This window comes from uncultured Pontibacter sp., from assembly GCF_947495565.1.
Classification (GTDB): domain Bacteria; phylum Bacteroidota; class Bacteroidia; order Cytophagales; family Hymenobacteraceae; genus Pontibacter.
In genome coordinates, this window is record NZ_CANLZM010000001.1 from 57,672 (window position 1) to 173,014 (window position 115,343).

Sequence of the window (115,343 nt, forward strand, 5' to 3'; positions counted from 1 at the left end):
GGGCGATTTTGGCTATATGTTTGGCAGAGGCGATAGTTGCTGGGTTTAAGTTTGTGCTTTGCTTTACGGAAAATGATATGCAAGGATAGGCTATAAAGAATATTTGTACCGACCAAAACTGTTTAAAGCAGGTTTTGACAGCCGTTTGGTACTGATAAAATATACATACAGCATATTCGCGCTTCTGGATTAAAAGTTGCAACAAATAAAAAAGCACCCTGAACTAAGTAGTTTATACTCAGCCCAGGGTGCTTCTATGCTTTATAACGCGCTTGCGGTCTCAGTTCCGAAACCCAGCTGTTGCTAGTTACACTGAAAGCACGTTTACCATTTTCAGGTAATGCGGGTTAATCAGTTTGTCTTTCGTAATTGTATCGATGAAAGGTGTGTACACTAATTCGCCGTTTATAATACCGGCCATTTCGCATTTGCGGCCTTCCAGCAGACCCTCTACGCAGGCAATTCCCAATTGGCTAGCCAGCATACGGTCGGCAGCGGTTGGGGCTCCCCCGCGCTGCACGTGGCCAAGTATGGTGACACGGGCATCCATGTGCGGCAGCTCCTGCTGTACTCTATGAGCCACATCGTTAGCGTTGCCTGCTTCGTCGCCCTCTGCCACAATAACGATAAAAGAGGTTTTGGAGCGGTTCCAGCCGGTTCTAAGCGTGTCTACAACGTGGTCTATACTTGTTTCAGCCTCTGGTATCATTACAATCTCAGCGCCGCCGCCTATGGCGCAAGGTATGGCAATGTAACCGGAGTCGCGGCCCATCACTTCTATAAAAAATACGCGGTCGTGGCTATCGGCCGTATCCCGGATCTTGTCTATCGCGTCTAGCGCAGTGTTAACAGCTGTATCGTAGCCAATGGTGTAGTCTGTGCCGTAAAGGTCGTTATCAATAGTGCCTGGGGCGCCTACTGTAGGTATGCCGAACTCTTCGTAAAAAACATTGGCTCCTGTAAACGTGCCATCTCCGCCAATGCAGACAAGTCCTTCTATGCCGTGCTTCATCAGTTGCTCGTAGGCTTGCTTGCGTCCTTCGGGTGTCACGAATTCTTTGCTGCGGGCCGAACGTAAAATGGTGCCGCCTTTCTGGATGATATTACTTACCGAGTGAGAGTCCATTTTATAGATCTCGCCCTTAATCATACCTTTATAGCCGCGGTGGATACCATATATTTCTACCCCATGATAAACGGCTGCTCTTACAATAGCTCTGATACACGCGTTCATACCTGGCGAGTCGCCGCCCGAAGTAAATACTCCTATCCTCTTCATGGTGTTGTTGTGTCTGTTGTTAGTGGTAATGTTACTCAAAGATCGAAAAACGAATGTTATCTAAATTTTAATTTATGCACGGCATCCGCTCAAACAGTTATTGTTGTGCGGTACGATTAAAAACTGACGATATTGTGCGACTTTAAATAGAGAAAACCGTATTTTAAATCGACACATCGTACGCTCACTTAGTGGCGAGATTTACTGCTTTAAGAATGGAAGGTTCTCCTTACTTTTGGTGCAGATACCGTGTCAACACAAATTGGAGTCCAAGTAAAGTAATTTAACCTACAGAGGCAACGTATGTTCGGTTTTTTTGAGAGTGAAGAGACAAAAAGATTAAAAAGCCATATCTCTAACCTTGGAGCGTTGGCAAAAGTTGATGGGCATTTAGACCCTTCCGAGATGAAATTTATCATTGCCATCGGCCAGAAGCACGGGTTAAAACCCAATGAAGTGCGGGACCTGCTAACCGATGTTAATGTAAAGGCTCCGCAGCTGCCAACCAACGACTCCGAGCGTTTCGACCAGATATATGATTTGGTGGAGATGATGCTGGCTGACGGCATTGTAGACGAAAACGAGATGGATTTCTGCATTAACATGGCCGCTAAGCTTGGTTTCAAAAAATCAATTGTAGGGGTGCTGGTAGGTAAGATCTCGATGGGGGTGAAAGACGGCTTAACGCGCGATAACATCAAACGTGAGGCCCAAGCATTCTTAAATTAGCAATAAAATCATATTTATACTTCATTCCTTAGGCGGTAATGCGCCTCATCCGGCGCGTATATATTTAGTAGTTTACACTAAACTTGCATTTAGCCGGATGAGGCAAAACCCAAATTCATCTCTGTTTCTGATATTATCGTTGTACGGAAGCCTGCTTATGGCGGTGGCAGCTTATTACCTGTCGTCCGACTACCGGCCGCTGGAGTTTCTGATGCGTTTCAGCACCTTCTGGTTCTGTAGCTTTTTGCTGGCGCTACTGGTCACTTTATACTATACCAGAAGGCAGATTTATACTTTGTCTAAGGTAGACAGGAGCCGCGTGCTGCTGTTTAGCACGTATGCTGTAGGGGCAGGGCTAGCTATTGCTATTGCCGTAGCCAGTTTGTTTTTCCTGTTAGGATTACCCGGTAGTAAGACAGGCTTCACATTTTAGGCCGGCACTGCGCCAGGTATGTGGCAGTACTGACAGCTTTTTCAGGTATCATTCCTGCACTTTCATCTCATAATTTATAAAGCCGCCATTCTGGTAAATATAAACGCTTTTCTGCTGCCCTACACCAAGTACAAAAGCATCGTGCGGAAGCTCAATCTCATTCATATTATGCGCATTCTGGATTTGCTCGCCCTGAGGCAGCCGGTACAGGTAGTATAAGCTTTTCAGGTTGCCACGCTCGTTAAAGAGGATATCCCTTTTCAGCTCCACCAACTCATACTTGCCATCTTGCTGCTGCACAGCGGCTACTATGATCAGTTCGTCGCCTTGCCGTAGCTGCAGCGCTACATCTGCGCGGTTGTCGCCGTTAAAGTCGCCGTGGGCCATGGCCGGAGTGCCGGGGTGCTCTTCTGCCTGCTGCTGTGCGTTTGCTGCAATCTCAGGCCGCTCCCAGCCTTGGTACTGCGCTGCCAGTAGCTGCATAACGGGTTGCGGTAACGGCACAACTGGAGCGATCTCATTCTCGTCTGTCCTGAGTGCATCCTTGCCAGTGTCTGTAATAGAGTCCAGCGCTTCAGCGGGAGGGGCCACCTGCACATGCTGTTCCTGTACCTCTTCGTTTTCCGGCGAACAGGCTAACAGGCAAAGCGGCAGTAAGTATAGTGTAGCTTTCATAAGCAGTTATGTTGGTACTTTTACTGTACTGCCTTTAGCGGCAAGCTGTTACAGAGGCCAGATAATCGGGGTCATGATCAGGATAACGATGATGAGCAAGAGCGTGAGCGGAGAGCCGACTTTAATAAAATCCTTAAAGCGGTATTTGCCGGGGCTGTAAACCAGAATACAAGCGGGCTCAAAAGGCGTTACAAGCGATACCGAAGCAGCCAGCATAATGGCAATGGCAAAAGCTCTGGGATCAGAGCCGAGCGTTTCTGCCGTGCGCAGGGCAACAGGCACAATGACAAGCGCCGCCGCTGCGTTAGACATAGGTTGAGTAAGAATAACCGTAAGCAGCACAAAGCCAGCCAGTACCGCCAACTTGCCCATTGAGCCCAATAAGTCTACGATGCCTTCTGCCAGGAAATCGGCGGCGCCTGAGTTTTCCATCGCTGAGCCAAAGGCAGTCATGCCGCCTATCAGTATCAGCAGTTTAAAATCTATGGCAGCGTACGCCTTATCGGAGCTGATGCACCTGAAAAGTATGGTGCAGAGTGCTGCCAAAAGAAAAGCGATGGAAAGCGGCAGTACATTTAAAGTGCCTAATAGTATGGCAATAACAAAGCAGGAGATGGCGATAATGCCTTTTCGCTTTTTAAAGAGCAAAGGCTCAAACTCGTCGATTAGGGCCAGGTTGCTGGAGTTGCGCAGTTGGTTAAGCCGTTCCGGTGAGCCCTGCACCAGCAGCACGTCGCCGAGCTGCAGTTTTATACTTCCAATTTTGCTGCGCAGCGTTTCGCCGTGGCGGGAGATGGCCAGCACCACAAGCCCGTAGCGTTGCAGAAAATTTATTTCTTTCACGGTGCGGCCAATCAGGACGGACTGCCGCACCACCAGCAGTTCCGCCAGCCGGATATTGTCTGTTTCGAGGTCTTTTTGCAGGATGACATCGGCCATAATATCAATGCCTTTGGTTTCCTTTACCTTCATCAGGTTATCCAGGTCTCCTTCCACCAGCAGCACATCGCTTTCGTTAATGCGTGTCCGGAAATCAGGTAGAAAGTTATCTTTACCCCGGATGATATTGAGAATGCGGAAGTTAAGTGAGGTAAGGTCGGAGGCGAAAACCAGCTGCCCCACCAGCGGAGACTCCTCCCGCACCACGATTTCGGTTAGGTACTTCTGCAGTTTATACTCATCGGCTAGCTGCTGGTCTTCGTAGCTGGGTAACATGCGCTGCCCGATTGTCATCATATAAATCACGCCCACCACAAAAATTATAAAGCCTATGCCCGATATTTCAAAAACCCCGATGGGAGGGAGGCCAGTTTTAGCGATATAGCCACTCACAGCCACGTTAGTTGAGGTGCCGATAAGGGTGCAGGTGCCCCCAAGTATGGCCGCGAAAGCCAATGGCATCAGGAGCTTAGAGGCGCTCGTGTTAATACGCCGCGAGAGGCCTACCAGCGGCGTGACAAACATTGCCGTAACGGTGGTATTGTTCATAAACGCGGACACAAAACCTGTAACCACCATTACCGTGAACAGCATGAGGTTTGTGCTCTTGTGCGCCAGCCGTACCAGCCTGACCACGGCAAAATCCAGGATACCGGTTTCTTGGAGGGCGGCGCTAAGTATAAAAATAGAGGCTATAATAATGATGAAGTCGCTGCTGAAGCCGGCAAAAGCCTCTTCGGCGGATATAATGCGCGTGCTTGCCAGAACGATGAGCATCAGCAGCGTAACAATCTCGATCGAAAGCTTTTCTGTAGCAAACAGCACCACTGCAATTACCAGCAGTGTCAGCACAATGGCTATTTCCATAAAGTTCAGTTGATGTGCTTATACTCCAGGTGTTAAAGTATAGCCCCGGTTTTTACGTGCAATTGCTGCCGCGGTTGCTGCTGTTGCTGTGTTAGATTTGAGTTGTGAGTTTGATGAAAGAATTGCACTGGATTTTAGCTCGTAGCATGCTTTCTGGTGGAGGTTGTTCTCATTTGTAAATTTATACTTTTATAGCTGCTGCTTGTTTACGTAAGGAGATTTATACCTTTATAGCTGCTGCTTCTGGCAACTTGAGCCAGGCTATAATTTCTAGCAGCTGTTCATTCTCTGCTTTACCAGCTGCTCGTTTCATTTCTGGCTTTGGCTCCCTCTAGACGGGGGTAGGGGCCCTCTTTAAGGTAGGCCTCGTCCTGGGGGTAGGGGCCCTCGATAAGGGCATCGCGCCTTCTACATTTCCGTTGCTCCTGCGTCGCAATTTCGCTGAAGCGAAACTGGAAATCTAGAAGGCGCTCAACTCAAGGACTGGGATCAGTTTTCGATAGCCCTCGCTGATGAAACTTGAACCAAACTCCCTCCCCTGTTCTTAGGGGAGGGCCGGGGCGGGGTAAAATTCACCGCCTTAGAGTAGTGAGAACGAGAGTTCGAAACTAGCGAGCGTAGCTCTGAGGGGTTAGGGGTGGTTGGATAATACAGCTGAAGGAGCTTTTCCAAAGTCCCTCTTCAAAGGGGGCAGGGGGATGAAATCATTCACTAGCAATTCCCCTCTCGGGAGGGGCAGGAGTGGGTTTATACCAGCAGGGACAGGTCACGAACTGCCCGCGTTACCAACGCTAAGGGTTTTATAATTTAGCCAAAGTAACAACAGTACCTTCTTCATACCCAAGGACAGGCAGAAGCAGTTAGACCCGGTACTGAAGTATCAGATCTATAGGTGCAAATCCGCTCAAGTTTCTAAAAGCAGGCCTGATTCCCAGTCGCTTCGTCTATAGAGCGAAGTATAACGGCACAGGCTTCTCGAATTTCTGCTTCGGTGATAACCAGCGGCGGCGCAATGCGCATGGAGTTGTCGCAGAACAGGAACCAGTCCGTTAGCACCCCGTTGATTATAGCGCGATCTATCACGGCTTTCAGCACCTCGAAGTTCTCGAACTCAGCGGCCATCATCAAACCACAGTTGCGGATCTCTTTGATGCGCGGGTGCACCAGCAGTTCTTTGAATAAATCGGCTTTACGTTTTACGTCGTCGAGCAGGTGCTCCTCCTGTATTATTTGCAGGGTAGCCAGCGAGGCGGCGCAGCTTACCGGGTGACCGCCAAAGGTGGTGCAGTGGCCAAGTATAGGATCTGTTTTAAAGGCTGCCATGATTTCCTGCGGTGCGATAAAGGCCCCGATCGGCATGCCGCCGCCCATCCCTTTGGCGCAGAGCAAAATATCGGGCTCAATGCCGAACTGCTCGAATGCCCAGAAGGTGCCGGTGCGGCCAAAGCCACACTGTATCTCGTCCAGTATCAGTAAAGCGCCTACTTCGGTACAGCGCTGGCGCAGGTGCTGCAGGTAATTATCCGTAGCCACGCGCACGCCGGCCTCGCCCTGAACGGTTTCAATGATTACGGCGGCGGTGCGGGTAGTAATGTTTTGCAGGTCGGGGAGGTGGTTGTACTGGATATGACGCACATCAGGCAGCAGCGGCCGGAACGCGTTTTTAAAACCCTCGCTCCCGTTTACCGACAAAGCGCCCTGCGTGGAGCCATGATAGGCATTACGGCACGACACAAACTCAGTGCGGCCGGTGTAGCGCTTGGCAAGTTTCATGGCACCTTCCACGGCCTCCGTACCAGAGTTCAGGAAGTATACATTGTTAAGCCGAGCCGGGAGGGTGCTGGTAATAGCCTGCGCCAGCTGCGCCTGCGGAGCCTGCACAAACTCGCCGTACACCATCAGGTGCATGTACTTGTCCAGTTGGTCGTGTATGGCTTTTAGTACGCGCGGGTGCCGGTGGCCTACATTACTCACACCAATACCCGAAATCAGGTCGAGGTAGCGCTCGCCCTGGGTACCATACATGTATACTCCCTCCGCCTTCTCCACTTCAATCATCAGCGGAAAATCTGACGTCTGTGCCACGTTCTGCAGAAACAATTGCCTCATCGAAATCATGGTGCAAAGGTACGCAAATAAGTGCAGAAGAACTGAAGGATGGGAAATGCAGGAAATTTATTGCACTATAATTATATAGTGCATTTAAATTGTTTTATACCTTTCTTCTAACAACTTTCATGACTAGATTTAGTAATTATACCTTCAGGAAGAACTGAAGCTTATGTGTTAAATGCATTCATTGGCTGATTAGACTCTTAGATGAACGAGGCAAATTATATTTTACAAGACTCCTCTGAGCTGCTGTCGGATAACCAGGATTTGTACAGATTGCTCGTACAGGGGGTGAACGATTACGCTATTTTCCTGTTAAACGCCACTGGCCATATACAAACCTGGAATGCCGGCGCGGAGAAGATAAAAGGGTATAAGGCAGAGGAGATCATTGGCAAGCACTTTTCCACATTCTACCCCGAGGAGGCCAAGCGAATAAAGCATCCGGAAATGGAGCTGCGGTATGCAGCGGAACATGGCTGCTTCGAGGAAGAGGGCTGGCGCGTGAAGAAGGACGGCTCCATGTTCTGGGCCAATGTGGTGATCACAGCCATCCGCAGCAACAAGAGCGGGGAACTAATCGGCTTCTCCAAGATAACCCGCGACCTTACGGAAAAGAAGTTGCTGGAAGATAAGCTGTCCGTAACGCTGGAGGAACTCAGGGATAGCGAGGAGCGGGCCAGGCTGCTGACAGAAGGTATAAGGGACTATGCCATTTTTATGCTTACGCCGGAGGGTAATGTAGCTTCTTGGAACCACGGTGCGGAGAAGATAAAAGGCTATACCGCCAAAGAGATTATCGGCAAGCATTTCTCTGTTTTTTACCCAGAGGAGGCTGTTCAGAGAAATTATACAGCCTATGAGCTGAGTAGAGCGCTGCAAGACGGCCGTTTTGAGGATGAGGGTTGGCGCGTGAAGAAGGACGGCTCTACGTTCTGGGCCAATGTGGTGATCACGGCTGTGTATAATAAAGATGAAAAGCTCATAGGCTTCTCCAAAGTTACCAGAGATATGTCGGAGAGGAGAAGGAATGAGGAGCTGATGAGCAAGAACAAGGCCCTCCACAAGATAAACACCGACCTTGACAACTTCGTTTACACTGCCTCCCACGACCTGAAAGCGCCTATTGCCAACCTGGAGGGCCTGCTGGCTTTGCTTAAAGCCGACCTGGGCCCCGCTATGGAGGAGCATGAAGAGGTTGTCAGCAGAATAGATAATTCAGTTCAAAGGCTGAATAGGATTATACTCGACCTGACGGATATCTCAAGGGTGCGCTACGAGGAAAACCTGGTAGAAAAGGTGCAGCTAAAAGAATTGGTGGCAGAGGTAGAGGCTAGCCTGGAGAACCTGATCTATTCCAGCCAGGCGGTGGTAGAGAAAGACTTTTCCGGTTTCAGCCACTTGAGTTACTCCAGAAAGAACCTCCGAAGCATCCTTTTTAATCTCCTCTCCAATGCCATCAAATACGCCTCTCCGGAGCGGCGGCCTGTGATCAAAATCAAAACCGAGAAACAGGAGGAGGGATATGTGCTGTCGATATCAGATAACGGACTGGGCATTGACTCAAACCACCAGCAGAAGATCTTTTCCATGTTCAGGCGTATGCACACGCATGTGGAGGGTACCGGTGTGGGGCTATACCTGGTAAAGCGCATTCTGGAGAATTCTGAAGATAGGATCGAGGTGGAGAGTGAGGTGGGGAAAGGGTCAACCTTCAAACTATTCATCCACCAGGACCACATAGTAAAGCCAAGCGGAAGCTAGATTAGCGTACCATCGAGCTCATCCCGCCATCCACAATCATAGTATGGCCTGTTACAAAGCCGGCGGCATCGGAGCAGAGCCACAGGATGGCAGCCGCCGCCTCTGCAGGCTCTCCAAGCCGCTTTTGCGGAATGTAGGAGAAGTAAGCTTGTTTAACCTGCTCCAGTTTCCCGGCATCATTACCGGCCTGTGATTTGAATGCTTGTTGTAGCATGGGCGTATCATGCGCGCCCGGGGCAAGCACATTTACGCGGATGCCGGAGGTAGCCAGTTCCTGTGCCGCAGATTTGCTCAGGGCAATCACGCCTGCCTTGGCTGCCGAGTACAAAGATCCCATCGGGGCACCGCCCAATCCGTTTACACTGGATACGTTCACGATGGCGCCAGCGGGAGAGGCCTTGTCCAACATTATCCTGATTTCCTGCTGCATACAAAGCCATACGCCTTTCAAGTTAGCGGCCATAGCCAGATCAAATTCCTTTATCTCGAACTCATGAAGCGGTGCACCAATGCCTTGTGTGTCGGCAGCATTGTTTACAGCAAAGTGCAGGGTGCCGTATACCTGCCGGATTTCCTGGAACAGGTCAAGTATACTTTCGGGCTGGCTATTGTCTGTCTGGATGTAATGTGCGGGATGCGCAGTGGGGGAGATAGTTCTCAGGGCCTGCTCTGCTCTTTGGGTGTCTCTGCCAGTGAATACTACCTTGGCGCCAGCCTGGGCAAACTGCTGCACCGTGGCTAGCCCGATACCCGAGGTGCCACCGGTTACCAGTACTACCTTGTCCTGGAAATTATACTTTACCTGATCCATCGCTGCAGATTTTAGAAGTACTACCTGCTGTAACTGTCATACCACATAGCCAGCTTTACCAGCTGCTCGGGGCTTTCCTCCAGCCAGGCAGGCATACTTTCAGCACCTTTGCTCTGGCTCACCTAGTAGCTCATGGCCTTTAGGTTATCCGCTAGTGCCATGTTATAAAGGAGTTTACGTAGTAACTCCACCAGAAGCTATGCTTGGGCTCTTTCAAATTACTTAAATCGCTGATAAGCGAGCGCATGCTCTTGGAAAAACCTATTCTGCTGCCTGTCCGTTGTACCTGTCTGTCACGGAGGCTGCCTGCAAGAGCGAGATCATTATTTCGGCGGCGGTAAACGCAACTTCCTCGCCTTTTTATACTTGCCGCAGCGCTGTGTAAAGTATAAACTGATGCCTCATACTCATCTCCCCCTAAAGATTTCTGCTAACATAACATTATCAAGCTGGCAGCAGATCGCAGAACCAGAAGGCGGTGTCGTAGGTTGGTTTATCTTGCTTGCTGAAGCAGTTGTCGTCCTGGTTGGCAGGCGGGCCGTAAGTTTTTCGTACTTTCTCGCCGAGCTTATACTTTACAGGCTCTTTAAAAATAGGCCCGTCAAAAACGAATGTATGGAACTCGCCGTTCTCGCCCGCAGGGTCTACGTTATCAGGCAACTCATTCAGGAAAGAAGCATCCAGCTGGCGACCCACATAAGAGGCATCGAGCAACCGCTCGTTTACGCTCACCACCACCGCTTTAAACCCTAAGCTGATAAATTCGTGCACCAGCTCTGCCGTAGATCGGCCCCATAACGGGAACACGGCTTTCATATTTACCTGCTCTAGTTGCCGCTCACGGTAAGCCCGCAAGTCCTGCAGGTTAATGTCCCCGAAAATGGCGTATTGTATACCCTGCTCTTGCAAGGGACGCATGGTTTGCTCCATCAGCTGGTTATAGGCGCTCATGCTGGCCTGCTCAGGCAAGTATATTTTTTGTAGCGGCAAGCCTGTACTTTGCGCCTGCTGGTTGAGCAACTCCTCGCGCACGCCGTGCATGCTTACGCGCTGTGTGGCCCCGCTCAAAGTGGTCAGCAGCTTCTCTACCCTGTACTCTTTTTGCTGCAGCACATGGTACAGGCACAGGGCGGAGTCTTTGCCGCCGCTCCAGTTAAAAATGCTTTTCTTTTCCAATATATACAACTACTTGTCTCAGGGCTGAAGGTAAGGCAACAGGGGCACATCTGGAAGCATTGGCTAAATTCGTTTTGCCGATGAAGCATAATTTAAGTGAGGAGCGTTCTTTGGAAATCGACTGGCAATTACAATTGCTATCATTTCTGCCGGATAGCTCGTACAACAGAGGGAGCTAGAGGATACGGAACTGATGTATCACCATAAAGAAAAGAGAAAATATGCCACAAGGAGATAAGTCCGCTTACACGGATAAGCAGAAACGCAAAGCTGAACATATCGAGGAAGGGTACGAAAAACGCGGCGTGAGCCATAAAGAGGCTGAGAAACGTGCCTGGGCTACCGTGAATAAACAAGACGGCGGCGGAAACAAAAGCGGCTCAGGCAGAAAGAACCATCCCGGCGATAAGTAAACCGGCAAGCATAGTATAAAAAGAGGGCCAGGAAGTATAAACCTGGCCCTCTTTCTGTTTACGGGTAGTTATTGGTATGTTCTGTCGGGTCGTCGTAATCAGGGTCTACGGCACGCGGTGGTGTTTGCCTAAGCGGCCGGTTATGCGAGTAAGGCCGCTGAATGGAATAACGGCGGGATCTTTTGCTATCGCCATCATCCTGTCTGTTGTTGCCTCGCCTGTTTAAAACAGCCCAGGCCAAACCTGCCACGGCTACTGCGCCAGCTACGGCCAGTACTGTCGGCACCGGGTTGACTACGGGCGGCGGCACTGATATTACGCCATTCTCATCCACCACTGCCGGCTCGTGCACGTACCGGCCATGCTTGGGCACAGCCACTAGCCAAAAATCATGCACCAGGCGCTCCAGCTGTTGGCGCAACTCTTTGCCTTGCATCGGCATACCGTGGCCTGCGGCTGCAATTTCCGGATTTAAATCATGTAGAGTTTCCACGGAATGGTGGGCAGAGCCCCAGTCCGGCGTAAAGTAGGAGGGCGGCCCGTGTACTTCGCGCTTTTCTGTCATCACGGCAATGGCCGATTCTCCGTGCCGGGTTACAAAGGCGTCTCCCACAATCAGCACACGGTCCTCTTCCCTGAAAAGCGAAATGTGGCCCGGCGTGTGGCCCGGCGTGTGCACCCACTGCCAACCTTCCAGGCCCGGAACACTGCCATCGGTTGGGAGAAGCTCTACACGGTTTTTAATGTTGATTGGCTTCTTGGGGTATGCAAACGATAAATAAGCCATGGCGCCCCCGCCTACGCTTGGGTCTGGCGGCGGATAACTGGATTGGCCTGTCAGGTAGGGCAACTCCATAGGATGAGCATACACAGGTACGTCCCACTCTTCAGCCAGCTCTTTTACTGCGCCAGTATGGTCAAAATGACCGTGCGTGAGCACAATAGCGCTTGGCTTACTGTCTGGGCCGAAAATTTCTGCAGCGACCTCTTTTATTTTGCCAGCCGAACCCGGTATGCCCGTGTCAACCAGTACCCAGGAGCCGTCAGGGTTGGCTGCAAAGTATAGATTTACAAATACGGTTTTAAGCCCCCATACCCGCGGGGCAGCAGGAAAGGATTGTCTTTTTCCGATTTTGATGCTCTCTGATGATGCCTCCATAAGTTTGCTTCTTTATTATTTTAGAACCTGAACCTGTACTTACGCAACAACCGCCTGTTAAGCTGCCAAAACTGGTGATGCTGATTTGTTTTGCCTAACATTATGGCGAATGGCGTGTTTGTAGCTTGATAGGCATACTTTTTGTGCTTAACAATTTGCCTTCCGGATTTTAAAGGCAGCTATTTCCTGTTTTACAGGAATTTTTTAACTTACAGGAAAGTTTACATAATATGGTTAATTTATTCGTACCCCCAAGCTATATGGCAGTCTATGCTAAGTGTGTAGATGCGACCATGCCCGCCTTCGACCCGGAGGAGTGGATTGAGGAAGGGAAGGTGTACCCGGTTAAGCATTTCACGGAGCCTCTGAACCAGGGCGAAGGTTTTGCTGTAACGATTATGGATGAGGATGGCATCGAGATCCATCCGTCGTCCTCACACTGGAGCTTCGCTTCCACACGCTTCGAGCTGTATACACTTCACCTGAACTAGACCAAAATCAGGAAATTTACGTTAAACTATAAAGGCTGCCTCGCGCAGCCTTTTTTATAACTTAATTGTTGGATAGTGTAGCAGAAATTTACCCATGAGTGCCGAAGAATTTAACGAGTTGCCGCCGCACCTGCAGGCAACGCTGGCCTTAGACCAGGGCCACTACCTGCACCACCGCATAAAAGGCTGGTGCAAAATAGACCTGTACTGGCTCCACGATTTTTATGTAGAGCTGTGGTTCTTGTATGATCTTAAAAGCATTGGCCTTGTGCGTGCCCTCACCAGCAACCGCCAGTTAGAACCTTACCTCGAAACCATCAAACTAAAACTGAAGACTCAGAAGAAGGATAACTGAGGCTGGATATTTAGGAGAAGCGAAAAGAGCTTTTATACAGATAGCAGTTTTGGGTTCTGTTACAAAGATTACTCTGCTGCCTATACTTGCTTTTCTGATAAAACAGCAGCTGCTCTGGCTTACATAAGAAGTGCATCTCAAACCTTCCAATGCTAATTCCTGCGTTGCCTCATCTCCAAATTTCCTATCTTTGGGTATGAGCAGAAACCTACTTTTAATAAGCACCTCTACCACGCACGGTACCGGCTACCTGGAGCATGCAGAGCAGGAGGTGAAATCCTTACTGGAGGGTAAAAAAAGCATCTTGTTTATACCTTACGCTCGCCCGGGCGGCATGTCGCATTCAGATTATACCGCCAAAGCACGCGAGGCTTTCTCGAAGTGGGGCATTAGCGTAAGCGGCGTGCATGAGTACGACGAACCTGCAAAGGCAGTAAGAGAGGCAGAGGCCGTATTTATTGGCGGCGGAAATACCTTTGTACTGCTGCGCCAGCTGTACCAGAACAAGCTGGTGGAGCCCCTGCGGGAGCGTGTGCAAAAAGGAATGCCTTATATGGGAACCAGCGCAGGCACCAATGTGGCAGGCCGAACTATAGGCACCACCAACGATATGCCGATTGTGCATGTAAAAACGTTTGATGCGCTGCAACTCGTGCCGTTCAATATTAACCCTCACTTCCTGGACCCGGAGCCAAACTCTACGCACATGGGCGAAACGCGTGATACGCGTATAGCGGAGTTTCATCATCATAACCGCCAGCCGGTAATTGGCTTGCGCGAGGGCAGCATGCTGCGTGTGCAAGGCGATAGAATAGCGCTTTTAGGACCGCATACTGCGCGCGTTTTCCTGCAGACGGAGAAGCAGCCGATGGAATTTAAAGCGTCTGACGATCTGGGTTTTCTTCTGGAGGCATACTAAGTACAAAATCAGGCCAGCAGTAACGGTACGAGTGCTTCTGGCCTGATCCCCCTTAAACGAGAAAAAGGCACCCCTTCACGGTAGTGCCCTTCTCACTCTCAACTTTAGCCAATTTTAACCTTAATTACTTGCTCTTTTATCGTCGAGGCGCTTTAGGAGCATTTTCGTGAAATCCCGTTCGCCGCGGTATAGCTTAATGAGTTGCTTGGAGGTGATAACTCTGAGGTATCTGTTTGCATACTCTTTCTCCAACTCCAGTTCTTTCTCTTTGGTAACAAACATGTTATCGATGCGGGATTTGGCCTCAGCCTCGCTTAGCGCGTCCACATCCTGGCGGTAGCCGCTGCGGTACCCTTTAATCAGGGTGCGTCGCTTCGCTTCGTACTCGTTATACAGTGGCCAGAATTTCTGTGACTGGTCCGATGTTAACTCCATTTTATCGGTGAGGAACGCAATTTTGGCGGCCTCCACATTTTCGCTGCGCTCTTCTTTACTACTGTTCTGCGAGAAAGCAGCAGTACTGCCCAAAAGCAAGGCGCAGCTTAATAATAAAGACAGGGTATAACGCTTCATGGGTGAATTAGTAGTCAATGTGGTTTAGGTTATAGTACTCCAGCTCCTCCTCGGCAGCCGTAGCACTTACGTTTAAAAGCTCGGCAGGTAACTCCTGCTCACGCAGCGTGCTAAGCTCAGCAAAATCGGTTGTTTCTATGGTGGCGTAAGTGCTTAGGTAATCTACTATTTCTGTGTCAGACACAGAGGCTAAGTTTACCATTTGCTGCTCAGGCTCATCAGGCATACTATAAAAATACGCACCCACAAACAGCAGCAGCAGCACCACCGGCACCAGGGCCAGGCGCAAGGGTTGCCACAGGGTTGGCTGTTTCTGCTCCTGGGCAGCCGTACGCTCCATTACACGCATCGGAAGGCGGTCAAAATAATTTGCCGGCACCTGGTAAGGGTTACGCTGCGGTATGTCGCTCAGCTTTAAATCTTTCTTCATTCTTGTTAACTCTACCGGTTAGATAAGGCTTCTTGACTTTAGTTTAATCATGCTTCAGAAATTCTTCAATTTTTTTTACAGCGATGTGGTAAGAAGCCTTTAGCGCTCCTACGGAAGTACCCAATATCTCGGACATTTCCTCATACTTCATCTCGTCAAAATATTTCATGTTAAACACCAGGCGCTGCTTTTCGGGTAGGCGCAGGATAGCCTTCTGCAGTTTCATCTGTACCTCATCGCCAGCCAGTTCCGGAGAAGACTCTACCTTTTCCATCAGCTCGGCGGTAACGTCGTTCAGGGGTAAAAAAAACTTTCTTTTTTTGCTGGATAAGAAGGAGAGGCACTCGTTGGTGGCGATGCGGTAGATCCAGGTATAAAGCTGGGCATCCTGGCGGAAGTTGTCCAGGTTCTTCCATACTTTCACAAACACATCCTGCGTCAGGTCGTCAGCATCGTCATGGTCTATCACCATTTTACGGATGTGCCAGTATATTTTCTGCTGATACTTGCGCACAAGCTGGTTGAAAGCCATGTTTCGGCTCTCGGGCTGGGCGAATTTCTCAAGTAGCTCTTTATCTTCCAACTGAACGTATGGGTAAGCAGAAACGGCGGGCTCGGGTAAGAAGCAGTATACTACGGGCTTGTTCAGCAGCTCTTCTTCCGCAAGCAACAGCAAGTATACTAAAAAATTAGAGGGAGATAGCACTCTACCTCCCTCTAATTATCCGGCAGATTTTAAATTCTGCTTATTTTCTGCTGATAGCGCGCTCTGCGGCGGCCACAATGTCATTTTCAGTCAATCCATACTTTTCCATCAGTTCGTCTGGCGTGGCAGACTCGCCGAAGGTATCGTTAACGGCAACATACTCCTGCGGGGCAGGTTTGTTTATGGCCAATACCTGCGCCACACTGTCGCCAAGGCCACCGATGCGGTTGTGTTCTTCTGCTGTTACCACACAGCCCGTTTTGGCTACCGACTGCAGTACGGCATCATTGTCCAGTGGCTTAATAGTATGGATGTTAATAATCTCCGCTGAGATTCCCTTGTCAGCCAGAATTTTTCCGGCAAGTATAGCTTTCCAAACCAGGTGGCCGGTAGCGATAATACTTACATCTGTTCCCTCGTTCAGCATCACGGCCTTGCCGATCTCAAACTTCTGGTTGGCAGGGGTGAAGATTGGCACCACCGGGCGGCCGAAGCGCAGGTATACCGGGCCTTCATGCTCGGCAATGGCAAGCGTAGCGGCTTTTGTCTGGTTATAGTCGCATGGGTTGATAACGGTCATGCCGGGCAGCATCTTCATCATACCGATGTCTTCCAGTATCTGGTGAGTTGCCCCGTCCTCGCCTAAGGTAAGGCCGGCGTGTGATGCGCAGATCTTTACGTTTTTGCCGGAGTAGGCCACAGACTGGCGTATCTGATCGTATACGCGGCCAGTAGAGAAGTTAGCAAAGGTGCCTGTAAAAGGGATTTTGCCGCCGATGGTCATACCTGCAGCCAGGCCGATCATGTTTGCCTCAGCTATACCTACCTGGAAGAAGCGCTCGGGAAACTCTTTCTGAAATGCGCCCATTTTAAGGGAGCCAACCAAGTCGGCGCAAAGGCCTACTACGTTAGGGTTAGTGCGGCCTAACTCCAACAGACCATCGCCGAAGCCAGAACGTGTGTCTTTTTTTTCTGTGTAAGTATACTCTTTCATCTGTATTTTTTTCTTGAAGCTTAGAGGAGGTCGGCTGGGTGTTTATACTTCAGGTTGCCAGCGAACCTCGTTTATCTGTTAAAAATCTTTACTGTTGTTGTAGCGCCCGACCGTATGGTGAAGTCCTGCACATAGGTAAACTTGCTTGATTGGGCAGATTTCATTCGGTACACCAATTTATACTGGCCAGGCTGCAGTGCCATGGTTATTTTGCTGTTGTCTTCCGGCAGGTTGCATAGCCAGCGCTGTGCGCCGCTTTCGTGCAGCTCGTACACGCTGCCGTAGCCCTGCACCTGCGATGGAATAGCCAACTGACCGGGAGGTGGTATTGTAATAGTGTTTGTTTCTCCCTGCTTCACTTCCACGTTGCGGAGCATAATGCGCGGCATTGTCAGAATCTCCAGATCATACTTGCCCGTGAGGTACTTGTGCCGGTTACCGAACGTTTGCACGTTCAGCGTTTTTTCAGCACCTGCCTGACGCACAATGGCGTTCAGTATTCTGTAGGGCGATGGCCCGTCCTGGCGCAAGTATAACTCGCCTTGCGGCGCTTTCACTTTGATGACATTGTTCTTGCCGGGCTTGATAGTGAGGTTACGCTCCACTACGGGTGGCGTCGTGTTCACGAGCAGGTGATAGGGCAGGAGCGCGTCTATGTCCAGCAGGTCGGCTTTGCCGTTGGTGTCCAGGTAATGCACATAGTCATACTCTGCCTCGCCGGTTAGCGTGTTCACAAAAGTCATGTTCACGTCTGTTTCGCGGGGGCGGTTCTGCTCGTCCAGTAGCTCCACGCTTACAGTGGTTTTGCTCAGCGTCTGCGTCACGATTTCTGTCAGCACGGTTTCAAAGGTTTTAATGTCCTCTGCGTTAAAGTACTGCCCGATGCAGTTCAGTTGCTCTTCGTGCTCCGGCTCAATGCCAATGCCGATCACAAACGGGCGCAGGAAAATCCGCTTTCTTTGCAGTGCCTCTGACGTGGCGCAAGGGTCGCCGCCGCAGGACTCCAGGCCATCTGTTATAAGTATAACTACGTTACGGGAGCGATCTTCCGGAAAGTCACTGGCGGCCTGCTGCAGCGAGTAGGTGATAGGCGTGTTGCCACGCGGCACAATCGCATCCAGCTTCTTCTTGATCGTTTCGGAGTTATCCTTCCCGAAAGGCACTTCCAGCTTGGTGTCTTTGCAGTCGTTTCGCTCACGGCCGAACTGGTGGCCATACACCCGCAGCGCTACTTCCACGTTATCGTACTGGTGCAGGGAGTCTACCAGATGGCTCAGCAGGTTTTTAGCCACGGCCATGCGGTCGCTGTTTTCCCACTTCGCCATCATACTCCCCGAGGCATCCAGCAGAAAGAGAATGCGGGTCTTATCCGGCTGCTTTTTTTCCTGGGCATACGCTCCCCCGGTCACTGAAAAAATCAGCAACAAAAGTAAGGCAGCTATGCTTTTGCTCCAGCTTATCATTACTAAAACCAGAAAAGTGCGGGCTCAGGAATCAAAGTATATTTTTAGTAGTCAGAGGCTACATCTACGGCTAACTGTTGCAGGGCAATCTCTAGCTGCTCATCGTTCGGAGCCACGCCGTGCCATTTGTGCGAGCCCATCATGTAGTCTACTCCAAAGCCCATTTCCGTATTCATCAGTATCAGTACCGGCTTGCCTTTGCCTGTGGCGGCTTTTGCGTTCTCCAGGGCTGGCAGCAGCAGCTCAAAGTTGTTTCCGTCAGCCTCCAGCACGTGCCATCCGAAAGCCTCAAACTTAGCCTGCAGGTCTCCGAGGCTCATTACCTCTTCGGTAGAACCGTCAATCTGCTGGCCGTTTCTGTCTACGGTGGCAATAATATTGTCTACTTTGTGGTGCGCGGCATACATAGCGGCTTCCCAAATCTGGCCTTCCTCCAGTTCACCGTCGCCCATCAGCACGTACACCAGGTTGTTGTCTTTGTTCAGTTTTTTTGTCTGAGCCGCGCCTACTGCCGCCGAAAGGCCTTGACCCAAAGAGCCGGAAGCGATGCGCACGCCTGGCAGCCCTTCGTGGGTAGTTGGGTGGCCCTGTAACCTGGAGTTGAGTTTACGGAACGTGGCAAGTTCTTTTACATCGAAGAAGCCAGCGCGAGCCAGCACACTGTACCAAACCGGCGAAATATGGCCGTTAGAAAGGAAGAAAATATCCTCGTTTTTGCCGTCAATTGTAAACTCTTTGCTGTAGTTCATCACCCGGAAGTATAGCGACACAAAATAATCTGTGCAGCCAAGCGAGCCGCCCGGGTGGCCCGAGTTTACGGCGTGCACCATGCGTACAATATCGCGACGTACCTGCGCGGCGGTCTGCTTCAGTTCTGTGATGCTTTGGTTATGTGGGTTCTCGTTATTCACACCTGATATATTAGTAGTTTGAGTAAATGATTTAATGCTTCTATGCTTTTACGTACAGAGGCGCCCATACTTTGCAGTATTTATACTTTAAAATGATGTCCAAATATAACAAAAAAACGCAGCTGCCGGAGTGGGCAGCTGCGTTTAAGTTTTACTTCAGTAGCTGGGCAGCGTGCTCTTTTGTTTTCACTTTCGTGATGATGTCTTGTATGACACCGTTTTCATCAATCACGAAGGTGTAGCGCATCGTGCCCATGTACTTGCGGCCATACATCGATTTCTCCTGCCATACCCCATACTGCTCTACAATCTGCTTATCGGTGTCGGCCAGAAGTGTGAAAGGCAGTTCATACTTGCTGATGAAGTTTTGGTGTGACTTTTCACTATCTATACTTACACCGATTACTTCGTAGCCCTGCTGCTGCAGTTCGCCGTAATTATCGCGGAGGTTGCAGGATTGAGCGGTACAGCCGGGCGTATTATCCTTCGGGTAGAAGTATAAAATAACTTTCTTGCCGCGGTAATCGCTTAGTTTAACAGTATTGCCGTTTTGGTCTTTGCCTTCAAACGCAGGCGCTTTGTCTCCGATGTTCAGTTGCATAGAGTTTTGTTCTAGGTATCTCGTAGCACGATTCGTCTTGATTTTAAGGCCGTAATACGTGTTTCTTGATACGGTGTCAAATTAAATTCTGGTAGTATAAGTGGCTTCGTTACCGGCGTTGTCCTTCACCTTCACGACCACCTCACCTGACAAAGAAACATTTTTATCGAGCTTTTCAGACCAGATGGTGGCGGTTTTGTGCTCATACTTCATCAAGAGCCACTTTCCGTCTACCCAAGCATTAAAGGAGTTAAGGCCCGAAAGATCGTCCGAAATCTTAAAGCTGACCCCGTTTCGGCTCTTACTTACCAGCCTGATAACAGGGGCTCTGGTATCTTCCAGCACTTTAAACTTACCCATGTTTTTGGTGGTGAAAGTAATGGTGTTGCCTTCCCATTTGCCTCCGGTGAAGCCACGGCCACGGCCACTGCCCAGGAAGTACACAGCCGCCTTGCTCTTGTCAAGGCCAGCGGTATCAGCCTTCATGGTTACTTTCAAGGCTTTGTGCAGGGGCGTAAAATAGTCGCCGATAGTATAAACGCCGTTCTCCAGTTTTGTCTGTAGGTATAGCGTGTCGTAGAGCGACTGCTTTTCGAACAGCACTTTCACATAATTGTTCCTGAACTGGAAATCCTGGGCCGGCGGCACCATCTGCTCCAACCCAAAACCTGAGTTAAGGCCGCAGAAACGCATGGAGTCCGGCAGGCCCGCACGCAGGTCGTATAGGCTCACCGATACCGAGTTGTTCATGTAGCTTGGCACCAGCATCAGCTCTTTGCCTTTCACAAACAGCTCGATGTTCTGTGGCGTGGCACTGGTGTCGGCTGCGCTAATCTTTAATACATTGCCTATAATTTCATAGGAAATAGAGGGCTTCTTTACAGCGGCAGACCTGGTTTGCGTAAATGCTGGCTTTTGGCCTTTTACTGTGAAGCTAAGGGTAGAGCTGTTGTTATAAGAGTCGCGGGCTACCAGCTTTACCTGGTAAACCGAATCAGCCTGTACTTTCAAGCGCCCGTCGTAGCCGTTGGCTTTGTAAAGTGGCAGGTCGTTTCCGTGGTCTATAAAAGCTTTTTGAAACGTATTGCCACGGCGTTTGTACTGGTTATAGTTTATGTGCTGCGACACCTGGCGGGAGAGCTCAAAAGGAACTCTGTCGATGTAGTGCGTATACAGCTGCTCGCCGTTAACAAAGAGTGTAACCTCCTGCGTGCCATTTTTATTGGCGGCGCCATCCAGCCGGTCTATTGTCTGCAACTCAAGCCCGATCAGGCCATGCGCGTATACCGTGTCGGTCAGGCTGTAGTTGGTTCCGACCTTTTTGGTGCGCAGCTCGGCGCGTTCAAACTCATTGCCTACCCTGGAGTGAATGTTGAGCGGGGAGATGCCGATGCTGTAAATATCAGGCGGAGTAGTGTCTATTACTTCTTTAAAAGTATAGCGGAGCGGGTTATACAGGCGGTCTTCTTTATCCCGGATCTCAAAGTGCAGGTGCGGGCCACCAGAGCCGCCCGTATTGCCGGAAAGACCAATTACGTCGCCGCGTTTTACCGGAAACTGCCCCGGCTCCGGGAAAAGCTCCAGGTCAAACACCTGCTTCTCGTACTGCTTCTGCAGCATGTAGTCGGCCAGCGGCTTGTAATACTCCAGCAGGTGCGCATAAGTAGTAACCAGCCCATTGGAGTGCGTTACGTAAATAATGTTGCCATACCCGTAGCTAGACTGCTTTACCCGCGAGATATAACCATCGGCAGCGGCGTGCACATTCAGGCCCACGCGCTGATCGGTTTTAATATCCAGCCCACCATGAAAGTGGTTGGAGCGTATCTCGCCCATGGTGCCGGACAGGTAATTGCGCTCCCCCGGCTTTATCGGGAACAGAAAGTAATCTGCCGGTGCGGGCATAGCAGGTTCGGCGGGCATTTGCGCCAAAGCACTAAAGCCGGTAAACAATGCAAGTATGGCTGTGGTAAGCCGCTTTTTATTTAACTTCAAAATCGAGGAGTTTCTTATCTTCAACATATCCTTCCAGCCTATCTCCAATTTTTACGGGGCCTACGCCCTCCGGTGTTCCAGTATAAATAATATCTCCCTTCTTCAGGGTAATGTACTTAGAAATGTAAGCAATGATGTCGTCAAAAGAGTTCAGCATCATCTTTGAGTTTCCCTGCTGCCTGGTCTCGCCGTTCACGTCCAGCCTGAAGCTGATGTTCTGCAGGTCCGGAAAATCCGAAAGCGGCAGAAACTCGGAAACAGGAGCCGAGCCGTTAAAGCCTTTGGCCAATGTCCAGGGCAGGCCTTTGGCTTTGGCCTTCGCCTGTATGTCGCGGGCGGTGAAGTCAATGCCTAGGCCAATGGCGTCGTAGTATTTGTGTGCAAATTTCTGCTCGATGTTCTTGCCCTCGCGGCTAACGCGCAGAATCAGCTCCACCTCATGGTGCACATCGTTGGTATACTCTGGGTAATAGAAAGGCTCATTGTTCCGAAGTACGGCTGTGTCCGGTTTAAAAAAGATCACGGGCTCGTCGGGCACTTCGTTTTTGAGCTCGGCAATATGCTCGGCATAGTTCCTGCCGATGGCTAATATTTTCATGTAAAGGAGTTTTTCAGTTCTATCCTCAAAAATAGGATTTCTAATGATGAGCCCCAGCAAATAGTTGAAAAAATATGTGACTGGTAGCGTGTTAAAGCTGCCCGTTTATACTTGCTGGCAAAGGCAGGCAGTGCAATCCGCAGCGCCTGCCAGTAAAGCAAATCCTGCAAGCCAACCTGCCGTATACTTGTGCAGGAACCATACTTTATTGAGCGGATGAGGCTGTTTATGCCAACGTAAAATTGAGTTTTAGAGTATAGCTTTATGCTAATTTGTTCATATAATTGCGATCAGTTTTTCAAAATTGGTTCAAAATTTGAATCCGGTTTTTAAGGACCACTTAATTTTAATGACGATGTATAAGAAAATTATTGCCTTTACAGTAGCTGTGGTCACGTTCGTGGCCTGTACTACGGTGCCGATAACCGGCCGCCGGCAGCTAAACCTGGTGTCCGACTCGCAAATGCAGTCGCTTAGTTACGATGCCTACGATCAATTTCTAAAAGAGAACAAGCTATCGCGCGATGCACAGGCCACGGCCATGGTAAAACGTGCCGGCCAGCGCATACAGCGGGCGGTGGAGGAGTATATGGCAGCCAACGGACTGTCTGACGAGCTGCAGGGCTTCCAGTGGGAGTTTAACCTGATTGAGGATGACCAGGTGAACGCTTGGGCGATGGCCGGTGGCAAAACAGTGGTGTATACAGGTATACTTCCGGTTGCCCAGAACGAGACGGGCCTTGCCGTGGTAATGGGCCATGAGATTGCCCACGCTATTGCCAAGCACGGTAACGAGCGCATGAGCCAGCAGCTGGCGCAGCAGTTCGGAGGCCAGACTTTATCAGCACTGGCTGGCACTCAGCCGGGAGCGGCGCAAAACCTGGTGATGGCAGTTTACGGTGTAGGTTCTCAGATAGGCTTGCTGAAGTATGGCCGTACACAAGAGTCTGAGGCAGATAGGCTTGGCTTGATTTTTATGGCGATGGCTGGCTATAATCCGGAAGAAGCTGTACCTTTCTGGAAGAGAATGGAAGCGAAGAGCGGAGGGCAGGCCCCACCGGAATTCCTTTCCACTCACCCAAGCGCCGGTACCAGACAGGCAGACCTGCAAAAGCACATGCCTGAGGCGCTGCAATACTACAAGCGCTAAAAATCCTACTACATGATCACAAACTTTAAGAACCATACCCTTGGCATCACCCTGACCAGAAGTAGGATACTGTACCTGCTGTTTTTCCTGCTGCTGGCTTCGTCGGCTTGCTCCACCCGGGAGTTTATAAAAGAAGAGGATGCCGAAAACCCGGAAGGCGGTGAGTTAGAGGCAGAAATAGCCTACGACGGAAAACTGCTGGCGCAGATTGTGTTTGACTCGGTAGATTACATTGTGCCGGCCGAGCAACTGATGCAGCCTTTTATCCGTGAATTTGGAGATGGCACTGTGGTGGATAAGGTGATGATCCGGAAGGTGCAGGAGACCAAAGAGGATGAGCCAGCTTATTATCTGGTGGGGCTGGGCATGCAGAACGGAGCTTTCAGAAGCATGGCACTGGAGCTGGATCTGGCCGCAGACAACAGTTTGTATCTGAGCAGCAAAGGCGCAAGGCATATCTGCAAATCATCTATCGGTTGCGGTTTTTGCTATTTTACCTTTTCCGGTAACCGCATAACAGGCTGCGAGTGCTCCTCCAGGGCGCCGGGCAATAACTGCGAGCATGGGTACTCGGAAGGTAACACGCTACTAAAAGACGAAAGGCTGCGGCCTACCAGAGAGCGGGAGAACAAAAAGCGATAAGATTTTAAAGAGAAGAGGCCAGCTAAGTATAGCTGGCCTCTTCTGCTTTCAGGAGGGTAAGCAGGTTACGACATCTGCAACTTGCGCAATCTGATGCGGGTCAAGACTTTTTTGGTGTAGAGCGGAAACTCGCTTTTCATCATCCAGTCATAATAGCTTGGCTCTTTCTGCAGCACTTCCTCCACTGGCACATTTTTATACTTGCCAAAGTTAAAGACCTCCTGCCCGGAGTTGTTATACACAATGCGGCCCGAAAGGTCTGCTGTTTTCTGGAACGTAAACTTGTGCAATGCGCCCATGTCGTTCTGCACCGGGTATTCTGTTACACCTTCTGATGTTTCGTAAGGCGTTTCCTCGTAACGCTCCAGCTGGGCTTTCAGGATTTCGTAGGTTGCTACGGTGTCTGCTTCAGCGCTGTGGGCGTTGTTCAGCGTTTTGTTGCAATAGAATTTGTAAGCAGCCGAAAGCGTGCGCTGTTCCATCTGGTGGAAAATGCGGCAAGCATCCACGATATGGCGGTTTTCAATATCAAAGTCCACATCGCAGCGCAAAAACTCCTCTGCCAGCAACGGAATATCAAACCGAATAACATTGTAGCCACCCAGGTCGCAGCCTTCCAAAAACTTACTCAGTTCATGGGCCACCTGCTTAAAGGTTGGGCTATCTGCCACATCCTCATCATAGATCTTATGTATCAGGCTCGACTCCAGCGGAATGGGAATAGTGGGGTTAATGCGGCGTGTTTTAAGAATCTCTTCGCCGTTCGGCATTATTTTGAGAGCGCTCAACTCCACAATCCGGTCTTTGCCGATGTCGGTGCCGGTGGTTTCGAGGTCAAAAAATACGATGGGGCGCTTTAGGTGTAGTTTCATACTTTATGCTTTAAGAACCGCCTGCGTTAGCGCCTCCAAGTTAATATTGTTGTAAGTGCCTGAGCTCATCAGCAGCAGGTTGGCGTTCTGCCAGTTGCGCTCCAGCAGGTGTTGCTGCAGCGCTTCAGAGTCAGTGTATACTTTAAGATTCGGGTTGTTGAAGGCGGCTTTCAATTCTTCTTCCGTCAGCATTTCCATGCGTTTGTTCTCCAGCGTTTTCGGGCTGAAGAATACAATTGGCTCATCGGCCAGGTCTAAAGCGCCGGCATACTGCGGAATAAAGCTCTTGTTCAGGCTGCTGAAAGTATGGAGCTCCAGCACCGCCACCAGCTCACGCTGCGGAAACTGTTTCTTAACGGCCTCTGTGCTGGCCTTCACTTTGGAAGGCGCGTGTGCAAAATCACGATAGATGTTGGCTGTAGCCGACTCGCCCAGCTTCTGCATTCGCTTGGCTGCCCCCTTAAACGTTTTTATGGCTTCATAGAAATCATGTGCCTTCACACCTATTTTCTTGCACACTTCCTTTGCCGCGTTAAGGTTGCGCAGGTTGTGCTCGCCAAAGAGCTTTACCTCCACATCGCCCTCTTTCTTGGTATGCAGTATGGTTTTGCCCTTGCTGATGCTATGCTCATGCACTCCGTAGCCGATGTAGGAAATGTCGGCGGGGTTGCGCGGAACACTTACCAGCTGCACTTGCTCGTCATCCTGGTTGTAAATCAGCGTGCCTGCCTTTGGGGTTAATTCGGCAAAAATTCGGAACTGATCGCGGTACATCTCCGGGTTCGGAAACACGTTGATGTGGTCCCAGCTGATGCCGCTGATGACAGCGATGTGGTGGTGGTACAGGTGAAACTTCGGCACTCTTTTAACAGGGTCCGACAGGTACTCATCGCCTTCAATAATAATCACCGGGGCGTCGTCAGACAGCTTTACCATTCGGTCGAAGCCTTCCAGTTGCGCACCCACGGCATAATCAAACTTACGGCCCAGGTGCCGGAGCACGTGCATGATCATGCTTGTGATAGTGGTCTTGCCGTGGCTGCCGCCAATTACCACACGCTGCTTATCGCGGCTCTGCTCATAGATAAACTCCGGGAAAGAGTAGATCGGAATGTTCAGCTCCTGTGCGCGCTGCAGCTCCGGGTTATCGGGGCGGGCGTGCATGCCAAGTATAACTGCATCGGGCTTGGCGCTCAGTTTCTCTGGAAACCAGCCTTCCTGCTCTGGAAGAATGCCTGCGGCAGCCAGTCGGCTTTTGGCCGGTTCGTAAATTTCATCATCAGAACCTGTTACTTTAAGCCCTTTATCGTGCAGGGCCAGTGCCAGGTTATGCATAATGCTACCGCCAACGGCGATAAGGTGTATGTGCTGAAAATCCTTCTTCTCCATATGCAACAAATTTGTACTAATCAGACAAAGTTATAAGTAGTTAGCTAATTTAAAATAGCTATACGTTAATATGTGGATACTTTGTGGATATGTGTATATCAATGTGGATAACCTGTGCAAAGCCGCCTGCATGCCTGTTGATAGCCCGGTGGGCAATTTTTACAAACATTTTTCAGGCATGGGATATATAAGGGTTTATCTTTGTGCTTATGGAGGAGATGAAAATGAATGTGCGGTCTGCGGCTAACCGTAACGGATGGCAGAAAAAAGCCCCCGTTGTTTCGGAATTGGGTAAGAAACCACCGCAGGCGCTTGATCTGGAGGAGGCCGTGCTAGGCGCTCTTATGCTGGAAAAAGATGCTTTAACCAACGTAATCGATATTCTGCGTCCGCAGAGTTTTTACAAAGAGTCGCACCAGCGCATTTTCAAAGCCATACTTTCGTTGTTTGATAAATCAGAGCCAATCGACATCCTGACGGTAACTCAGGAACTGCGCGAGCATGGGGAGCTGGAACTGGCGGGCGGTGCCTACTACGTAACGCAGCTGACCACACGTGTAAACTCGGCCGCCAACATAGAGTATCACGCCCGTATCATTACGGAAAACTCCATAAAGCGGGACCTGATTTCTATTTCATCAGAAGTGCTTTCCAGCGCTTTTGAGGATACCACCGACGTATTTGAACTGCTGGATAAGACCGAAGCTAAGCTGTACGAAGTATCGGAATCAAACATCCGTAAGAATTTTGACGACATGCGTTCGCTCATGCACCAGGCCATTAAGGAGCTGGAGGAGAAGCGTAAGCAGTCTGATGGCCTGACCGGGGTGCCAAGCGGCCTGACTGCTCTGGACCGTGTTACCTCAGGTTGGCAAAAGTCTGACCTGGTTATACTTGCGGCACGTCCGGCGATGGGTAAAACAGCCTTCGTACTGTCCTGTATGCGTAATGCTGCGGTGGATTTTGGCAAAGGAGTAGCTATTTTTTCCCTGGAAATGTCCTCGCTGCAGCTGGTGAATCGTCTGATTTCCTCGGAGGCGGAACTTGATTCAGAGAAGATCAAGAAAGGCAGCTTGGAGGAGTATGAGTGGGCGCAGCTGAACCATAAAATCGCGAAACTGACAGAGGCTCCGATCTTTATTGATGACACACCGGGCCTTTCTATCCGTGAGTTACGCACCAAGTGCCGCCGTCTGAAAGCGCAATACGATATCCAGATGATCATTATCGACTACCTGCAGCTGATGAGCGGTAACGCAGACGGCAAAGGTGGCGGTAACCGTGAACAGGAGATTGCCTCTATCTCGCGTGCCATGAAGATGCTGGCCAAGGAGCTGAATGTGCCGGTGATCGCGCTGTCGCAGCTAAGCCGTGCCGTGGAAACCCGCGGCGGCGACAAACGACCGCAGCTGTCTGACCTTCGTGAATCCGGTTCCATAGAGCAGGATGCTGACATGGTGTGCTTCCTGTACCGCCCGGAATACTATGGCATCACCGAGGATGAAATGGGCAACCCGACAGCAGGCGTAGGTGAGGTAATTATAGCCAAGCACCGTAACGGCTCGCTGGAGAACGTGCAGTTGAAATTTATCGGTAAGTATACTAAATTTACCAACCTGGACGATGATTTTAGCGGAGGTGACAGTATGGGCGGATTCAATGCCTTGCCAAACAGTACTTTCGATACCGAGACGCCAGGAGCCATACGCTTGGGCAGCCGCATGAATGACGGCAGCGGCAGTGGTTTCCCAACATCAAATTTTGACGAGGAGCCGCCGTTTTAATTATCAAGAGAACACCAAAGCAAAAGACAATAGGCTTTGGTATAGTGCGTTATAAAACTGTACTGTAAAAGGTAGCCAAAGTATAAACGAATAGCCAAAGGAGGATTAGCCGCTGCGCCAAGAGCCAGTGGCTTTTCTGTTTTTAGAGGTATTTTTTACAAGCTGGCGCAAGCGTCCACTTGGGCTTTTACCTGCCACTGCTATTTGCAGCTGGAGCCAAACTATACTTGCTAGCTGCTGTTCACCCACAGTTTTACAAGCTACCTGTTTCATTTCTAACCTTGGCTCCCTCCAGGCGGGGGTAGGGGCCCTCTTTTCGTGCCTCGGGCTGCCTCACTGCATTCGTCACCGAAAAACTCCATAGGCGCTCTTTGTCGAGGGCCCCTACCCCACGGAAAGACTAGGAATTATTTCGATAGCCACCGCTAGCGGAGCTTCTACAGAATTCCCCGCCTTAGACTAGTGAGAACGAGAGTTCGAAACTAGCGAGCGTAGCTCTGAGGGGTTAGGGGTGGTTGGACCCGGTGCTGCAGAAAAACCCGTGCATCCTTTCCAATCCTAAAATCCTGCTTCTGAAAAACACTGAATCTCCTGCTAAAGTATAAATTGATCCGGCTTTTGCAACTCTTTTGGCGCTGCAATTGTGTTGCAATTGAAAGTATAGCCAAGCTGCGTTTTTATGCTCCTAAATTCTAATTAACTTAAGCCCCTCATTTATTACCTTTGCTTCAATGAAAGTAGGAATCATTTTCGGTGGCCCATCGCGCGAGCGCGAGATCTCGTTTGCTGGTGGCCGTACGGTATACGATAATTTAGACAAGTCTCTTTTCGAGGCCGTTCCGGTGTTTGTGGATAGCCTGGGCAATTTCATTCTGCTCGATTGGCAGTTCATCTACAAAGGCACCATCCGCGACTTTTACCCGCCGGTAGAGGCGCTGCCGGAAAACGAGCACGGGCTGCAGATTTACCTGGAGTCGTTGGGCGAGCTAAGTATAGCCGAACAGGACGAGATTATTTCCAAAGCGGGTAAGCGCCTGCAGCCAAACGAGTTCAAGCAGCATTTCGACTTTGCATTCCTGGCGCTGCACGGCCCATACGGCGAGGATGGCAGCATCCAGGGCCTGCTGGAGTGGTACCATATTCCGTATTCCGGCTCAGGTATACTTCCTTCGGCCATCGGTATCGATAAGGCGGCGCAGAAAGAAATGCTCAAGCAGCATGGTTTCCCGACGCCAGATTACAGAACGATACAGTATGCCAGCTGGAACGGTAAGCAGAACCGCCGCCAGATCTTTGAGCAACTGAAAACTGATTTGAGCCTGCCGCTGGTTCTTAAGGCGCCGCACCAAGGGTCCTCCATCGGTGTCTCAATCATCAAAGAAGATGATTTTGACGCCTTTGAAGCAGGAGTGGAGCGCAGCTTCTTTACCAAAACCATCTATAAAAGCCACTGGCTGGCGATAGGCGAGGAGAAGCAGCTGACGAGCATGAAGCAGCTGGTGGATATCCGTGAAGGTATCGGTATGCCGGTTGTTTTGGAAGACGGTAACATTATTTACCACCCGGAGGAGCTTTTCAACCACATCAACCATACGTTTAGCTCTACTGCCACTGATAGCATTACGCTGACAAACGTGGAACATGAGCAGCAGGTGCTGGTGGAGGCCTTTATTCAGGGCAAGGAGTTCTCGTGCATTGTGGTGCAGGATGAGCAGGGTCAGCCAATTGCGCTGCCGCCAACCGAGATCGTGAAAGGCAGCGAGGTGTTCGACTACCGCTCTAAGTACCTGCCGGGCCTGAGCCGCAAAATTACTCCGATAAACCTTCCAACCGATCAGATTCAGAATATCAGAAAAGCCACTAGCAAGCTTTTCACCGCCTTTGGCTTTAACGTGTATGCCCGCCTGGATGGCTTTATAACCGACAACGGCGATATTTTCCTGAACGACCCGAACACTACTTCAGGCATGTTGCCATCATCGTTTTTCTTCCATCAGGCGGCTGAGATTGGCCTTAACCCGTCGCAGTTCCTGACTTACATTATCCGTACCTCCGTGGCCGAGCGCCTGAAGACCGGTAAGGACACTGTAAAGCTGACACGCTTGCTGCAAAAGCTGGATAAAAGTATAAAAGACGAGCAGGCGCACCGCCAGGAAAAGATTCGGGTTGGTGTGATCATGGGTGGATATTCCTCTGAACGCCATATTTCTGTGGAAAGCGGGCGCAATATTTACGAGAAGCTGTCGTCTTCTACAAAGTATGAGCCGTTGCCAATCTTCCTGACAGGGAACAATGAGGCGCATCGTCTGTACTCAATTCCGATCAACATTATGCTAAAGGATAACGCCGATGACATTAAGGAGAAGGTGTTATACTTTGAGCAGGGAGGAAAGCCGCACCCGGTGCTGGCACAGATTGCCGGGGAAGCAGCAAGTATAACAAGAAAGTATACAGGCCGCAGTTTGCAGGAGCCGCAGCGGATCACGTATGAGCAGTTGAAAAATCTGGTGGATGTAGTGTTTATTGCGCTGCATGGCAGACCAGGAGAGGACGGTGCCCTGCAGCAGGAACTGGAGAAGCTGTACATTCCGTATAACGGCTCAGGCATTCGCTCGTCGCAGGTTACTATTAACAAGTATGAAACCAACGAGATACTGGCTAAGCATGGTGTATCAGTAGCCAAGCATGCCATGGCCCTGAAAGAGGATTGGCTGCAGGATAAAGAGGCATTCTACCAGAGTATAGAGCAGGGCTTTCCGTATCCGTTTATAGCCAAACCTGCCGATGATGGCTGTAGCTCTGCCGTAAAGAAAATCAAGAACAGGCAGGAACTAGATGCCTTCGCGACGCTGATTTTCAGGGAAATGGAAGAGCTGGACACAGACTGCGCCCGCACGTTGTCGCTTGGTTTTAAAGAGGAGTTTCCGAATAAAGCGGGGTTCTTAGTAGAAACCCTGATCAGCAGAAACGGCGCAAAGCATTTTCTGGAGGTTACGGGCGGCCTGCTGACAAAGTATAAACCAGACGGTACGGTTAACTACGAGGTTTTCGAAGCTTCCGAAGCTTTGGCCGAGGGAGAGGTACTTTCTTTGGAAGAGAAGTTTTTGGCCGGTGAAGGACAGAATATTACGCCTGCCCGTTACGCTGCAGACCCGCAGCGCCGCCAGAAGATATCTGACAAAGTGAAGGAAGACCTGAAGCATGTGGCCCAGATTCTGAACATTGAAGGGTACGCCCGCATTGACGCTTTTGTGCGCGTGCTGGAAAACGACGAGGTGGAAACCATTATCATTGAGGTAAACTCATTGCCGGGCATGACGCCGGCCACCTGTATCTTCCACCAAACCGCTATCAACGGCTATAAACCATACGACTTCATCGACCGCATTTTAACTTACGGTATAGAGCGTAACCGCATGAAGGCGGAAATTTAGGAGTTAGAAAGTTAAAGAGTTAGAAAGTTGGGAGTTAAAACAATGTAACCCCAACTTTCTAACAATCAACCATCAGCAATTTAATTGCATGTTTAAAACGAATTCATTTTTAGGTGTGATAGGGCACCTGCTGATAATGGGCGTCATTGTGGCTGCCCTGATTCTAGGTTTCTTTTATTATTACCTGCCATCCACCACCAACCATGGCGAAAGCATCTCTGTGCCCAAGATTACGGGCATGCAGCTGCAGGATGCAGATCAGCTGCTGGAAGAGCAGAATCTTCGCTATTACATCAACGACTCTACCTATAAGCCAGACCAGAAGCCGTTTCAGATCCTGACACAGGACCCGGCACCGGGTGCTAAAGTGAAGGAGAACCGTAAAATTTACATCTCGGTGAACATGAAAAACCCGCCGATGATCAAAATGCCGAGGCTGATAGACGGTTCTGTGAAGAATGCGGAGCTCATCCTGAAAAGCTATGATTTGCGCAAAGGCAAGATTACGTATGTGCCGGACCTGCAGCAGAACGCCGTGCTGAAGCAGTTTGTTGACGGCAAAGAAGTGAAACCGGGCGATATGGTTCCGAAAGGCGCACTGGTAGACCTGCACGTGGGCGATGGTTTGGGCGAAACAGAGTTTGAAATGCCAGAAGTAATAGGCATGCCGGTAGATGAAGCCTCTGTGTTGCTGGTAGGCCAGGGCCTGCAGATCGGAAACATTATTTACGTGCAAGGCAGCAGTGAGCCGGACGGCACTGTGCTGAAGCAACGCCCCTACGCCGAGGTCGGAGCCAAAATACGCGTAGGCGAATTGGTAGACCTGTGGGTAGCTGGCCAGGAGCCGGTGCAGGGTATCGAGTAATTTCTTTTAAGCATAAGCAAAAGCGCCTGCCAGCAATGACGGGCGCTTTTGCTCTTTAAGAGACGTAACATTAAAGTTTTTAACTGTGTAGCGGAAATACTACCTTCTGCTCTATAACTTACTCTCCGGATGAAAAAACCGCTGGCGCTTCTATTTTTTATACTTGGCAGTGCTGCCACAGGAGCTCAGGCACAAGCCGTGCTGCAGCCCTTGCAGCAGGAGTTGCGCCAGCCCCAGAAGTATAAGCTTAGCCAAAATCCGAAGCTTCGGCTTGCTGCAGAGCAGAACCTACCTTTCTTTGATGATTTTGCAGCAGCTGATACCCTGAATACCTCACGATGGAGTGGCAGCGGCGTTTTTGTCAACAACCGGTACGCCTTAAGGCCTGTCACAAAAAACGTGGCAACGTTGGATGGGCTGAATGGCAATGGCAAGGCCTATGCTCCTAACACGTTAGCGGCTGGCCCCTCCGACACGCTTACTTCTGCACCCATACTTTTAGGAAGCCTCACGCCCGCCGACTCAGTATACCTAAGCTTTTACTGGCAATCCGGGGGATTAGGCGATGTGCCTGACCAGACAGAAAATGACCTGCGCTACCTGGCGCTGGAGTTTTTAGATAAAACCGGCGCATGGCAGGAAGTATGGCGACAGTCTGCGGTTGGTGTGGTAACTGATTTTGCACAGGTATTTGTTGGCCTGCAAGAGGCGAAATACTTTCATAGCGGTTTCCAGTTCAGATTCCGTAATGTGGGCTTGCGCAACGGTATGGCAGATGTATGGAACCTGGATTATGTGGAGCTGGACAAAAACCGCCGCAAAGGCGTTAGTACAACCCGCGATATTGCCATCAGCCAAAGTATAAGCAAGCTCCTTAAAAACTACACAGGCATGCCTGCCCGGCAGTTCCGCGAAAACCCGGAGAATGAACTGGCCGAAGAGGTGCGAGCCGCTTTAAACAACCTGGGAGATTTTCCGGGTGCCATTAGCTGGCGTGGCTATATAAAGAATTTAGGTGCAGCCTCTGCAGATACGTTTCTGCGGGAACAGGCGCTTATTCCGGGCTTGGCCAGGCAATATGAAATCTCTGGCACGCCTACACTGCAAAACACTGCCTTGCCAGCTACCGATATTTTTACGCTCGTGCACGGCATCCGGCTTGATACCAAAGAGCAGAATGCACAGCAACGGGCTAACGACGTGACGGAGCGCATCACAGAATTTGGCAACTATTATGCTTATGACGACGGCACTGCCGAGGCTGGTTTCAGTTATGTAGGAACCGGCAATACGCAGGTGGCCCAACGCTTCGACCTCAACCTGCCTGACCAGGTGCGGGCTTTCAGGGTATACTTTCCGAGGGTGGGGCCGGATATTTCGGGCACTTCTATTACCTTTAGAGTTTGGCGCGATGAAAACGGCGTGCCAGGCGAAACACTTCATCAGCAGAGTTTCCAGATACAGTACACCGACTCTTTAAACAGCTTTTACGAAGTAGCACTAACGCAGCCGGTGCCGGTGCAGGGTAGTTTTTACATCGGCTGGACGCAGCCAGGCAGCAGGTACGTAAACATCGGTTTTGATAAAAATGAGCACGCACAGGGCCGCCGGTTCATTTTTACAGCGTCTGGTGGTTGGGTAGAGGAAGCCTCTCTGCAAGGGGCTATTATGATGCGCCCTGTTATGGTGGGCGATGTGCCTTTAGGTGTAGCGGACGACCGATATAACGCTGCGATGCGCGTTTACCCTAACCCGAGCCGAGATGTTGTATATTTAAGTGAGCCGTTTGAGCTGGTGCAGGTATACGATGTGCTGGGGCGGCAGGTGCATAGCCATAAGTATAAAAATAGCCACGAGCCGTTATCGCTTCGGCATTTGGCACCAGGTGTTTATACTTTGCGTATTCATAATAGAGAAGCTATTATATCGAAAAAGATTATTTTAACTAATTAAAACTATGATTGCATCAGTAGACATTACCGCAGAAGAATTAAAGGAGCGCCTGAACAAGGGAGAAACGCCTGTTATTATAGATGTGCGTGAAGATTGGGAGCATCAGGAGTCAAAGATACCTGGGGCTCAGAATATTCCGCTAGGCGCACTGCCGCAGCGCCTGGATGAACTGGAAGAGCTGAAAGACCAGGAAGTGATTGTGCAGTGCCGCTCCGGTGCCCGCTCCGCCTCGGCAAAGGCTTTTATGCAGCAGCAGGGCTTTACCAATGTACGTAACCTTTTAGGCGGCATTTTAGCATATCAAGGCTAAATTTTAAAGTATAAGTTAACTGAAAAGGGAGCAGCTGTCGTGGCTGCTCCCTTTTCTATTGAAGCTATTTAGAGTTTTTGTTATAGTGCCTACACCCGCCATTGTTGGTGTTTTCACCAACAATCAAAATGCAGATGCTGTAAATCTTGCTGGTGAAAACACGCACCAAGGGCAGGCAATATAGTATGAATAAACTCTAAACAGGCTTGGCTGTTGTTATAAAACCTGTCATCCTAAACCATAAACTTACACCAGAATATTTAAGTTTTTCCTGCTCCTACAGCAGCTTTCACAGTATTTCTAACATCCTACTCAATAATAAACGGTGTAGGTGTGAAGCACAGCAGAAAGATGATGAAGGCAAGTATACCCAGTGCTTTGCGGAGCGGCGTGAGTGGGCGCTCATCGGGGCAGGAGGGATGAAAGATGCCCATTACCCGCGAGAGCAGCAACCCAAACGCGAGCCAGCCGCTGTAGCCATCAGAATCCGGGAAAGCCAGTGAAATAAGCACCTGCGCCACCAGCACCACCCCAGCCAGGTATAAGCTATACTTTAATTTAGGCGTGGCAGGCTGCAGCACAAACACCAGGTAGAGCAGGTAAAAAGGCCAGAGCCAGAAGTATGCCTCAAGCTCCGGAAAGAAGTTAGACAACCCGTATTGCAGCAGCAGCATGGCAAGCGTAGCGGCTAAGGCATAGTTCCGGTTGCCCAAGAGTTTCAGATAAGCCCAGTAAGCAAAGGGAGCAAACACAACCAGCAGCTCCTCGCCCCAAACCGGCTCTGTGTAAGGCGAAATGACTCCCAGCCCGGCATAAAGTATAAACAGCGCAAAGAAGATAGGGGAGAGTTGGTTGAAGCGTTGGTACCCGATAAGGCCATACAGTACATGGCCGCCATCCAGCTGCCCGATCGGGAGCAGGTTAAGAGCTGTAAAGAAGAGGGCCAGAAATCCGGCGAATACAAAAGGATAGTGAATAATTTCATACGCATTTGGCACCAGCGCAGGGTCTGCCACAAACTGCTCAAAAAGTATAAACAACAGGTTTTTACCTAAAGCAAAGTTGCCAAAATTATCCTGGTATACATACTGTGCATAATCCAGCCCGTAGCGCTCATACTCAGGGTGAATGCTGAAAACGTACTCTGGCTCCGGCAGATGCGTAAAAGCGTAAAACAGCAGCGGAATGGCCACTACAAAACCAGCCAGCGGACCGGCAATCCCGATGTCGAAGAACTGCTTTCGGGAGAAGATGCGCTCTTTAATCCGGATAAAGGCTCCCATAGTACCGATGGACGAGGTGATACCAAACCAAAGCGGGATATAGTATGGCAGCGTAACGGCGGTGCGGTAGTAGCGGGCCGTGAAATAATGCCCGAACTCATGCACCGTAAGTACCCCCAGAAAAGGCAGCGAAAAGTATAACCCGCCCAGAAATTCGGCCCAGGTAAGTGTACCCATCCAGCTAAAGCCCTGCGGCCCCAGGAAAAACAGCTTACCATAGCGCCATTCTGCCCCGGCAATGGTAGTGGTAACCAGCGTGAGGCAGAACAGCAGTAAGTGAAGGCTATATTGCTGCCATTTAGACTGCAACATCCGCAAAAAACTTGTTGATGGTAAGCGGTGGCTGTAAGTGCAGCGTTTTAATGCCGATCGTGTTCGCGCTATGGATATGCTGAATGCTATCATCAATAAACAGCGTATCTTCCTTCTGCAGGTTGTTTTCGGCTAATATCTGCTCAAAAATAGCGGCATCGGGCTTGCGCTTGCCCACCAGGTGAGAATAATAGGTTTTCTCAAACAAAGAATCTAAGCTAGGGATGGTAAAGCTGTGTGCCACGATCTGGTTAAAGCGCTCCAGGTGGATAGCATTTGTGTTGCTGAGCAGGAAGATGCGGTACTTTTTGCCCAACTCCAGCAGCAGGTCTATGCGCTCCTGCGGTATATCAAGCAGCATGGCGTTCCAGGCCTCGTCAATCTGTTCATCGGTGGCGTCTATCTTGTAAGCTTCGCGCAGACCGTTGCGGAACTCTGTATTAGAGCAAGCGCCGGTTTCCAGCAGGTCGAACAAGTGCGACTGCTCTTTCTGGCTGTAGGCAATGCTGCAGTTATCTTTGCACAGTTTCTGCAGTTCCTGAATGCTTTTGTCGTAGTCTATATTAATGATGACACCGCCTAGATCGAAGATGATATTGTTGATTTGTGTTAGTTCCACGAAAAAAAATATGTATAGTGTTTGATATATTGAATGCAAATATGTAAAATTGCACTCCCAATTCAAAGGAAGCACATCCAGAGAAAAGGAAAGGGCCTATAGCTCAGTTGGTTAGAGCACCTGACTCATAATCAGGTGGTCCCTGGTTCGAGCCCAGGTGGGCCCACAGTCTAAAAAAAGCACTTGCAAGGTAAAACTTGTAAGTGCTTTTTTGTTTGCACACTTTTTTACAAATTTCGGGCAGGTTATTATCTTGGCCTGCACAGGCAGTCTTTCATATTATTAATGGTTGAGCTTGGAACACTTTCGTTGCAAACTCAATCCCGGCTAACTCTCCTCTTAAAGTAGCTCGTTCTTTGGGAGTGCCAGAATCATTGTCAATTAACCTTACCCTAATATTTTCCATCCTTAGTTCAAGCTGTTGTAGGTATTCTTGGCTATTGTCACTAACCACTTCTGGTGCTATAGACTCTCCTCAAGATTTGAGACTAGCTGTGGACGGAGGTTCGTTAACTGTCATCGCTTAGCGCGGAGCCAATCTTTTTCCAGGCAATCGGAAAAAAACAAGAGGAGTATACTTTGCCTGCTGCTGGCACTCTTAAAGTAAACTGATAATGCGTTTAACTTAACTTCATATAATACTTTGTCATGGTAAAACAGCTTTTGCTAAGAGAAAAGCCATGCGACAGCCTCATCTCAGCCGCAGAAATCCAATCTGGAGGTAATCTTGAACTCAATTTTACGTATGGATGCTGTTAAGTAAAAAGACATTAGGGCTTCTAGTTCATCTTAAAATAAATTTATACATACCTGTAGTGACCAAAGCAAGGTGGGTTATTTGAATGCTTACAAGAAACTTTGTTTGAGCAACTGTTAATGGAATAAGATTAAAACTTCAGGTTATACTAGCCATACTTCAACACCTATCTTTTTAAGCTTACCTGCAAGCCATTTACTTAAATCGTGTGAGCACCTTATACTTTATGGCTTAAGTGGGGAAATAATTCCCAATCCTAAGTCAGCTTTAGCTTTCTAAGGTATACAACTGACCTGATAGGTACTTAACTGTAATATTATCTGTCTTTAAAAAATGAAAGGTGAGCGGAGGGCTATGAAATTCAACCACATACTACATAAGTCTATAAGCGGGTTCTAAGCTTCTCTTGCCAGAAAATTTACGGTCGAATCATTTTTAAGAATTAGAATAAACTTTTTAACTAAATTTGTGTTAATGAATGAGTGTTCATTAACTAATATACGCTATGGCAAGACCCTCTGATCCAAATAAACTTCAGCAGATTAAGCAGGCAACAGTCGAAACTATTGTGCGGCTGGGGCTGGAGAATACAACTATCTCAATAATAGCGCGCGAGGCGGGAGTGAGCGAAGGATACCTTTACCGCCATTACGCCAGTAAACAGGAACTGATCCATTCGCTGTTTCAGGAGCGGATGGAGTCTATACTTGCGCAGATAAATAGTATTCTGGAGCAGGATAACATGAGTTTGGCGCAGGTGATGGAGAGTTACATAACGGGCGTCGTAACAAGGGCTATCGAAGCACCAGATGCCTCTAAATTTTATTATACACTGCTCCATAACTATAATTTCGAGGTAAGTGCGGAGCAGAAGGCTAGCACACTGAAAACGTTGCAGCGCCTGCAAGCGCTGGGGCTGAAGAACAACCAGGTCAATCCTGATATATCACTTGAGCAACTATACTTATCCAGTTTCGTGCTTACCATTGACTATGTGCACCTTAAGATGCGTAAACTAGTATCACCAGAGGGCCTCACACTTACAGACATACCAGTAATAACCCGCCATGTGTTGCGCACACTTGGCTATAACAATTTAAAGTAAAGTTTCTAATGAGATGTTTATATCAATTTGGATTAAGCCTTTTGCTGATTCTCCCTATCCATGTGCAAGCCCAGGAACTCTCGCTTCATGATGCCGTGCAGCATTTAGAGCGAGCAAACGGTAAACTACAGGCAGCTAAGTCGCTGGAGAAAAAGTCGGAGTATGAAGTGAGCCAATCACGTGGTCGCCACCTTCCGAACCTGGACTTCAACGCAAGTTATACCCACATCAACGATGATATCAGCATCAACCTAAACCAGATCAGGGATGCTATTGGTATGTTACACCAGTTACCGGAGCCCGGTGCGGTTTTAGGCGACTGGCAGCCCGTTTTGCAGCAGCAGGACTTTGGTAGCGCAGATGTGACCATGAAATGGCCTGTATTTACAGGAGGAAAGCTGAACCTGGCAGACAAAGCTGCACGGTTGAAGAGCAGCGCCAGCCAAACCCAGACCGAGTCTACGCGAGAGGAACTGTTAGCCAGCCTCACAGAAGCCTATTTCAGGGTGCGTATGGCTTCTGAGGCACTGGATTTGCGCCAGCAGGTTGAGAACTCTGTGAAGGTGCATACTCAAAATGCTGAGAAGTTATTTGAAAATGGGATGATACCGAAGGTGGAGCTTCTGAATGCTGAAGTGGCGCTTTCTAATGCTCAACGTGAGGTGCAGGCTGCTCGAAGAGATTTAGCGCTGGCCCGTACCGCCCTGAACAACCTGATCGGCGATGAAAGCTACGACTCGTTAAGTACCGGCCTGTTTGCTCCTAAAGCTGTTCAGAACCTTGACTTTTACCAGGACCAGGCTTTGCTGACGCATAGCCAGCTACGCTACCTGCGTCAGCAAAGCGAGTTAGCGCAACTTGGCGTAAAGAAAGAGCGGCTAAGTTATATACCTGACGTAGCGCTTTTCGGCAAAAAGTATTTGTATACTAATAACCTTCCGATCACAGAACCTAATTGGGCAGTAGGTGTGGGACTGAGTGTAAATGTTTTTGATGGGTTTCGGAGAGAGAACAGCATTAAGGTTGCCTCAGCGCAGGCTGAGCAGGTTAACCACCTTATCACGCAGGCTGAGCGCGATATACAGACCTACGTGGAGAAGCTGTATAACGAGTTAATGAAGCAGCAGGAACAGTACCAAAGTCTACAAAAAGATGAAAAACTGGCCCTAGAGCTAAAATTCATGCGCGAGCGGGCCTTTGAAGAAGGAATGGGCACTTCCGTAAACGTGGTGGATGCGACTGTGAACCTGGCATCTATCCGGCTAAAGCAGTATCAGGCACTTTATCAATACGATACAGCCTTTGCCCGCCTAGCACTTGTTGCCGACCAATGGGACGAACTTATTCAGAATTTATAATATAAAAGTATACAACAACTTTATCCGATGAAAAAGAAGAATAGCGCCAAAACAATTGTCAGCCTGCTGTTACTGCTTGCCGTTGTACTGCTGGCTGTGTGGTTTTTGGCTAAGCCTGAAGAGGTAGTGCTGCAAGGCAGGGTAGAAGCCACGCAAACCTATCTATCGCCTAAAATTGCAGGCCGCATAAAGGAATATAAAGTGAAAGAGGGTGATGAAGTGAAGGAGGGGCAGCTGCTGGCTGTGCTGGAAAGCCCGGAGCTTGATGCAAAGCTATCACAGGCGGAGGCGGCTCAGGCAGGCGCTGAGGCCCAGCAGGCCAAAGCCCAAAAGGGCGCCCGTTCAGAGGAGATAAACGCAGCCCGCAGCGTTTGGCAAAAAGCGAAGGCCGCCGCCGACTTAGCAGATAAAACCTTTCAGCGTGTGAGTAACCTGTATAAGGACGGGGTAGTGTCTGAGCAGCAACGCGATGAGACGCAAGCCAAGCGAGAGACCGCCCGCCGTGACGAGCAGGCAGCCTACAACAACTACCAGATAGCACTGCAAGGGGCCCGCTCCGAGGATAAGGATGCAGCTGCTGCTGCCGTTGCTCGTGCCCAGGGAGCCGTATCTGAGGTAGAAGTATACTCACAGGAGCGATTGATAAAATCACCGGTAAACGGGGAGGTGCAGGACCTGCTCCCGGAGCTGGGAGAACTCGTGTCACCTGGCTTTCCTGTTGTGAACCTGATTGACTTGAACGATGCCTGGGTGGTGCTCAATGTAAAGGAAGACTTACTATTTCATTTTGAAAAGGAGAGTGTGTTTATCGGAAGTGTACCGGCGCTGAACAATAAGCAACTGCAGTTTAAGGTATATTATGTTGCTCCCCTCGGAGACTTTGCCACTTGGAACGCAACCAAAGCCACTGGTAGTTTTGATGTCCGCACGTTTGAGGTAAGAGCCAAGCCTGTGCAGCAAAACGAAGGTATCAGGCCAGGTATGAGTGTGCTCGTTGCGTCCGATCAGTTAAACAAATAGGCGATGGCAGGATTGAAAAAAGTATTTACCAGAGAACTCTTCTTGATGGGGCGGGAGCCTAAGCGGCTGTTGTTTGCGCTGGTGCTACCACTCTTGTTCTTCTGGTTTTTTATGGGCTTGTTCCAAAGCGGTGTGCCCCGCGACATGCCTATTGCGGTGGTAGATTACGACCTGTCTGCACTTTCGCGGCAACTGAGTGTGCAACTTGATGCCACTCCTGAAATAACAGTGAAAATTCTGCCAGAAACCGACCTGGAGGCAAAGCGGTTACTGGAAACCGGGCAAGTATATGCCATGGTTGTGATTCCGGAAAATTTTCAGGCGGATGTGCGTAGCGGCCGTTCCGTTAAAATAGTGAACTTTACAAACGGGGCTTTTCTACTGCCAAGCGGCCTGATCAGTCGGGCATTCCAGAAAACGGTAGGTACGCTCTCAGCAGGCGTAAGTATACAGGCACGTATGAAACGCGGGGCTTTGCAGGAGCAGGCAATGATCAGTATGCGCCCCATCGGGTTAAGTTCCAAGATCCTTTTTAACCCATACGGCAACTACTCTTATTACCTGAACACCGGATTGCTCCCGATGATGCTGCAGCTTTTTGTGATGCTAACCACGATTTATTCTATCGGGAAAGACCTGAAGTATCATCAGGGGCGAAGCTTGTACCGTTTAGGGGAGCGCAGTTTACCCTCAATAGTTTGGGGTAAGTTGCTGCCTTATACTTTGCTGTTCTTTATAGTAGGTATGCTGATGAACTTTGCCATGTTCTTGTGGGAGGATTTTCCGCTGAACGGCAGCAAGTTTATAGTGGTGCTGGCTACCATGCTCTTCATTTTGGCCCACCAGGCATTAGGCGTTTACTTTGCAGCGGGTGCCAAAAGCCTTCGCGCTGCGCTCACAAGCGGTACCGGCTTCTCGGCGGTCAGTATGTCTTTTGCAGGCCTTACGTTTCCCGATCTGGGTATGCCGGTTCCAATACAATGGCTGAGCAACGTGTTTCCGTTAACGCACTATTTGTCTGTGATGATTGACCAGGGCCAGCGCGGAGCACCTGTTGTCTATTCTTTGCCTGCCTTTGCACTTTTGTTACTATTAGTGCTGCTGCCAATGTTGGGCTGGCTTAAATTACGCAAGCTGTATGCTGCTGGAGGTTACCCCGAAAGAGTCTGATTCATGAAAAAAATTTTTAAACTATACCACCGCGCACGCCTGTCTTACACAGATACTTTAAAAAAAGAGCTGCGTGCCGTGCTTTCTGATAAAGCCGTATTGGGCGTTTTTATCAGCACAGGTTTTATAGTGATGGTGCTATATGCCTACATCTACTCTAAGGAGGTTGTGCGCGAGATACCGGTAGCGGTCGTGGACGAGGACAATTCTGCCATGAGCCGGCAGTACATCCAGATGCTGGATGCTACAGAGCAGGTACAGGTAGTGCCCGGATTCTATAGTATACCGCAAGCAGAGGATGCTTTCTTTAAGCGAGATGTAAAAGGCGTGCTGTACATACCCGATTCTTTTTCGGAGGATGTGCGCAAAGGCCGGCAAGCTGATGTGGCTGTGCACGCCGATGCCTCCTACATGCTATACTACCGGCAGGTACTAACAGCTGTTAACTTTGTGAATGGCTACTTTAATGCCGGTATAGATATTAAAAAGCTGATGGCTTCAGGCTATACTGAGGAACAGGCCAGAGTTATAAATACGCCTGTAACGTATAGTGTAGTTACGCTTTATAACCCAGCATCTGGCTACGGCACTTACATCATTCCGATGGTAACAGCGCTGGTGGTGCAGGTGGTGCTTTTAATGGCCATCGGTATACTTGGCGGATCACGGAGAGAAAGTAGCCAACACCATTTCCTGTTTCCCAGGGCTTTAAAACGAGGAGGTACCATCCCAATTTTATTTGGTAAGGCTTCTGTTTACGCCATACTGTATTTCTTGCTGCTTATACTTCAGTTAGGCCTGGTTTTTACTTTTTTTGTGATACCAGTGCGTGCTGGTTTAGGCGATTTGTTTCTATTCATGCTGCCATACTTCCTTTCGGTGGTGTTTCTAGGGATTTTTCTGACGGGGCTTTTCCGTTACCGCGAGGATGCGATCATGGCCCTTATCTTCACGACGCTGCCAATGCTGATGCTCAGTGGTTTATCTTACCCTGTAGAAGGTTTCTCGCCGTTCTTCCAAAAACTGTCCTGGATCTTCCCGTCAACCTGGGGTATGAAAGGCTTCGTGAAACTAACCCAAATGGGCGTACCGCTTCAGGATGTTGCAGTAGAATGGAAGGCACTTTGGTGGCAGGCGCTGATTTATTTTATACTTGCTTCTATGGTCCTGAAAGGCCTGGTGCGCAGCACCTGGCGTAAGGGTTAAGCTTTTTCCAATCTCTTACTCTCAAATCGCAGTAATTATAACAATAAGAGGCTATCGCTGTTCTGAAGCATTAGCGTTGAATTTTAAAATAACCTTTGCAAAAGAATGGCTGCTTTAAGCAGTTCTCTACAAGTTGCTTAGCAAGGTATTAAATTGACTTAACATCAAACATGGAATTATTAGACAAGTTAAAATGGCGCTACGCAGCCAAGGCCATGAATGGGCAGAAAGTGCCTCAGGAAAAAATTGACAACATCATAGAGGCTGTATCCCTTGCGCCCACTTCAAGTGGTTTACAGCCTTTCGAGATCATCGTGATCACAAGCCAGGAGGTAAAAGAGAAAATCAAACCCATCGCCTGGAATCAGTCTGTTATCACCGACTGCTCCCACCTGTTTGTATTTGCAGCCTGGGATACATACACAGCGGAACGCATCAACAAGATGTTTGATTTGACAAATGAGCTGCGCGGTTTTACCAACGAAGGCTGGGAAAACTACCGCCAGATGCTGTTAAACAGCTACCCGCAACGGGATGCGGAAGTGAACTTCCATCATGCTGCCAAGCAGGCTTACATCGCTTTCTCACAAGCTATAGCAGCCGCTGCCTTTGAAGGGCTCGACAGCACTCCTTTGGAAGGTTTTGATCCTGATGCCTTGGATGAAATATTAGGGCTAAGGGGAAAAGGGCTCAGGAGCTGCGTTATGCTGCCTATCGGGTATAGAAACGCTGAAAACGACTGGTTGGTAAACCTTACCAAAGTCAGGAAAAGCAAAGAAGATCTTGTGACTTTTGTGGAGTAGTTAAAGGGTTAATAACTTTTGTGTTTATACTTGTTGATCCTAGTGAGTGAATAAAGCAAATGCAAGATGCCGGTGCGCCTTAGCAGAACTAAGCTGCCGGCTTCAAGCAAGAATCCCTGTTTAAAACTCCACTATAAAGCCAAGCGTAGGCACCAGGTTACCATCTGTGTTCTTAAGTATAACCGGAATGGCATTGCTTCCGTCCGTACGAAGCGTGTTGCCATCCGTAGTCGCGAAGCCGGTATTGCTTTCGTTGCGCTGGAAAGTATAGCGGTCAAAGCCCGGTGTGCTGCTGCCCAGCACATTGGCAATATCCAGGAACAGGTCTATAGTAACGCGGTTGAGCGTCCATTTTTTATCGATGCGCACATCAAGCTGACTAAACGGCTGCAGGCGCTCAGAGTTCAACCGCGTATAATCCAGAATGCCTACACCCAACGAGGCGTAATTTAAACGAGAGGCCTCCAGATCGTACGGTGTGCTGGGCGCGCCACCGGAAAATCTGTACTTGGCCCCGAACTCCCAGTTGCGCGACAGCTTTTTGCCCAACAGGCCCGACACCAGGTGGCGGTAATCCCAGGCGCTGGAAACGTAACGGCCATCCAGGCCGGCAAACTCACTCACCGCATAAGTATAGGATAGTACGGAGAACACCGTGCCCGTCAGTTTTTTCTGTAGGTAAAACTCGGCCCCGTAGGTTCTGCCTTTCCCGTTTGTTACCACAGCCTCGTTACCAATTGCGCCAAAGTCGCCGCCCAGATTCGCCAGCGAGATACCATCTCGTACAGATATCGGATAGTGGCTATAGTCCTTGTAAAACCCTTCCACGGTCAGGCGCAGGTCTGGGCGGGGCAGAAATTCGGTACCTAGCACGTAATGGATCGACCTAGTATAATCGGCGTTTCTGTTTAAGTACCGGTTATCCTGTTGGTAACCCAACACAGTATAAGTAGGCAGTTTATAGTAGATGCCAGTAGAAGCGTTAATAGCCCATTTTTCGCTGAGCAAGTAAGAGAGCGCCAGGCGTGGCGAGAGCGTTTGCAGCGGGTTGTTGCCGTTTTCGGTAAAGGAGTTCATGTCTGTTCGCATGCCCACCGATATCCCCAGTTTGCTATCCAGCACCGATTTGGAAACCTGCCCGAATACACCGTAGCGGAAGAAGTCGAGGTTGGTGTCGTAGGCCACCGTCACGCCAGGCTGCACCACGTTGTTCTGCCCGTCGCGCAACTCTTTACGGATCACGCTGAAAATATCGTTGTTGAACTGTACATACTGCCCGGCTAGGCCATAGGCATATTTCCAGCCGTTTTTATACTTGTTCACATCCAGCCGCAGTTTGTTTTCTGTTTCGCGTGAGCTTGAGTTCAAGGTTAAGGCTTGGTTTTCCTCTTCATCAGCTGCCTCATACTTTTTCAGGGAGTTGTCAAAGGCGTTGCGGCTGAGCGCCAGGTTCACGTACCCATCGTTTACAAGCCTTTTCAGCGCGACACCGGTAGTATAATTCCACTGATTGATGGATGGCGTGGAGCGCAGGATATACTCGTTTTCAGGCGTGCTTTCGCGGGGAGTCCCAAATGCAAATTTATCAATGGCACCCACACCGATAAAGGAAACAGAGGTTTTATCGTTGATTTTGTGGTCTATTTTATACTGAAAATCCCAGTAGTTGGGCCGTATGGGCAGGTCGAGCAGCTTAAACAGAAACTGCAGGTAAGACCGGCGCGCCGAAACCAGGTAGGTAGTCTTTTCCCCTGCTGGCCCTTCCAGAGTGGTAGCAAATTCTGAGCCGCTCAGGCGCACGTTGCCCGAAAAGCGCTCCGGGTTGCCATAGCGCTGGCGAAACTCAAACACCGAAGACAAGGCATTGTCGTAACGAGCGTCAAAGGCAGAGGAACTTAACTTCAGGTCTTCTATAAACGAAACATTCAGAATGCCGGTAGCCCCGCCGGCGCTTCCTTGTGTGGTGAAGTGGTTAATGAGCGGTATTTCGATACCATCGAGGTAATAGACGTTTTCATTAGGGGCGCCTCCGCGGATGATCAGGTCGTTGCGGCCCCCGCCGCCGGCTCCGTTTGCGGCAACGCCAGGCAATACCTGCACCACTTTCGAAATGTCAAAGTTACCTCCGGGGTTGCTGCGGATTTCCTCTGTGGTGAGGCGCTGCACCGATAGCGGCGTTATAAGGTCAGCCACGGCGGCACTTTGTCTGCGGTTGGCCACCACCTCTACCTGCTGCAGTTGGCTGGCTGCAGGTACCAGCTCAAAACTGATAATCTGTGCATTGCCCACCGTCACGTTTACATTAAACCGCGACTGTGGCTGGTACCCAATGTAGGAGCTTTGTAGCGTATAGCTTCCAACAGGTATGTTTTCTATCCTAAAGTTTCCGTTCTCATTGGTGGCGGTGCCCAGCTGCGTGCCCACTACCTGCACCGATACGCCTATTAGTGGCTCCTGTGTATTGCGGTCCCGTACTGTGCCGGTAAGCAAGCCTGTTTGGGCAAAAGTGAAGGCAGGAAGTATAAGTAGGAGTAGAAATACAAGTCTCATTGTAGCAGTTTCTGTTTGCGCTGCACTAAATACAGTGTTTTACAATATTGTTTGCAAATTTACTTAAAAATCAGCTATTGATTACTGTATGGTTGTTAGGTGCTGTCTAAACAGGGATCGGCGCTAGGCTGCTAAAGCTGCTCCCTCATAGCATTTGCTTGGCTGGGTGGTTAGAAAGTTTCTCTTTTATTAATGCTAGTGTTTGGTTAAACTGTAATGGATAAAAAATTACACTGCTTAATTAGCAATTCTATTCAACCTGCTCTCTTAATTAAGAAATAAAATGAGTGTAGTTTTTTAAGCGGCTAACCCTGGAGCAAGTCTGTGCAAGTTACGGAAACCTATTCATTCCGTTGATAACTGAAAATTGACCAGTGATAGAAAAAAAAGCTGCTGAAGGAACTTAAAGGGGGCAGTTCAAATACCACTTTTGCTAGGAGAAAAGCCACTCTACAGCCTCATCTTCATGTAAAAATAGCTGAAGCTCGTAAGGGCGGGGATTCAATCTTGACGCCACCATCTCTACTGCCAGAGACTGAAAAATATCTTGCGAAAGCAGCAGGGCTAGGCGGGTAACAGATAGGTCGTCTATAGTATTAATAAATTTAACAGTCCAATTCTGGTCAGCCACTGAAGGGGCGTTTGCCTTAGAAGCGTCTATCAGGAGGTGGTGTATGTTACACGATTTAGCTCTGTGAAAAGAAAGCTCTGTGCCTGCTCTATACTCCTCACTTGTTACAAGGCGCAACCAAATCACTTTCATGTATCGGGCGCCAGGAAACCGGCTTATGTTAATAAAGTCGGTGTCGTAAGCTGCATTTTTGTAAGCTTCTGGCATAGGCGGATAAATTTAGCTAAACGGCAATCCTACGCTAAAACCAAGTATGGCTTTAGCGGCAGCTTTACGAGCGCAAGGCTATAAGTAGTACGGACTACCAAAAGAGGAGTTAGCACTTTGCAGTATTTCTATCCAATTTTCCAAGTAATCGTTACCGTCTCCGTCACATCTATGGCATCAGGCTCAAAGTCAGGGGTAATATCGTAAGTAGATACCGTGTCAGCTTCGTAAATTGGGTAATCGTAGCGCTGCGAACGGATGGTTAGTTCTCGGAAAGTATAATCAATGTTTAGTATTTCCATAAGCTCCACGCCGGTGGCATTGGCAATGAGGGCGGCATTCTCCTTCGCCTTTTCAATTGCATAAAGTATAAGTTGCTGCTGTTGCTCAGAAGCGTCTTTTACACCAAAAGTAATGCTGAACTCAAGATTTTCGAGCTTTTTGGCAATCTGCCCCAAAAGCTGGTTGATGATGGTTTTATCCAGGGGCAGTTCGAGCTCCAGGTTATGAGAGGCACTGAAACCGTTGAATTCTGACTTCTCTGCCTTCTTGTTCCACATGGTCTCCCTCCGGATTCCAAAATTTAGTGTCTTCAGGTTTTTACGGTCTATTCCTGCTGTTTCGATAATGGTGCGGAGATCCTCCACCTTTTTATTTAAGGCAATTACAGTTTTCTCATACTCCCACTCATGCGCCGATGCATCAAATGAGATAATAACAAGATCAGGGGTGACAGCTAATTTGCCTCTGCCTGTGATTTGTAAGTTACGCTCCATAGCTTTTAATAATGTTTTTATAACGTTAAATAAATAAAATTATATAAATAAGCGTTTAATATATTTTAGAAAAATGTTTTGCCAGGAACTGAATAGGGTGGAGCTTTTTAGCCTTGCTTTTGAAGTAAATGCATAATGTCGCTATTTAGAAAGCTTTTCCTTTATAGTTTAATTAATTTTTAGTTCAGGTATAAACTTTTTACAGCTGTAGAAACTAAATCCGTAAATTAATCTAAAATACAATTTTGGGTTTGAATACTTTTAAGGCGAAAAGGTGCTGGTATTTCCAACTGAACACCGTACTTTTAGGCTGAACTAGGAAAGGCCTGTAGTAACTACAGCATAATAAGTGAGGTGGCTAATTTTAAGAAGATTTCTTTCAAAACAAGGGGCGCAGAGGGTAACATTAAGCTGTACCAAAAAAGCTATGTGGAAATAGAACTTGACCAGCACAGGCAGCTGCTGTCGGTGCGCTGGCTAAGGCCTGTAAAAAGCGAAGAGTATCGGGATGGGATTCAGGAAACAAGTCACATACTTTTGGCTCATAAACTGCAGAAGTTATTGGTTAATAACCAACGCATGGGCGTACTGACCATGGAGGACCAAGGCTGGTTGGCTAAAATCTCTGTAGAGGTAATCTCTAAAAGTAACTTGAAATGGCTGGCTATCGTGTCTTCTGTAGATATGCTGCAACAACTGACAAACGAGGTGTTGGATAAGAAGGTGAAAGAAGAAACGCCACCTTTCGATACCCAATACTTTCTCTCAGAGCAGGAGGCACTGGAGTGGCTGGCATCTGCCTAACTTAAAACCTGAAAGCCTGGGCGCTGAAAGTATGGCCTTTTAAACCTCCTGAGCCTCATATTAAAAATTATACTGATCATCAGTATTTTATGTGCTAACTTTATACTTCACAAGCCATTCCAAGGCGCTTTGTTCATCCGTAAACATCCGGGACGGGTTCTGAGGTTTGTTTACCATAATAAAGAAGTTGGCCATCATGCGCAGCATAGGAGAGCTTACCATAATGGCGCTGGCAAGCACCAAATCATTTCCTTCATTAGCCATGTAGTCGCGGGCTTGTTTGGTAGAGTGCTCTACCCGCTGAATATCAAACAGACATGGGTAAGAAACCCCTTCCTGAAACTGTATCCTCTCACTTACAATTTGCTTTGCAATACTAAGGTCCAGCTCCTCCAGAGGCTTATAGTATAGATGCAGTATGCCGTCTTCCAGTTTCATTGTAACATAGTCTGTACTTTTAGACTTTGTTTGGTAATAATTTTCGAATTTTGCCATTCAAGAGGAGTTATAGGCGGTTTGCACTGTAATCAGACTTCTCACTATTTACTGCAAGTATAATAAAAATTTATGGCTAAAATCAGGCATAACAACATCCTGGATACAGTTGACTCTGTTCTCTCGGTTTCTAAGAAGAACGGAATAATCCATTTGCATGCTCAGGATGAAATGCTTACAGGGCAGCACCTGACCCTTAAAGGGCGAAAAGTTCTACACTTTGGTACCTGTGGTTACCTTGGGCTGGAGCATCATCCGGCTGTTAAAGAAGGCGCTATCGATGCTATCCAACGGTACGGAACCCAGTTCCCGATGTCGCGCACGTATGTTTCTAACCCACTATACGCCGAACTGGAGCATATGATACATACGATATATAACGCTCCGGCTGTGATCTCTAAAAACTGTACGCTCTCGCACCTTACCACTATTCCAAGTCTTATCCGCCAGTCTGACCTCGTAATTCTGGACCACCAGGTACACGCCAGCGTGCAGGAAGCCGTTAAGAAGCTGCTGAGCCAAGGCATTACAGTAGAGATGATACGGCACAATAACCTGGAGATGCTGGAAGACCGCATCCTGAAGCAGCGGAGCAAGTATGATCGCATCTGGTACATGGCCGACGGGGTATACTCCATGTATGGCGACTATGCGCCGGTGAAAGACCTGATTGCCCTTGCTGAAAAGTATGAACAGTTATACTTGTATGTAGATGATGCGCACGGTATGAGCTGGGCTGGCCAGAACGGGGCAGGGTACGTGATGAGCCAGATGGACAATAAGCTGTACCGCAAAATGGTACTGACAGCCAATTTGGGCAAGGCTTTCGGTGCCTGCGGTGGCCTGTCTATTTTCCCGAACGAGGAGTGGTACCATAAAGTGAACAACTTTGGAGGGCCGCTGACATTTTCGGTGCAGATTGAGCCTGCCACACTGGGCGCTGCCATTGCCTCTGCCAAAATTCATTTAAGCGATGAGATTTATACTTTGCAGGAAGAGCTGCAGCAGAAAATAGCCTATTTCAACTCATTACTGAAAAGCACAAACCTGCCGCTGGTGCATGAGTGCAACAGCCCGATCTTCTTTATCGGTACCGGCACCATGGACATGGGCAACTACCTGGTGCAGGCGCTGTTGGAAGATGGCATTTACGTAAACCTGGCTACTTTCCCAGCTGTGCCAACCAAAAACATAGGCGTGCGCATTACCATATCGCTGCACAATACTTATGAAGATATAGAACAACTGGTAGATTGCCTGCAGGCAAATTTTGCCAAGGCGCTGGAGGCCACAAACCAGACGCACGAGAAAATCCGCAAAGCCTTTAAAATGCCTGCTCCTGCTGTAGCAGCGCCGGTTCCTGCGCCTGCTCCGGCAACGGAGTGTGCATTAAAAATTAACACCTATACTTCTATAAAAGAGATTGAGCCGACCTTATGGGATAACTGCCTGGGCAAACGGGCAATGTTCGACTGGAATGGCATCAATTTTCTGGAAAAGGCCTTTAGCGGAAACGGAGCCGCGGAGCACGACTGGGACTTTAAGTACTACCAGGTGCAGGATGAGAAGGGGGATACGCTGCTGATGACATTTTTTGTAACAGCACTTTATAAAGAGGATATTTTCTCACGGGTTTCTGTATCCAAAGTGGTGGAGCAGGAGCGTGAGCTGAACCCGTACTACCTTACCTCCACAGGCATTATTATGGGGAGCCTTTTTACCGAGGGTAACCACATGTACCTGAACCGCCAGCACCCGGACTGGAAAAAGGCTTTCAAGCTGCTGCTGGAGGAGCTGTACCACGAACAGGAAAAAACTAACGCCAGCAACATTCTGCTCCGCGATTTTAATGCCGGTGATCTGGAGTTGGATGAATTTATGGTGGAGCAGGGGTTTGTGAAAGCTGATATGCCGGAGTCTTGCGTGGTGAATAGTTTAGGCTGGAACTCAGAAGCCGGTTTTATGGATACGCTCACCAAGGAGAGCCGAAGAAACTTTAGCCGCTACATAAAACGTTATGAAAAGTACTTTGATGTAGAAGTACGCAGCCAGCTACCGGAGGCGGAGCTTCAGCACGCCATCAGCCTGTTCCGGAATGTAAAGGAAAAAAACCTCGGTATAAATATTTTCCTATTCCCGGATAAAGTTTTTCAGGAGATGAACACTGATTCTCACTGGGAGTTTATTACCTTGAAGCTGAAAAAGGAGTTTGGCGGAACCGACATGCCTGTAGCGGTATGCTTTTGCCAGAAAAACTCAGCCAAAGTATACAGCTTTATGTTAACAGGCTTAGACTATGCATATACGCATACATATGGTGCTTACCGGCAGGCGCTTTACCAAATAGTGAAAAGAGCTAATGAATTAGGTTACGAAAAAGCTAACTTTGGCATATCGGCTACGCTGGAGAAAAAACGTGTGGGTGCAAGGCCTTATCCTATGGTAGCTTACCTGCAGGCAAAAGACAATTACACACTGGAGATGCTGGAAACAACCATCGCCATAGAAAAAGAATAAGAGGAAAAAAGTAGCGTGGAGATTCTCAAGCAACGAATAGAGGAAATCATTACTTTAATTGCAGAGGTGGCAAACGGAAACTTCGATTACCAAATCGAGGCTTCCGGCACCGGCGACGAACTCGATGCCCTGATTGAGGGCATCAGCATGCTTGGGCAAGAACTCAAAAACTCAACCGTTTCCCGCGATTTTATGCAGAGTATTTACCAAGGAGTGGTAGATATGCTGCTGGTGTTGAACACTGATTATACTATCCGCAACGTAAACGAGGCTTTTGAGGAGATAACAGGGTATAAAGAATCAGAACTGATAGGCAGGCATATCTCGGAGCTTTTCCAGCACAAGGAGGAGCAGGGGCTGCAGGAGATGCAGGCCAAGTTTGAGGAAAAAGGGAAATGCCTGAACGTGGAGCTTCTGTTAAAGCTAAACAAAGACGGGAAAATCCCTACTTCCTGCTCGCTGTCTTACTTAAGAAACAACAAGCAGGAAAAAGACGGCATCCTGATTATAGCCAAAGATATTACCGAGCTTAAGACAAAGGAGCGGGAACTGAAAGAGGCCAAAGAGAAGGCCGAGGCCGCAAACGAAGCGAAAAGCAGCTTCCTTTCCAGCATGAGCCACGAAATCAGGACACCGCTGAACGGAATTATGGGTTTTACCAGCATCCTGCGCGATACGGCCCTGAATGATACCCAGGCAAAGTATGTCAACCTGATCAAAACCTCAGGGATCAATCTCTCCAAACTGCTTAACGACATACTTGACCTGCACCGGATTGAACAGGACAAGATAGCCATAGAGACTATTCCGTTTGACTTGCGCGAAACCCTGGCCTCACACCTGGAGCCTTACAAGCACCTGGCGCAAGGCAAGCACCTCGCCTTTTCCTATACTTTTGATGAGCATGTACCGCAAGTGGTTATCGGGGATTCTGTACGGATAAGTCAGGTACTTGTAAACCTGATAAGCAATGCCATAAAGTTCACCGACACCGGAAGTATAAGAACACACTGCTTGCTGGAGTCTCAGGATAAGGAAACAGAATCTGTTGTGCTGAAATTCTCAGTAACAGACACCGGTGTAGGTATACCAGAGGATAAGCAGGGCATTGTATTTGACACGTTCACGCAATCAGACCAATCCACCACGCGTAAGTATGGCGGCTTCGGCCTGGGGTTGGCCATAAGCAAGAAACTGGTCAATCTGATGCACGGAGAAATTGGAGTGATTAGTCCGGTGGAAGGGCTGCCGGGGGGGGCAACAATCTGGTTTACTGTCAAGCTAAATGCTGTAACCAACGAAGAGGTTATGTTAGATGATGAGACTGATCCATCCTTTGCGTTGGACAAAAATTTAAAGGTGCTGGTGGTTGATGATAATGCCATTAATGTGATGCTGATGCAGTTGGTGTTGGAGGGCTTTGGTGCCCAGGTAACTACAGCCGAGGGCGGAGAAGAAGCGGTAAAGACTGCCTTATCAAATCCTTTCGACCTCATATTTATGGATATACAGATGCCAGATGTAGACGGACTGGAAGCAGCAGTCAGGTTACGGAAAGCCAACATTGAAAGCCCGATAATAGCCTTTTCAGCCAACGCTTATAAAGATGACATCGCTAAAAGTATAGCCGCCGGCATGAATGACCACTTATGCAAACCGTTTAATAACCGCGATTTAATAGCGTTGCTTAAAAAATGGGTGTAGCGGCAATATTTTAACATCTGCATTTTAAAGTATATGTTTCCGAAACAACTTACCCGCTGTTGCTGTACATAGAGCTGCTTATCTATAGTTTAGTTAATATATTTAAGCTAATATTTATTCAAGTTTAGACTTCTTTTTATATTCGGTTATAAGAATTAACAGCGTACGCAATATGTCAGACATGGTACTAGAAGCAGAGAATAAGACGAAGCTTTTTGAAGAGCTGGAGCAGGAACTGCAGGCAAACGGTTTTAACATAGCTAAACAAGACCGCTCACGCCCTTGGGGTGGTTTTTTTGTTATTGATGAGGCGCAGGCGCAGCGGTTTGCCGATATGTATTTCAACGGAATCTCTATAGATGACCTGAAAATTTCTGGCAAGCTGAGCCCGAAGATTTTGGTTGTGGCTCCGGAAAAAAGATTATCGTGGCAGTACCACCACCGCAGAGCCGAGATCTGGCGGGTTGTAACAGGTACGGTAGGCGTGGTTACCAGCAACACAGATGAGGAAGGCGAGCGTAAGACCTTGCAGCCCGGCGATCAGATTAAGTTAAAGCAAGGCGAGCGCCATCGCCTGGTAGGTTTAGAGAACTGGGGCGTATTAGCTGAAATCTGGCAGCATACAGATGCTAGCCAGCCATCTGATGAAGAAGATATTGTGCGGGTGCAGGACGACTTTGGACGTTAACCTGATCTAAATAAAATCAAAAAGGCCGCCACTGATATGCAGTAGCGGCCTTTTTGATTTTCAATTAACCTGTGTTTTCTGAAGATGGTCAGGCTTCTTTATTATCGTGGTTTTTCTTTTTGGAGAGTAGGCTGCCTAACAGCAAAGCGCTTATAGCTACCGCGCCCGTCAGAACTTCCTGGCGATGCAGGCTTAGCCATACTTGCGGGCTGGTGTAGGTAGACTGATCATCAAAAGTACCGTGAGCCCCATGATCACCGGGAATTGGCTCATATAGGTTATTCTTGCGGTTGGGGTCTTCTGGCTCATTTGTCTGCTGTCCCTTAAATCCATTTTTTGCCAATACGTAGTCAGCAAACCACGGTGCTATTTTGTTACCTATAATAGCTTGCAGGGTAGGGTAGCCTACACGGTATTCGCGGCGCTCATGCTCTGCAGCGTAAACAATTACCTCAGCGGCTACTTCAGGTTGATAAATAGCGCCCATTGGCCGTGGTTTGTTCGGAAGCCGTGACTTTACGAAACCGAACTGCGTGGTGTTCATAGCAGGCAGCTGCACCATTGTTATCTTTACATTGCTTTCATCATGCATCAGTTCGGTGCGCAGCGAATCATAGAAGCCTTGTATGGCGTGCTTTGCCCCACAGTAAGCCGACTGCAGCGGAATGCCCCGGTATGCCAGCGCGGAGCCGACCAATATAATAGAACCTCGGTCTCTGGGTAGCATGCGCTTTAGTGCGGAGAGGGTGCCGTAAACCTGGCCCAGGTAAGTTACATCAGTTACCCGTTTGTAATCTTCCGGCTGCATTTCCTTTACCGGGCTGAAAACGCTGTTCATGGCATTGTTTACCCAGACATCTATCTCACCCAATTCCTGCTCTATTTTAATGGCGGCATCTTCTACGGCCTGCGCATCAGCAACGTCAACCGGTACATATACCGCTTTGCGCCCCAGTTGCTCTATTTCGCGCTTGGCAGCTTCTAAGCCGTCTATGCCACGGGCCAGTAAACCCACGTCATACCCGTTTTTTGCAAACTCACGGGCGCAGGCGCGGCCTAAGCCAGCCGAGGCTCCTGTAATAACAACAACACCTTTGCGGCTATCGTCATGGTTGTTTTCATCAACTGTCATCTTCTGTATCTTAAATTTTTAGATTTCGCTTTTGCTGATGTTACGCCTGCTTACTTATCATTGTTATAAAACGGGAGGTCAGATGTTTTGGGGCGGCTTATAGTCTTGAACGTGAGGACAAGCAATGGTGAAGAGTAGCGGCGTGAATTTGAGTCTTTGCTTAAAACACAAAGAGCACCCATCAGGGGTGCTCTTGCACTTATTACGTTAAAATAAGCTGTCATACTTACTTCTCTTTCTCTTCCATTATCTGTCCGTTACGGTAGAGGCGGGTTTTAATTACTTTACCTTCAGGGTTGTGGTATTTCCAGGTGCCTGTCTCGCGGTTATTTCTGAATTGGCCCAGAACCTCTGTCTTGCCATCTTCGAAGTACGCCTTGTAAGGGCCAAAGCGCAGTCCATCTTTATGGTTTGTTTCGGATTTAAGCTTGCCGGAAAGGTGATAAGTATAACTGAGTCCAGTAATTTTCCCGTTCTCGTAAGTATGTTTCTCCTGCACCTGGCCGTTGTCGTGGTAAGTCAGTCGCTCGCCTGTTAGCTTATCTGCGCTATAGTTTTCGCTGAGCTGTACTGTTTTGCTTGGGGCATCAAAGTATACTTTCCAGTTGCCGTGCTTTTTTTTATCCTTTAGCTGCTCCTCGGCTCGCAAGTGTCCGCTTGGGTAGCAACGTAAAGTCTTCACCGTTGAGCCGTTGCCGCTGGTGCTAATTTCTTCCTTTACCTTTCCGTCCTCATAAAAATATTGTGCAGTGCCGTTTATCTCTCCGTTTTTATAGTTGATGATACTACGCGGCTGGCCGCTCTCAAAGTATGATTTGGCAGGACCATGCATTTTTCCGGCTATAAACTGGCCTTCGGTGCTCAGCTTACCGCTGCGGTAGTAGCTTTTGTAAACGCCTTGTTTTTCGCCGGCCACATTTTGCACCTCCGTCTGCACCTGCCCATTGTCGTAAAAGGTTTTGTAGGAGCCCTGCAGCATGCCATTGCTGTAGTTTGCTTCAGTTTCTGGGTTGCCGTTGGTGTAGTAGGTTTTTGCGGGGCCGTTTTGTTTGCTGTTGCGGTAGGTTATTTCAGATTTCAGCTTGCCCGATGGATAATACTCCCGCACGGCACCTTCCGGAAAACCACTTACAAACTCGGTCTCTCTCTGCAGTGAGCCATCCGCGTAAAAAGTCTTGTAGAGTTTGCTCTGTTGATCGTTCTCAAAATAACCTTCCTGCAGTAATTTGCCGTCCGGGCGATAGGCTTTAAAAGGCCCCTGCTTTACATCTTGCCTGTAAGTGAGCTGCAATTTAGGTTGGCCGCCAGGGTAGAACTCAGTGTACACGCTGTCCTTTTTTCCTTCTACAAATTTCACCAGCGCCTCCTGCTCACCGGTAGGGTAATAGCGTTTGTAATAACCCACAATGGCAGAGTCAGGGGTGATGGTATACTCTTCCTTTATCTGGGTGAAAGACTCGTCGTGGTAAGTAACAACTTGCTGCTGAGCCAGCGCTATACTTTGCACCAGGCCAAACGGGAGCAGTAATGCCAGGAGTTTACGCATGTGATTTAAATAATTTATACTTTATCAGAGTATGATGAATGTATATGGGCAAACAGGATTTATACTTGTTTCATTCCAAATACACTTATTGCCAAGTAATTCAGGAATAAACCTTTAGCTATATTTTCCCCCGAGTATGGGTTGCCACTGCTGGTTTCTCTCGTCCTGTACATCCTAAAAATCATGATCCAAAAAGAAAGCCTTACGCGTTAAACGTAAGGCTCCCCATAAATTATATGCCTGATGGCAAATTATACTTTCTCAATTACGATGGCAGATGCACCGCCGCCGCCGTTGCAGATACCAGTCACACCGATCTTACCGCCTTTTTTATCCAGCACATTACAAAGTGTAGTAACAATGCGGGCGCCGGAAGCTCCCAGCGGATGGCCAAGCGATACTGCGCCGCCAAACACGTTTACGTTTCCGCCTTCCAGGCCAAGCTTTTGGTTGTTGGCGATGGATACGACAGAGAATGCTTCGTTGATCTCGTAGAAATCTACCTCAGAAGCATCAACGCCAGCGTTTTTCAAAGCTTTAGGTATTGCCAGCGATGGCGTGGTAGTAAACCAGATTGGGTCCTGCTCCGCATCGGCAAAGCCACGGATTTTAGCGATTGGCTTCACGCCCAGTTCCTCGGCTTTCTCCTTACTCATCAGAAGAAGCGCAGCGGCTCCGTCGTTCAGGGTAGAGGCGTTGGCAGCTGTTACTGTACCGGCCTTGTCGAACACAGGGCGCAGGCCAGGTATTTTCTCAAAATTCACTTTAGAGAATTCCTCATCTTCAGAAACCGTAATCGGGTCTTTGCCACGCTGCGGAATTTCTACCGGCACGATCTCGTCTTTCAGTAAACCGGCTTTAGAAGCCTCGGCAACTTTTTTATATGAGCTGATGGCGTACTCATCCTGCATCTCACGCGTGATCTGCATTTCTTTGGCCGTGTTCTCTGCAGCGTTACCCATATGGAAGTCGTTGTAAACATCCCACAGGCCGTCTTTCATCAGTCCGTCAATCATCTGGCCGTGGCCTAACTTGGCACCAAAACGGGCTTTATCGAGGTAGTAAGGCACATTGCTCATACTTTCCATGCCGCCCGCCACAATCACATCCTTATGACCCAGCATAATAGCCTGCGCGGCAAACATGATGGCTTTAGAACCAGAGGCGCATACTTTGTTGATAGTAGTACACTCTACTTCATGGCCTAGTCCGGCAAATATAGCTGCCTGGCGTGCAGGTGCCTGGCCCACGTTAGCCGACAGCACGTTGCCCATTATTACTTCTTGTACTTCGTTTTTATCTACGCCGGCTTTTTCCAGGGCGCCTTTGATGGCTGCTGCGCCAAGCTGTGTAGCCGAAAGGCTAGCCAGCGCACCTCCAAAAGAACCGATCGGGGTACGAACCGCCGATATGATATATACTTCTTTCGTTTGCATAGTTTTAGTTTAACTTATTGGGTTTGGTTGTGAAGTTACAGTGATTTGCGCTCAAAACCAAACAAGCGTTAGCTTTCTGAATGTCCTGTCAGCAACTGTCTGCTGCGTGAATAATCCAGGCTTTTGTATTTACAATACGTTCAGTTGTACCATCTGTCTGCTAACATAGAATATAGATTTATTTTAAACCAGCCGGGTATTTAGCAGTCTAACCTCAACAGCGGCTGCACCTTTTGCAGATTATGCTTAACTTTAGTCTCAGTACTAACCTTATTTTCAATCAGTTTCACCCGACATGAAAAGACTTCTATGCCTGGCTGTGATCTTTAGCGCTGGCCTGCTACAGGCAGAGGCGCAACAGCAAACAGCTAAAAAAACACTTACCCATGATGTATACGATAGCTGGAATGCCCTGCACGGAGACAAAATCTCCAACAATGGCCAGTACGTGCTTTACAACATTGATCCGCAGGAGGGCGACGGCGACCTTTACATCCGCAACATAGCAAACAAGGCCACGGCAAAGTATAACCGCGGCACCAAAGCCAACTTTACGAACGATGACCAGTTTGCTGTTTTCCAGATTAAGCCGGAGCACCAGAAAGTACGCGCCCTTAAGCTGAAAAAGAAGAAAGGCGATGATCTGCCGAAAGACTCTTTGGCTATTGTGAAGCTGGAGGATATGAGTGTGGTGAAAATGCCGCGCGTAAAATCTTACAAGCTGCCGAAGGAGGGAAGCGGCTGGTTGGCGTACCAACTGGAGAAGCCGCTGTCTGACAAAAAAGAGGCTAAAAAAGATACTACAGCAGCAGCCGAAACTAAGGCTGAGGTAAAAAAAGCCTCTCCAAAGAAAAACAAAGACGCCAAAGGCACAGAGTTGGTGTTGCGCAACCTGAAAACAGGCCAGGAGCACCGCTTCTCACGTGTGGTAGATTATGCTTTTTCGGAGCAGGGCAACATGCTATACTTCGTGAAGGATGAGCTGGACTCGCTGCACCACGCCGGCGTGTTTGCTTTTAACACTGCCGAGCTGAAGGAAATGCCCATCGATACGGGCAAGGTAACTTACAAAGGCATCAGCACCGACAAAATTGGCAACCAGCTAGCCTACGTAGCCACTGCCGATACCCTGAATGCCGATATCCGCTACTTTAGCCTGAACTACTGGAACACCAAAACACGCAAAAACCAGACTCTGGCCGATACCGTGGCGAAGGGTATGCCACAGGATTGGATGGTGAGCGAGCACGGGAACCTGATTTTTTCTGAAGATGGCAAGCGCCTGTTCTTCGGCACGTTCCCGCGCCCGGTGCGCTACGAGAAAGATACCACACAGCTGGAGGAGGACAAAGTGAGCCTCGATATCTGGACCTACAAAGACCCGCTTATTCAGCCGATGCAGCTGAAGCAGAACGACCAAACGCTGAAGCGCTCTTTCCTGGCCATGTATGACCTTAAAAACGGTAAGATGCAGCAGCTGGCCACCCTGGAAATGCCTGATGTATACCTAGATGCCTATAAAACCGGCGATGTAGCGCTTGGCGTGAGCGACGAGAAGTATAAAATCACCATCGGTTATGACACACCCACTCGCAAAGACGCGTACCTGATCGACCTTAAAAAGGGAACGACCAAGCAGGTGCTGACTGAATCGAGAGGGAACCCGCGCCTATCGCCGATGGGTAAGTATGTATACTGGTACGAGCCGATGGACAGCAGCTGGCATACTATGAGCGCTAAAGGCGGCGACAACATCAACTTAACAAAAAAAGTTGGCGTGCCTTTTTATGATGAGGATTTTGATATGCCGATGCTTCCGGACGATTACGGTTTCGGGGGCTGGGTAGAGAACGATAGCTACCTGCTGGTATACGACAGACATGACATCTGGAAGCTGGACCCAGCAGGCAAGAAAGCAGCCGTAAACCTGACCGACAAGTATGGCCGCCAGAACAACCTGCGCCTGCGCTACGAGAAACTGGACCCGGAAGAAAAGTTTATACCTGGCAACGCGGAGCTATACATAAGCGGCTTTAACATCAACACCAAAGCTGACGGTTATTACAAAGATTACGTGGGCAAAGACCTGAAGCCAGAGAAACTGATCAGCTCCGACCATGGGTATGCATCGCTTAGCAAGGCGAAGAATGACAAGCTGGTTACCTTCCGCCGTGGCGATTTCAGAAACTACAACGATCTTTATACTTCTGACCTAAGCTTTGCCAACGTGCAGCAGCTGACGGACGCCAATCCGCAGGCAGCAGAGTATAAATGGGGAACAGTAGAGTTAGTAGATTGGAAATCTACGGATGGGATTCCGCTGCAGGGCCTGCTCTACAAGCCGGAGAATTTTGACCCGAACAAGAAGTACCCGATGATGGTGTATTTCTACGAGCGCTCTTCGGACCGTATGCACGCGCACCGAGCGCCTGCCCCGAGCGCCTCCACTATCAACATACCGCTGTTTGTAAGCAACGATTACCTCGTGTTTGTGCCAGATATTGTGTACCAGGACGGCTATCCGGGCGAGAGCGCCATGGACTGCATTATACCGGGTGTGCAGAAGCTGGTGCAGCAGGGTTTTGTGGATGATAGAAATATGGCGCTGCAAGGGCAGAGCTGGGGCGGTTATCAGATTGCTTACATGGTTACCCGCACCAACCTGTTTAAGGCGGCTATGGCCGGAGCCCCGGTTTCAAACATGACGAGTGCCTATGGTGGCATTAGATGGGGTACGGGCCTGAGCCGTCAGTTTCAGTACGAGCGCACGCAGAGCCGCATTGGCGGTACGCTTTGGGAGAAACCTATGCAGTATATTGAAAACTCGCCGCTGTTTTTTGCAGACCGAGTACAGACGCCGCTGCTGATCATGCATAACGATGCTGACGGAGCTGTGCCTTGGTACCAGGGTATTGAATACTTTATGGCGCTGCGCCGCCTGAACAAACCTGTCTGGATGCTGGTATACAACGGCGAGGAGCACAACCTGATGCAGCGTAAAAACCGCAAAGACTTATCGGTGCGCATGTCGCAGTTCTTTGACCATTACCTGAAAGGTGCTCCAGCGCCTGTTTGGATGGAGCAGGGTGTGCCATCGGTAGTGAAAGGTAAAAACTATGGCTTTGAGCTGGTAAGTGAGCCGGAGGTTGCCGGTGAGCTGCAGGAATAGTTATACTTAACAAGTAGCAGAAACGGGAGCAGGTAAATACCTGTTCCCGTTTTTTTATGGCAAATTATCCGCTTTGTGCCATACTTATAATCGATGATTTTTGAAAGTATGAACAAGTTCTGGAATGGTTCCATATGCTGAAAATAATTCCACATTTTGGAAAATAGTCTCTAAAACAGTCTTAGGCTGGGAATGGTATTTACAGCGTGTTGAATGTGAATTTGTATTGTTTTTCACCATAAAAAGTAAAAAGCTTTGAGATTGTAACATAAGCATCTCATCTTTTGATTATTGTAAGAAAGTATAATATAGAACGGCTTTTAATAATAGGATATTAATATTTGATTGTATTTCTGGTGCGATATTCATGAGGGTAGTCTTAGGTATTACTAAACCTCTCTATGAAACACCCTTACTTAGGCACTAGAATTCTTTCCAAAATGAAAAACTCGGCTTCGCCCTGCCCTGCTATGCTGCAGGCACCCAAGCAGAGAAGCTTCTCAGGCGTAGCTACTGTCTTTTGTGCTATATTCCTGATCCTGTTTACAGCGGGAGGCGCACAAGCACAAGTATGCGCTTCTCCTGGCAAGGACGGGGTGTTAACTAGCAGCGTAACGATGGTAAACACTTACTATCCGGGCACTGCTTTTGTGTCAGCTGGGGCAAACAAAAACATTGCCTTAGGAGCTACGCGCACAGAAACAGGCGTTACCTTTTCGCCAATAGCTAAAGGAGATCTGGTATTGATTATCCAGATGCAAGGAGCTGAAATCAACTCATCTAACTCAGATGCTTACGGTGATGGAGTTTCAGGAGGAGGAGCTCAAGGCAACTTGAACAATACAAACTTCACTGCCGGGCAATATGAGTACGCAGTTGCCTTGTCTGATGTGCCGCTTTCCGGTGGTACCCTTACAGTAGCCAGTTTGGTTAACTCTTATAGCAATGCCAATGCAACCACATCGCAAGGTCAGCTAAGGTATCAGGTTGTGCGTGTGCCGCAATATAGCTCTGTTACGCTTGGCGCAAACCTGACAAGCCCAGCCTGGAATGGAACAACAGGCGGTGTTGTAGCCATGGATGTTACAGGAAGGTTAAACTTTAACAGCAGAACGATTGATGTAAGCGGTAAAGGCTTTAGAGGTGGTGCAGGCAGAGCACTGAGCGGTTCTAGTGCTAGCGGCTTGTCAAACACAGACTTTAGAACTACATCTAACTTGGCCGCAAACGCTCAAAAGGGCGAAGGTACAGCAGGTACTCCTGCTTATGTAAACGACCAAGGAGTTTTGGTTAATACAGGTGTAGAAGGTTACCCTAACGGAAGTATGGGACGTGGTGCGCCTGGTAACGCTGGCGGCGGCGGTACAGACGGCAGGCCAAGCGCAAACGACCAGAACGCTGGCGGCGGCGGCGGCGCTAACGGCGGGGCTGGTGGATTAGGTGGTAATTCGTGGAGTTCTAACCTTGCTGTTGGTGGCTACGGTGGCGCTGCTTTTGCACAAGCAGCGGCAATAAGATTGATAATGGGCGGCGGCGGCGGTGCCGGCACCACAAACAACGCCACCGGTACTCCAAATAACGGCTTTGCCAGTAGCGGTGCTGCCGGTGGAGGTATCGTGTTTGTGCGGGCTGGTTCAGTAACAGGTACAGGTACTGTTAATGCTAGCGGTGCATCTGCCAACAACACTGTTGCCAATGACGGTAGCGGTGGCGGCGGTGCAGGAGGCAGCGTTCTGATTACTGCAACCAGCGGCTTGAGCAGCATTGCTGTAAATGTTGCAGGTGGCAACGGTGGTACTAACACGGGAGGTGACTCAAACCATGGTCCTGGCGGCGGCGGCGGCGGCGGCGTAGTATACGCGAACGGCAATCTAAACTCAGCTAACATTACTGCAGGGGCTGCCGGAAGAACCTTTAACAATACCTCATTTGGTGCTTTAAACGGTAGCAATGGTAAAGTAATCCAGAACGTAAGCCTTGCCACGCTAACCAACTCTGCTTCTGGAGCTGCCTGCTTGCCAAACCTTACAGTAACTAAAACTACAAGCACGCCGCTGCTGGCACGTACGGCAGGCAGCGCCATTACTGCTGATTATGCTATCACGGTAACTAATACTGGTGGTGCGGCCCAAGGGATAACTATCCAGGATGTATTGCCTTCAGGATTCTCATTTGACTCACACCTGTCTTTTGCAGGAAGCGGTTATTCGTTTGACAATGGCGGTAATGCTACAACAGGTGCCGTAAGCGCCAGTTCAACACATACAAACGCAGGCACTACTACAGTAACGTACAGCAGCTTTACGATTAACTCAGGGGGCAGCTTAACAATACACTTCAAGGTAAACGTGCCATCCTCTGTAGCAGACGGAACATACCAAAACCCGGCTACTGTCACTTACCTGGACCCTACACGCTCTACGGCAACCCTTAAAATCGCACCTGGCGGAAGCTACCAAACCACTTCCTCTGCTGCTACGGCAGGCGGTTCTAACTATGCATCCTCATCAAGTACAGGAGAGGACGTGACGGTGAATACAAGGCCAACAACTGATGCTAAAAGCATCGCCAACATCCCGAATACGGCATCTTATACTTCTATACCTGCTTTTTCCGGCGCTGATACTGCCCCTGGCACTGTTACCAAATACGTTATTAAATCTATTTCAGGAACTGCAGCACAGGGAACGCTCTACAAAGGCACAACAGCTTTAACTGTGGGCAACGAGGTACTAGCATCTGAGGTGAGCAGCCTACGGTTTCTGCCAAACGGTGGCACAGGTAACTTTGTGTTCACTTATGCGGCTGTAGACAACCAGGGCGCCGAAGATGCAACACCTGATACTTATACTATCGGACTTGTGGGAGATAACGCTGCTGTGTACTCTGCACCTAACACCTATGCTAAAATGGCCGTGGCAAACGGTAGCGTGGTGGCCACGGTAACTGACGCTGACGGAGCTGTTACAAATGCCACTGTGGCTGGTGCGGCACTTCCGAGCTTCCTGACATTAAATGCCACTAGCGGTGCTATTTCGGTAAACAGTGGGGCAGTGGTGAGCGGCACCTATACTACCAGCGTTAGAATAATAGATGCAAAAGGCGGCATTTCTACCGTGCCAGTTACGATTACTATAACTGATGATAAGTTTCAGGCGAGCGGCACAGCTACAAGAACCGCGGAGAACTGCTACCAACTTACAACAGCTACTGCTAACCAACAGGGGCAGGTGTGGAGTGTATCTACTATCGACCTGAGCAAGTCTTTTGAGATAACCTTCAATATCAACCTTGGCAATAATGACAATGGAGCTGACGGTGTTGCGTTTGGATTTCAGCGAGTGGCAACTAACCCGGTTTATACATCGGGTAGCGGCGGCGGCGGGCTAGGCTTCTCGGGAATAACTCCTTCTGTGGGAATTGAGTTTGATACCTACCAGAATGGCAGCGACCCGGCTGAAGACCACCTCAACTTCTTCCTGAATGGTAACCTTGGCACTCCTGTAACTGCTCAAGTGCAGATGAGTAACGCAAACGCTAACACTGAAGACGGTAAAGACCACGCAGTGAAGGTAATCTGGGTGAAGGAGACGAACACAATGGCCGTATACTTTGACGGTGTTCTACGCTCAAGCTATACTTCAGATATTATAAAGCAGGTTTTTGGAAGCAACCCTAATGTATACTTCGGCTTTACGGGCAGCACAGGAGGCGCTGTAAACAACCAATCGGTTTGCCAGATAAAGTATAACATGGCGCCTGAGGCTACTGATCTTACACGTAATAACTCGGTATCAAGCAGCGCTAACAACGATTCAAATTTAAATCCGAACGTAACGGGTACTGATCCGGATGGCGGAAGCCTTTCTTTCTTCCGACTGACCACGCTGCCTGCTGTTGGCGTGCTGAAGGTAAACGGAGAAGAAGCAACGTTAGGTGTTAACTATGCCTGGAGTTTAGCCAATGCGCTACAGTACAACCCACAGGGCAATGCTACAAGCAATGTGACTTTTACCTACACTGTTATAGATGCGGATGGAGCAGAAGATAGCACGCCAGCTACCTATACCATACCTGTTAATATGGCACCAAAGGCTGTAGCCGTGACAAACCCGGTATTGCTTAACACTGCTGCCGCAACGCTTCTAACACCTTTGGAGGCAACAGACGCTGACGGAACTATTCAGGACTTCCAGATCCGGAGGCTACCGACAGCAAGTGAAGGAGTATTGTATGTAAACGGCGAACCTGTAACAAGTACAGGCACCCGTTACCCGTGGTCATCCAGAGGCCTGTTGAGCTTTGACCCAGCACCTGGTAACCTGAACGATGTGAGACTTAATTTCAGAGTAAGAGATAATGAGGGTTTAACTAGTACTACGGCTGCAATCACCATCCCTATAAACGGGGAGCCTGTTGCCATTGATCAGACTAATACGGTGGCTTTGGCAAATGGAGCAGCAGCTACAAAGTTAGACGCTCTCAACGGTTTAGATTCTGATGGTACTGTTTCTTCTTTCAGGTTCGCTGCATTGCCAAGTGCTGCACAAGGTGTGCTGTATGTCGATAACGAACCTGCTGATCTTACCACCGCCTATCCGTGGGCAGCGGCCAGCAAAGTATACTTTGATCCGGCTGTAGCTAACCTGGCAAACGTAACGTTCCGCTACATCATCAGAGACAATGAGAACGCTGAAGACAGCTCACCGGCTGTTTTCACGATCAGAATTGCACAAGACTGGGATGCGGATGGCGTTACTGATGCAGAAGATCTGGATGATGATAACGATGGTATTCCGGACACGCTGGAAGGCAACGGAGATAAAGACGGCGACGGTATCATCAACTCCCTTGACCTGGACTCAGACGGCGACGGAATTCTGGATGCTGTGGAGGCTAACAAAGGTGTAGTGCCTGCTGCTGCTATTTTCAGCTTAGAAACTGGTCGTTATACTTCAGCGGTTGGGGCAAACGGTCTTGTAGATGTGCTGGAGACAACACCGGGCTCAGGCAACATTAACTATACTTTGCCAGATACAGACGGTGATAAACTGCATGATTTCTTGGATATTGATGCTGACAACGATGGCATACTGGATAATGTAGAGGCGCAGCTCCTGAACTCCAGAGTAGTAAAATCTGGTGCAGATGCTGATGGCGACGGTATTGACAATGCGTTTGACCTGACCTGCGGATGCAGCACCAACGGCGTAGCGCTTGTGCCTGTAAACACAGATGGCGACGCGTTGCCTGACTATTTAGATCTGGATAGCGATAACGATGAAACGCCAGATGAACACGAAGCGCACGACACAAACGATAACGGCGACTCAGCAGATGATTTGAAACTGCTAGCCGAGCAGTTCTGGGCACGAGCCCTTGGAAATAGTAAGAATTACTATGCAGCCAACGGCCAGAAGTATGAGTGGCTTGCAGATGGAGACAACAACCGTGTGACAGATTACCTACAGTTCGGGTCTATGCATTACTACGATTCAGATAATGACGGCCTTGTTGACTTATTCGATGCGGATAGCTACGGACAGGAAACTGCAGCAAACCCATCCTTCCGTGATGCAGGAACTATAACACCGCTTCCTGTTACGCTGATCAGCTTTACGGCACAGGCGCAAAACGGAGGCGTGCTTCTGAAGTGGGCCACAGCCACAGAGCTTTCAAATGATTACTTTATAGTGGAGCGTAGCATAAATGGCAGAACATTTGAGGAGGTAAGCAGAGTAAAAGGGGCAGGCAGCAGCAGTGTGCGTTTAGATTACTCCCTGCTAGACAGCAAAGCTCCGGCTGGTGTTGTATACTACCGCCTGAAGCAGGTGGACTTCGATGGTCAGTTTGAGTACAGCAGAGTTGCCATGGTGCGTGTGCAGGAAACGGCCGCACCAGTTGTAAAACTTTATCCTAACCCGGCTGTAAGCACCGTAAATTTAGACATGACTACCTTGCCTGATGCCGTTTACAGAGTGCGCATTGTAAGTATGGATGGGCGAGTGCTAAGGGAATTAAACATAGAGGGCCGTAAAATAGAGCAGCTAGATATTAACCAGCTGCCAAGCGGCAACTACCTGCTGCAGGTGCAGGGGGCGCAGTTCGCCAAGTCCCTGAAGCTGATAAAGCAATAAGTTTTTAAGTTGAAAGAAAGGGCTCTGTTGATGACAGAGCCCTTTCTTTGTTTTAGCAGTATCCATCCAAGCTCTCGAGCGGTTGCGTGGTGCGTGCAAACTGGCCGGTGCCGAAGGCTACTTCTTTGCCGCGCTCGTTGTAGAGGGTAGCTTCCGCTATAAACAGGTTCTTGCTTTGGGAGCGCAGCGTGCCTACTGCCTTTAGCATGCCGCTTGCAACAGGCCTCACCAGGTTTAGCTGAAAAGACGCTGTTACGATAAACACATCCTGTACCACAGAGGCAACCGCAAAGTAGGAGGCATCATCAAGTAGTTTAAAGTATACTGCGCCATGAATGGCATTAGCGCCGTGGTAGTATTTTTCCTGAATGGGTAGCGTAATCTCGGCGCTGCTGTGGCTGACCTGAATGCTGCTGCCGTTAAAAAGCTCCTGCACCTTTGCCTTGTGGTACAGCCGCTCCAGCCGCCGGAAATGTTCTTCGTGTTGCATCTGGCAAGTATAAGTATAAATCAGTAAATGGCTGAGCCAACCAAGTACAAAACCAAATGAGAAGTGCGCTTATCTCCTTTTGTAATCACCCGGTACAAGTATACTTGGATAAGAAGAAGCTATCAAACAAACTCCTCCCACCGGTATTTATACTTTCTCCTGCATACAACTTGGCCTATAAAGTATGGGAATGTATACTCCCGGATATCAAACCATAAAAAAAGCCCGGCTTTGCGGGCCGGGCGTTCATGTATTCACCAATAAGTTGTAGTATTAGCAGTGTGTAGATGCAGCCACATCTTTGTTGTAATGCACGAAAAAGTTAAACCATATCGCCCGCGCCATCCTGAAAATGAAAGGATAAAAGAGCAACAGCGCAACGCTAAGAGAACCTAAAAACCAGAACATGGTAACCTCTGGCAACAGCACATTTAAGGCAACCAGAATGGTGATAACCATGGCAGTGGTAATGCCATAGCTCACGTACATGGCACCGTAATAAAAGCCCGGCTCCGGCTCATAGCGCTGGTGGCAGCAGGGGCAGTCTTCAGGCATCTGACCGAATTTAGTGTAACTCCAGCCTTTGTAAGTAAAAAGATCTCCCTTGTGGCACTTGGGGCATTTATACTTCAGGATACTGTATAGTTTTGAACCTTCGCTTAGCATGATGATTTTATTTTTTTTATCTGATGCAAAAGTACCGCCTGCCGCTATTTATACATGGCACAAAAGCTGCGCCGCATGGTACAAATGCTTTACCTGTGTTTATACGGCCATAGTGGGCTTGGCTATCATGCGTTTTTTTACGGACGCTACGTTTATGCCGGCAGCTTCCATTTTTAAGACTGCCTGCGCCTCAATAAGCTCTTTTAACTGCTGCAGGCAGGAGTCAAACTCTGTGTGGCGGCCCATCAGGAAAACAAACTCCTGCTCAATCTCCAGCCAGGTGTTTATGTCGGCCTGGTTGTGCTGTATCTGTACCTCCAGCTTATCCAGTGCGTTGGCTACGCGCGCCTCATAGGTAAGTTTATCCTCAAACTCGTGCCAAAGCTCATACACGTGCTGGCCCAGGCCGTTGCCCAAAGTATCGCGCAGGTTTTCGATTGCTTTCAGCTCCCGCTGGCGCTTCTGCTCTTTCAGGGCTGTGGTGTTTACCTCGAAGGCCGGCACGTCGCCTGCCTCTGCCTCAACCAGATCATGCACAATCACCATTTTTAAAGTATGAGCTACGTTTATTTCGTTGTCCAGGTAAGGCTCCAGCAGCACAACCATCAGCGACATGCGCCACGTATGCTCCGCCACGCTCTCCTGCCTGCCGTTAGACAGCCAACTGTGGCGCAATTCATACTTCAGTTTCTCGGCAAGGTGGAGCACCTCTAACACGCTTTTTAGTTCTTCTTTCATACTTGTGTTTTGTAGTTGCTGATGCCAGTGCGGTTATAGTTATTGCAGCTATGGCAAAGTTATGAAAAACAGCGGTTAACCTCTTGCAAAAGTATAGCTATTGGCAAGTATAAGCACCGCAACAGGATATATAGCTATAGCTGGTAATCGAATGGCAGTTTTACCAAGACAGAAAACAACCCGAAAAGGAATTACAGCCTTTGCTTACCAATCCGGTTTGGCGGGATCTGGCTTGCGAGATGGCTTTTTAGGGAGTTGCTGAATGTACTGCAGTTCGGCGTTTCGCATGGCATCTAGCAGCAGACGCGCCTTTTCGGGGCTCATGTTTGCCTGCTTTAACCGGGCGCGTCGCGTCTGTGCCTGCTGATCTTCTGCAGATACAGCATCGGAACTGCCCCTGTGCTGCTGCCCGTCTTTATCGAAAGGATTGTTCAGTTGCTGGCCTTCTTCATTGCCAGGTGTTTGGCCGGCGGCTTCTTCGCGTTCATTTTCGCTATTCTGATTTTCTTTGCCTCCGGCAGGTTGCTGCTGCTGGCTTTCTTGGTCAGGCTCAGAAGTATCGATTTCCTCCTGCTGGTTGCCTTGTTCATCTAGGTTTCGCTTTGGTTGAGGTTCCAGATCATCCGTGGCTGGGGGGGGTGCCTGTTGCTCATCCGGCGCTGGGCTTTTATCCTGTCCAGACGGCTCCGGGCTTGTTTGTTCGGCAGCTGCCTCGGGGTGCAACTCAAGGTATTTTTTCAGGAGCTCATAGTTATACCTGGCTGCATCGTTCGCGGGTTCTACCACCAGTGCCTGCTTGTATAAGGCTAAGGCACGCTTATAGTTTTTTTGCTTTGTATGGATGTTGCCCAACTGCAGGTGCGCCAGCGCGCGCAGGTACATGGTCGGGTGGTCTGCCAGGTATTGGTAGGCCGCCGTTGCCTGCGGCAGTAGCCCCGCCTGATAGTAGGAGTGGGCCAGGTTTAAGCGCAATTGGTCGTCATCCACTTCCAGATCATCCAGCAGATATTTATAAGCCGCTATGGCCTCTGCATAATCTTGCTGGTTATAGGCGACAGCTGCCTCAGCTGCATACTGGTTTATGCGCGTAATAACAGAAATGCCGCCTGTAAACAAGCTTGCCAGAAGTATGGCTGCCATGGCTACTGCTTTCATACCCTGATAAGTTTAATAGTGATCAGGATGTCCAGCAATATCAGGAAAAACGCAAGTGCCAGCGGGTAAATATACTTGTTTGCGGTCACGTCTATGGTTTTGCTTTCCCGCAATTCTCCTTCTATTTTATTTATAGCGCTGATGAGTTTGCTAACCTCGCTTACACGGTCATTTACCTCAAAGTAGGCGCCGCCTGTGAGTTCCGCCAGTTGTGCCAGGGGCTCAGGCTTTAACTGAGTGACTACCTCATTTCCGTTACGGTCAGTTTTAAAACCCTGCCCAGCCGGAATGCGGCTGCCACCGGTAGTACCAATGCCCAATGTGTAGATGCGTATATTTTCTGCGCGAAGCTGCTCTGCCAGTTGCGTCACGTCCTGTCCGAAATCCTCGCCGTCGCTTATCAGCACCAGCACCCGCGCCTTTTGCTCCTCCTCTGCTAAGTTAGACCTTTGTCTTAGTTTGTCTAGTGCCAGCTGCAGCACCGGCGCGTAGTTAGTGCCAGAGTGGGGGAGTAAGTTTGTTCGCAGCGTTTGGGTGTAAAGCTGCAGCGCATTTTGGTCAAAGGTGAGGGGGCTTTGGATGTAAGCTTCGTTAGAGAAGATGATAAGGCCAATGCGGTCAGAATTAAATCGGCTGATAAGGCGCTGGGTTACTTGCCTGGCTTTTTCTAACCGGGAAGGCTGTACGTCCGTTGCGTTCATGGATTGAGACAGGTCCATGGCGATGTATAAATCCTTGCCGATGTTTCTGATCTCTTTTTTCATCGCCCCAAAGGAAGGGCCAAGTATGGCAACTATAAGTAGCAGCAGGTAAAGGTGGCGCAGCAGGAACTTAAACCATACTCCGTGCGGGCGCTGCTTAAAAAACAGTGCTACCCTGCGCACACGAAACAGATAGCCTGCATACAGCACAAAAAAAGTTGCACCGAACAGGATCTCCAGTAATGTCAGGGTTTGGTACCAGGTCATTCTAAAAAATTTGGCAAGAGGCACAGCGCCATACGTTGAAAGGCAGCTGTTAGCTACAAATATACTAAACCGCAGGCATACTCTGGTATGGAGCTGTAGAGGGTATTTTATATACTAAAGCAGCGCTATATGGAACGGTTGAGACCATGTAATAAGTATAGCTATATAGGAGGCGAAAAAATATTTAAAATTTTTGATTGCAAGAAGCCTTGCTGTATCAATGAGTTAGCGTTTTAGAGAGGCTCTTAGACTAAATATTTGGCGGGAATTTTCAGGCAAGGTATTGCGTTGTACCAATCGATGTAGTATGTTTGCAGTCTCTTAAGCAGTAAGAGAAATCCACGGAGAGGTGGGTGAGTGGCTTAAACCAGCAGTTTGCTAAACTGCCGTACTGGTAACGGTACCGGGGGTTCGAATCCCCCCTTCTCCGCTGTAAGATGATGATGAAAAAAAGTTCAAAAAACTTTTGCAAATCAAAAATCTTCACTTACCTTTGCATCGCAATCAGAGGAAACGGTTTAAAATCGGATGATCTGAAAGCGAAAAATAGTTCGGGGTGTAGCGTAGCCCGGTATCGCGCCACATTTGGGATGTGGAGGTCGTAGGTTCGAATCCTGCCACCCCGACTAAAAAAATTTCGGAAGCAATTCCGAAATTTTTTGTTTAAGGGTAGAGCAAAGCTCTCCTGATAAACGCTGGTCTCGTAGCTCAGCTGGATAGAGCAACTGCCTTCTAAGCAGTAGGTCTTTGGTTCGAATCCAAACGGGATCACAAAAAGCCCCTATACATGAAGTATAGGGGCTTTTTTGTTTTATGGGCACCAAATTGGGCACCATTTTCGAGTCCATGCCTACCCGAAGGCCCGTCTTTCCAGCTCGTTCAGCTGCTGTAACCTCTCCCTGGTATCGCCGATATTGTTGTGCACCTCCAGCCGGTTCGGCCAGCTCAGTACCTCTTGTTTCTTCTCTCTTACTTCCTGCAGCAACTGTTTCTCAAGTGAGGGAATGGCTTCACTTGAGCTTTTTCACCTTCTTCGGCTGATCTCCAGTAAAAAATCAGTGACCTCCCCCCGAAAAACCGGACTATTGTAAAGTAGAGAAAACGGGCAATAGTCGTATAGTTTTAAAAGCGAATTGCCATGAAGAAATCGAAATTTACCGAGGCGCAGATCATCTTCGCCATCAAGCAAGCGGAGACGGGTGTCAAGGTGGAGGAGGTGTGCCGCAAGATGGGCATCTCTGATGCCACCTTCTATAACTGGAAGAAAAAATACGGAGGCTTAGGGGTGTCGGAGTTGCGCAAGCTCCGTCAGTTGGAGGAGGAGAACCGCCAACTGAAGCAACTGGTGGCGGACCTGAGCCTGGACAAGCAGATGCTGCAGTATCTGCTGCGAAAAAAGCTTTAAGGCCAGCCCAGGTAAAGCGGCTGGCCTTGGAACTACAGAAGGATTACCGGATTTCGGTCAGAAGAGCATGTAAGGTGCTGCTGTTTCACCGCTCAGGCTGGTATTACCGCTCCAGAGCCAGGGACAGCTCTGTGATCCGGAAGCGGATGCAGGAGATCGCCCAGGTGAGGGTTCGCTACGGGTTCTGGCGTATCTTTATCCTGCTCCGCCGGGAGGGCTGGAAGGATAACCACAAGCGCGTACATCGCCTTTATAAAGAAGAAGGGCTGAATCTGCGGAGCAAGCGCCCGAGAAGAAACAAAGCAGCCGCGCACCGGCTGGAGCGTCCAGAGCTCTCTACTAACCATGAGTGCTGGTCGATGGATTTCGAGGCCGATCAGCTCTTCGACGGCCACAAGTTCCGCTGCTTAACTATAGTGGATGATTGTAGCCGTCAGTGTCCTGGCATCCTGGTGGGACAGTCTCTGAAGGGGGAGGATGTGGTGGCTGCTCTGGAAAGCATCAGGCGAAGCACCCAACTCTTACCTAAGCGTATACAGGTGGACAACGGCAGCGAGTTCATCTCTAAGGCACTGGACAAGTGGGCTTATGATAACCAAGTAACACTGGACTTCTCCAGGCCCGGTAAACCAACGGATAACGCCTTTATCGAGTCCTTCAATGGCAGTTTCCGGGATGAGTGCCTGAACGTGAATTGGTTCCTCTCACTGGAAGACGCAAGGGAGAAAATCGAGGCCTGGCGGCAGGAGTATAACTGCTTCCGGCCCCACAGTTCACTTGGTAACAAAACGCCGGAAGAGTGGATAAAAGAAAATATAGTAGAACCCGAATTCTCTAATTTTGACCTGTCCTAATATTGGGAGGGGCTCAAAATTTTGAGAAAAGTCTCATTTAAGCTGTCCGAATAAAGAGGTACTTACACTATGAGAAAAGGAAAATAACAGAATTCTCAACAAGCAACATTATTAAACACCTAGCTATCGGAATCGCTTTAGGTGTTTTTTTACAGTCGCTGACTATATTGGTGATTTACTTAAAAGGAGGTTATACTATCCTGTCTATAAACCTTATTGTGTTTATAATTCCTCCATTGGCTATGGCTTTCAACTCGGCGATTGTGGAGGAGATTTCATTAAGGGGCATCGTTTTCAGGATTACAGAAGAGAGGCTAGAAAGCTACTTTGCCCTGCTGATTTCTGCTGCTTTGTTTGGAGCAATGCATTTTGCTAATCCGAATAGCTCTTGAGTTGCCGCTGCCGGGCTTGCCATTTAAGCAGGCCTTTTACTTGCAGCTGCTTACATCTATTCAAGGAATCTAAGGTTTCCCATTGCGCTTCATTTTGCTTGGAATTTCACACAGTCGGCAATTTTCGGGACGAACGTGTCTGGTAATTCAATATCTAAAACTTTGATAACATCCAAAATAGAAGGTGCGGAATGGTTTACAGGTGGGCAATTTGGCCCGGAAGGCTCTATTCAGGCAACGCTATTCTGCTTAATCCTAACGGTTATACTTTTAGTGCTGAGCCATAAAGAAGGTAAAATTCTAAAGCCATATTGGCATCAGGAAAAAGGACTGAAGACAAAGATTAATGATAATGAAATGCTGGTTACGAAGTAAACATATGGGGCTGCGCATTAGATGAATAGTCACGACTTATTCCGGTAGTTAAACCATTTCGGAGGGTGCAACGATTACTTTTTTAGAATTCGGGAAAAATTAGTCTTAATAATCTTCAGCTAAAACCGCGCTTCCAGTCGATATGCGGTTCTTTTTTGCCATTGCCATACTTTATAACCTCAAGTTCTAACCGCTCACCCCGACGGCGCACTGTTGAATTTTACCAACTGACCTAAGCCTCTCCGCAATAGAGAAGATAACCGGAAGCCGCAGCCCCACCAGCTGCGGTTTTCAGTTACAGGGCAAACTAGCTTTTTCAGTCAAAAACATACTTGAAACTTTACAAGAGATTAGCTAAAGACACCATTTCAGCGCAGGAGTTTTTGATGCACCATATCAGCTTGATTTTTAGGAGAAGTAGTGTAGGGGCAGCTCACAAATTGGGGAGCTTATACTTCTCTTTGTAAGTTTCGGGTCGAAATTAAACTTCTAAGGTATTACAAAGGTTACGACAAAGTATAGTTACTTTGTACAGAAGTAAGCAAGCACCACAGTTTAAGATTTATTTTAATAACGAATGGATTCCCTGACAACATCACCCGAGTATTTTGCGAAGGAGTTACAAGAGTTTAAGGCTGAGCTGGAGAACGCTGGAATACCGGGTGCTTTACGCTACTTAAACGCAAGAACACCGCATAGGTACACTGGTATATACAAGTATGATGGAGAAATCCTGCGCAATGTTGCGATCTATGACAAGTATGATCCGAATGCTCTGAAAGGTGAAGATGCTCCGATGGGAGCAACCTACTGCTCTTTGCTGGTAAAGGAACGCGCACTGGAAATAACTGACGCAGCGGAGGATGATAGAGTGAAGAACGTGATTATCACGCCTGTTACGTCTTACTGCGGGGTGCTGATGAAAGACCATGCCGGAAACGCTTTCGGGAGCCTTTGCCATTTTGATATGAACCGCTGCCAGGAGCGCACAACCGATTTTCCTTTGCTGGAGTTAGCCGCAGAAATACTCTACCAGCACATGTATCCTAAACCTGAGTAGTAGTTGCTCAGCAAAACGGCCCTGGCTGCTAGGGTTTCTTTTTAGCAAGATGCGTTCTTAATATAGTGAATTTTGCTGCTTAGCGCACAGAGCTATTACATAAGTTATACTTCCTTTGACCTAAGCAGTAAGCCAGCCAATTGCCAACTCCTCGTCTGTAAAAAACTGAAATTCCAGTTCTCCTGTTTTAGCCTCAGACAAGTTGCTTATTTTATCCTGTAGTTTCATCGAGTCAAGTATAAGCAGGCTTTTAGGCGACTCAAGGCGTGCATACCTGCAAATTGAGGACTCCAGCAGGTTAGGTAAGAAATAATCAAAAATCCATCTCGCATCCTGCACAGTTGTGTAGTACATGGCTCTGGCATTGCCAAGCCAGCTTTTAGGCTCAAATTTTTTTACTATACTGAGCAGCGTCAGGTATTTTTCCCTGAGAACTTCGCCTTCTACATGGCGCTTCCAGAAGACATACATCAAAGATGGCTTCTCATGAATCTCAACCCGGTAGTATTGATCATCAGCTATCAGGTTAAAATCAGTATCATACATTTCAGAAGGGTTTTGCTGTACAAAAAATTTATTCTGAATATATAAATTTTTTTCTGCGATTCAAAATTGTGGTTCTGTTAAGTCAGCTGCTTAAACAGCTAAGTTCCATCTGGTAAATTCAGCTATGCAGCAGCAGAGCGAGTATGAAGTTGTTGCCCTTCCTCTTTAAAAATCAGAGGCCAACAGGAGTAAAAGAGTATGTGTTTTAAGCCATCCAAACCTGCTGCAAATCTTTTATTTTAGTAGTATAGCACGGCGATTTATAGTTGCTGTTTAGCTGCCAGCTGTTGTCTGTGCCTTGTGTGGCCACACGCACTTTGCTCCGCCCGAACCTGTCTGTCAATTCATCTATCACCTCCATCAGTTTTGAGTGCTTTTCGCGGTCTACGATATCCAGCAGGTCGAGCTGTACTTGGTTTTCCGGCACTATTTCCGTTACCATAACGCCAGACTTTTTGTAGAAGTAGCCATCGCGGTAAATAGCTTTCAGGGCGATGTTGGCGTAGTAGGTCAGCTCCAGGTCAGAATTGGTAGCCACAGGCATGCAGATGGTTTTGCTGTTGTAATACTGGCGGTCGTTTGCAGAGAACTGGTTTGTGGTGACAAACACCGTAACCAGGCGGGCGCAGCTCTTCTGCCGGCGCAGCTTGCGGGCGCACCTGGCGGCGTAGGTGGCTGTGGCTTCCTGTATGTCATTAAAGCTGTTTACTCTTTTGCCGAAGCTCCTGGAGGTGCAGATGCCTTTTTTGGGCGGGGCCACTTCCTCCAGCTCCAGGCACGCCTCGCCCCGGAGCTCCTTCAATAGCCGCAGGCCCACTATTGTCATGTGCTGCTTTACCCAACTCTCCGATAGGTTCGTGAAATCGTAAGCCGTCAGAATGTTCCGCTTCTTTAGAAATGCAGCGTACTGCCCGCCAATTCCCCACACGTCATCAATCTTAGTTATTTCTAACGCTTTCCGGATGTGGTTGGGGTCTGTAAGCACCAGCACGCCATTAGCCTTGCCAGATTTTTTAGCCAGCTTGTTAGAGAGTTTTGCCAGCGCTTTTGTTGGTGCCACACCCAGGCTAACGGGCATGCCCGTCCAGCGCCACACGGTGTTTTTTATCTCCCAGGCATAGGCTTGCAAATCTATACTATAGAAGTCGCCCAGGTCCAGGAAGCATTCGTCTATAGAGTATACTTCCAGGTTGGGGGTGAACTGTGCCAGCGTTTGCATTACCCGGTTAGACATGTCGCCGTAGAGCGTGTAGTTGGAGGAAAAGGCGCGTACCTGCCCGCTCTCCACCAGGTTGCGAATCTGGAAGAACGGCTGGCCCATGGGTATGCCCAGTTCCTTGGCCTCGGAGCTGCGGGCTATCACGCAGCCGTCGTTGTTGCTGAGCACTACCACCGGCTTGCCGTTAAGAGCTGGGTCAAACACACGCTCGCAGCTGGCGTAGAAGTTGTTGCAGTCGCAGAGGGCGTATAAGCTGGTCATAGTTTTGCGGCTTTATGAAGTATCCATACTACCACGCCCCACACGCGCATATCCATGTCCTCGGTTACCTCTATCGGCTTAAAATCGGGGTTGGCCGGCATCAGAAAAGCTTTCTTGTCTATCAGCCGGAAAGTCTTTACGGTAAACTCGCCATCCAGAAAGCAAACCACGGGTAAGCCGTCGGCAGGGCGCAGCGATTTGTCTATCACCAGTATGTCGCCGTCCTGGATTTTGGCATCTACCATGGAGTTGCCCTTTACCCGCATCATGTAAGTAGAGGTTGGATTCTGAACAAGGTATTTGCCCAGGTCTATGCGATCTTCGAGGTGGTCATCGGCAGGAGAGGGAAACCCCGCCATGATGTAAGAGGCGTAAAGGGGTAGCTCCAACCCTTCCATCGTATCAACATTAACCGGCTCCAGGGTAAAGGTGTGTATCGGAATTACTTTTGTGTTGCACATATAACTAAACATCAAGCAATAAATACTAATTATTTTAGCAAATACGTAAACAAGAATTAAATTAGCTAAATATATTAGCTGTATTTATTCACATAAAGCCAGTTGCTGCGGATAATTTAAGTATAGTTTTAATGTATCTATTTGATTGTCAATTAACAGTAACCGGATAAAGTATAAATTTGGCGAAAAAGGTGTGCCGGCAGTATAAGTGGCTAAAAGCAGGCAAGCGGCAGATAAGGTGATTTTTTTAACTAAAGGTACCGTATTATAGCCTAACTTTACGCTTTTGCCTAACAGGGCCATACTGCCTTTTATGTTTGAAAACCTATTGTTAACGTTCACGCATTTATAAATAAACTGCTAATGATTCTGTTTGAGAACAGCATTGTGAAGTTAGATTATGACCCGGCTACTGATATTTTGGAGGTAGCGTACCCCGATTTGCACGGTTATTTACTGCCCGAGATAAAGCATACCATCAGCATTATGGTAGATTATATCAGGAACTATGATGTGAAAAAGCTGCTGCTCGACTCCAGTAAAACAGAAATATCCGTGAGCGCAGCCGAAAGCAAAGAAGTGACTTCATTTTTGGCGGCCGGTATAGGGATAACCCGTGTAGAGAAAGTGGCGCGGGTGCAGTCGTCGAGCGAGGCCGTGGAGCAGACTGCCGAGGGCAATATAAGGCACCTGAGGCAGGCGCAGCAGCTGCCGTTCGAGCTCCAGAATTTTGTGAGCAAGCCTGAGGCGGTGGCCTGGCTAAGAGCAACAAGCTTAGCAGGCGATTCTTTTTTCGCCTCGGCCTCGTCCAAAGTATAAATCATAACACACATATTTTTAGCCATCTATGGAAAAAGGAACTTTGAGAGAAGACTACATGCATGGCTCTATATTCGTTTTGCTGAAGCGTTTTATAGAAAGCACTTATAACTACAGCACCTGGATAAACCTGCTGGAGGTAACAGGCATACCGCGCAATACCTACGATGTGCGCGAAATGTATCCAACCCAGGAACTGTTGGATATTGTACATGCTGCCGCTATAAGAGATGGGGTTACCGCTAACGAGCTTTTAGAGCAATACGGTGAGTTTCTGGTGCCGGACCTGCTGCTTGTCTACAAGAAGTATGTGCAGCCCGAGTGGCGCACGTATGAACTGCTGTTGCATACAGAAGCCTCAATGCACGGAGCAGTAAGACAAACAGACAACAGGGCTAACCCGCCGTTGCTGCTGGTTACAAAGAAGGGCAGCCGCCAGCTAATCGTGGATTACCACTCTAAGCGCAAAATGGCTGGTATGGCTGTAGGCATAATCAAGGGCATCGCGAAATACTTTAACGAAAGCGATATAGTGCAGGTAAAGCGCTTAACGCCTGTAGATGAGGAACGGGTGCAGATACAGGTAGACTTTTTAGACCGATAAATGAGGAAAGCAGCAATTACGAACCATACGATGCAGTTTATTATCTTTAGCAACGGATTGATTACACCTAGCTCTGATCCGGCCTCAGGTATACTTGCTGTGGCTGAAGCAGCTGTAAGGTTGCAGCTGTTGTATAGTTAAACTTCTGTAAAAAGTATGGCCGGCAACCTTACAGCTGCACCGGGCAGGTTTCCAGCAGCTGCTCTACCTCTGGCATAGTATACCGCGGGTTGTTGTTGCCAAAATTGGTTTGGATGTAGTTTAGCAGGTTTGTTACCTGGTCTTGCCGCATACTTTCCACGCCGGGCATTGCCTTGTTGTACTCCACGCCATTCACCACAATAGAGCCATCCATGCCATGCCGGATAATGCAGGGCAGGTCGTTGCGATGCGCTTGCAGGTAATCGGCTTGCGCCAGCGGCGGAATAAGACCTTTCAGGCCACTGCCGTCTTCCATGTGGCAGCTCTGGCAGTGCTGCTCGTAAAGCCGCTTGCCCTCGTCTTTTTTCTTGGTGAAGCACTGGGTAAGGGTGGTGAGGGCAAAAGCCCCCATAGCCACCATCACAAATTTATTTTTTCTCATCCTTCTTCTCGTTCAGCAGCAGCGGAATGTCCTGTATCAGCCTGTCTACGTCTTCTTCTTCGGTGCCATTGTAGTGGCCACGGATGCGGCGCTGCTGGTCTATCAGGTAAAAATCGCCGGAGTGCGAAAAGCCGCCTTCCGCGCCTTCATCCTCGCGAGCTGCCGCCAGGTAATTTTCGGCAATGCTGTAGATGCTGTCTTTGTTGCCGGTGAGCAGGTGCCACTTCTCTGTTTCTATCCCTAACCTGTCAGCATAATCTTTTAGAACAGCCACGGTGTCGTGAGCCGGGTCTATGGAGTGGGAGAGGAGTACCACGTTCGGGTTATCCTTGTAAGCCTCGTACACGCGCAGCATCTGGGTTTTCATTTTAGGGCAGATGGTGGGGCAGCTGGTAAAGAAAAAGTCGGTTACGTAAATTTTGCCGGCTACGGCTTCCTGCGTTACGCGCTGGCTGTCCTGGTTTACAAAAGCGAAATCCGGGATCTGGTGGTAAACGGTGTCTACCACGGTTTCGCCGTTTACGGTTCGTTCTACGGGTTCACGCTCGCCGTAAATGGGCAGGGTGTTCTGGGTGGTGGTGCTGTCGCAGCCAGAAAAGGCGGTGGCGGCCAGGGTAAGGGCGGCTGCGGCCAGGCCGTTTCTTAGGCTGATGTTATTTATCTTGCTCATAATTTTTTACAGTTGCCTGGGCAGCCGCAATGGTGCTGTCCATAATGGTTTGTACTCTTTCTATTTTGGTTAGCTCCTGCTGCAGATACGTCATGGCCTGCTCGTGCTGCAGCGTGTCGGGCTCATCATACTGGCGCATCCACTGCATCATGGCTTCATCGGCTTTGTTCAGGCCGCTTATTTCCTGCTGCAGCGCAAGTATAGCGGTGCTGTCGGCCTGCTGCTGTGCCTCCAGTGTATCGCGCATAGTGCGCAGGGTGCGGCGCAATTTATAGATGTTATCCATCTTAGCCATGGCTTCATCGTGTATGGTCAGCACTTTTGTCTCCAGCTCCGTTTTCTCCTCTTCTCCGGATGCACCGCTCTGGCAGGCCGAAAACAGGGCTAACGGCAGGGCCAAAAGTAAAATATGTTTTTTCATGATGATCTATAAAGTATGGGGCAGCGTAATGTAAGGTTGTGGTCTCTCCCGGTTTTAAAATGATTTAACAGGCAAAAAGGTTTATACTTTGGCACCGGCTTAAACGCGGATTAGTGCCACGGTTTATACTTTATGCCTGCCGGGGCGGATGGAAGGGAGCGGAAAGTATGGCGGTGCTGGTGCGTGGTGCAGCCATGGGCGGAGGTATGGCGGCCGCGGCGGCAGGAGGCGTGCAAAGCAGCAAAGACAGGTGCGGTATATCTTCTACGGGCTGATAAACGCTTACCAGGTGCTGCAGCGCCTCTTTCTGTTGCTGGTGCTGGGTAAGCTGTGCCAGGTTTTTGCGGAGCTGGCACTTGCCCTGGCATTGCAGCTGCGGCTTGTCGCGGTTTATGCAGAGCACTTCCGAAATGTAAGTATAATCTAGCTGGTAATGCACCACCGGCGCCAGGTAGCGGAAGGTTGTCATGAGGTAGACCACCAAAAAACCGAGGCCGATGAGATAGCTGCGCCACATGCCACAAAGGTATGGCAGCGGGTTGGCAAGTACAAGTATAAACTGCCGCACACAGAAAAGGCCCGGCTGCTGCCGGGCCTGTCGAAATCTGATGCGTATGATAAGGCTTACGCCGGAACAGTAATATCGGAGTGCAGCGCCTGGGCAATTTGCTGGTACTGGCCCTCCGAAATATGGTCGCGCAGAAACGTCATCACATCCTGAAAAGCATAAAACGCGTGGTCCAGCGTCGGGAAGTCGGCCTGGTCTGCGCCGGAGTCTTTGCTGCGGATAAACTCGAGCCACTCGTCCTCGTGCCGTATGCGCACCGGTTCGTGCATCGAGAAGCCATCGTAGTAAATGCCTTTCCAGATAATGGGTAGCTGAGCGCCAAAATGGATCGCCTCACCTGTTGGGATGCGGTCGCGGATAGCGTGCAGCACAGCTCTAAAGATACGCGATGCCTTGTTTTCGTCATCTATGCCCAGGTAAGTGCACAGCTCGTGCAGCCATGTTTTGCCGTCTTTCAGGTAATTCTCAAAATTCATTGCCATAGTTTGTCTTCATTTTTAGATGGAACATACACTAATACAAAACGGGCACGCAGAAGCAGGGTTATGCAGGCAAAGTATAAAAGCCAGCTTAACTTAACAGCGGCTGCAGGCGTAGTATACTTTTCCGGAACTAGGGAAACTATACTCAAACCATGAAGTAAAGAATATATGGGTTTGGGCTACCGCAGTTTTATACTTTAAAGAATTATGCCGTAAATATTTTGGCGTGAGGCGGAATAAGCCTAATTTACGAAACGGCGTGCCCGGAAAAGGTGCTGCCGGTTTTCCTATTTGCAGCAATAATACCTGACCCTCTGGTGATCTTTTTTACAGACAAACACAGCTTTAACAGCAAAGCAAATTTCTTCTTTTACCACATCAGCGAACGTTAATATGCAGAAGGCCATCTTGTTATTGTTCGCCGTTTTTGGTTTGCTATACTTTCTCTTCTATCCTTTTCTGAAGAATGTAGCCAGCCGCAAAAAGCTATTCCGGTGGTTTCTGATTATCTACGCCATCGCTGCCCTTGCCTCCACGGTAAGCTATTACTATCTGTAACAGTACCCCGCTTATACTTTGCCTGAGCTCTTGTAAGCTATACTTTTAATTGCCTCTGTAAGAACAGACGGTGCGTCAAGCCGAGCCCGAGCACGAAGAATAATGATGAGCGGCACGAAGTTTTATACTTGCAGCAGCGCCATAGTTTTCACCACTTTTCATGCAGCACCGGATGCCGCTCCGCAAGCAGAACAACGGGATTAAAAAGCAGGGCCGAAGAAGGCCTTTTTTTGTGTTTTTCTGAGTAAGAAGCAGGCGTTTAAGGCACTATTAGAGTATGTAAATTGTTAAAATTTAGTAACTTATACTTTGGTTTAGACCTTGAGGAGGTTGGCAGCTGCAGCAGCCCTTTTGCACTGCCTTCAAAAGTATAGTTTAAACGAAATAAAAGTGGTAATTTTACCTATTCAATCTACCCTGATACACAAATGAGTGAAGTGGAAGAAAAATCATTAGCAAACGATTATTCAGCAAATAGCATTCAGGTACTGGAGGGGCTCGAAGCAGTTCGGAAGCGCCCTGCCATGTACATTGGCGATATCGGCATTAAAGGCCTGCACCACCTGGTGTGGGAGGTGGTGGATAACTCCATTGACGAAGCTCTTGCCGGTCATTGCAACGAGATTTCAGTAACAATCAACACGGATAACTCCATCACAGTGTCGGATAACGGCCGTGGCATCCCGACGGACTTTCACCAGAAAGAAGGTCGCTCTGCCCTGGAAGTAGTAATGACGGTACTGCACGCCGGTGGTAAGTTCGATAAAGATACCTATAAAGTTTCCGGTGGTCTGCACGGCGTGGGTGTATCCTGCGTGAACGCGCTCTCCACGGACCTGCACGTAACCGTGCACCGCAAAGGCAAAGTATTCGAGCAGCACTATAACATTGGTGTACCGGCTTACCCGGTACGCGAGATCGGCGAAACCGACAAAACAGGTACTACGGTAACGTTTCAGCCGGACGCTTCTATCTTTACCAGCACAGAGTATAAGTACGATACGATTGCCAGCCGCCTGCGCGAGCTCTCTTTCCTGAACAAAGGCATCCGCATTAACCTGCAGGACCTGCGCGAGATAAACGAGGCAGGTGAGCCGTTGTCAGATTCTTTCCTGTCGGAAGGAGGTTTGAAGGAGTTTGTGACCTACCTGGACGATGCGCGTGAGAACCTGATTCCGGAGCCGATCCATGTGGAGAGCGAGAAAAACGGTGTGCCAGTAGAGATTGCCCTGCAGTACAACACGTCTTATACCGAGAATATTTTCTCGTATGTAAACAACATTAACACCATTGAGGGTGGTACGCACGTGGCTGGTTTCCGCCGCGCCCTTACCCGTACCCTGAAAGCCTATGCCGAGAAATCGGGTATGCTGGACAAGGTGAAGATCGATATCGCTGGTGATGACTTCCGCGAAGGTTTGACAGCGGTTATCTCCGTGAAGGTGCAGGAGCCGCAGTTTGAGGGACAGACCAAAACCAAACTGGGTAACTCAGAGGTGTCTGGTGCCGTGGATACGGCCGTTGGCGAAATGCTGAACCAGTACCTGGAGGAAAACCCGAGAGAGGCACGTACCATCGTGAACAAAGTTATACTTGCTGCCCAGGCTCGTTTTGCCGCCCGCAAGGCCCGCGAAATGGTGCAGCGCAAGAACGTACTTTCCAGCACCAGCTTGCCGGGTAAACTAGCCGACTGCTCTGACAACAACCCGGAGAACTGCGAGATTTACCTGGTGGAGGGTGACTCTGCGGGTGGATCTGCCAAGCAAGGCCGCGACCGTAAGTTCCAGGCTATTCTGCCGCTGCGCGGTAAGATCCTGAACGTGGAGAAGGCGCAGGAGCACCGCATCTACGAGAACGAGGAGATCAAGAACATGATCACGGCGCTTGGCGTGAGCTTCGGTACGCCTGATGATGACAAGGCCCTGAACATGGATAAGCTGCGTTACCACAAAGTTATTGTGATGACGGATGCTGACGTGGACGGCTCACACATTCGTACCCTGATCCTAACCTTCTTCTTCCGTTACATGAAGGAACTGATCGAAAAAGGCTATGTATACATTGCACTGCCTCCGCTGTACCTGGTGAAGAAAGGCAAGGAAGAGCGTTACTGCTGGACCGAGCAGGATCGTGTTGAGGCGATTCAGGAACTGGGTAAAGGCAAAGAGGAAAGCGTTGGCGTGCAGCGCTACAAAGGTCTGGGTGAGATGAACCCGGAGCAGCTTTGGAACACCACCATGGACCCAGGCACCCGCAGCTTGAAGCGCGTAGACATCGAGTCTGCCGCTGAGGCCGACCACCTGTTCTCTATGCTAATGGGCGACGAAGTAGGCCCACGCCGCGATTTTATAGAGCGCAACGCCAAGTACGCCCGCGTAGACGTGTAACGCTTCGGTTTTAGCAAATATCTAAGAGCGGCGGCTATACTTTAAAGTATAGCCGCCGCTTTTTTTATGTTTAAAATGCCATATTTAGTTGCTGATGTTGGGAAGGTGCTCTGTGCAGATAAGCGTATGTTTGCGTTTATATAGCAGTTGGCACTTATATAGATTATATTAAACTAATGGTACTTTTTGATTACATCTATTTTAGACTGGCACAATTCTTTTTCAAAAAGGACGGAGCAGCAGCTTACAGAGCAAACACTTTTTTAACTGTTATGCAGATGTTTCTGCTGCTTGAAATTTGTACTTTGCTTAACCGTTATCTGCTTCATATTGATGTATCAAAGCCTGATATAGATTTAAGAATATTAGTAGCTGGCCCTGTTTTACTGTTAATGGCCTACAATAACTATAGGTATAAGCACAAATATCTGATATTTAGAGATAAATGGTATGACAAATCAACTGCGTATATAATAAAAGGTGTATTAGTCGTTTTAGCTCTTCTGTTTCCTTTTATATTGCTCTTTGCAATGGTTGACAACCCACTATTTAACAGGCTTTTCTAAAAAACAATAAGAAAAACATTCGCCAACCAAAGCTTTACGGCAGCTACGCCACTGCAAAACTCAGTCCGTTGAAGATAATTTAAAAGCATGTTGAAGCCACTATACTTTAGACCTCTCATTCTTCTCTGCTTAATTTTCTTTGGGTGCAAGCAGGAATTTCCTGCTGTTAAAGTAGATATAGAAGATTACAAAAAGGTATAATAATATTGAAAAATGGTAGAGTGCTAAAGGGAATAGTTAATGAGGTAACGTTTCCACCAGAGTTGCAACTCGAATTAAACTCAATGGTAAGCTACGATATTGACTCTCTAAATCAAGTCTTGTACATCAACAACTATGCTAAGGACCTTCTAGCTATATCCATTGACAACGGCCAAGTACTTCAAAGGTCAAGTTTAGAAGAAATTGACTACGATGGGACACATATTCATGGGAAACTGAAGAGAAGAGTTTTTCATGTTAAGAAATACAGAGATAAAGTGCTGCTTATCACTGATATGGATGTACTGGTTTATAATGAAAAATTACAGTTGCAGAAGAAGCTTTTAGATAGTGTGGCTGTAAAGAACCCAAGAATAATAAAAGGTTTTTTCGGTAGTTTTGATTATACTTTGGAAAAGGATTCTGTTAAGTTAATCTACAACATAGAATCCTATCGGTATGGATTAAATGATTTGAGTAAGTCTGTCATAGTAGAAGATTACTCATTCAAGTTGTAGAAAACCTATAAATACTAACAAAGACTCTAAGCGTAAAGCAGGTATCGAAAAGAGTAAGTGTATAAATAAAAAAATCCCTAACATTACTGTAGCTGAGTCATAACTTGTCCCAAAGCGTAAAATCGATTTTAAGGTATGCTTTGCAAAAAACCTTTAATAGTTAAAAAGAAAATGGAGCTTAAATCTCAAGCAAAAATACAAGTTCAAAGATCTATAGAAGAAGTCTTTGAAGGAATTGTAGATCCTGTAAAGATGACCAAGTACTTTATTTCGGAGAGTACCGGACGGCTAGAATCAGGAAAAGAAGTAATCTGGAAATTTCCTGAATTTGCTGACAAATTTCCTGTTAAAAATATTAAAATTGAAGATAATCGCTCAGTATCGTTTGTTTGGGATCCGGAAACTGTGGTAACTATCACATTAGAAACCTTACCTGACCAAAGCACGCTGGTAAGAGTTAATGAAAACGGAAAGAAGTTTAGCGAAGAAAATATAAAATGGGCTTTAGGAAATACTGAGGGGTGGGCAAATTTCCTGGCCTGTATGAAAGCTTATTTAGAGTATGGAGTGCAACTTAGAAAAGGTGCATTTGATTTTATGAGGAAAGACTAATATCCTTTACCTCATCAAATGAAGGAATTCCTAAAATAGAAGTATGATATCTTTATATGGGCAATGCTCCGGCTACTTCACAGAAGCGCTTCAATGAAGAAAAAGATAAGTTTCAGGTCAACGTTATTGTTCAAGCTGTTGCCATTGTTCCTGTTTGCATCGGCTCTAAATATTTTGCTGGTCTTCTTGAAAACAAGTATAAGGCCGGTCGCTACTTTTACGAGCTGCCCTCCGGCACATGGTTGCTTTGCGGGCGCTACTGTTGAACTTTGGGGCAACAAAAGCTTTAAGTACCACTACGCTGATTGCCTTACAAACAGAAGCTTTGAAGGTAAATGGAGGGCCGAGGCGGATACGCTTATCTTAAATGATGCGCCAGGGTTCGGAAACACCAAGTATGTCATTTCTAAAGATAGTACACTCAAGCCCTTACACTTTAAACGGCCAACCTACTACCTGGCCAAACCACTGGCATCCGCTAAAAACGAATAGCAAGCCTGCGCATTATTCTCGCTTAGTAAAGTTCTAAATCACCTCCTCCAATTAAACCTTTCTCCTCAAACCTACTCTAAGAAGCCAGAAGCGCCTAAAAGTATACTTCCGAACGCCATGTATTTACATCGCTATACTTGGAAGTATGAATTTTATAGGAGCTTGGCTTGTTAAAAGAGCACAAAAGGCGCTAAAACGTGAGAAATAGCATTCTTTAACTTTTTAACCGCTATTTTAGGGCCGGAAAAGATAAGTATTTATCTGCCCGGTATTGATCTTTACTTTATAACCTTAAACAACCTTCTAAGAAGAGCATGTCGAACTGGAAAAATCACCTCCGACTACTACTTTTCGGGGCTGCTGTGCTGTATGGCGCAGAAGCTACCGCCCAGCAAAAAGCTGACACCAAAACGCCATTCATCGATAAGTCCAACATGGACCTGTCGGTAAAGCCAGGCGATGACTTTTATACTTACGCCAGTGGCGCGTGGCTCAAAAGCAACCCGGTTCCTGCCAAGGAAACCCGTTGGGGAAGCTTTAACTTACTGCGTGATTTCAACATACAGGCTGTAAAAAACCTTCTGGACGAGGCAGCCGCCGACAAAAACGCAGCTGCAGGCTCTGTTAACAAGCGTGTAGGCGATTTCTACGCCGCCGCCATGGACAGCGCCGCCATTGATAAACTGGGTTACAAGCCTATCAAAAAAGACCTGAAGAGAGCCGGCAAGGTGAAGAACATTCAGGGCGTTTTAAACGAAGTGGCCTACCAGAGAACAACTGGCGTAGGCTCTCCGATGTTCGGTTTCTATGTAGGCCAGGACCGCAAGGACCCGAATACGATGATCCCGCAGTTTAGCCAGGGCGGCACCACATTGCCAGACCGCGACTACTACCTGAAAAACGATGCGCGAAATCAGAAGATTCAGGAAGCGTACAAGACCTACATCACCAAGCTGTTTACGCTAACCGGAACATCCGAGAAAGAGGCGAAGCAGAACGCAGAAACCATCTTTAACCTGGAGAAGAAGATGGCCGAGGCGCAGATGGCGCGTGTAGAGATGCGCGACCCATACAAAACCTACAACAAATTTGCCGTAGCAGACTTCAGCAAAACCACCTCTAACATAGACTGGCAGCCGCTGATGGCGCAGATGAAGGTAACCGGCGAAGACACTATTTTGGTGAATAACCCGAAATTCTTTGCTGAGCTGAACGACCTGCTGAAAGCAACCCCGATCACTGACTGGCAGACTTACCTGCAGTGGAATGTGCTGAAATCAGCAGCGCCATACCTGAGCACTCCGTTTGAAGATGCAAACTTCGCGTTTACGCAGGCTCTGAGCGGACAAAAAGTACAGACGCCACGTTGGCAGCGCATGTCGCAGCTGACAGACCGCACCATTGGCGAACTGTTAGGCCAGCTGTATGTGAAGGAGCATTTTAAGCCGGAGGCGAAAGCCAGAATGAATGAGTTGATCGCAAACCTGATCAAGGCTTACGAAATCCGTATTAATGGCCTGGACTGGATGAGCGCCGAGACAAAAGAGAAAGCATTGGCTAAGCTGCACGCTTTCCGCCCGAAAGTTGGTTACCCTGACAAGTGGAAAGATTACGAAGGTCTGGCGATTAGCCGCAATGCCTTCTTCCAGAACGTGCGCAACGCCGGTGCATGGGGCTACAACGAGATGGTGGACCAGCTGGGCAAACCAGTTGACCGTGAGCGTTGGGGCATGACGCCTCCGACTGTTAACGCTTACTACAGCCCGGTTATGAACGAGATCGTGTTCCCGGCAGGTATCCTGCAGTTCCCGTTCTTCGACCCGAATGCGGATGACGCGGTGAACTACGGTGGTATCGGTGCTGTAATCGGCCACGAAATTTCTCACGGCTTCGACGACTCCGGTAGCCAGTACGACAAAGACGGTACGCTGCGCAACTGGTGGACAGAAACCGACCGCGCCAAGTTCGACGAAAAAGCTAAAACACTGCAGGAGCAGTACGATGCTTACACGGTGCTGGATAGCGTGCACGTAAACGGTAAGCTGACTTTAGGTGAGAACATCGGTGACTTGGGCGGCCTTAACGCTGCTTACGAAGCCTTTAAAATGACAGAGCAAGGGCAGTCTAACGAGAAGATCGACGGCTTTACGCCAGATCAGCGTTTCTTCCTGGCTTGGGCACAGGTTTGGAGAGGTAACATCCTTCCGGAAGCTGCCGCACAGCAAATCGTAACCGATCCGCACTCTCCGGGGCAGTTCAGAACTGTTGGCCCTGTAGTAAACATGGATGCTTGGTACGAAGCCTTTAATGTGCAGCCTGGCGATAAGCTTTACAAAGCACCAGAAGACAGAATCAGACTCTGGTAACCTTATTGTGACCAAGTATAAATTGATGAGAAGCCGCTCTGGAAGTATAACCAGAGCGGCTTCTTTGTTTTTTGAGCATGCCGTAAGTTGCACGTTATCGTAAATGTGGCTATACTTCTGCAATATTTTAATCGCTTTCTGCGGGAGCAGAAAAGGATGTCTTAGCCGGTAATTCACCTCCTTAGACAAGGCTACGATAAGATACAAGTTTACAACCAGCTAACCTGCCGCGAGTTTTCAACTTGGGGATTCCTATGGGGCAAGCTTTCAGCTTGCATTGCCCTCAGAAGGCTCGATTTATACTTTTGCAAGCTGAAAACTTGCCCCATTATAAGCCACAAGATGCAATCTTGCGGCAGGAATAAAATGTGTCCTAATGGTAGCTTTTGATATGGAGGGGTCAGGGTAAATGCCGCCAACTTAAGCGTTTAAGTTTGCCGTTGTTACGTGTTCTGACCAACAACTTGCTGGTCAGAAGACACAGCAAGGGCGACTGCTTTACTGGATGCAACCCGAGATATTTCTTAAGTTGACGGCATTGCAGCCAGGGGTAGTTAGATAATTTAAAAGGCACACGCTAACGCCCGCTACAAAGTATAAAGTACAGCTTCAGCCATTGCTTATCCACCAAATCACCGACTGCATTGTGCACCAAAGTATGAAAAGCCTTATTTTTACAAAAAATCTGAAGATATGAGCAAAGCTAACTGGATAACGGTCAAAGAATACGAAGATATCACCTATAAAAAATCCGGAGGAGTGGCCCGGATTGCCTTTAACCGCCCGAATGTGCGCAACGCGTTTCGCCCTAAAACAGTGGCGGAGCTTTTCGAGGCTTTCCTGGATGCCCGTGAGGATACTTCTATTGGCGTAGTACTGTTCTCTGCCGAAGGTCCTTCCACTAAAGATGGGATTTATTCTTTCTGTAGCGGCGGCGACCAGAACGCACGCGGCCACCAAGGCTATGTGGATGAGGCAGGTATGCCGCGTCTTAACATTCTGGAGGTGCAGCGCCTGATCCGTTTTATGCCGAAGGTGGTTATTGCCGTGGTACCGGGCTGGGCTGTTGGTGGCGGCCATAGCTTGCACGTAGTCTGCGACCTGACGCTGGCTAGCAAAGAGCACGCAATCTTTAAGCAAACCGATGCCGATGTAACTAGTTTTGACGGTGGTTACGGTTCTGCTTACCTGGCCAAAATGGTAGGGCAGAAGCGCGCTCGTGAGATCTTCTTCCTGGGCAGAAACTATTCCGCACAAGATGCTTATGACATGGGTATGGTAAATGCCGTTATTCCGCACGATGAGCTGGAGGATACTGCATACGAATGGGCACAGGAGATTCTAGCGAAATCACCAACTTCTATTAAAATGCTAAAATTTGCTTTTAACCTGACAGATGATGGTATGGTAGGGCAGCAGGTGTTTGCCGGTGAAGCCACCAGGCTGGCATACATGACCGAGGAAGCCAAGGAAGGCCGCAACGCTTTCCTGGAGAAGCGAAAACCAGATTTCTCAGACATTAAATGGATTCCGTAACAGGAGGAAGTATGCGTATAAACAAAAACAGGCGAACCGAGAGGCTCGCCTGTTTTTGTTTATACCTGTTTTTATACTTTGTTAAAATCCAGCCAGGTCAATTTCATCTGTCGGCGTCATGGGTACGCGCTTGCCCATCTTTTTCTGAATCACTTTAAAATGATGCTCCTCGTCTGGCGAGATAAGGGAAATAGCTTCTCCGGAGGCTTCTGCGCGTCCGGTACGGCCAATGCGGTGTACGTAGTCTTTAGGTGAGCGGGGCAGTTCGTAATTAATGACGTGCGGCAGAAACTTAATGTCGATACCGCGAGAAGCCAAATCGGTAGCCACCAGCACACGCACTTTGCCGGCCTTAAACTGGCGCAGCGCCTCGGTTCTGGCTCCCTGGCTTTTGTCGCCATGAAAAGCAGCGGCCTCTACACCGTTCTTCACCAGTTTGCCTACTACGTTGTTAGCCGTGCGGATGGAAGATGTAAACACCAGCACCTGCTGCATATCGCCCTGCTTTATAAGGTAGCGCAGCAGCGGGCCTTTGCGCTCCGCCGCCACCTGATAGGCTATCTGGTTTATCAGCTCAGGCACTACAGCCTCTTCTTCAATTTTAATCTTAACCGGGTTGTGCAGAACATCGGCTACTACAAAAGCCACCTCCTCGTGCAGCGTGGCAGAGAAAAGTATGTTTTGGCGTTTGGCGGGTAGCAAAGAGAATATTTTGTCAACCTCCTCCTTAAAACCCAGGTTCAGCATTTTATCGGCTTCATCCAGCACTAGCACCTCTACCTCAGCAAGTTGCACCGCCTTGTGCTCTACCAGGTCAAGCAGTCGGCCGGGCGTAGCAATAAGTACATCAGTGCCGTGCAGCTTCATCATTTGCGGGTTTATGGATACGCCCCCGAACACCGCCATAGATTTTACCTGCCTCGGCAGCTCTGTGGCAAAGGAGCGGATCACTTCATTTACCTGCACCGCCAGCTCTCTGGTTGGCACCAGCACCAGCACAGGTACGGCTCTGCCGGCAGCAGGACTTTTGCGTTGCAGCATCTCCAGAATTGGCAGCACATAACCCGCCGTTTTACCCGAGCCTGTTTGCGCTAGACCAAGTATATCTTTGCCTTGCAGCATAGCAGGTATGGCTTCTTTCTGGATAGGGTACGGCTGCGTGTACTGCTGCGCTTCTACAGCTTTAACTAAAGGTGCCGATAAGCCAAGAGATGAAAAGGACATGGAGCTTATAGTTAGTTGATGCTTGATGGACGCAACAAAGGTACAACATAAAATTCGTTTCCAGTTGCAGGATAGTTTAGAGGCCGAACGACAACCTGAACAACACGCCCCAGCTCTGGACTCTTGTTTGTGGAAGGAGCGGAGCCTTTAAACTTTTGTTGAAGTGTAAACCTACCCCCTAGCCCCTCCAAGGAGGTAAAATTCCGTCAGCTGTATCATCCAACCACCCCTAACCCCTCAGAGCTACGCTCGCTAGTTTCGAACTCCCGTTCTCACTAGTCTAAGGAGGGGAATTTTGCTTGAGCTCCGTCAGTGGTAGCTATCGGAATAATACCCAGTCCTTGGGTTGAGCGCCTTGTGAGATCCGGTGCCGCCTAAGCGGCAGCCGCAGCGCAGCGGAGGCAGGAGGGAACACCGCGCGATGCCCTTATCGAGGGCCCCTACCCCCGCCTAGAGGGAGCCAAAGCCAGAAATGAAACGAGCAGGTTGTAAAGCCAAGGATAAGCTGCAGCTAGAAAGTATAGCTTGGTTCAAATCCGGAAAGCAGCTTTTAAACGAATAGACTTATAAAGCCGAAGACTACCAGTAGCTGGTAAATAAAACTATTACCCCAGACGGTACAGAAAACATTACAGTGCAAATCCTTTACAGCATCTCCAAAGGTTTTGTCTCCAGCTCTTTTACAGGCCATTTAGCTAGTTTCGCTCCGGCTTGGTAGGCGCTTTCCAGAAAATCTAACAGGGCTTGGCGTGGGTTGCCGAGTTGGCGGAACTCCTCGTAGTTAAGCATGGCCATAGGACTTCCGTTAGCATCTACCCAACTGGCTTGCCTGGGCTGCAAAGGCTCTTTCTCCAGGCCCTCCGGCGAGGGAAAAGTATAGGAGTAGAAAGCCGGGAACCGCACTTGATCATCGCCGGGCCAGAAACCAAAGCTCACCACCTCGTGCGAGTAGGCATCTTTTTCCACCACACTGGCCTCAGGGTTTGTAGGAACCTGTTTACCGGAAAAACGCGTAACAGTTAAATCGAGATGGTGCCAGTACAGCTGCACAGGACAGGTTTTACCGGTAAAACGCCCGCTAAACTCTTTCAGTACCTGGTCTACGGTAACCAACACGCGCCAGTAGCGGTGCACCTGCTCAGGGTTGTATGTGGCATGGGTATGATCCTGTGCAAAAGGTATGGTGCTTTTGTTGTCGTAAGGCTTGGCCAAAAGCTCCACATGCACGCCTAAAACCTCCAGCGCCTTCATCACCTGGTTGTAAAATTCGGCTACGCTCAGGCCATCTTGCAGGCTTATACTTTCAGAGGCGCCGGTGTTGGTGTGCAGGTGCAGCTGGTGATCTATAAAATCAAACGCACACTCTAAAGTATAAAACTTGTAAGGCATGGGGCCGGTAGTCAGTCCTTGGCTGGTTACGTACAGGGTTACATTCCACCAATGGTTGCGGCGGGGCATCAGCTTCAGCCGGATTTTGCCAATAATCTGCAGGTAAAGGTGCAACGTATCTTTGGTGTTTTCCCAATCATCCAGTGGCAGCGGCGGAAACTCATTCAGAATAGGCGAGGTGGCAGCGGAAGTGTTCATGGCAAAAATAGTTGGTTGCTTTTGGTGTACGTTGATAGTTAGGCAGAAGTATAAACGGAAACCCGGCAGAAGAGAAAAAATCAGGCAATATGAAGGATTACCTATACTTTCTCCTTATATTTTGGGGTTAAGAAGTATAGAGAGCACCTGCCGCCGCCCCGGCTGTATGCAGGCATCCGAAAAATAAAGAAGACATGCTTATCAATAAGGTTTCTGACCAGATAAAGAAAAGTAAATACATTAGCCGTGACCTGAGCTGGTTACGATTCAATTACCGTGTGCTGGACCAGGCGCGTGATCCGGGAAAAAGCATTTTCGACAGGCTTAAATTCCTGGCCATTACCTCGTCTAACCTCGATGAGTTTTTCATGATTCGGGTGGGCAGCTTGTACAATTACCTTGACTACGGAAAAGAGCGCCTCGATTATTCTGGCCTGCGCGAACTGCCTTTCCGGAAGAAGCTGCTCGACTATGCCCACCGCTTTGTAAACGACCAGTACCTTACATTTAACAATGAGCTGAAGCCGTTGCTACCCAAAAGCGGCTGCGATATACTGAAGGTAAGCGAGCTGACGGAGATTGAGCAGAAGAAGGCAGACTCCTTCTTTAAGAATACCATATTTCCGCTGCTTACGCCCATGGTGTTCGATAATTACCACGGCTTTCCGCTACTGATGAACCAGCTGCTGACCTTTGGCGTGGTAACCCGCACCACCGACGAGGGCAAACCGCAGGACCGCGTAACATTTGTGCAGATTCCGCAGAACTTAGCGCGATTTTACGAGATCAACCGCAAGGAGAAAATCATCTTTGTACCGATTGAGGAGATTGTGCGCTGGAAGATTAAGAAGTTCTTCCGCAACGTGGAGATCGTGTCGGTAAACCTGTTCCGCATTACCCGAAACGGCGACTTTACGCTGGAGGAGTCTGACGACCTGGAGGCGGATTTTGTGCAGGAGATAAAAGCCAAGCTCAAAACGCGGAAAAAAGGACGTGTGGTGCGGCTGGAGGTAGAGCGTAACCCGTCGCAGTTCATGATGAAGATACTGAAGGAGCGCTGGACAATAGACAATGCCAACGTGTTTACCATTAACAGTATGCTGGACCTGCGCGCCCTGTGGCAGATTGTTAACCACCGCCAGTTCCGTGACAAAGGCTTTAAACAACCGTCTTCTATTCCACCGCTCAGCCTGCCCAGCGATGGCGTGGATATGTTTGAGTACCTGAAAGAACACGATGTGCTGCTACACCACCCTTACAATAGTATGGAGCCGGTGGTAAACCTGCTAGAGCGCGCCGCCGAAGACCCTTCGGTGCTGGGTATAAAACAGACAATCTACCGTTTGGCAGACCAGAGCCGGGTAACGGCAGCTCTGCTGAAAGCGGCTGAGAATGGTAAGCACGTGTCGGTTCTATTCGAGGTGAAAGCTCGCTTTGACGAAGAACGCAACCTACGGGAGGGCGAGCGCCTGGAGAAGGCCGGCTGCTTTGTTATCTACGGCATCAGCAAGTATAAAACGCACACCAAAATGATGATGATCATCCGGAAGGAAGGCGAGAAGGTGACGCGCTACATACACATAGGCAGTGGCAACTACAACGAAGCCACCGCCCGCCTCTACACCGATGTGAGCTTGCTGACGACCAACGAGATCTATGCGCACGACGTGTCTGAGTTTTTCAACGTAATTACCGGCCACTCGCGCCCGAACGAGTATAAGTACCTGATGACCTCGCCTAAAGGCATGCGCACCCAGTTGATGGAGCTGATCCGGCATGAGGCGCGCAACGCTAAAAAGGGCCTGAAGAGCGGCATCGTGGTAAAGATTAACTCGCTGGAGGACCGTGAGATAATTGATGAGCTGTACAAAGCATCCAAAGCCGGTGTTCAGATTAAGCTGATTGTGCGGGGCATTTGCTGCCTGCGCCCGGGCCGTGAAGATCTGAGCGAGAATATCTCTGTGAAAAGCATAGTAGGAGAGTACCTGGAGCACTCGCGCCTGTACTACTTCCACAACAACGGCGACCCGAAAGTATACAGCGGCAGCGCCGATATGATGGTGCGCAGCTTCGACAGGCGTATTGAAGCGCTCTTTCTGATTGCTAATGCGGAGCTGAAGCGGGAGGCAATCAATATTCTATACTATAACCTGCTGGATAACCACAACTCTTATATTATGCGCGAGGATGGCACGTATATTAAGCGCCGCCCCGGAGCAAGCGAAGAAGTAATGGATATACACAAGCTGTTCTACAACAAAGCCTACAGCACTGAACCAGTAGAATTAGTATAGCTCGCCTAAGGGTGTAGACAGCATCTAAAGCGGTGTTAAAATATAGAAAACTGCTTTGTAAAGTATAAAATCCATACTTGCCGCAATATAAAAACCGGCTGCAGCTTATCTTCTGAAGAAGGGGCTGCAGCCGGTTTTTAGTATAAGTATTTTGCTGAATTTAGCTGATACGGGTGATAACGAAGCGCTCCGGGTGGTAACGCTCATACAGGGAGTGAAGCATGCCGTCTTTCAGGCCAACTGTTGGCACAATCATACTTTCCACTTTGGCCCACTTCATGGCGGACAGGTAAATCTCAGAAGCTGGCACTATCACATCGGCCCGGTCAGGGTTCAGGAGAAGGTCAGTTATGCGTTGCTCCATACTTAGGCTGGCTACGTAGGTGGCAACCTCCTCAATCTGCTTTCTGAAAATAGCTTTGCCAGGCGATTTGCCTGCAATTTCAAATATTTTGTTGATGTTGCCGCCTGTACCGATGGCACGAGATATATGGTGCTTTTTGGCATTAGCCTCGATCCATGTGCGCATGCTATTCCAGAGTACTTCTGAGTCGCGGCCATGCATGTGCCGGATAGACCCTTGCTCAAACGACTGCGAGGCAACTTTTTCGCGGTTTACGTAGATGTTAAACTCTGTGCTGCCACCGCCTACATCTATGTGCAGGTAGTTGCGCTCATCCAGGAAGTTATAGATAACCTTGTTAATCAGGTCTGCCTCTGTTTCCCCATCAATCACCTGAATCTCCATCCCGACTTCTTCTTTCACTTTTGCGATGATTTCAGGAGCGTTATAGGCACTGCGCATCGCAGAAGTGGCGCAGATCATATGATGGTCCACGTCGTGCACATCCAGCAGCAGTTGAAAAGCCTTGAGCAGCTTCACAAACTTCTCGATTTTCAGGTCGCTTATATAGCCGGTATTAAAAACATCCTCCCCAAAACGGATCGCGTAACGCACGTATTCTACTTTCTTAAAGAATACTCTCCCGTTCTGGTTCAGTACTGTGGAGATCTGGCATCTCACCGCGTTGGATCCAATATCTATGGCAGCTAACTTCAAAGGCAATAGGTGTTTGGTTTTATCTTAAATGTAAATATAAGGATTCTCGGGCATTTTGAGGTATTAGTATTTGGGGAAATGGCAGTTGTTGTGTTCGTTTGTTGTATGCAGTAGCTTTTACTTGTGTCTGTTCTTGATCAGTTTAATTGATTGCTTGTCGCAAGCTTTTGATTGTGCTGCCTTTGTTAATTGCAGCAGCCAGCCAAGTTATACTTGGCTGGCTGCTGCTGCTTATAAAATGAGAAAAGCTACACTTTCTAATCGTTAGTTCATCCCCAGCTTTACACCCTGCTTATTTCATTTCTGGCTTTGGCTCCCTCCGGGCGGGGGTAGGGCTCGTCTTCCCGTATCACGCTGGGAGCTTTTCCTGCCGGGGGTAGGGGCTCTCTTTTCGTGCCTCGGGCCGCCTCACTGCGTTCATCACCGGAAAAACTCCAAAGGCCCTCGAGAAAAGGGGAGGGCCGGGGCAAGGTAAAAATTCCCCTCCTTGGACAAGGAGGGGTTGGGGTGGTTTGATAGTCACGGCTGACGGAGCTTACCCAAATTCCTCATTCGAAGGGGGAATTTGGGGATGACAATCGTTCACGAGCAATTCCTCTCCTCTAGGGTCAGGAGTAGGTTATCAAACTTAACGCACACTTACCGTCAGCTGTGGGTTGATCCAGCCGAACTCACCGGCATCGATACGCACAAAATCAAACCCTTGGTAGCTGCCAAGTATGGCTATACTGGTTCCGGCTGGCAGGTTGTTTTTAGCGGCAGCCTGGGGATGTGCCTGGTCGAGCAGTTTCGTGTCGGAGGTTAACTTTTTATACTTTACAGGCTTGGTAGCCGGCTCTACTACACTGCTGGCAATATACGCCTCTTTGCCAGTAGGCAGTGCGATTCGGTACCAACTGGAGGTGCCCCCGGTTACCTGCAGCGGTGTGTGCTGCGGCAGCGATAAGTACACACCCGATTTTATACTTGGTTGCAGGCGCACATTGGCATTGCGGCTTGCCACACGAACCCAATTGCCTAACAGCTCACCATTTATTTTAACGGCAGGTGCCGGAGTAGCAGACTGATGCACGTACGGGTACGGGTTTGTAGCGCCATGGCCGTAGCGGTAAATACCGAAGTGCAAGTGCGGACTGGTGGTGCGGGCGTTGCCGGTGTTACCTATCAGGCCCAGCGTGTCGCCGGCTTGTACCTGCTGCCCTACCTGTACCAAATGGCTATCCAGGTGGGCATAGTATAGGCTTTGCCGGCGGTTAATGTCTGTTAGCCATACTACTTTGCCGCCACGTGGCGTGGTAGCTACCTGCCTTACTGTGCCAGCCGTGCCTGCTATAGCGGGGGTGCCGCGCTTGGCAAAAACATCTATACCTTCATGGCTGCGTGCACCGGCATCACGTGGGTCTCCCCAGATACTGGCAATATTGCGGCTGCTTTTGCCTGCCACCGGAAAAGCAAGTATGGGTTCTGCCTGAATGGTGACAGTATACTGCCCGCTGCGCAGCAACTCTGGCTGCACACGCAAAACGTGCTGCTGGTCCTCCTCCACCTCATAAGACAAAGTGGTAGCGGCTGTGTCGGCAGCTGCTAAGTGCTTGTAAGTTCCGTTGCCGGTTTCAAACAAGTCCATAAACACTTGCAGTTGTTCGCGGGCCTGTACCTCCAGGTTCACGATTAAGCGCTGCCCGCGTTGCGCATCTATGCGGTAGCCAAGCGCTTTGGGTTTATCCGCAGCAAAATATCCTGTTTCCTTAAAAGGCAGCGTGACAATAATCGAGTCCTGCAGCGCCTGTTCGCTAGCCTGAAGCCATTTTTGGCCCAAGGCGGTTTCGTGTAGGTTAGCGGATTTTAACTTGGCGGCATACTTCTCGTGGGGCGTCTGGTTGCTAAACACGCCGCGCAGAGTTTGCTGCTGGCTGCAACTGGCCAGCAAAAGGGTTATCAAAGTATAAAAAATTAAGCTTGTGTACCTGTTTCGGTTTATATGCATACGGTAGATCTTCTTAGAGTATTTTTAACATCAGGTGAGGCAAAAATGGTGCCTGTTAAATGTAATATATTGGTGTTTAGGATATTTGATTGCTGTGATGTTGGGGTATGAATATTGTTTACGGAAGTGCGGATTTAAACCGTAACAGCGCCGGGCCGTAAAATCAAGAAGTATAAAATTATGGAGAGATGAGAAAACCGAGATGGAGATACATGCGCCGCAGGCTTAGCCGTAAATTACTACCGCTGTTTGCACCGCTTATTCTAACGCCGCTGGCCACGCCTGTTAACACAGGTGCCGCTATGCCACACTCAGACCCAGCTACGCTAAAGCGAAAGATGATGAACGTGAAGCTCATGCGCTTTAACCAGGTAGCCTACAACTTGTATAGCAACATGCAGCTGCAGGAGTCGGGGCTGCGTTTCGAGGTGTTTCACAAAGCGCTTACCGGCTACTACAACATGCGGCACAACAACGAGGTGTCGGGCAAGCCATACATCACGATAGTGGATTTTACGAAGTCATCGAACGAGAAGCGGCTGTGGGTGGTAGATGTGGAGAAAAAGGAGCTGCTGTTTAACACTTACGTATCGCATGGCCGAAACTCAGGCAACGAGTTTGCAGAGAACTTCTCCAACGAAAACGAGTCTTTTATGAGCAGCATCGGTTTTTACATGACCGAAGGCACTTACATCGGAAAGCACGGACTCTCCCTAAAGCTAAACGGATTGGATGAAGGCTATAACACCAACGCAAAAGACCGCTACATAGTAATGCACGGTGCCGAGTATGCTTCGGAAGCTTTTATACAACAGGCAGGGCGCTTGGGCCGCAGTTTAGGTTGCCCGGCTATCCCGATGGAAGAGCACGAAGACATAATTGATACCGTAAAGGGAGGTACAGCCATGTATATTCACGCTGCTCAGGATAAGTATACGTCGCAATACCTAGACCATGTAACAGCCATGAAAGAACTTGTGAGCGAGAACAAACTGGATGTGCCGCCACCTATAAACCCTACGCAGGGCTAAGCGACCGCCACTTAATGCCACAGCCTATACCTGGCTGCTGCTGCTCCGGCACCCTTTGCCCGGATAGCAGTGCCTCCAGCGCTTTGCTTAAGTCCTGACCGGTAACGGGGGTGTTGTTTTTTGGCCTTGCGCTATCGAATTGGCCATGGTAAGCCAGGCGCATGCTGGCATCATATACATAAAACTCCGGAGTGCACTCGGCATGGTAGTTTCGGGCTATCTGCTGCGTTTGGTCGTAGAGGTAAGGGAAAGGGAAGTGCATTTTTAGGGCGAGTTCTTTCATGTGCTGCGGCCCATCCTGCGGGTATGCTCCTGCATCGTTGGCATTAATAGCGACAAAACTGACGCCTTTGCTTTTATACTTGTTGGCAAGTTGTACGAGTTCCGGCAGTATGTGCATTACGTAAGGGCAATGGTTGCAGATAAACATGATGACAGTGGCATTTGGTGAGGCCACATCCTGCAGGGTAACAATCTTATCAGAAACCGTATCGAGAAGCGCGAAGTTATGGGCCCGGGAGCCAAGGGCAATCTGGGTGCTTTGCTGTGCCATAGTTTTGGTTTGTTAAAGGTTGATCTGCGGAGCCGTCTGCTGCCGTGTTATGCTCTAATATAAGCTTTTGGAAGTGTTTAACAAACAGAATTTTAGATGATTATGCTACTTTAAAGTATAGCGGATTGCGGTAAGTATAAATTAAATGCAAAAAACCGTGGCTGGTATTCCTGTAGGTTTACCAGCCACGGCTTTTTAGCTTTCGGAAAGTATAAAATCTGCTGCAGAAGAAGCTTGAAGGTTTAAATCCCTAAAACCTATACTTACTGCAGCTGCTCTTTAAAGAAATCAATGGTGCGGTTCCAGGCTAATGTTGCCGCCTCTTTGTCGTAGCGTGGGGTGGTATCGTTGTGGAAGCCGTGGTTGGTATCAGGGTATACATAGGCCGCGTATTCTTTGCTGTGCTTTTTTAGCGCCTCTTCATAAGCAGGCCAGCCCTCATTTACGCGGGTGTCATTTTCAGCGTAGTGCAGGAGCAGTGGCGCTTCTATTTTGGGTACATCTTCGGTAGCGGGCTGGCCTCCGTAAAAAGGAACGGCGGCGGCCAGGTCTGGCAGGCGCACGGCCATCATGTTCGCTATCCAGCCGCCGAAGCAAAAGCCTACCACGCCAACTTTTCCGTTGCAGGTTTTGTGCTGCTTCAGGTAATCTTGAGCGGCTATAAAATCCTCCAGCATCTCATTTCTATCGCGCTTGCTTTGTAGCTCACGGCCGGCATCATCAGTGCCGGGATAGCCGCCGAGTGGCGTTAACGCATCTGGGGCAATAGATATGAAACCTGCCAGTGCGGCTCTTCGGGCTACGTCTTCAATATGCGGGTTAAGCCCACGGTTTTCATGCACCACCACCACGCCCCCAAGTTTCCCTGTCGCGTCTGCGGGCATACATAACAGCGCCTTCATCTTGCCGCCGCCCTTCGGCGACTGGTAGTAAATGTATTCAGATTTAATGCGCGGGTCATTGGCTTTTACCTGGATACCACCCTGGTAATCCGGCATCAGAAAGCTCATGAGCGAACCAACCGTAAGGCCACCCACAGCATATATAGAAAGCTTCTGCACAAAGTCGCGCCTGTTTATCCGGCTGTGCGCATAGTCATCGTAAAGGTCGAATACTTCCTGCTTGATGTCTGATTTTTTGATTTCGCCCATGATGATTAAGGTTTAGGTAGTTATTGTTTAGAATATAATCTATTAGAAGCTGTCGGATTGCGCGCAGCCAAAGTATAAACCTGGCTGGCGTGATTCATTTTAGAGTTTGCTCGCCTGTTTGGAAGTGAATAAGGCTATTCCGATGATTGGTAACTTAATTTTTTATAAAACGAATCGTCTGTTTGAGTGACGAAATGATAACGGAAAAGCCTGCGATGATTCCGAAGATACCACCAGATATTAGTCCAGCATTGCCTATGTCAAGCCAACTTCTGTCTTTGCTATCATCTTGATACCACATCAGTAACCTTAATATACCAGCTGATACAAACACAATCCCCCATAAGAAGCTGTACCAATCCATTCTTCGACTAATTCACTTAAGTTTATTAGATTGATTTTATCACTAAATTCTGTAACTACATTTACTGTCAACGGACTAGTGCAGCCAAAGCCCGCAGCTCAGGAAGGGGTAAATCTGTACTGGTTTAGCGAAATTAATTTTTCATGTTACTACTTTTTCAGGTTGATTAAAGTCAACGTAACTCCCATTGCAAGTCCACCTAATGATAGTGCTGAACCAACAGTAATTAGCTGTATGGCGCTGTTGTTAACAATTCCAAAGTCATTGAACTCAGATAGTACAGCAAAAAAAGTGTATAAACTAATTATCGCTGCAAATATACCCATGCAAATACCTATTGTCTTATTTTGTATAATTGCTTGAATGATCAGGATAACTGAAACCCCTAAGGCTAACAGGCTGAAATTTTGTATTGTCAATAAGTCACCGAAAAACCAGAAAGCGGCTAATCCAGTGAAATAGATGTGTGGCAATAATTTCCAAACATTTTTCTTTGATTCTAAATGCTCTTTCATTCCTAAATTTTAAAGTTTATAAAATAATATTTAGCCCTAGCGGTTTGTACTGCATGTGCCCTTAGCGTAGCAATGGTTAATGCAGTGCTGGGTTATAGGATTTATTTCTTTTGACTAACTGCGGAAAGAAAATCATCATAGCTCAATTCCCTAAGATTAAAATTCACCTCGTCTTCCCACCCAGTTGTAGTCTTTAATTGCTTGATTAATATGTTTTCCTTACCATCCCTAATGATTCGTTCTTTTTGAAATTCTATGAACCAAGAGCCAAAAGTATCATCGTCATAGTTGGATTCTAAAATGTCTTCTTTTGTTAGTTCAATCAGAGCGGCTTCAAACAGGAATTTATTCCATTTCTTTCTTATCTGTTTTTCAATTTCAAATGCATATTCTGCACATTTACGTATTCCTGCTTCTAAATCTGAATCCGTTGTTCCTGCTTTTCGATTAGCGTCGTCTGTTAAAGTAATTTCATAGACATTATTAGAAACTTCTTCAACTAATAACTTCCATCCAGGTAATACAATTTTTCTATTGTTAAGATTTTCTCTCATTTCATACTTCTATATTACCCATAATTAGCGGCTAGCAGGAGTACTTACTCCTACTAGCCGCACTATGTGCGGAATTGCTATGCCTTCAAATCACACAAAGCATAATTGCTTAGAAATATAGTATATATCTAATAGGAATAAAAAAAGTATAGCCAATATGTTAGCTATACTTTTCTGTACTTATTCTTCTTCTGGTTCTTGCCACCTACCGTAGCGGGTAGCCATGTTTTTTAGTTCTTGTATGTGAGCCTCAGTAAATTGCTGCGGCTGCAGGCGCCACTCCCAGTTGCCGTTGCCGGTGGAGGGTTTGTTCATGATATGTTCGTTCCCTAGCCCCAGCACGTCTTGCATAGGCAGCACAGCCAATTGCGAAACCGAGCTATACGTTAGCCAGTTCAGGATGCGGTGCACATTGCCCTGGTTTACGCGATGGGTGCTGTACTCGCGCAGGCGGCGTTTGTCGGCTCTTGAGGCATCTTTGTCGTACCAGCCGCGCACGGTGTTGTTGTCGTGGGTGCCGGTGTACACAATACTGTTTTGTGTGTGGTGGTGCGGAGCGTAGAGGCTGTGCGGCAAATCCTCGCCAAAAGCAAACAGCAGCACGCGCATACCCGGCAGCTTAAACTTCTCCATCAGGTCGCGCACCGGCTGGTCTATATCACCCAGATCTTCGGCCACAATGGGCAACTCCTTAAACTCCTGCTGCACCGCCTTTAAAAAGGCTGCTCCAGGGGTTTTTACCCATTTGCCGTTGATGGCGGTTTCTTCTCCCGCTGGCACCTCCCAGTAGGCCGAAAAAGCCCGGAAATGATCGAGGCGAAGGAGGCCGAACAATTGCAGGTTGTGCTCGATGCGGTGCAGCCACCAGTCAAAATTACGCTGCTGCAGCACCTTCCAATCAAATACAGGTGTGCCCCAAAGTTGCCCTGTCTCACTAAAGTAATCCGGCGGAACTCCCGATACCGCTGTGGACAAGCCGTCACGGTCCAGTTTAAAGATATCGGGATGGCTCCAAACGTCGGCGCTGTCGTGGCTTACGTAAAACGGCATATCTCCAAAAAAGAGTATGCTCTTACTGTTACAGTATGCCTTCAGCTTATTCCACTGCCGGTAAAACAGGAACTGCAGAAACATCTCAAACTCCACCTGCTCACTTAGTTTTTCGGCCAGTTGCTCCACCGCCTGCTCGTCCCGCCATTTTATCTCCTCTGGCCACTCCGTCCAGCTTTTATATTTAAAATGCTGATTAAATGCTGCAAAGTGGGCATAATCCTGCAGCCAAAGCTGATGCTCCTTCTGAAACTTAGTGAAGCTTTTCCAGAGCACATCCGGCAGCTCCTCGCTAAAGCTTTTATAAGCCTTGCGCAGCAGCTTCAGTTTATACTTGGTCGCCTTCTCAAAATCCACGCGGGCCTCATTAAACTCCTCGTAGTGCTGCAGGTCTTTTTTGTGCAGCAGGCCATCCTGCACCAGCTCCTCCGGGCTGATGAGCAGCGGGTTTCCTGCAAAGGCGGAGTGGCTGCTGTAGGGAGAATTACCATAGCTAACTTCGGTAGGGTTGAGTGGCAAAATTTGCCAGTAACGCTGCCCCGCCTGCTCTAACTGGTCGGCAAAAGCAAATGCCTCCGGACCCAAATCGCCAATGCCGAAGCGGGAGGGAAGGGAGGTGATGTGAAGCAGAATGCCTGCGCTGCGTTTATGTACAATCATAATGGGGTTTAGGAGTTAAAGAGTTAGAGCGTTGAAAAGTTAAAAAATCAGGTAGACCCGTAATTAGCAACCACTCATAAACAACGAATTACTAATATCTATTGGCCAGCGGTTAAGAGTGCTACCGGAAATGTTTTAAACAGTTCTGCTACAGGCAGCGAAGGTGCTGCGTTTACAGTGCCTGCGCCCAATACCTGCAGCCATTCCTGCGGTGCGTTGTCCGGCAAAAGTATACTTGTATCCTGCCAAACCTCCTCGCCCAGCGGCTGGCTGTGGCTGCCTATTAAACTTGTCAATAGCAGCGGCACCGCAACCAGCGCCCATTCTCCTTTATGGTGCCGGGCAAAAGCCAGCACATGCTCTTTCTTGGCTCCCTGTACCTGCAGCGGCACGTAGTCGCCTTTGGCAAAAAGCGTCTGCATGTTGCGGCGGGTGGTTAGGGCTTTGTGCAGCAGGTACAGTTTTACCTTGCCGTTTTCAGGGTGATGAAGCAGCTCCTCGTGCAGTTTATCTATACTTTGCTTTTCGGCCTGCTGCATCTCCTGCAGGTAGCGGCGGCGCATGTCATAGTCTACGGGGCGGCGGTTGTCAGGGTCCACCAAGCTCAGGTCCCAGAACTCTGTTCCCTGGTACACATCGGGCACACCGGGGCAGGTCAGTTTTAACAGCGTTTGCCCAAGCGAGTACAGCCAACCGTAATGGGCTACTTTCAAGAAGAAAGGCTGGAAAGAGTGCATAAAGTCCTCGTCCTGCTGCAGCAGCTGGTGCACAAGGTCTCTCATCGCCTGCTCATACTGCTCGTTCGGCGCTGACCAGTCAGATTTGTTTTTTGCCTCGCGCAAGGCTTTCTCCAGATACTCCTGCACCCGCGTGACTAAGGTGTCGTCAGTTTCGCCGGTAAGCGGCACTACGCCCAGCAGCGTCTGCAGCAGAAAGTATAAATCATTCTCAACAGGTTCAGAAGTATACTTTTTAGTGAGTTCCATCCAATGCTGTGCCTTTTTTTGCCACTCCTCTGCTAGCTCAGTCAGTACATTCAGGCGCAGGCGTGCATCTTCTCCGCGTTTGGTGTCGTGGGTGGCGGTGGCGTTAAGAGAGTGCGGGTAGGTGCGCTGGCGGTACTCCATGCGCTCATGGAAGTCCTGCGGCTCCATGTGAAAAATATTCGGGCTGTTGCCTACCTCGTTCAGGGAGATGAGGCGGTTATAGTTGTAGAAGGTGGTATCTTCCACACCCTTGGCAGCAAGCGGGCCAGTAAACTGCTGGCTGCGCATGATAAAGTATAGCTTGTGGTGCTTAGTTTGCTCCGTATCGTCTGGGGCAACGGTAAAGAGGGTGTGCAGGTGCTGCAACTGTTCGGCCAGATCTGGAGCCTGATTGCGGGCTTGTTCAAAAGCCTCATCTACAATTTGCATCTCCTCTTTAGGGATAGGGAAACTGTTGCTGTAGATGCAGTACACAGGCCAGGCCACCAGCAAAGTTGCCAGTGCGTTTCGCCATTGTTCCTCCGGCTCCAGGGGTATAAGCTGGCGCTCCTGCAGCAGGCGCAGCAGGTTCTCCAATTCGCCCTGCATGTAGTTTGTCAGGATGAACATCTTCTTATCGAACACCAACTGCTCATAATCTTCGGCGGCATTGGTAACCAGGTGGCTGTAGGTTTGCGTTACCTGCTCACGGGCCTTGGCGGAAGTATACAGGTTGCTCACCCACGCCAGAAAGTCGTAGCCGCTGTTGCCCTGAATCGGCCAGTTTTCCGGCAGGTGCTCTTCGCCTTCGAGTATTTTCTCCACCACTATGTATTGCTCCGGGCCGGCCAGCTGGCGCAGCCGCTTCAGGTAAGTAACAGGGTCGAAGAGGCCATCCACGTGGTCTACGCGCAGGCCCTGCACCAGCTCCTGGTCGCAGAGCTGTTTGATGAAATGGTGATACTGCTCAAAAACCTCCGGGTGCTCCATGCGCATACAGATCAGGTCGTTCACCGTAAAGAAGCGGCGGTAGTTAATCTGCTTTTCCGTTTCCTGCCAGTGGCAAAGTATGAAGTGCTGTTTCTGCAGTAACTTTCTAAGTTTCTTTTCTTTACCGTTTATACTTTGCAAAACCTGCTCCAGCGCCTGGCGCAGCGCCTCCGACCGATAGATTCTCTTTTTAAAATTGCCCCACGCAGCCGGGTTTATACTTTCCTCGGCCTCATGCAGCGTTAGCTCTTTAAGGCTTTGCTCTGCTTGCGGTGTTGCCTCGGGTTTACCAGAAACCTGCAGCGCCTCTTCCAGCAGGGTGCGGTAACTCGACACGCTGATCGGGTACACGTTATCAAAGTAGTTTAAAGTGATGCCCTTTTCGCTCAGCTTCAGCTCCAGCTGGTTTTGCTCCAGCACCTTGTCCAGCGGCTCTCCCAGAAAAGGCACCATCACCTGTCCGCTAAAATCGGGGTGGTGAAAATCGATGTCGAAGAAAGTATAAAAATGCGACTGCGGCCCCTTCTCCAGCACATCCATCAGCCAGATGTTATCCGGGTGGAAAGCCATGTGGTTAGGCACAATGTCCTGCAGCCAGCCCATTTGGCGGCGCTTCAACTCCAGCGAAATTTCCTGCAGTTCTTTCTGCGTGCCTACTTTGGGGTTGATATCGTAAGGTGCGGTAACGTCGTAGCCGTGCTCGCTGCCGGGGCGGGCGCAGAAAAAAGGAGCCGAATAAATGGTGCTGATACCCAGCTCGTGCAGGTAGGGTATGATTTGCTTTATATCGCTTAGTCTGAACTTTGGCGATGTTTGCACCCGGTAAGTAGCGGATGGTATATATGTCATGTTATACTTTCAGATTGAGGTTTAAGTAGAGTTTTTCGAACTTCTGAGTCCAGGCGGCGGCTTCTTTGTCGCCGAGCTTGCTTAGTTTCTTTAAATCGTAGTAGCCGTCCTGCTGCATCCGGAAAGCGATGTTCTGGGCCTGCCAATAGTCTGTTTCAAGCTTGGAGCCATCCACTACCTCCAGCAGGGCGATGAGCCGGTCCATAGTGGCTATATCCTGCGGATGCACCTTTATTTTTTTCATCATGAGGCCCACGCGCTGCGCCAGGGCAAACTCCAGGTCCTCGTGGTTTAAGGTTACCTTCATGCGCTTGGCCTCTTCCAGCAAACGCTTTATTTCCGGCGCCGATGGTTCCTCCGATTCAAACTCGCGCATCAGGCGCGTGTTTACAATATAATCTACGGTGGTTTGCAATGGGCGCGGCATCTGCATGCCTATGGTTTGTATGGCAGAGATAAGGGAGTAGTTGTTGTCGTATAGTTGCTGGAAATCGTTCTCCAGGCCTTCCATTGTCTGCGCCAGCACCTGATCGAGTATTTTTTTCTGATCATCTTTAAAAAGGTGCCAGAACGAATAATTATGCGATGCGAAATGCTTGTCGAGCAGCATGATCACTTCGCTGACATAGCCGCGGTCGAAGGCTGTTTTTAGTTCCTGCTGCAGCCTGTTGTACTCATCGTGGCTCATAAACTCGCGTACACCGCCAAAAAGCTGGTGGTCGCCGAGGTGCAGCACGCTGTAGGTAATGGTAATTTCCTCCCAGGTTACTTTGCTTTTGATGGTTGCCCTGCCCATGGCCAGCCGCTGCCGTCCTGCCTGTATGTTCTCGTACTCCTCGGAAGCGGCGGTGTAACTGTAAAGCTCCAGCACCTCGGTAAAGTCCTGGAAAAGGGAAGACACCGCGTAGTGGGCACCTACGCGCAGCAGGTCGATCATGGTTGGTTTTACCGTTTTCTGATAAGCTGTTGCGGCATCGCCTCGGTCCTTGTAATTACTCTTGGCAACGCTCAGGCGCTCCGTAAACTCCGGCTCCAGGTCGCGGCTGCCCAGGTCGTGGGCTAGCTGTAGGGCACGGGCGGCGTACAGAATATCCTGCACGGTTTCAATGCCGGTTACCTCATCAAAAAACCAACCGCAGCTGGTGTAAAGCAGCAAGGTGTGGTATTGCATTTCCATCAGTTTCAGGAAACGCACCTGCTCATCTTTGGTCAGCTCCCAAGAAGTATGGCTTTTAATAAAACTGGTCACATTTTTTTCAGAGCGGTCCATGATCACCTGAATATAGTCGTTACGGGCGGCCCAAGGGTCGGCGCTTAGCTTGGTTAGCTCGGCTTCAAAGTATGGGGTAAGCTGGTCCCGCAGCCAATCAAAAGCCTCCCGCACAGGTTTTCGCCATTCCTGGTTCCAACTGGAGTGGCCGCCAGTGTTGCAGCCGCAGTTGCTGCGCCAGCGTTCCACACCGTGGGCGCAACTCCAGGAGCTCGGCTCAATAATCTGGGCTTCGTGCTTGGGAGGGTGTTTGGCCATGTACTCGCCATACACGGTGATCCGTGCCAGTTTCTCCTCTTCAATATGGTTGAGGGCATAAGAAAGCGCCATTTCGCCGAAGCGGTGGTGGTGGCCGTAGGTTTCGCCGTCGGTGGCGATGTGCATGAGCTGCGGCTCTTTGATGGGGTCTTCAAAAGTGCTGCCTAGGCGGCGTGCAAAATCCTCCCCGTGCTCTAAAAGCCCCTCAAAAGCAATCCCCTGCGATACCGGCCCGTCGTAGAAAAACAGCACGATCTCTTTGCCCGAAGCCAGTTTGCATAGGTAAGGCCGGCGCGGGTTTATCTGGGCACCTTCGGCGTTGGTCCATTCTTTGTCCCCTATTTTGCGGAAGGCCTTTGCCTGGTAAGGCGACAGGATGGTAAACTTGATGCCATGCTCGGCCAGCACTTCCAAGGTTTGTACATCTGCTGCCGTCTCGGCCAGCCACATGCCCTCCGGGTCGCGGTTAAAGCGTTTTTTAAAGTCATAAATGCCCCAAATCACCTGTGTGTGCTTGTCGCGCTCGTTGGCAAGCGGCATAATGATGTGGTTGTATACCTGCGCAATAGCCGAGCCGTGGCCAGAGAAGCGTTTCATACTTTGCTTGTCTGCGTCCAGTATCGCCTGGTACGTTTCCGGATCTTTCTTCTGCATCCACTCCAGCAGGGTAGGGCCAAAATTAAAGCTGATGTAGCTGTAATTGTTGATGATATCCACGATGTTGCCTTTGCCGTTAAGTATGCGCGAGGCAGAGTTACGGGCATAGCACTCATCAGAAATCCGGTCGTTCCAGTCGTGGTAGGGCGCTGCGGACTCCTGCAGCTCCACCTCATTTAGCCATGGGTTCTCGCGCGGGGGCTGGTAAAAGTGCCCGTGTATGCAGATATACTTGGTCATACTTTAAAACTGTTGTTGAAGTATAAGTACAGATTTTGGCGGCAGTGTTACCTCAGCTTTTTGCTCCAGCACATCAGGCAGCTCGCTTCCGCTGCCGCCCCATTCCGCAGCCGCTGAGTGAAGTATAGTTTTCCAGTTGCCGGTATTTTCTTCAGGCTGAGCCAGGTTTATACTTTGAGCAGAATCGTGCAGGTTAAAGAGGCAGTACAGGTACGGCTCCTTCGTCTGGTGGATGAGGTGGAGCACCTTTTCGTCGCTGATTTGCGCCAGCACTTTGCTTTTGTCTGGTTTGGATAAGGCAGCGGTGTTTTTACGTAGCTGAAGCAGGCGTTTGTAGAATTCGCGCAACTGGTTCTGCTGCGTATTTTCTGTGTAGCTTCGGCTGAGCTTAGATTGGTTAAATGTTTTCTCGCTCTGCGGGTCCGGGGCCTCGCCCTGCCAGGCAAACGACTTAAACTCTTCGCGGCGGCCTTTGCGCACAGCCTCAATCAAAGCCTTGTCGCCGTGGCTTACAAAGTATAAAAACGGATTCTTCTCCCCGTATTCCTCTCCCATAAACAGCATGGGCAGGTAAGGCGAAAGTATAACCAGGCCGGCCACTGCTTTCAGCGTTTCAAAATCAACCAAATCCGAAAGTCGCTCGCCCAACATGCGGTTGCCCACCTGGTCGTGGTTCTGGGAGCAAACCACAAACTGCTCGGCACGGTTATCTTCGGTGCTGTTGCCAAACGTGCGGTGGCGATGCTCTGAGTACAAGCCGTCATACACAAAAGCCTTTTTCATGACCTTTGCCAGCTGATCCTGCGTACCGAAACCTACGTAATAGCCTTCCTGTTCGCCGGTTACCATCGCATGTATTACATGGTGAAAATCATCGCTCCACTGTGCATCCAATCCATAACCGCCGCGCTCCATCGAGTTTATCAGGCGCACATCGTTCAGGTCGCTTTCGGCGATAAGTATAAAGTCGCGGCCTACCTGGTCTTCGAGTTCCTGCACGTGTTCCTGCAGCTCCTGCAGAAAATGCTTGGCGCCCATGTCGTAAATCGCGTGCACGGCATCCAGGCGCAGGGCATCAATGTGGTAGTCGCGCAGCCACATCAGGGCGTTCTGAATAAAATAGTTGCGCACGGCGTCGGAGTGGTTGTCGTCAAAATTAAGGGCAGATCCCCAGGGCGTTTTATACTTGTCAGTGAAGTATGGGCCGAAGTCGTGGAGGTAGTTGCCTTCCGGGCCCATGTGGTTGTACACCACATCCAGTACCACGGCTAGCCCTTGCTCGTGGCAGGCGTTTACCAGTTTCTTCAGCCCTTCGGGGCCGCCGTAAGAGTTCTGCACAGCAAATGGCAGTACGCCATCGTAGCCCCAGTTGCGGCTGCCCGGAAACTGCGCCACCGGCATCAGCTCGATGGCTGTTATGCCAAGCTCCTTTAGCTCCGGCAGGCGTTCAATCATACTTTCGAAAGTGCCCTCCGGGGTAAAAGTGCCCACGTGCAGCTCATAGATGATATACTGGTGCAGCGGCAGGTTTTTCCATTTTTTGTCCGTCCAGGTAAAGGAGGTGTGGTCTACCACTTCAGAGGCTTTGTGCACACCCTCAGGCTGGAAATGTGAAGCCGGGTCAGGGCGTTCTGTTTCTTCATCCAGCATCACCGTGTAGCGGGTGCCGGGGTTGGCGAACTCGCTCAGGGCGGTCCAGTAGCCCATGGCCTCGCGCTGCAGCGGTACTTGTATAGGTTCTGGTTTATGTAAAAGTATATGTACCTGCTTGGCATTTGGTGCCCAAACAGTAAAAACGGTTCCTTTTTTATCAGCGGAGTACTGCGCTCCTATTTGTCTAAGTATGGCCATATAATCAGGGATTTACTCAGCACGTTTTAACTCACTTTAGGCGTATTAGGTTGTGCATTTCTAACAGGTCTGCAAGTATGTGAAATTAAATTTTTTCGAGGATTTGCGCCATAACACAGGCTGCTGACAGAGACCTGAAAAAGAAACAGGTATATAAGGCGAAACATATTTATATTAGATGGGGTACGTACAACGGTTAAAGTATAAGTATATCTTAATGGAACAGCTCGAAGGAACAAAACGGATTGTTATTGAAAATGTAAAACCTCAGATCAACTGCGGCAGGTATCCGGCCAAACGTGTGGTAGAGGAGGAACTGGTTGTAACCGCCGATGTGTTTGCCGATGGCCACGACGAGGTGAAAGCCAGACTGCTATACCGCCACTCCCGCAGGAAAAAGTGGAATGAGGTGCCGATGGAGTTTTTAGGAAATGACCGCTGGCAAGGCTCTTTTACACCGGATGCCATGGGCCGTTTTGAATATACAATCGAAGGCTGGGTGGATCATTTCTACAGCTGGCAGAAAGGGCTGAAGAAAAAGTTTGAAGCCAACCAGGATATTACCGTTGAGCTGCAGATAGGCGCCCAGTTGATGGAGGCCGCTGCCGAGAAATCCAAGCCGGGGCAGCAGAAGCGCCTGCGCAAATGGGCAGAGCAGCTGCGCCACAGCCAGTCGCATGCCGAGGATGTTGCCTTTGCCACCGGCAGCGATGTGAGCGAGCTGATGCACGCCTGCTGCGAGAAAGAGAACGTAACAACGTATGATAAAATCCTGCAGCTGGATGTGGAGCGGCAAAAAGCGCTCTTCAGCGCCTGGTACGAGTTCTTTCCGAGGTCTAGTGCGCAGGAGGCCGGCAAGCATGGCACTTTTCAAGACTGCATACGTCTGTTGCCACGCATCTCCGAGATGGGTTTCGATACTATTTACCTGCCGCCTATCCACCCGATTGGACATGCTTTCCGGAAAGGTAAGAATAACTCTGTAACCTCTGAGCCAGGTGAGCCAGGCTCGCCGTGGGCTATTGGCGCTGCAGAGGGCGGGCACGACGCCATACTTCCTGAGCTGGGCACACTGGATGAGTTCCGGGAGTTTGTGCACCAGGCGCGGGAGCATGGGCTGGAAGTTGCCCTGGACTTTGCCATCCAATGTTCTCAGGATCACCCTTACGTAAAAGAGCATCCGCAGTGGTTTAAATGGCGCCCCGACGGTACGGTGCAGTATGCCGAGAACCCACCCAAAAAATACCAGGATGTGCTGCCGGTAAACTTCGAAACCGAGGATTGGCCAAACCTGTGGCGTGAACTGCGGCGCGTGCTCTTCCACTGGATTGAGCAAGGCGTGTTTGTGTTCCGGGTTGATAACCCGCACACCAAAGCCTTCAGCTTCTGGGAGTGGGTGATAGCAGAGATTCACAAACAGTATCCGCAGGTCATTTTCCTGAGCGAGGCTTTTACCCGTCCGCGCGTGATGGAGCGACTGGCTAAGATCGGTTTCACGCAATCTTATACATACTACACCTGGCGCAACTCCGCAGAGGAGATAAAGCAGTACATGACGGAGCTGACGCAGACAGAGCTGCGCGAGTACTTCCGCCCGAACTTTTGGCCAAACACACCCGATATTCTCCCTTCTGCCCTGCAGGAGGGCGGTGAACCCGCGCACATTACGCGTGTGGTGATGGCGGCGACACTCTCCTCCAACTACGGCCTCTACGGCCCCGTGTATGAGTTCGGTATTAACCAGGCAGTGCCGGGTAAGGAAGAGTATTACGACTCCGAGAAGTATGAGGTGAAGCACTGGGACTGGGGCAAGCTGACGAAAATACGGGAGGTGATCACGCTCATCAACAAAATCCGGAAGGTAAACCCGGCCCTGCAAACCACCTGGAACATACACTTCGGCGACTGCGACAACCAAGCCATACTTAGCTATGTGAAGTGGAGCAGCGACTATAAAAACAAGATACTCGTAGTGGTTAACCTAGACCCGCACCAGACCCAAAGCGGTTGGGTAAAAGTGCCGCTCTGGAAGCTGAAAATGAA

The 115,343-nt window shown here is 49.0% G+C and carries 97 protein-coding genes and 4 tRNA genes (2 of these 101 cut by a window edge); 47 read left to right on the forward strand and 54 right to left on the reverse strand.

The features are described 5' to 3' along the window. Together Q1B04_RS00225 and pfkA are read right to left on the reverse strand one after the other, a co-directional pair. Positions 1–205 carry the beginning of a translocation/assembly module TamB domain-containing protein gene (locus Q1B04_RS00225; protein ID WP_299754190.1) on the reverse strand. Its footprint begins 5,078 nt before the window's first position, so only the first 205 of its 5,283 coding nucleotides appear in the window; it begins with the start codon at positions 203–205; its stop codon lies beyond the left edge, outside the window. A gap of 102 nt (positions 206–307) precedes the next feature. Continuing rightward, entirely contained in the window at positions 308–1,279 is a 972-nt protein-coding gene (gene pfkA, locus Q1B04_RS00230; RefSeq protein ID WP_299754192.1) for a 6-phosphofructokinase, read from the reverse strand. Positions 1,280–1,582: 303 nt separating this feature from the next. Between pfkA and Q1B04_RS00235 the strand changes: the two genes are divergently transcribed. Further along, complete coding sequence (locus tag Q1B04_RS00235) at positions 1,583–2,008, forward strand: TerB family tellurite resistance protein (RefSeq protein ID WP_299754194.1); 426 nt, start codon at positions 1,583–1,585, stop codon at positions 2,006–2,008. A gap of 97 nt (positions 2,009–2,105) precedes the next feature. After that, positions 2,106–2,441, forward strand: coding sequence for a hypothetical protein (locus Q1B04_RS00240; protein WP_299754196.1), 336 nt, complete (start codon positions 2,106–2,108; stop codon positions 2,439–2,441). Positions 2,442–2,489: 48 nt separating this feature from the next. On the opposite strand, the gene Q1B04_RS00245 is transcribed toward Q1B04_RS00240, so the two are convergent. From Q1B04_RS00245 to Q1B04_RS00255, 3 genes are all read right to left on the reverse strand, one after another. Then, entirely contained in the window at positions 2,490–3,116 is a 627-nt protein-coding gene (locus Q1B04_RS00245; RefSeq protein WP_299754198.1) for a hypothetical protein, read from the reverse strand. Between the two features lie 48 nt (positions 3,117–3,164). Next, the gene (locus tag Q1B04_RS00250; protein WP_299754199.1) at positions 3,165–4,922 is read right to left on the reverse strand and encodes an SLC13 family permease; all 1,758 of its coding nucleotides are present in this window, start codon (positions 4,920–4,922) and stop codon (positions 3,165–3,167) included. A gap of 912 nt (positions 4,923–5,834) precedes the next feature. Beyond that, the gene (locus tag Q1B04_RS00255) at positions 5,835–7,040 is read right to left on the reverse strand and encodes an aspartate aminotransferase family protein (RefSeq protein ID WP_299754201.1); all 1,206 of its coding nucleotides are present in this window, start codon (positions 7,038–7,040) and stop codon (positions 5,835–5,837) included. A 201-nt stretch (positions 7,041–7,241) separates the two neighbouring features. Here Q1B04_RS00255 and Q1B04_RS00260 point away from each other — a divergent pair, with 201 nt between their 5' ends. After that, the gene (locus Q1B04_RS00260; RefSeq protein ID WP_299754203.1) at positions 7,242–8,798 is read left to right on the forward strand and encodes a PAS domain-containing sensor histidine kinase; all 1,557 of its coding nucleotides are present in this window, start codon (positions 7,242–7,244) and stop codon (positions 8,796–8,798) included. A gap of 1 nt (position 8,799) precedes the next feature. Here the strand turns inward: Q1B04_RS00260 and Q1B04_RS00265 are convergent, their stop codons facing one another. Both Q1B04_RS00265 and Q1B04_RS00270 read right to left on the reverse strand, forming a co-directional pair. Further along, positions 8,800–9,609, reverse strand: a complete 810-nt coding sequence (locus Q1B04_RS00265) for an SDR family oxidoreductase (RefSeq protein WP_299754205.1) — start codon at positions 9,607–9,609, stop codon at positions 8,800–8,802. Between the two features lie 444 nt (positions 9,610–10,053). Continuing rightward, positions 10,054–10,785, reverse strand: coding sequence for a diphthine--ammonia ligase (locus Q1B04_RS00270; RefSeq protein WP_299754207.1), 732 nt, complete (start codon positions 10,783–10,785; stop codon positions 10,054–10,056). A gap of 221 nt (positions 10,786–11,006) precedes the next feature. Between Q1B04_RS00270 and Q1B04_RS00275 the strand changes: the two genes are divergently transcribed. After that, entirely contained in the window at positions 11,007–11,198 is a 192-nt protein-coding gene (locus Q1B04_RS00275; RefSeq protein ID WP_299754209.1) for a hypothetical protein, read from the forward strand. A 58-nt stretch (positions 11,199–11,256) separates the two neighbouring features. Here the strand turns inward: Q1B04_RS00275 and Q1B04_RS00280 are convergent, their stop codons facing one another. Further along, positions 11,257–12,357, reverse strand: coding sequence for an MBL fold metallo-hydrolase (locus Q1B04_RS00280; protein ID WP_299754210.1), 1,101 nt, complete (start codon positions 12,355–12,357; stop codon positions 11,257–11,259). 260 nt (positions 12,358–12,617) lie between these two features. On the opposite strand from Q1B04_RS00280, the gene Q1B04_RS00285 reads away from it, so the two are divergent. From Q1B04_RS00285 to pepE, 3 genes are all read left to right on the forward strand, one after another. Further along, entirely contained in the window at positions 12,618–12,848 is a 231-nt protein-coding gene (locus Q1B04_RS00285; protein WP_299754212.1) for a hypothetical protein, read from the forward strand. Between the two features lie 94 nt (positions 12,849–12,942). Continuing rightward, the gene (locus Q1B04_RS00290) at positions 12,943–13,203 is read left to right on the forward strand and encodes a hypothetical protein (RefSeq protein ID WP_299754214.1); all 261 of its coding nucleotides are present in this window, start codon (positions 12,943–12,945) and stop codon (positions 13,201–13,203) included. A 196-nt stretch (positions 13,204–13,399) separates the two neighbouring features. Next, a complete protein-coding gene (pepE, locus tag Q1B04_RS00295; protein WP_299754216.1) occupies positions 13,400–14,122 on the forward strand; it encodes a dipeptidase PepE in 723 nt (240 codons plus the stop codon). Positions 14,123–14,242: 120 nt separating this feature from the next. Here the strand turns inward: pepE and Q1B04_RS00300 are convergent, their stop codons facing one another. The 9 genes from Q1B04_RS00300 to Q1B04_RS00340 form a co-directional block, all read right to left on the reverse strand. Further along, entirely contained in the window at positions 14,243–14,695 is a 453-nt protein-coding gene (locus tag Q1B04_RS00300; protein ID WP_299754218.1) for a hypothetical protein, read from the reverse strand. A 7-nt stretch (positions 14,696–14,702) separates the two neighbouring features. Continuing rightward, on the reverse strand, positions 14,703–15,125 hold the full coding sequence (locus Q1B04_RS00305) for a hypothetical protein (RefSeq protein ID WP_299754219.1): 423 nt from the start codon (positions 15,123–15,125) through the stop codon (positions 14,703–14,705). Positions 15,126–15,168: 43 nt separating this feature from the next. Further along, positions 15,169–15,708: a sigma-70 family RNA polymerase sigma factor gene (locus Q1B04_RS00310; RefSeq protein WP_299754951.1), complete on the reverse strand. Its 540-nt coding sequence runs from the start codon at positions 15,706–15,708 to the stop codon at positions 15,169–15,171. Between the two features lie 163 nt (positions 15,709–15,871). Continuing rightward, positions 15,872–16,825, reverse strand: coding sequence for a transketolase C-terminal domain-containing protein (locus Q1B04_RS00315; protein WP_299754221.1), 954 nt, complete (start codon positions 16,823–16,825; stop codon positions 15,872–15,874). 71 nt (positions 16,826–16,896) lie between these two features. Then, positions 16,897–18,252: a VWA domain-containing protein gene (locus Q1B04_RS00320; protein ID WP_299754223.1), complete on the reverse strand. Its 1,356-nt coding sequence runs from the start codon at positions 18,250–18,252 to the stop codon at positions 16,897–16,899. Positions 18,253–18,332: 80 nt separating this feature from the next. Continuing rightward, complete coding sequence (locus tag Q1B04_RS00325; protein WP_299754226.1) at positions 18,333–19,199, reverse strand: transketolase; 867 nt, start codon at positions 19,197–19,199, stop codon at positions 18,333–18,335. 151 nt (positions 19,200–19,350) lie between these two features. Continuing rightward, a complete protein-coding gene (gene bcp, locus Q1B04_RS00330; protein ID WP_299754228.1) occupies positions 19,351–19,800 on the reverse strand; it encodes a thioredoxin-dependent thiol peroxidase in 450 nt (149 codons plus the stop codon). A gap of 81 nt (positions 19,801–19,881) precedes the next feature. Further along, the gene (locus Q1B04_RS00335) at positions 19,882–21,795 is read right to left on the reverse strand and encodes a M23 family metallopeptidase (protein ID WP_299754230.1); all 1,914 of its coding nucleotides are present in this window, start codon (positions 21,793–21,795) and stop codon (positions 19,882–19,884) included. Beyond that, positions 21,782–22,393 carry a fumarylacetoacetate hydrolase family protein gene (locus Q1B04_RS00340; RefSeq protein ID WP_299754232.1) on the reverse strand — a complete coding sequence of 204 codons (612 nt, stop codon included), beginning with the start codon at positions 22,391–22,393 and terminating at the stop codon, positions 21,782–21,784. The genes Q1B04_RS00335 and Q1B04_RS00340 overlap by 14 nt, the downstream gene beginning before the upstream one ends. Positions 22,394–22,748: 355 nt before the next feature. Here Q1B04_RS00340 and Q1B04_RS00345 point away from each other — a divergent pair, with 355 nt between their 5' ends. Both Q1B04_RS00345 and Q1B04_RS00350 read left to right on the forward strand, forming a co-directional pair. Then, positions 22,749–23,543: a M48 family metallopeptidase gene (locus Q1B04_RS00345; protein WP_299754233.1), complete on the forward strand. Its 795-nt coding sequence runs from the start codon at positions 22,749–22,751 to the stop codon at positions 23,541–23,543. Positions 23,544–23,555: 12 nt separating this feature from the next. Further along, the gene (locus Q1B04_RS00350) at positions 23,556–24,185 is read left to right on the forward strand and encodes a hypothetical protein (RefSeq protein ID WP_299754235.1); all 630 of its coding nucleotides are present in this window, start codon (positions 23,556–23,558) and stop codon (positions 24,183–24,185) included. Between the two features lie 65 nt (positions 24,186–24,250). On the opposite strand, the gene Q1B04_RS00355 is transcribed toward Q1B04_RS00350, so the two are convergent. After that, the gene (locus Q1B04_RS00355) at positions 24,251–25,057 is read right to left on the reverse strand and encodes a 3'-5' exonuclease (RefSeq protein WP_299754237.1); all 807 of its coding nucleotides are present in this window, start codon (positions 25,055–25,057) and stop codon (positions 24,251–24,253) included. A gap of 3 nt (positions 25,058–25,060) precedes the next feature. After that, positions 25,061–26,446: a Mur ligase family protein gene (locus Q1B04_RS00360; protein WP_299754239.1), complete on the reverse strand. Its 1,386-nt coding sequence runs from the start codon at positions 26,444–26,446 to the stop codon at positions 25,061–25,063. 209 nt (positions 26,447–26,655) lie between these two features. On the opposite strand from Q1B04_RS00360, the gene dnaB reads away from it, so the two are divergent. The 5 genes from dnaB to Q1B04_RS00385 all read left to right on the forward strand — a co-directional run bounded on the left by dnaB (position 26,656) and on the right by Q1B04_RS00385 (position 34,792). Beyond that, positions 26,656–28,230 (forward strand): replicative DNA helicase, encoded by a 1,575-nt coding sequence (gene dnaB, locus Q1B04_RS00365; protein WP_299754241.1) that lies wholly within the window; start codon positions 26,656–26,658, stop codon positions 28,228–28,230. Positions 28,231–28,961: 731 nt separating this feature from the next. Then, positions 28,962–31,664 (forward strand): D-alanine--D-alanine ligase, encoded by a 2,703-nt coding sequence (locus Q1B04_RS00370; RefSeq protein ID WP_299754243.1) that lies wholly within the window; start codon positions 28,962–28,964, stop codon positions 31,662–31,664. 88 nt (positions 31,665–31,752) lie between these two features. Beyond that, positions 31,753–32,529, forward strand: a complete 777-nt coding sequence (locus tag Q1B04_RS00375; RefSeq protein ID WP_299754245.1) for a PASTA domain-containing protein — start codon at positions 31,753–31,755, stop codon at positions 32,527–32,529. Between the two features lie 129 nt (positions 32,530–32,658). Continuing rightward, on the forward strand, positions 32,659–34,482 hold the full coding sequence (locus Q1B04_RS00380) for a T9SS type A sorting domain-containing protein (RefSeq protein ID WP_299754247.1): 1,824 nt from the start codon (positions 32,659–32,661) through the stop codon (positions 34,480–34,482). A 4-nt stretch (positions 34,483–34,486) separates the two neighbouring features. Continuing rightward, entirely contained in the window at positions 34,487–34,792 is a 306-nt protein-coding gene (locus tag Q1B04_RS00385; protein WP_299754249.1) for a rhodanese-like domain-containing protein, read from the forward strand. A 308-nt stretch (positions 34,793–35,100) separates the two neighbouring features. Here Q1B04_RS00385 and Q1B04_RS00390 read toward each other — a convergent pair whose 3' ends face one another. Both Q1B04_RS00390 and Q1B04_RS00395 read right to left on the reverse strand, forming a co-directional pair. Continuing rightward, positions 35,101–36,387, reverse strand: coding sequence for a site-2 protease family protein (locus Q1B04_RS00390; protein ID WP_299754251.1), 1,287 nt, complete (start codon positions 36,385–36,387; stop codon positions 35,101–35,103). Beyond that, positions 36,374–37,006: an HAD family phosphatase gene (locus Q1B04_RS00395; protein WP_299754253.1), complete on the reverse strand. Its 633-nt coding sequence runs from the start codon at positions 37,004–37,006 to the stop codon at positions 36,374–36,376. The genes Q1B04_RS00390 and Q1B04_RS00395 overlap by 14 nt, the downstream gene beginning before the upstream one ends. A 92-nt stretch (positions 37,007–37,098) precedes the next feature. Here Q1B04_RS00395 and Q1B04_RS00400 point away from each other — a divergent pair. The 7 genes from Q1B04_RS00400 to Q1B04_RS00430 all read left to right on the forward strand — a co-directional run bounded on the left by Q1B04_RS00400 (position 37,099) and on the right by Q1B04_RS00430 (position 44,425). Continuing rightward, positions 37,099–37,172: transfer RNA gene (locus tag Q1B04_RS00400), tRNA-Ile, on the forward strand. A gap of 1,096 nt (positions 37,173–38,268) precedes the next feature. Further along, a complete protein-coding gene (locus Q1B04_RS00405) occupies positions 38,269–38,868 on the forward strand; it encodes a TetR/AcrR family transcriptional regulator (RefSeq protein WP_299754255.1) in 600 nt (199 codons plus the stop codon). Between the two features lie 41 nt (positions 38,869–38,909). Further along, positions 38,910–40,226, forward strand: a complete 1,317-nt coding sequence (locus tag Q1B04_RS00410) for a TolC family protein (RefSeq protein ID WP_299754257.1) — start codon at positions 38,910–38,912, stop codon at positions 40,224–40,226. A gap of 27 nt (positions 40,227–40,253) precedes the next feature. Next, positions 40,254–41,246, forward strand: a complete 993-nt coding sequence (locus tag Q1B04_RS00415) for a biotin/lipoyl-binding protein (RefSeq protein WP_299754259.1) — start codon at positions 40,254–40,256, stop codon at positions 41,244–41,246. A 3-nt stretch (positions 41,247–41,249) separates the two neighbouring features. Further along, positions 41,250–42,416 (forward strand): ABC transporter permease, encoded by a 1,167-nt coding sequence (locus Q1B04_RS00420; protein WP_299754261.1) that lies wholly within the window; start codon positions 41,250–41,252, stop codon positions 42,414–42,416. A gap of 3 nt (positions 42,417–42,419) precedes the next feature. Continuing rightward, on the forward strand, positions 42,420–43,622 hold the full coding sequence (locus Q1B04_RS00425) for an ABC transporter permease (RefSeq protein WP_299754263.1): 1,203 nt from the start codon (positions 42,420–42,422) through the stop codon (positions 43,620–43,622). Positions 43,623–43,792: 170 nt separating this feature from the next. Continuing rightward, on the forward strand, positions 43,793–44,425 hold the full coding sequence (locus Q1B04_RS00430; protein WP_299754265.1) for a nitroreductase family protein: 633 nt from the start codon (positions 43,793–43,795) through the stop codon (positions 44,423–44,425). A 120-nt stretch (positions 44,426–44,545) separates the two neighbouring features. On the opposite strand, the gene Q1B04_RS00435 is transcribed toward Q1B04_RS00430, so the two are convergent. From Q1B04_RS00435 to Q1B04_RS00445, 3 genes are all read right to left on the reverse strand, one after another. Continuing rightward, complete coding sequence (locus tag Q1B04_RS00435; RefSeq protein ID WP_299754267.1) at positions 44,546–46,975, reverse strand: TonB-dependent receptor; 2,430 nt, start codon at positions 46,973–46,975, stop codon at positions 44,546–44,548. Positions 46,976–47,408: 433 nt separating this feature from the next. Further along, the gene (locus tag Q1B04_RS00440) at positions 47,409–47,813 is read right to left on the reverse strand and encodes a hypothetical protein (RefSeq protein WP_299754269.1); all 405 of its coding nucleotides are present in this window, start codon (positions 47,811–47,813) and stop codon (positions 47,409–47,411) included. A 128-nt stretch (positions 47,814–47,941) separates the two neighbouring features. Next, the gene (locus Q1B04_RS00445) at positions 47,942–48,589 is read right to left on the reverse strand and encodes an SIMPL domain-containing protein (protein ID WP_299754271.1); all 648 of its coding nucleotides are present in this window, start codon (positions 48,587–48,589) and stop codon (positions 47,942–47,944) included. Between the two features lie 429 nt (positions 48,590–49,018). On the opposite strand from Q1B04_RS00445, the gene Q1B04_RS00450 reads away from it, so the two are divergent. Further along, the gene (locus tag Q1B04_RS00450; RefSeq protein ID WP_299754272.1) at positions 49,019–49,393 is read left to right on the forward strand and encodes a hypothetical protein; all 375 of its coding nucleotides are present in this window, start codon (positions 49,019–49,021) and stop codon (positions 49,391–49,393) included. Positions 49,394–49,480: 87 nt separating this feature from the next. On the opposite strand, the gene Q1B04_RS00455 is transcribed toward Q1B04_RS00450, so the two are convergent. Next, positions 49,481–49,888 carry a hypothetical protein gene (locus Q1B04_RS00455; protein ID WP_299754274.1) on the reverse strand — a complete coding sequence of 136 codons (408 nt, stop codon included), beginning with the start codon at positions 49,886–49,888 and terminating at the stop codon, positions 49,481–49,483. Positions 49,889–49,960: 72 nt separating this feature from the next. Here Q1B04_RS00455 and Q1B04_RS00460 point away from each other — a divergent pair, with 72 nt between their 5' ends. The 3 genes from Q1B04_RS00460 to Q1B04_RS00470 all read left to right on the forward strand — a co-directional run bounded on the left by Q1B04_RS00460 (position 49,961) and on the right by Q1B04_RS00470 (position 54,797). Beyond that, a complete protein-coding gene (locus Q1B04_RS00460; RefSeq protein ID WP_299754276.1) occupies positions 49,961–52,405 on the forward strand; it encodes an aminotransferase class I/II-fold pyridoxal phosphate-dependent enzyme in 2,445 nt (814 codons plus the stop codon). A gap of 15 nt (positions 52,406–52,420) precedes the next feature. Then, positions 52,421–54,109 carry a response regulator gene (locus Q1B04_RS00465; protein ID WP_299754278.1) on the forward strand — a complete coding sequence of 563 codons (1,689 nt, stop codon included), beginning with the start codon at positions 52,421–52,423 and terminating at the stop codon, positions 54,107–54,109. Between the two features lie 181 nt (positions 54,110–54,290). Then, the gene (locus Q1B04_RS00470; protein WP_299754280.1) at positions 54,291–54,797 is read left to right on the forward strand and encodes a phosphoheptose isomerase; all 507 of its coding nucleotides are present in this window, start codon (positions 54,291–54,293) and stop codon (positions 54,795–54,797) included. 88 nt (positions 54,798–54,885) lie between these two features. On the opposite strand, the gene Q1B04_RS00475 is transcribed toward Q1B04_RS00470, so the two are convergent. From Q1B04_RS00475 to Q1B04_RS00485, 3 genes are all read right to left on the reverse strand, one after another. Continuing rightward, the gene (locus Q1B04_RS00475) at positions 54,886–55,929 is read right to left on the reverse strand and encodes an SDR family oxidoreductase (RefSeq protein WP_299754282.1); all 1,044 of its coding nucleotides are present in this window, start codon (positions 55,927–55,929) and stop codon (positions 54,886–54,888) included. A 226-nt stretch (positions 55,930–56,155) separates the two neighbouring features. Then, entirely contained in the window at positions 56,156–57,475 is a 1,320-nt protein-coding gene (locus tag Q1B04_RS00480) for a toxin-antitoxin system YwqK family antitoxin (RefSeq protein WP_299754284.1), read from the reverse strand. Between the two features lie 251 nt (positions 57,476–57,726). Then, positions 57,727–58,911, reverse strand: a complete 1,185-nt coding sequence (locus Q1B04_RS00485) for an acetyl-CoA C-acyltransferase (RefSeq protein WP_299754286.1) — start codon at positions 58,909–58,911, stop codon at positions 57,727–57,729. 295 nt (positions 58,912–59,206) lie between these two features. On the opposite strand from Q1B04_RS00485, the gene Q1B04_RS00490 reads away from it, so the two are divergent. Together Q1B04_RS00490 and Q1B04_RS00495 are read left to right on the forward strand one after the other, a co-directional pair. After that, positions 59,207–62,080, forward strand: a complete 2,874-nt coding sequence (locus Q1B04_RS00490) for a prolyl oligopeptidase family serine peptidase (RefSeq protein WP_299754288.1) — start codon at positions 59,207–59,209, stop codon at positions 62,078–62,080. A 401-nt stretch (positions 62,081–62,481) separates the two neighbouring features. After that, the gene (locus Q1B04_RS00495; protein WP_299754290.1) at positions 62,482–68,217 is read left to right on the forward strand and encodes a T9SS type A sorting domain-containing protein; all 5,736 of its coding nucleotides are present in this window, start codon (positions 62,482–62,484) and stop codon (positions 68,215–68,217) included. Positions 68,218–68,269: 52 nt separating this feature from the next. Here the strand turns inward: Q1B04_RS00495 and Q1B04_RS00500 are convergent, their stop codons facing one another. The 5 genes from Q1B04_RS00500 to Q1B04_RS00520 form a co-directional block, all read right to left on the reverse strand. After that, a complete protein-coding gene (locus Q1B04_RS00500; RefSeq protein ID WP_299754292.1) occupies positions 68,270–68,707 on the reverse strand; it encodes a PaaI family thioesterase in 438 nt (145 codons plus the stop codon). A 273-nt stretch (positions 68,708–68,980) separates the two neighbouring features. Then, on the reverse strand, positions 68,981–69,373 hold the full coding sequence (locus tag Q1B04_RS00505; protein ID WP_299754294.1) for a DUF983 domain-containing protein: 393 nt from the start codon (positions 69,371–69,373) through the stop codon (positions 68,981–68,983). Between the two features lie 99 nt (positions 69,374–69,472). Further along, a complete protein-coding gene (locus Q1B04_RS00510; protein ID WP_299754296.1) occupies positions 69,473–70,111 on the reverse strand; it encodes an HD domain-containing protein in 639 nt (212 codons plus the stop codon). 204 nt (positions 70,112–70,315) lie between these two features. Continuing rightward, a complete protein-coding gene (locus Q1B04_RS00515; RefSeq protein ID WP_299754298.1) occupies positions 70,316–71,266 on the reverse strand; it encodes a tetratricopeptide repeat protein in 951 nt (316 codons plus the stop codon). Beyond that, positions 71,263–72,234, reverse strand: a complete 972-nt coding sequence (locus Q1B04_RS00520; protein ID WP_299754300.1) for a VWA domain-containing protein — start codon at positions 72,232–72,234, stop codon at positions 71,263–71,265. The genes Q1B04_RS00515 and Q1B04_RS00520 overlap by 4 nt, the downstream gene beginning before the upstream one ends. A gap of 343 nt (positions 72,235–72,577) precedes the next feature. Between Q1B04_RS00520 and Q1B04_RS00525 the strand changes: the two genes are divergently transcribed. From Q1B04_RS00525 to Q1B04_RS00535, 3 genes are all read left to right on the forward strand, one after another. Continuing rightward, positions 72,578–72,664: transfer RNA gene (locus Q1B04_RS00525), tRNA-Ser, on the forward strand. 122 nt (positions 72,665–72,786) lie between these two features. After that, a tRNA-Pro gene (locus Q1B04_RS00530) sits at positions 72,787–72,860 on the forward strand. 71 nt (positions 72,861–72,931) lie between these two features. Further along, a tRNA-Arg gene (locus Q1B04_RS00535) sits at positions 72,932–73,005 on the forward strand. Positions 73,006–73,084: 79 nt separating this feature from the next. Here Q1B04_RS00535 and Q1B04_RS00540 read toward each other — a convergent pair. After that, positions 73,085–73,219, reverse strand: coding sequence for a hypothetical protein (locus Q1B04_RS00540; protein WP_299754302.1), 135 nt, complete (start codon positions 73,217–73,219; stop codon positions 73,085–73,087). Between the two features lie 153 nt (positions 73,220–73,372). Here Q1B04_RS00540 and Q1B04_RS00545 point away from each other — a divergent pair. The 4 genes from Q1B04_RS00545 (at position 73,373) to Q1B04_RS00560 (ending at position 76,320) form a co-directional block, all read left to right on the forward strand. Next, positions 73,373–74,493 (forward strand): IS3 family transposase gene (locus Q1B04_RS00545; protein ID WP_299754304.1). Its coding sequence is split into 2 segments (ribosomal slippage): positions 73,373–73,634 and positions 73,634–74,493, totalling 1,122 coding nucleotides; the frame shifts between segments, so codons are not numbered across the junction. Positions 74,494–74,711: 218 nt separating this feature from the next. Next, the gene (locus tag Q1B04_RS00550; protein ID WP_366524591.1) at positions 74,712–74,885 is read left to right on the forward strand and encodes a CPBP family intramembrane glutamic endopeptidase; all 174 of its coding nucleotides are present in this window, start codon (positions 74,712–74,714) and stop codon (positions 74,883–74,885) included. Between the two features lie 162 nt (positions 74,886–75,047). After that, positions 75,048–75,260 (forward strand): hypothetical protein, encoded by a 213-nt coding sequence (locus Q1B04_RS00555; protein WP_299754306.1) that lies wholly within the window; start codon positions 75,048–75,050, stop codon positions 75,258–75,260. A 577-nt stretch (positions 75,261–75,837) separates the two neighbouring features. Beyond that, positions 75,838–76,320, forward strand: coding sequence for a hypothetical protein (locus Q1B04_RS00560; protein WP_299754308.1), 483 nt, complete (start codon positions 75,838–75,840; stop codon positions 76,318–76,320). A gap of 120 nt (positions 76,321–76,440) precedes the next feature. Here Q1B04_RS00560 and Q1B04_RS00565 read toward each other — a convergent pair whose 3' ends face one another. The 3 genes from Q1B04_RS00565 to umuD all read right to left on the reverse strand — a co-directional run bounded on the left by Q1B04_RS00565 (position 76,441) and on the right by umuD (position 78,807). Next, positions 76,441–76,866, reverse strand: a complete 426-nt coding sequence (locus Q1B04_RS00565; protein WP_299754310.1) for a hypothetical protein — start codon at positions 76,864–76,866, stop codon at positions 76,441–76,443. Positions 76,867–77,071: 205 nt separating this feature from the next. Next, positions 77,072–78,346: a Y-family DNA polymerase gene (locus Q1B04_RS00570; RefSeq protein WP_299754312.1), complete on the reverse strand. Its 1,275-nt coding sequence runs from the start codon at positions 78,344–78,346 to the stop codon at positions 77,072–77,074. Continuing rightward, entirely contained in the window at positions 78,343–78,807 is a 465-nt protein-coding gene (umuD, locus tag Q1B04_RS00575) for a translesion error-prone DNA polymerase V autoproteolytic subunit (protein ID WP_299754314.1), read from the reverse strand. The genes Q1B04_RS00570 and umuD overlap by 4 nt, the downstream gene beginning before the upstream one ends. 363 nt (positions 78,808–79,170) lie before the next feature. Between umuD and Q1B04_RS00580 the strand changes: the two genes are divergently transcribed. Together Q1B04_RS00580 and Q1B04_RS00585 are read left to right on the forward strand one after the other, a co-directional pair. Beyond that, positions 79,171–79,626: a hypothetical protein gene (locus Q1B04_RS00580; protein WP_299754315.1), complete on the forward strand. Its 456-nt coding sequence runs from the start codon at positions 79,171–79,173 to the stop codon at positions 79,624–79,626. Between the two features lie 28 nt (positions 79,627–79,654). After that, positions 79,655–80,230 carry a heme NO-binding domain-containing protein gene (locus tag Q1B04_RS00585; protein WP_299754317.1) on the forward strand — a complete coding sequence of 192 codons (576 nt, stop codon included), beginning with the start codon at positions 79,655–79,657 and terminating at the stop codon, positions 80,228–80,230. Positions 80,231–80,399: 169 nt separating this feature from the next. Here the strand turns inward: Q1B04_RS00585 and Q1B04_RS00590 are convergent, their stop codons facing one another. The 5 genes from Q1B04_RS00590 to Q1B04_RS00610 form a co-directional block, all read right to left on the reverse strand. After that, entirely contained in the window at positions 80,400–80,813 is a 414-nt protein-coding gene (locus tag Q1B04_RS00590; RefSeq protein WP_299754319.1) for a cytochrome c, read from the reverse strand. Further along, positions 80,800–81,483, reverse strand: a complete 684-nt coding sequence (locus tag Q1B04_RS00595) for an SCO family protein (protein WP_299754321.1) — start codon at positions 81,481–81,483, stop codon at positions 80,800–80,802. Before Q1B04_RS00595 ends, Q1B04_RS00590 begins: the two co-directional genes overlap by 14 nt. After that, positions 81,467–81,904: a hypothetical protein gene (locus Q1B04_RS00600; RefSeq protein ID WP_299754323.1), complete on the reverse strand. Its 438-nt coding sequence runs from the start codon at positions 81,902–81,904 to the stop codon at positions 81,467–81,469. Before Q1B04_RS00600 ends, Q1B04_RS00595 begins: the two co-directional genes overlap by 17 nt. Positions 81,905–82,034: 130 nt before the next feature. Beyond that, the gene (locus Q1B04_RS00605; RefSeq protein WP_299754325.1) at positions 82,035–82,421 is read right to left on the reverse strand and encodes a hypothetical protein; all 387 of its coding nucleotides are present in this window, start codon (positions 82,419–82,421) and stop codon (positions 82,035–82,037) included. A 107-nt stretch (positions 82,422–82,528) separates the two neighbouring features. After that, a complete protein-coding gene (locus Q1B04_RS00610) occupies positions 82,529–82,954 on the reverse strand; it encodes a DUF2267 domain-containing protein (protein ID WP_299754327.1) in 426 nt (141 codons plus the stop codon). Positions 82,955–83,347: 393 nt separating this feature from the next. On the opposite strand from Q1B04_RS00610, the gene Q1B04_RS00615 reads away from it, so the two are divergent. From Q1B04_RS00615 to Q1B04_RS00650, 8 genes are all read left to right on the forward strand, one after another. After that, the gene (locus tag Q1B04_RS00615) at positions 83,348–83,512 is read left to right on the forward strand and encodes a hypothetical protein (RefSeq protein WP_299754329.1); all 165 of its coding nucleotides are present in this window, start codon (positions 83,348–83,350) and stop codon (positions 83,510–83,512) included. Positions 83,513–83,940: 428 nt separating this feature from the next. Then, positions 83,941–85,899, forward strand: coding sequence for a DNA topoisomerase (ATP-hydrolyzing) subunit B (gene gyrB / locus Q1B04_RS00620; protein WP_299754331.1), 1,959 nt, complete (start codon positions 83,941–83,943; stop codon positions 85,897–85,899). Between the two features lie 176 nt (positions 85,900–86,075). Next, entirely contained in the window at positions 86,076–86,465 is a 390-nt protein-coding gene (locus Q1B04_RS00625) for a hypothetical protein (RefSeq protein ID WP_299754333.1), read from the forward strand. Positions 86,466–86,671: 206 nt separating this feature from the next. Then, the gene (locus tag Q1B04_RS00630) at positions 86,672–87,184 is read left to right on the forward strand and encodes a hypothetical protein (protein ID WP_299754335.1); all 513 of its coding nucleotides are present in this window, start codon (positions 86,672–86,674) and stop codon (positions 87,182–87,184) included. A 135-nt stretch (positions 87,185–87,319) separates the two neighbouring features. Further along, positions 87,320–87,796: an SRPBCC domain-containing protein gene (locus Q1B04_RS00635; protein WP_299754337.1), complete on the forward strand. Its 477-nt coding sequence runs from the start codon at positions 87,320–87,322 to the stop codon at positions 87,794–87,796. A 93-nt stretch (positions 87,797–87,889) separates the two neighbouring features. Beyond that, entirely contained in the window at positions 87,890–88,288 is a 399-nt protein-coding gene (locus tag Q1B04_RS00640) for a lipocalin family protein (RefSeq protein ID WP_299754339.1), read from the forward strand. A 434-nt stretch (positions 88,289–88,722) separates the two neighbouring features. Further along, positions 88,723–90,654: a M13 family metallopeptidase gene (locus Q1B04_RS00645; protein WP_299754956.1), complete on the forward strand. Its 1,932-nt coding sequence runs from the start codon at positions 88,723–88,725 to the stop codon at positions 90,652–90,654. 693 nt (positions 90,655–91,347) lie between these two features. Continuing rightward, positions 91,348–92,190 (forward strand): 1,4-dihydroxy-2-naphthoyl-CoA synthase, encoded by an 843-nt coding sequence (locus Q1B04_RS00650; RefSeq protein ID WP_299754341.1) that lies wholly within the window; start codon positions 91,348–91,350, stop codon positions 92,188–92,190. An 81-nt stretch (positions 92,191–92,271) separates the two neighbouring features. Here Q1B04_RS00650 and Q1B04_RS00655 read toward each other — a convergent pair whose 3' ends face one another. Together Q1B04_RS00655 and Q1B04_RS00660 are read right to left on the reverse strand one after the other, a co-directional pair. Continuing rightward, positions 92,272–93,414 (reverse strand): DEAD/DEAH box helicase, encoded by a 1,143-nt coding sequence (locus Q1B04_RS00655; RefSeq protein WP_299754343.1) that lies wholly within the window; start codon positions 93,412–93,414, stop codon positions 92,272–92,274. A 645-nt stretch (positions 93,415–94,059) separates the two neighbouring features. Further along, complete coding sequence (locus tag Q1B04_RS00660; protein ID WP_299754345.1) at positions 94,060–95,001, reverse strand: DUF5996 family protein; 942 nt, start codon at positions 94,999–95,001, stop codon at positions 94,060–94,062. Between the two features lie 194 nt (positions 95,002–95,195). Between Q1B04_RS00660 and ppk1 the strand changes: the two genes are divergently transcribed. After that, positions 95,196–97,295 carry a polyphosphate kinase 1 gene (gene ppk1 / locus Q1B04_RS00665; protein ID WP_299754347.1) on the forward strand — a complete coding sequence of 700 codons (2,100 nt, stop codon included), beginning with the start codon at positions 95,196–95,198 and terminating at the stop codon, positions 97,293–97,295. A 160-nt stretch (positions 97,296–97,455) separates the two neighbouring features. On the opposite strand, the gene Q1B04_RS00670 is transcribed toward ppk1, so the two are convergent. Together Q1B04_RS00670 and Q1B04_RS00675 are read right to left on the reverse strand one after the other, a co-directional pair. Then, a complete protein-coding gene (locus Q1B04_RS00670; protein ID WP_299754959.1) occupies positions 97,456–98,355 on the reverse strand; it encodes a phosphatase in 900 nt (299 codons plus the stop codon). Positions 98,356–98,983: 628 nt separating this feature from the next. After that, positions 98,984–100,297: a M23 family metallopeptidase gene (locus Q1B04_RS00675; protein WP_299754349.1), complete on the reverse strand. Its 1,314-nt coding sequence runs from the start codon at positions 100,295–100,297 to the stop codon at positions 98,984–98,986. Between the two features lie 233 nt (positions 100,298–100,530). Here Q1B04_RS00675 and Q1B04_RS00680 point away from each other — a divergent pair, with 233 nt between their 5' ends. Further along, positions 100,531–101,373, forward strand: a complete 843-nt coding sequence (locus Q1B04_RS00680; protein ID WP_299754351.1) for a murein L,D-transpeptidase catalytic domain family protein — start codon at positions 100,531–100,533, stop codon at positions 101,371–101,373. On the opposite strand, the gene Q1B04_RS00685 is transcribed toward Q1B04_RS00680, so the two are convergent. The 8 genes from Q1B04_RS00685 to treZ all read right to left on the reverse strand — a co-directional run bounded on the left by Q1B04_RS00685 (position 101,360) and on the right by treZ (position 113,300). Next, complete coding sequence (locus Q1B04_RS00685) at positions 101,360–101,926, reverse strand: thioredoxin family protein (RefSeq protein WP_299754353.1); 567 nt, start codon at positions 101,924–101,926, stop codon at positions 101,360–101,362. The two genes, Q1B04_RS00680 and Q1B04_RS00685, sit on opposite strands and share 14 nt — an antisense overlap. Positions 101,927–102,189: 263 nt before the next feature. After that, complete coding sequence (locus Q1B04_RS00690; protein WP_299754355.1) at positions 102,190–103,077, reverse strand: dienelactone hydrolase family protein; 888 nt, start codon at positions 103,075–103,077, stop codon at positions 102,190–102,192. A gap of 513 nt (positions 103,078–103,590) precedes the next feature. Continuing rightward, complete coding sequence (locus Q1B04_RS00695; protein WP_299754357.1) at positions 103,591–103,956, reverse strand: hypothetical protein; 366 nt, start codon at positions 103,954–103,956, stop codon at positions 103,591–103,593. 101 nt (positions 103,957–104,057) lie between these two features. Next, positions 104,058–104,510, reverse strand: a complete 453-nt coding sequence (locus Q1B04_RS00700; protein ID WP_299754358.1) for a hypothetical protein — start codon at positions 104,508–104,510, stop codon at positions 104,058–104,060. A gap of 180 nt (positions 104,511–104,690) precedes the next feature. Beyond that, a complete protein-coding gene (gene malQ, locus Q1B04_RS00705) occupies positions 104,691–106,220 on the reverse strand; it encodes a 4-alpha-glucanotransferase (RefSeq protein WP_299754360.1) in 1,530 nt (509 codons plus the stop codon). A gap of 98 nt (positions 106,221–106,318) precedes the next feature. Beyond that, positions 106,319–109,024, reverse strand: a complete 2,706-nt coding sequence (gene treY / locus Q1B04_RS00710; RefSeq protein ID WP_299754362.1) for a malto-oligosyltrehalose synthase — start codon at positions 109,022–109,024, stop codon at positions 106,319–106,321. A 1-nt stretch (position 109,025) separates the two neighbouring features. Continuing rightward, positions 109,026–111,449 (reverse strand): DUF3536 domain-containing protein, encoded by a 2,424-nt coding sequence (locus tag Q1B04_RS00715; protein ID WP_299754364.1) that lies wholly within the window; start codon positions 111,447–111,449, stop codon positions 109,026–109,028. Positions 111,450–111,452: 3 nt separating this feature from the next. Further along, positions 111,453–113,300: a malto-oligosyltrehalose trehalohydrolase gene (treZ, locus tag Q1B04_RS00720; RefSeq protein WP_299754366.1), complete on the reverse strand. Its 1,848-nt coding sequence runs from the start codon at positions 113,298–113,300 to the stop codon at positions 111,453–111,455. A 217-nt stretch (positions 113,301–113,517) separates the two neighbouring features. Between treZ and Q1B04_RS00725 the strand changes: the two genes are divergently transcribed. Continuing rightward, positions 113,518–115,343: the 5' portion of an alpha-1,4-glucan--maltose-1-phosphate maltosyltransferase gene (locus Q1B04_RS00725; RefSeq protein WP_299754368.1), read on the forward strand. Its footprint extends 196 nt past the window's final position; only the first 1,826 of its 2,022 coding nucleotides appear in the window; it begins with the start codon at positions 113,518–113,520; its stop codon lies off the right edge, out of view.

Bases quoted from the DNA above. Each gene is read 5' to 3' on its own strand.
- Q1B04_RS00245 (WP_299754198.1), bottom strand. From the start codon at position 3,116: ATGAAAGCTACACTATACTTACTGCCGCTTTGCCTGTTAGCCTGTTCG.
- pepE (WP_299754216.1), top strand. From the start codon at position 13,400: ATGAGCAGAAACCTACTTTTAATAAGCACCTCTACCACGCACGGTACC.
- malQ (WP_299754360.1), bottom strand. From the start codon at position 106,220: ATGATTGTACATAAACGCAGCGCAGGCATTCTGCTTCACATCACCTCC.
- Q1B04_RS00715 (WP_299754364.1), bottom strand. From the start codon at position 111,449: ATGACCAAGTATATCTGCATACACGGGCACTTTTACCAGCCCCCGCGC.
- Q1B04_RS00350 (WP_299754235.1), top strand. From the start codon at position 23,556: ATGATCACAAACTTTAAGAACCATACCCTTGGCATCACCCTGACCAGA.
- Q1B04_RS00655 (WP_299754343.1), bottom strand. From the start codon at position 93,414: ATGTCCTTTTCATCTCTTGGCTTATCGGCACCTTTAGTTAAAGCTGTA.
- Q1B04_RS00430 (WP_299754265.1), top strand. From the start codon at position 43,793: ATGGAATTATTAGACAAGTTAAAATGGCGCTACGCAGCCAAGGCCATG.
- Q1B04_RS00340 (WP_299754232.1), bottom strand. From the start codon at position 22,393: ATGAAAATATTAGCCATCGGCAGGAACTATGCCGAGCATATTGCCGAG.
- Q1B04_RS00695 (WP_299754357.1), bottom strand. From the start codon at position 103,956: ATGAAAGAGCATTTAGAATCAAAGAAAAATGTTTGGAAATTATTGCCA.
- Q1B04_RS00595 (WP_299754321.1), bottom strand. From the start codon at position 81,483: ATGAGCAAGATAAATAACATCAGCCTAAGAAACGGCCTGGCCGCAGCC.
- Q1B04_RS00625 (WP_299754333.1), top strand. From the start codon at position 86,076: ATGGTACTTTTTGATTACATCTATTTTAGACTGGCACAATTCTTTTTC.
- Q1B04_RS00480 (WP_299754284.1), bottom strand. From the start codon at position 57,475: ATGCGTAAACTCCTGGCATTACTGCTCCCGTTTGGCCTGGTGCAAAGT.
- Q1B04_RS00685 (WP_299754353.1), bottom strand. From the start codon at position 101,926: ATGGCACAGCAAAGCACCCAGATTGCCCTTGGCTCCCGGGCCCATAAC.
- Q1B04_RS00680 (WP_299754351.1), top strand. From the start codon at position 100,531: ATGAGAAAACCGAGATGGAGATACATGCGCCGCAGGCTTAGCCGTAAA.
- Q1B04_RS00475 (WP_299754282.1), bottom strand. From the start codon at position 55,929: ATGACAGTTGATGAAAACAACCATGACGATAGCCGCAAAGGTGTTGTT.
- Q1B04_RS00290 (WP_299754214.1), top strand. From the start codon at position 12,943: ATGAGTGCCGAAGAATTTAACGAGTTGCCGCCGCACCTGCAGGCAACG.
- Q1B04_RS00485 (WP_299754286.1), bottom strand. From the start codon at position 58,911: ATGCAAACGAAAGAAGTATATATCATATCGGCGGTTCGTACCCCGATC.
- Q1B04_RS00635 (WP_299754337.1), top strand. From the start codon at position 87,320: ATGCTTTGCAAAAAACCTTTAATAGTTAAAAAGAAAATGGAGCTTAAA.
- Q1B04_RS00590 (WP_299754319.1), bottom strand. From the start codon at position 80,813: ATGAGAAAAAATAAATTTGTGATGGTGGCTATGGGGGCTTTTGCCCTC.
- ppk1 (WP_299754347.1), top strand. From the start codon at position 95,196: ATGCTTATCAATAAGGTTTCTGACCAGATAAAGAAAAGTAAATACATT.
- Q1B04_RS00490 (WP_299754288.1), top strand. From the start codon at position 59,207: ATGAAAAGACTTCTATGCCTGGCTGTGATCTTTAGCGCTGGCCTGCTA.
- Q1B04_RS00355 (WP_299754237.1), bottom strand. From the start codon at position 25,057: ATGAAACTACACCTAAAGCGCCCCATCGTATTTTTTGACCTCGAAACC.
- Q1B04_RS00280 (WP_299754210.1), bottom strand. From the start codon at position 12,357: ATGGAGGCATCATCAGAGAGCATCAAAATCGGAAAAAGACAATCCTTT.
- Q1B04_RS00500 (WP_299754292.1), bottom strand. From the start codon at position 68,707: ATGCAACACGAAGAACATTTCCGGCGGCTGGAGCGGCTGTACCACAAG.
- Q1B04_RS00585 (WP_299754317.1), top strand. From the start codon at position 79,655: ATGGAAAAAGGAACTTTGAGAGAAGACTACATGCATGGCTCTATATTC.
- Q1B04_RS00380 (WP_299754247.1), top strand. From the start codon at position 32,659: ATGAAAAAACCGCTGGCGCTTCTATTTTTTATACTTGGCAGTGCTGCC.
- Q1B04_RS00255 (WP_299754201.1), bottom strand. From the start codon at position 7,040: ATGATTTCGATGAGGCAATTGTTTCTGCAGAACGTGGCACAGACGTCA.
- Q1B04_RS00425 (WP_299754263.1), top strand. From the start codon at position 42,420: ATGAAAAAAATTTTTAAACTATACCACCGCGCACGCCTGTCTTACACA.
- Q1B04_RS00520 (WP_299754300.1), bottom strand. From the start codon at position 72,234: ATGACCTGGTACCAAACCCTGACATTACTGGAGATCCTGTTCGGTGCA.
- Q1B04_RS00265 (WP_299754205.1), bottom strand. From the start codon at position 9,609: ATGGATCAGGTAAAGTATAATTTCCAGGACAAGGTAGTACTGGTAACC.
- dnaB (WP_299754241.1), top strand. From the start codon at position 26,656: ATGGAGGAGATGAAAATGAATGTGCGGTCTGCGGCTAACCGTAACGGA.
- Q1B04_RS00235 (WP_299754194.1), top strand. From the start codon at position 1,583: ATGTTCGGTTTTTTTGAGAGTGAAGAGACAAAAAGATTAAAAAGCCAT.
- Q1B04_RS00660 (WP_299754345.1), bottom strand. From the start codon at position 95,001: ATGAACACTTCCGCTGCCACCTCGCCTATTCTGAATGAGTTTCCGCCG.
- Q1B04_RS00415 (WP_299754259.1), top strand. From the start codon at position 40,254: ATGAAAAAGAAGAATAGCGCCAAAACAATTGTCAGCCTGCTGTTACTG.
- Q1B04_RS00650 (WP_299754341.1), top strand. From the start codon at position 91,348: ATGAGCAAAGCTAACTGGATAACGGTCAAAGAATACGAAGATATCACC.
- Q1B04_RS00565 (WP_299754310.1), bottom strand. From the start codon at position 76,866: ATGTATGATACTGATTTTAACCTGATAGCTGATGATCAATACTACCGG.
- Q1B04_RS00435 (WP_299754267.1), bottom strand. From the start codon at position 46,975: ATGAGACTTGTATTTCTACTCCTACTTATACTTCCTGCCTTCACTTTT.
- Q1B04_RS00505 (WP_299754294.1), bottom strand. From the start codon at position 69,373: ATGCTAAGCGAAGGTTCAAAACTATACAGTATCCTGAAGTATAAATGC.
- Q1B04_RS00260 (WP_299754203.1), top strand. From the start codon at position 7,242: ATGAACGAGGCAAATTATATTTTACAAGACTCCTCTGAGCTGCTGTCG.
- Q1B04_RS00470 (WP_299754280.1), top strand. From the start codon at position 54,291: ATGGTACTAGAAGCAGAGAATAAGACGAAGCTTTTTGAAGAGCTGGAG.
- Q1B04_RS00385 (WP_299754249.1), top strand. From the start codon at position 34,487: ATGATTGCATCAGTAGACATTACCGCAGAAGAATTAAAGGAGCGCCTG.
- Q1B04_RS00515 (WP_299754298.1), bottom strand. From the start codon at position 71,266: ATGAAAGCAGTAGCCATGGCAGCCATACTTCTGGCAAGCTTGTTTACA.
- Q1B04_RS00420 (WP_299754261.1), top strand. From the start codon at position 41,250: ATGGCAGGATTGAAAAAAGTATTTACCAGAGAACTCTTCTTGATGGGG.
- Q1B04_RS00390 (WP_299754251.1), bottom strand. From the start codon at position 36,387: ATGTTGCAGTCTAAATGGCAGCAATATAGCCTTCACTTACTGCTGTTC.
- Q1B04_RS00250 (WP_299754199.1), bottom strand. From the start codon at position 4,922: ATGGAAATAGCCATTGTGCTGACACTGCTGGTAATTGCAGTGGTGCTG.
- Q1B04_RS00600 (WP_299754323.1), bottom strand. From the start codon at position 81,904: ATGAAAAAACATATTTTACTTTTGGCCCTGCCGTTAGCCCTGTTTTCG.
- Q1B04_RS00610 (WP_299754327.1), bottom strand. From the start codon at position 82,954: ATGGCAATGAATTTTGAGAATTACCTGAAAGACGGCAAAACATGGCTG.
- Q1B04_RS00645 (WP_299754956.1), top strand. From the start codon at position 88,723: ATGGACCTGTCGGTAAAGCCAGGCGATGACTTTTATACTTACGCCAGT.
- Q1B04_RS00560 (WP_299754308.1), top strand. From the start codon at position 75,838: ATGGATTCCCTGACAACATCACCCGAGTATTTTGCGAAGGAGTTACAA.
- Q1B04_RS00360 (WP_299754239.1), bottom strand. From the start codon at position 26,446: ATGGAGAAGAAGGATTTTCAGCACATACACCTTATCGCCGTTGGCGGT.
- Q1B04_RS00700 (WP_299754358.1), bottom strand. From the start codon at position 104,510: ATGAGAGAAAATCTTAACAATAGAAAAATTGTATTACCTGGATGGAAG.
- Q1B04_RS00315 (WP_299754221.1), bottom strand. From the start codon at position 16,825: ATGAAAGAGTATACTTACACAGAAAAAAAAGACACACGTTCTGGCTTC.
- Q1B04_RS00440 (WP_299754269.1), bottom strand. From the start codon at position 47,813: ATGCCAGAAGCTTACAAAAATGCAGCTTACGACACCGACTTTATTAAC.
- Q1B04_RS00580 (WP_299754315.1), top strand. From the start codon at position 79,171: ATGATTCTGTTTGAGAACAGCATTGTGAAGTTAGATTATGACCCGGCT.
- pfkA (WP_299754192.1), bottom strand. From the start codon at position 1,279: ATGAAGAGGATAGGAGTATTTACTTCGGGCGGCGACTCGCCAGGTATG.
- Q1B04_RS00615 (WP_299754329.1), top strand. From the start codon at position 83,348: ATGCAGAAGGCCATCTTGTTATTGTTCGCCGTTTTTGGTTTGCTATAC.
- umuD (WP_299754314.1), bottom strand. From the start codon at position 78,807: ATGTGCAACACAAAAGTAATTCCGATACACACCTTTACCCTGGAGCCG.
- bcp (WP_299754228.1), bottom strand. From the start codon at position 19,800: ATGCAACTGAACATCGGAGACAAAGCGCCTGCGTTTGAAGGCAAAGAC.
- Q1B04_RS00495 (WP_299754290.1), top strand. From the start codon at position 62,482: ATGAAACACCCTTACTTAGGCACTAGAATTCTTTCCAAAATGAAAAAC.
- Q1B04_RS00445 (WP_299754271.1), bottom strand. From the start codon at position 48,589: ATGGAGCGTAACTTACAAATCACAGGCAGAGGCAAATTAGCTGTCACC.
- Q1B04_RS00285 (WP_299754212.1), top strand. From the start codon at position 12,618: ATGGCAGTCTATGCTAAGTGTGTAGATGCGACCATGCCCGCCTTCGAC.
- Q1B04_RS00510 (WP_299754296.1), bottom strand. From the start codon at position 70,111: ATGAAAGAAGAACTAAAAAGCGTGTTAGAGGTGCTCCACCTTGCCGAG.
- Q1B04_RS00275 (WP_299754209.1), top strand. From the start codon at position 11,007: ATGCCACAAGGAGATAAGTCCGCTTACACGGATAAGCAGAAACGCAAA.
- Q1B04_RS00570 (WP_299754312.1), bottom strand. From the start codon at position 78,346: ATGACCAGCTTATACGCCCTCTGCGACTGCAACAACTTCTACGCCAGC.
- Q1B04_RS00240 (WP_299754196.1), top strand. From the start codon at position 2,106: ATGAGGCAAAACCCAAATTCATCTCTGTTTCTGATATTATCGTTGTAC.
- Q1B04_RS00455 (WP_299754274.1), bottom strand. From the start codon at position 49,888: ATGGCAAAATTCGAAAATTATTACCAAACAAAGTCTAAAAGTACAGAC.
- Q1B04_RS00345 (WP_299754233.1), top strand. From the start codon at position 22,749: ATGTATAAGAAAATTATTGCCTTTACAGTAGCTGTGGTCACGTTCGTG.
- Q1B04_RS00460 (WP_299754276.1), top strand. From the start codon at position 49,961: ATGGCTAAAATCAGGCATAACAACATCCTGGATACAGTTGACTCTGTT.
- Q1B04_RS00375 (WP_299754245.1), top strand. From the start codon at position 31,753: ATGTTTAAAACGAATTCATTTTTAGGTGTGATAGGGCACCTGCTGATA.
- Q1B04_RS00300 (WP_299754218.1), bottom strand. From the start codon at position 14,695: ATGAAGCGTTATACCCTGTCTTTATTATTAAGCTGCGCCTTGCTTTTG.
- Q1B04_RS00370 (WP_299754243.1), top strand. From the start codon at position 28,962: ATGAAAGTAGGAATCATTTTCGGTGGCCCATCGCGCGAGCGCGAGATC.
- gyrB (WP_299754331.1), top strand. From the start codon at position 83,941: ATGAGTGAAGTGGAAGAAAAATCATTAGCAAACGATTATTCAGCAAAT.
- Q1B04_RS00640 (WP_299754339.1), top strand. From the start codon at position 87,890: ATGAAGAAAAAGATAAGTTTCAGGTCAACGTTATTGTTCAAGCTGTTG.
- Q1B04_RS00690 (WP_299754355.1), bottom strand. From the start codon at position 103,077: ATGGGCGAAATCAAAAAATCAGACATCAAGCAGGAAGTATTCGACCTT.
- Q1B04_RS00305 (WP_299754219.1), bottom strand. From the start codon at position 15,125: ATGAAGAAAGATTTAAAGCTGAGCGACATACCGCAGCGTAACCCTTAC.
- treY (WP_299754362.1), bottom strand. From the start codon at position 109,024: ATGACATATATACCATCCGCTACTTACCGGGTGCAAACATCGCCAAAG.
- treZ (WP_299754366.1), bottom strand. From the start codon at position 113,300: ATGGCCATACTTAGACAAATAGGAGCGCAGTACTCCGCTGATAAAAAA.
- Q1B04_RS00605 (WP_299754325.1), bottom strand. From the start codon at position 82,421: ATGTGGCGCAGCTATCTCATCGGCCTCGGTTTTTTGGTGGTCTACCTC.
- Q1B04_RS00405 (WP_299754255.1), top strand. From the start codon at position 38,269: ATGGCAAGACCCTCTGATCCAAATAAACTTCAGCAGATTAAGCAGGCA.